The organism is Leifsonia sp. NCR5, from assembly GCF_002105485.1.
In the GTDB taxonomy this organism is placed as follows: Bacteria; Actinomycetota; Actinomycetes; order Actinomycetales; family Microbacteriaceae; genus Leifsonia.
In genome coordinates this window covers 112,448-223,261 of the sequence record NZ_NCSR01000001.1, presented here as the reverse complement: position 1 = coordinate 223,261, position 110,814 = coordinate 112,448, and the positions used below count along the sequence as shown (strand labels likewise).

Here is a 110,814-nt window from a genome sequence, read left to right as displayed (position 1 = left end):
TGTTCTCGTTCGCGCAGCGCCACATCGTGGACAGCGTCGCCAGCTCGGGCGTGAAGGGGTGAGGTCGTGAGGTCCGCCGGGGTCGCGGCGGTGGCGGTGGTGGCTGCCGCCGCCCTCGCGGCACTCGCGGCACTCTCCGGATGCGCATCCGGAGCAGGCTCGTCGTCGCGCCCCGCCTCCGGCTCACCGTCGGCGAGCGCCGGCCCTGACTTCGCGATCGACCAGGACTTCGCCGACCCGGATGTGCTCGTCCACGACGGCACCGCGTACGCCTTCGCGACGAACACCCCCGGCTTCCTGGTGCGGTCAGCGACCTCCACGAATATGAGGGACTGGACGGTGTCGCAGAAGGACGCCCTCAGCGCCCTCCCCGGCTGGGCGCAGCCCGGCCGCACCTGGGCTCCCGAGGTGGCGGAGGTCTCCCCCGGCGCGTTCGTGATATACCTGACGGCCCAGGATGCGGCATCCGGTCGCCAGTGCATCGGCACCGCCACCTCCGCGACACCGGGCGGGCCGTTCACCCCCGCCTCGGATACGCCGCTCGTCTGCCCGGTGGAGGCGGGCGGCGCCATCGACGCCGCCACCTTCCGCGACGACGACGGCAGCCTCCACCTGCTCTGGAAGACGGACGGCAACTGCTGCAGCCTCGACACCTGGATCGAGACGGCGCCGCTCTCGGCGGACGGTCTCACCCTGGCCGGGCCGCCGGTGAAGCTCCTGAAGCAGGACCGCGCCTGGGAGGGCGCGCTGGTGGAGGCGCCCGACCTGGTGAAACGTGACGGCGTCTACGTGCTGTTCTTCTCCGCGAACGACTACGGAGGAGACGACTACGCGATCGGCACGGCAACGGGCACGTCGCTGACGCAGCCGTTCACGTCGCAAGAGAAGCCGTTGCTCACCTCCGCGTCGAAGCTCGGCACGTTCCACGGTCCCGGCGGCCAGAACGTCGTCACGTTCGGCGGCCACGACTGGCTCGTCTTCCACAGCTGGGACGACGCGTACGCCTACCGCGGGATGCTCGTCCGTCCCCTCACCTGGGACGGCGCGACCCCGCACCTCGGCTGACGCCCGGAGCGCCGCCCGGTCCACCGGCTCCGCTCCGACGGAGAACCGGCCGCGTTCCGCATGAACCTTCCGCTCCTACGGAGAATACGGCGGCGTGTCGGCCGAATCCTCCTGCGTTACGACCAGCGGATGCGGGCCCGACCCTCGCATCCCCTGGCCTCCGCAGTACAGGAGGCGCACCGCGACACGCCGTTGGAGAGTCCGCTTCTGCGGAGAAAGCGGCCGATCGAGCCGGGTTCTCCGCTCGAACGACGCGGTGGTGGCCTCCCGGTCAGCTGCCCTCGGACGAGCTGCCGGGGCCCCAGGTGACCGACTGGAAGACGGCGCCCGCGTCGCCGAACGACGAAACGGAGCCCTCCACGTCCGCCTCGATCGGAGCCGTCGACGTGATCGTGCCGGAGTCGCCCGTCGCCGGGAACGAGAAGTCGGCGTGGAACGTCACCGTGCCGGGGGTCGCCGTCTTCACCGGCCAGCAGCCGCCGGCGCTCACGTCGGCCTGGTCGGGAAGGTGGCAGCCGAAGTCCCACGGCCCCACCGTCAGCTCCGGGCGACTCTGGATGGTCCAGGCGGCGTTCGTCCACACCTCGCCGGCCTCCGCGCCACTGGAGAGCCCGAACGAGCATCCCGCCGGCTGGGCGTCCTGCGATGCAGCGCAGCCGTCGAGCCAGCCCTGGGCGGCGGCCTTCGCCGCGTCGAGTCCCTTCGGCGTGAGCACGGCCGCATCCCGCAGTTGCGCGTCTGCGCCGAAACCGGCCACCGTCGCCTTCGCCCCGGCGAGCGTGAACCAGTCGGTGCTCGCCCCGGCGGTGAGCGTGTACGTGCCAGGGAAGGCGTTCAGGCGGAGGGTCGCGCCCTTCCAGCCGAGCGGCACGCCCGCGAGCGTCGCATCCACGCGCCCAGGCGCTCCGATGGTCACGGTGACCGTGCCGAGCGTGACCGGCGCGAGTTTCCACCCGTCGACGCCCACCATCGACGCCGGTGTCCACGCGTCCCGACGCACCGCGAAGTCGCGCGTGGTGGTCTTACCGCCGCCCGTCACCTCCGCGGTGACCGTCGCGTCGCGTCCGTGCGACCGAACGCCCAGGATGCGGTAGCCCGTCACCCTGTCCGTCGCGTTCTTGTACGCCTTGTTGGTGAGCAGCACATCCGCCGATCGGTGCTGACGGCCTTCGAGCTTCGTCGCCGCCTCGACATCGCCGCGCTTCACGTCCGCGAGGTAGGTGGACACCACCGCCTGCGGGGTGGCTGCGGCGCGAGCCCCGATCACCAGCACGAGTGCCGTGATCCCCACGCCGAGGGCGAGCGCCGTACCGACGGCAACCACCACGATCCACAGCGACCTGCGCGCCTTCGCCATCACAACTCTCCCCCGTGGCCGCCCGCTGTCGGCCGATCGTCCCGCCCCGGGAATCATACCGGCGGATGACCCACACACGACCCACGGCTGATGCCGCGCGCCGCGCATCCCGGTTGACTGGATACATCGGCCATACCAAGGGGGAAAACCATGACGACGCTGAACCACCAACTTCCGTTCACGGGGTCGGTTCCGCAGGTTCCGCGAGCTCGAGGGGTGCTCGCGGCCGTTGCGGAGAACGCCTATCTGCGGCTGTTCTCCGTGCTCGTCGTCATCGCGGCCGGTGCCGTGGCGCTCGCCTTCGGAATCGCATTCGTGCTCGACATCGTCGTGCCGGTGTTCTTCGGAGGCGAGCTCCGCGCGCTGGGGGCGCTGTTCCCGCAGGTGGGCTGACCGGGACGGCTCTGGCGCCTCCCGCACCGACTGCTTAGAGTCGGTGCGGGAGGTTCCACCGATGCCACGTCTCGTCTACTTCGCCATCGCTTCCGTCGACGGCTACACCGCCGACACGTCGGGAGGCTTCGACTGGGCGGCCCCGGATGCGGAGGTGCACGCGTTCGTCAACGACCTGGAACGCGACGTCTCCACCTATCTGTACGGCAGGCGCATGTACGAGACCATGCAGGTCTGGCAGACGTTCGGCGACGACCCGGACGAGGAGCCGGAAGTGGTCGACTTCGCCGGGATCTGGCGGGACGCGGACAAGGTCGTGTACTCGTCGACGCTCGCCGAACCGGTCACGCCGCGCACGACCATCCAGCGCGAGTTCGATCCGGATGCGGTGCGCGCCCTGGTCGCAGACGCTCCGGGCGACGTCGGCATCGGCGGCCCGACCATCGCGGCGGCAGCACTGAGGGCCGGGCTCGTGGACGAGGTGCAGCTGATCCTGGTGCCGGTGGCCGTCGGAGGCGGGACACCGGCGTTCCCGCACGACCTGATGCTGGCGCTGGACCTGCAGGAGGAGCGCCGTTTCGCGAACGGGAGCGTGTTCCTGCGCTACCTCGTCAGCCGAGGGTGAGCGTCACGCTCGGCCGCCGAAGCGCCTCGGCCAGCACGTCGAGCGTCACCCCGTGCTCCGCGAGGATCGCCACCGGGTAGAAGAACGGGTCGTAGCCGTGCTGCGAGGTCGGCAGCACCAGGCCGTCGCCCTCGAACGGCAGCGGGTCCCCCGCGGTCCTGGTGACCAGGTCGCCGTCGTCGCCGAGCTCTACGGACACCGTCCGCGTCGGGGCTCCGCCCTCGAGGTGGGACCAGCTCATGGCGGGCAGGCGCACGTCGATCATCGCCTGGAAAACGCCGATGCCCTCGCTGAGCACCTCGGCGGCGGCGCCGACCGTCTCGCTGGCGCCGAGCAGCATCACCCAGCCGTTGACCGGGGCGGTGAGCACGAGCAGGCCGGGACCGTCGCCGATGCTGGGGTTCTCGGCGAGGCGGAACCGGTCGTCGGTGATCCGCGCATCCAGTGCGGCGGCGAGCGCCTCGGGCGTCGTGGCGGGCAGGAACGCCCAGCTTCCGCTCCCGAACGTCTCGAACAGAGCGTCGCTCAGTACGGGGATGTCGTCGGGCACAGCACGAGTCTAGGCGTCGGGACCCGGGCGGTGGATGCGGGGATCAGCCCACGAGATTTTCTCACTTTCCCTTCCGCCCCACCCCCGCTCAGGGCTACCCTGAGGCCAGGCCCCTCCAGGGCCTCTGCCTCTGCGGGGGCATGCGCCCCGTGGCAGCAGAGCACAGACGTGAGCTGCGAAGGAGCGCTCCAATGCCTGCTCGTCGAACCCTCACCGCCGCGATCGTCGGCCTCACCGTCGCCGCGCTCGCACTCACCGCCCCCGGCGGAGCGCTCGGGATCGCGCCGAACGCCACCAGCGTCCACTTCACCGCCTCCGGCGACTACGGCACCTCCGCCAACGCGCAGGCCGTGCTCGCCGGGATCGGCGCACTGCATCCCGACCTCCACCTCGCCGTCGGCGACCTCTCCTACGGTGCCGTCGGCGACGAGCAGTCGTGGTGCGACAGCGTGACCCAGGCGGTCGGAGCCGGGTTCCCGTTCGAGCTCGTCTCCGGCAACCACGAGAGCAGCGGACAGAACGGCAACATCAACGACTTCGGCGCCTGCCTGCCCAACCAGCTCCCCGGCGCGGTCGGCACATACGGGCGGCAGTACTACGTGGACGTCCCGCAGGGCGCCCCGCTCGTGCGCTTCGTGATGATCTCGCCCGGCCTGCCGTTCGCGGACGGCACCTGGACCTACAACGCGGGCACCTCGCACTACAACTGGACGGCGGCGGCCATCGACGGCGCACGCGCCGCGAACATCCCGTGGGTGGTGGTCGGGATGCACAAGCCCTGCCTCTCGCTGGGCCAGTACGGCTGCGAGGCGGGCGCCGACCTGATGAACCTGCTCGTCGGCAAGCGCGTCGACCTCGTGCTGACCGGCCACGAGCACCTCTACCAGCGCACGAACCAGCTCGCCACCGGAGGCGCGTGCACGGCGATCGTGCCCGGAACGTTCTCGGCCAGTTGCGTCGCCGACAGCGACGCTTCGATGGTGAAGGGCGCCGGCACGGTGTTCGTGACGGCGGGCACGGGAGGCAACGGCCTCTACAACGTCAACGCCGCGGATCCGGAGGCCAACTACTTCGGTGCGGCATCCGGCGCCAACCAGACGCCGACGTACGGGTCCGTGGATGTGACGGCCACGGCGACGCAGCTCAGCGGGTCGTTCGCACGTGCGGCGGGCAGCAACTTCGCGGACTCGTTCACCATCGCGCCCGCCGGGGGCGGGGGCAACCAGCCGCCGACGGCGAGCTTCACGTCATCCTGCACCGACCTGGCCTGCACCTTCGACGGCGGCGCGTCGACGGATCCGGACGGCACGATCAGCACGTTCGCCTGGGACTTCGGCGAAGGCGCGACCGGGACGGGCGGCACGGTCAGCCACACCTATCCGGCAGCGGGCACGTACACAGCGAGACTCACCGTGACCGACAACGGAGGGGCGAGCGGGTCGACCACCAAGACGATCGCGGTCACCGCACCGCCGCCACCCACCGGCTCGCTGGCGACGGACGGGTTCGACCGCGTCATCTCGAACGGCTGGGGAACGGCGCCGACCGGCGGCGCGTGGACGGTCGCCGGCAGCGCATCCCTCTACTCGGTCGGGGCGAGCACCGGCCTGATCCAGCTGCCTGCCGGTTCGGGAGGCACGACCAGGCTCACCGGCGTGAGCTCCGCCAACACCGACCTGCGCCTCAACGTGTCCGCCGACAAGCTGCCGTCCTCCGGCAACGTCTACATCTCCATCTCCGGTCGCCGCGTGGTGACGACGGGCTCCTACCAGGCCAAAGTGATCGTCTCGTCGGTGGGCAAGGTGACGCTGCAACTGGTGCGGGTCGACCCGAACGGCGGCGCGGAGGTGGTGCTGCAATCGTCTGTCGCACTCCCCGCCACATACGCGGCAGGGACGAAACTGGCCGTGCGGCTGCGCGTCACGGGCACGAGCCCCACGCTCATCCAGGCCAGGGCCTGGCCGGACGGCACGACGGAGCCGACCACCTGGCAGCGATCCATCACGGACACGACGCCCGGACTGCAGGCGCCGGGCGGGCTGGCGATCACCGGGTATCTGTCCGGCGGCGTGGCCAACGCGCCCGTGGTGATGGGGGTGGACGACCTGGTGGCGGTGACGCCGTAGGCCGCGACGACGCGGGAGCCCCGCTCAGTCCGGCAGCCGCTCCGCGCGACGGCCGAGCCGGTCGCCGACCCGCCCGCGGATGAGGAACAGGGCGACGATCCCGAACAGCATGACGACGTAGTTCCCTGTCCCCGCGATCACCTGCAGCCCGTTCTGCGGACCGGCAGCCGCGGTGTCGATTCCGCCGGTGGAGAGGAACAGGGTCGGGTCGGTGAGGGCGTGGGCGACGATCGCCCAGACGATGCTGCCCGTGACGCGCATCACCAGGTACATGCAGACACCGAACAAGAAGGTGTACGGGATGGTGATGAGGACCGTCGGCGTAAAGCCGGTGCCGATGGCGTTGGCGGTATGCATGAGCGCGAAGATCGTGGACGACAGCACCGCGACCACCAACTCGCCGTATCCCGCGTTGCGCAGTAGCGTCACCGCGGCACCGCGCGTCACCAGCTCTTCCGCCACACCGATGAACACCCCGGCCAGCAGCGTCAACGGCACGACGCCGGGCGCGAACGAGCCGTAGTCGATGCCGATGAGTCGCAGCACGATCGGGTAGGCGACGACGGCTACGGCGATCCACATCCAGCCCCTCGCAGGAACGACCCTGGATGCGAACACCCGCGGCAGCAGCCCGGACACCGCGAGGAACACCACGATGATCACCGCGCCGATCCCGATCGGGAGGATGAGCTCGAGGAAGACGTTGATCGCGCTGCTCAGCGGGCCGCCGTCGGTGAGCGCGTCGCCCCACAACAGCCCGATGAGCCGGCCGACGGCGAGGTACAGGGCCATGTAGACGGCGGCGACGAGCACCGCCTTCCACCATCCGCCGCGTGCCCAGAACGCCTGCCAGGCCGAGGTCCTCTCGGCTGTGCCCGCGCCGCTCTCGTCGTGTTCGCCCGTCATCGTCTTCCCCGTTCGAGAGTGCGGTGTCGGAGCGACCCCGGCGTCACGACCATACAGGCGAATGCACGCAATCACACCGCACGCGCTCGGTGCGCACACATCTCGGTCAGCAGACCTACAGCGAAGCGCGGAACGCGTCCACGATCCGTGTCGCCCTGTCGTCGCCCGCCTCCATCCAATTCGTCACGAACGCGAACCCGGCTTTCGCGTCCCGGTCGGCGAACGCAACCTGGCCGCCGGCGCCGTCGTGGCCGAAGCTCGCGTCGCCGAGGTAGCGGCGGGCCTCGGAGTCGAGCTGGAAGCCGCGCGCCCAGCGCGGCCACGGGGCGGGGCTGGGGAAGACCGGCTCGCCCTCGCTCATCGGGATGAGCGCCGCATCCAGTGTCGCGTCGTCGAGCAGGGTGCGCCCGTCTGTCTCCGTGACGGTGGCCGACCAGATCGCCGAGAGTGCGTCCGCCGTGGCGATCCCGCCGGCGCCAGGGATCTCGGCCGCCCGGATGCGCGGGTCGTTGAAGCCGCCGTCGGGCGTGACCAGCTGCGCAGGAAGCGCGCCGCCCAGCGTCATCGCGAGCGCCGTCCAGGGCGACGGCGCCTCGCCGAGTTCTTCGCCGGCCTCGACCTGCGAGTCGGACGCCTGGAGGTGCGCGACCCGGGATGCGGCAGCGTCCGGCAAGCCGATCCACGCGCCGGAGGTGTGGTCGCCCGCGAGCGCGGCGAAGTACTGCCCTGCGCTCCGGCCGGTCGTGCGGCGCACCAGCTCACCGGCCAGCCAGCCGTGCGTGACCGCGTGGTACGCGTATCCGGTTCCCGGCTGCCACAGCGGCTCCTCGGCGGCGAGCAGCGAGGTGGCGTGATCCCAGTCGACCAGCTGGTCGATGGTGAGCGGCTCGCGCAACGCGGACAGCCCGGCGCGGTGGGACAGGAGCTGGGCGACCGTGACGTCCCCCTTGCCCGCTGCCGCGAACTCGGGCCAGTACCGCGCGACAGGGGCCTCGTAGTCGAGCAGCCCATCCTGCACCAGCCGGGCGACCAGGATGGACATCAGCCCTTTGGTGCACGAGAACACCACAGAGGCGGTCTCCTCCTGCCACGGCGAGCGCGACCGCTCGTCGGCCAGGCCGCCCCACAGGTGCACCACCCTCCTGCCGCCGACCCGGATGGTGAGCCCGGCTCCCATCGTCGGGCGTCCGTCGAATGCGCGCTCGAAGGCGTCCGCGACCCGTTCGTACCCTGGCTCGACCGTCCCTGCGATGTCGACCGTCATGCACGTTCTCCTTCTCGTTCGCGCGCGCGGAGCGTGAGGCGCGCGTCGTCCCAACCGATGTCGTACGGGTCGCTGACCCTCCCGCCGAAGCCGCCCGCCGCATCCACGTTCTCGAACGCGAGGAAGACGGAGGCGCCGCTGCGGTCGGTGGTCACCCTGCCGGCGTACAGAGACTCCGGCGTCAGGAGCGTACTGGAGGCGAGGTCGAACGGCCCGGCGGCAGACGGGGCCGCCGTGAACCAGACGCCGCCGGTGTCCCCGCTGCGCCGCCCGGCGAGGTGTGCCGCGTCGCAGGAGAAGAGCAGGATGTCACGGCCGTCGACCCGCACGAACTGCGGAACCTCGACGTGGGCGAAGCCGCTTCCCGGCGCACTCACCGGCGGCTGGACGACCCACTCGTGCAGGTCGGCCGACCTGGCGTGCCCGATCACTCCCCGGTCGCGCACGTCGCCGCCGTCGCGGGAGCGGGCCGTGATCAGCATGTGCCATCCCTCACCGGCCGGATCGCGGAACACCCACGGGTCGCGCCACGCTTCCTCGTGCCACGTCCGGTCGGTGAGGAGTTCGTACCAGCGCGGGTCGGCCTGCAGGTTGACCCGCGGTTCCTTCGTCCAGGTGAAGAGGTCGTCGGAGGTGGCGACGCCGATCGACTCGACGTTCGCGATCTCGTGCGGGGAGAGGAAGACGGAGCCGGTGTAGAACATCCGCCAGCGTCCGTCGTCGCCGCACACGACGCTCCCCGTCCAGGTGGCCGAGCTGTCCAGGTCGCCGGGAGGCCCAGCCGTGAGCACCGGCCCGTGGTCCTCCCAGTCGGTCAGGTCGGTCGACGTCGCGTGCCCGATCGACGCGTTCCTGTGGCGCAGATCAGGATCGCCGAGCGAGGTCGGCGCGTGCAGGTAGAAGAGGTGATGCGTTTCGCCGTCGTCGGCGAGCCAGAAGTCCCAGACCCAGTGATCCCGTTTGCTGAACACCATGCCCGTCAGCCCTTGACCGCACCCTGGATCAGCGCCTTGATGAACTGACGCTGGAAGATCACGAAGACCAGGATGGTGGGAAGGATGATGATGAGGGCGCCCGCGTTCAGCAGCGGGATGCTCAGGCTGTACTGCCCCTGGAAGAAGGTCAGCGCCCCGGCGACGGTGCGCTGCAACGGGTCGGCGATCAACACCACGGGCAGCAGGAACTGGTTCCAGGTCCAGAGGAACAGCAGGATCGCCAGCGCGGACAGCGCAGGCCGGGCGAGCGGCAGGTGGATGTGCCGCAGCTCCTGCCACATCGTCGCGCCGTCCACCCGCGCGGCCTCGGAGAGCTCGGCGGGCACGCCGACGAAGTGCGCGCGCATCCAGAACACGCTGAACGGCATGAACAGCCCGATCAGCGGCAGGATGATCGCCCACTGCGTGTTCAGGACGTTCAGCGACTGCATCTCGTAGTACAGCGGGATGATCAGCGCCTCGAACGGGATGGTCAGCCCCAGGATGAAGAGGATCAGCAGGGCGCGACCGCCCCGGATCTTCAGGCTGCCGAGCGCGTATCCCGCCAGGCTCGAGATGACCAGGCTGACCGGGACCACCCCGAGCACGATCAGGCCGCTGGAGCCGAGCAGCTCCCAGACGTGCCCGGTGACGAAGGCTTCGCCGAAGTTCACCCACTGCGGGTCGCTCGGCCAGGTGAGGCCGGTCGGGTTGAGGTCGGCGGGCTGCAGGGCGGCGGAGAGCATGCTCACCAGCGGGATGACGGTGAGCACGAGGACGACGGAGAGCAGCACACGCCCCGTCCACTTCTCGACGGGATGGACGATCATGAGTCACGCACTTTCGAGAGACGCTGAATCGGGAGGACGACGATGAGGACGAGGACCATCAGCACGATGCCGAACGCGGATGCCAGCCCGACCTCGCTCTGGGTGAACCCGATCCGGTAGATCGAGATGCCGGGCACCAGGGTCGCCCGGCCCGGACCGCCGAGCGTGGTGGTGTAGATGATGTCGAAGCTGCTGAGGGCCGCGATGATCGTGATGGTGATGAGCACCGCGAGCTCCTGGCGGAGGCCAGGGATCGTGATGGTGAAGAACTCCCGCCACCACCCGGCGCCGTCGAGGCGCACGGCCTCGTAGAGGGATGCGTCGATCTTGCCGATCCCGGTGAGCAGCAGCACGGTGCAGAGCCCGGTCAGCGTCCACGAGCCGATCAGGCCGACGGCCGGCAGCGCGGTCTGGTAGTCGCCGAGCCACGGACGGGCGAGCCCGCCCAGCCCGACCCAGCCGAGGATCTGGTTGACCGCGCCGGTCTGGGCGTACATCCACGACCAGGCGATACCGGCGGCGGCCAGCGGGATGATCTGCGGGAGGAAGAGCACGGTCTGCGAGAAGCTGGAGAAGAACCCGGCCTTGATCGACCGGATGAGGGTGGCCAGCACCAGGCCGGCGATCACCGGGATCACCGTGAAGAACGCGATCAGGATGAACGCGTTCCTGATCGCCCCGAGCAGGTCGGGGTCGGTGAACACGGTCAGGTAGTTCTGCAGTCCCACCCAGGTGGATGCGCCGATCCCGTTCCAGTCGTAGAACGAGAACTGCACACCCTGGATGAGCGGCCACAGCACGAAGGCCGCATAGAAGAGGACGGCGGGCGCCACGAGCACCCAGCCGATCCTGCTGCCGTACCCGCGCGCCCGAGCGCGGGTACGGGCAGGCCGAGGTGCGGCCCCGGATGCGGTTGCGCCATCCGCCCGCCGCACAGCAGGGGCACTGCCGACGGTGTCGTCGCTGATCCGGGGCCGCACTGTGCTCATCGTTACTTCTTCACTTCCTGCTGGTAGAACGCCTGCACCTTGTCCACGAACTCCTGGCCGGTGATCTTGCTGGTCACCAGGAGCTGGGATTCGGGGATGATCGCCCCGGCGTAGATGCCGGCGGTGGTGTTGGCCATGAAGTCGACCTGGCCGTCCTCCTTGGCGATCTGCGCTGCCGACTCCAGGACCTTCTCGGTGAGGGAGCCCTTCTCGACCTTCGGCTGCGCCTGCGACGGGTCGCCGCCGGGGGCCGCACCGGTCACGTCGACGACGATCTGACGCGCCTTGTCGTTGGTGTGGATCCAGTTGAGGAAGTAGGCGACCTCGTTGAGGTTCTTCGACTTGGCTGCCGCGGAGAACGAGTTCGCCGCGCCCATCGCCACGTGGTCTCCGCCCTTCTTGGCCGGGGGAACGAGGAAGAACGACACGTCCTTGCCCAGCTTCTTGGCGTAGTTGGCCGCTTCCCAGTTTCCGTTGAAGGTGAAGACGCCCTTGCCGTCCTGGAAGTTGCTCACGAAGGTGAAGTAGTCGACAGCGTTGATGTCGGACGGGAAGTAGCCGGCGTCCGCCCACTTCCGGATGAGGTCTGCACCCTTCACGATGCCCGGCTGGTTGTACGTCGCGCCCGGCTTGTTGAACATCCAGTCGAGGAACTCGGTCTTGTCCGCATACTGGTTCATCGCGGCCTGGACGGTGAAGTTGACCACGCCGTCCTTGTCGCCCTCGACCAGCGGGGCGATCCCGGCCGCCTTGGCCTTCGCGAAGTCGGCCTGCAGTTCGTCCAGCGTCTCCGGCGTGGAGGTGATGCCCGCCTGAGCGGCCAGCTTCGTGTTCATGTAGATGCCGGTCACGCTGTAGCCGAGGCCGAGCTGGTAGAGCGAGCCGCTTCCGCGGACGCCCTCGTCCGTCATGCGCAGCGGTGCGAGCTGCGCGGCCGACCACTTGTCCCAGCCGTATGCCTTGAAATACGGGTCGAGGTTGGCGACCAGGCCGTCCTTGACCGTGTCGCCGAGCGTCGGCAGCCGGATGAGGTCGGGCGGCGTCGAGCTGGCGAGCAGCTTGGGCGCGTTGGCCGTGAGGTTCTGGAACGTGTCCCTCGTGATCTTGAAGGTGATGTTGGGGTGCTGCTTGGTGAACTCTTTGGCCAGGTCGTCGGTGAGCGGGAAGCCGGTCTCGTCGGCGATGGTCAGCTGCACCTTGTCTTTGGTGAGCGTGGTGCTGACGTCGGTGGCCGTCGTGGCGCCGGGGGTGCTCGACCCCGGAGCGCATCCGGTGAAGACGACGGCGGTGATCGAGGCGATGAGGCCAGCGGCTGCTGCGCCGCGGAGCCGTCGCCTGCGCGAGGTGGGGGACATACAGGACTCCTTTGTCGAAGGGCGGGGTTCGTTGCCCGAAACCCTCTGCTAAATGCTTTCAGCAGGCCCTATACTGAGTGACGTCGCACAGATTGTCAACTAGGTCTCTCGATTGGCCACGTGAGCGGCTAACATCCCGCAAGGAGGAGGACCGCTCGATGTTGAGTAAGCGCGTGACTTTGGCAGACGTGGCCAGGAAGGCCGGATTGTCGGTGTCTGCCGCGTCCATGATCCTGAACGGCCGCCCGGATACGCGGCTGTCTCAGGATGCGCACGACCGCGTCCACGCCGCCGCGAGCGAGCTCGGCTACCGCCCGAACGTCGCAGCACGCGGGCTGAAGACCGACAAGACCGACACCATCGCGTTCATCTCCGACGTGGTCGCCACCACCCGCTTCGCGTCCGGCCTGATCAAGGGGGCGCTGACCGCGGCCGAGAAGGCCGGTCACGTCATGATGGTGCTCGAGACCGGCGGAGAGCCGAAGCGCGAGACCGAGGCCATCGGCGCCGTCCTCGACCGCCAGGTCGACGGGATCGTCTTCGCCACCATGCGCGCCCGCGAACTGTTCCTGCCGGAGATGGCGATCGAGACGCCCGTGGTCATGCTCAACGCGACCAACGCCCGGTTCCCGCACGCCGTGCTGCCGGACGAGTACGGCGGCGGCCGATCCGCCGTCGCCGTCCTGACCGACGCCGGCTTCCGCGACGGCATCGCCCTCCTCGGCCAGAGCGACGAGAAGGAGCGCGGGCTGTTCCGCTCCGCGACGGTGGCGCAGCGCGTCGCGGGCATCAGGGATGCGATGGCCGAGAACGGTCTGACGTTCGCCTCCGAGTCGTCGTCGTGGCTCTGGGAACCGGACGAAGGCTACGAGGCGACGAAGAAGCTGCTCGCCAGGAAGGTGCGCCCCACGGCCATCCTGAGCATGAACGACCGCCTTGCGTTCGGCGCGTACCAGGCGGCGCTCGAAGCCGGGCTCAGCATCCCGGACGACATCTCGATCGTCTCCTTCGACAACGACGAGCTGGCCGCGTACCTCCGCCCGGGGCTCACCACCGTCGCACTCCCCCACGAGGCGATGGGCGCCAGGGCGGTGGAGATGCTGCTGAACGACGACCCGGTGCGCGAGGCCCTCATCCCGATGGAGGTCGTGCACCGGGACTCCGTGCTGAGCAGGTGACCGGGCTGCGCGACCCGGAGACACGGAACGGCGCGACCAGCCATGCCGGTCGCGCCGTTCCCTCCGAGGACGACTACTTCTTGAACGCGTCCTTCACGTCCTCGACCGTCCCCTTGGCCTTCGCCGCCGTCTGATCGGCCTTGCCCTCCGCGACCTTGCTGTCGTCGTTGGTGAGCTTGCCGATGACCTCCTCGGCCTTGCCCTTCAGGTCCTGCGCGGCGTTCTTGATCTTGTCTTCTGCACTCATCTGCTTCTCCTTCTTTCTTCTTCTGGTGTCACGACGGCCGGACGGCCCTCGTCGTGGTGTCGACCCGCACCGCTGAGCGGAGGCGGGACCGGAATCCGCCCGTCAGCTGGGCGTAGACCGCCGGCTGCGATCCGAGCGCCTCGCCCAGCAGGCGGACGGTGTCGTCGATGGCGTCGACGATGGTGCGGGGCGCGGCTCCTCGCCGGCAGTCGACGGCGATCTTGAGCGCCACGACCTTCCGAACTCGGTATGCGCTGACGGCCACCCTCGCCACACCGGGAACGGTCGAGAGGCGCTGCTCGATGAGAGCGGCCGCGACGGACACGTCGACATCGAGGTCGCCGTCCCCTGTCCGCGCGCTCAGCACCGTGGACGCCACCCCGTGTCCCTGCCGCACGATGAAGACGATCAGCAGCACCAGGAGCACGACGGCACCCGCGATTGCGACGACCGCGGCCAGGCTGACCGTCGTGCCCGCCCAGAGCGGCGTGCCGAACACGCTGTCCGTCCACGTCCTCGCGGAGCGTCCGGCGTCCAGCCAGGCCCGCGCGGCCGACGGAGCCACGAGCGTCCAGGCGATGGCGACGGCGACGGCGATGGATGCGAGCCCGAGAACCACGAGGAGCCCGCGGTTGAGAGCCCGGTTGGTGCTGTTCACGATCCGACCCTCCCCGTCTGTGCGACGGTGACGGACACGCGCACGGCCTTCTCGGCGCCGGCGGCCGCGAACTCCTCCTCGACCGCGCGCCGCACCGCTGCGCGATCGACGCGATCCCCGGACACGGGGACGATCTGCACCGCAGCGCTGCGCCGGCCGAGGGAGACGCGCACCGCGTCCGGATCGACCCGCGCAGTCCTCGCCGCTGCCCGGGCGAGGGCAGACGCCAGCATCCCGTCGTCGGCGACGACCGCAACACGGTTCGCCGTCAGCGCTCGGCGCGCCCGCCGTCCGGGGAACACGGCCAGCCCGAGCAGGACGAGTCCGATCACCGCGGCGACGACCGCGACGCCGATGCGCAGCGCGGCCGGGGCGTCCGGGAAGGTGAGGACGGCGAGGAGCGTGCCGCGCGGGTCGGCCAGCAGGGGCCGCATCCCGAGCAGGTGCAGGATGTCCTCGGTCGCGAGCAGCACGATCAGGAGTCCGAGGACCGACGCCACGACGATGGCGGACGTCGACCGCGGCGAGTGCGTCTCGCGGCGGACGACGCGTGTCTCCACCCCGTTCATCGCACCCTCCTCTCCGTGATGATGGCCTTCGTGGCCCGCATGTCGACGCGGGCCACATCCAGGCCGGTCAGTTCGGCGAATCTCGCCCTGGTGTCTGCGGCGGCTGCCGCCAGGCGCTGGATCAGATCCTGGCCGTCGGCGTCAGCGTCGCCGTCGCCGAGGGGCGGCATCGCCACGGGCGACCGCACGGTCACGGCGAGCGCTCCCGCCGCGTCGCTGATGCGCACCGCCGGGTCGCGCGGAGCGACACCGAGCGCGTCTGCCGCGATCGCCTGCACCAGGTGCTCCAGCGCCCGGGGGGCGAAGCGGTCGCGTCCGCCGGTCACGATGACGAGCGGCGGCCGCGGAGCGCGTCGATCAGCCGGGCTCCGTCGATGTCTCCGCTGACCAGGCGCCCGACGAGCCATCCGACCAGCATCGCGACGGCGACGCCCACGAACGCCACGAATCCGAGGGCAGCCCAGACGACGGCGAGCACGGCGCCGACGAGCAGGCCGAATCTGGCGGTGGTCACTGGACTCGCGCCTCCTGCTCGTCCGCGTCGTCGGACGGGACGTGCACGTCGTTGACCGTGACGTTGACCTCGGTGACCTCCAGGCCGATGATGTGCTCGATCGCCTGCGAGATGGAGGCGCGCACATCCGCTGCGACCTTCTGCAGCGGCACGGGGTACTCGGCCACGATGGTGACGTCGGCGGCGACCTGGGTCTCGCCGACCTCGACGCTGATGCCCTGGCCGAGGTCGGAGGCGTTCATCGCATCCCGGATGGCTCCGAGTGCGCGGGCCGCCCCGCCGCCGAGCGCGTAGACGCCGGGAACCTCGCGGGCGGCGATGCCAGCCACCTTCGCGACGACCGCGTCGCTGATGACGGTCTTGCCCTGCGTGCCGGATGCGGCGGTCGCGGTCGCGATTCCTGTGGTTGCGGGGGCAGTGGGTGTGGTTGCCATGCGCTTTCCTTCCGTCTCGTGGCGGGGGCCTCCCGCCTCGGTCACCGTTGTGACCTGTGCTTCTCAGACGAGCCGAGTCCGGGATTCGTCACGTCCTATTTCGAAAATCTTCAGAAGAAGCTCGCTTGGCTTGCTATTCGACTGTCTAACATGATGTTGGTCAGCGCTCAAGGATGCGGATCGGGAGGGGGTGCCGTGCGGAAGTCCACCCTGGCCGACCTGCTGGACGCGGCGGACGACACCCTCGTCGGTCGCGCAGCGGACGGAGACACCGTCGCGTTCGAAGTGCTCGTGCGCCGCCACGGACCGCTGATGCGCGCATACGCCGCCCGGATGCTCGGCTCGACCTACGAGTCCGACGACGTCGTGCAGGAGACCTTCGTGACCGCGTGGCGACGTCTCGGCGAGCTGGAGAACGGCGCGGCGGTGAAGAGCTGGCTGATCCGCATCCTGAGCAGACGGTGCATCGACCGCATCCGGGCGCGGCACGAGCACGACGACGTCACCGAGCTGGACGTGCCGACGCAGCAGAAGGACGATCCCGGCCATCTCGCCGAGGTCAGGACGGCCTCTGCCGCACTCGGCAGGGCGCTCGACGGTCTGCCGGAACTGCAGCGGAGGTGCTGGGTGCTGCGCGAAGTGGGACAGTACAGTTACGACGACATAGCGACCGAGCTCGGCATCCCCGCATCCACGGTGCGCGGCCAGCTGGCGAGAGCTCGCAAGAATCTGCTCGAGGCGATGGAGGACTGGCGATGACAGACCCGCTCCTGCCCGAGGACGAACTCATCGACGGCCACACGCTCGACGAGCTGAGCGACTACCTCGCGAACGGCCGCCGCCCGGCCAACCCGGCCATCGACGACTCCCCGGAATGCCAGGCGGCTCTCGCCGCACTGGACCGTCTCGGCCGCGCCACCACGCAGCTCCTCGAAGCCGAGGCCGCGGCCACCCCGGCAGACGACACCTGGGTCTCCCGCATCCTCACGGGCATCCGCCTGGATGTGCAGGCAGGCAGACGCGTCCCGATCGTGCACGACGACCCCGCCGCGGACCTCTCCCTGACCGAGGGGGCGGTCCGTGCGCTCGTGCGCAGCGTCGGCGACGATGTCGACGGCGTGATCGTGGGCCGCTGCCGACTCGACGGCGACCTCGAGACCCCCGGCTCCCCGATCGCCGTGCACCTCGAGATCTCGGTGCGTTTCGGCCTCCCCCTGGACGGCACGGCCGCTGCGGTGCGCAACGCCGTGGCGGCGGAGCTCGTCAAGCACGCCGAGCTGACGGTCGCCTCAGTGGATGTGGTGGTCACGGATGTGCGCGAGCCTCGCGCGGGCAAGGAGCAGGGATGAGCGCGACGCACGCCTCCGACGAGACACCGGCGGACACGCTGACCGGCCTCTCCGACCACATCCTCGGCGTGCCGGGCGTCTCCACCGTCTACCCGGCGGCATCGCCGGTCGCCCAGGTGGTGTCCGCGATCGGCGCTGCGCTCACGCCGGCAGACGCGGACCGGGAGGGCGTCGCAGAGCGGGTGGACATCGCGCTGAGCGACGACCGCATCCGGGTGCGAATCGGCGTGGACGGCGTCGAACCGGCCGGCGAGGTGTGCCGCACGGTGTACGCGGTCGTCCGGGCGTGGGCGGACAGGACGGGCCGCACCGGGTGCGTCGTCGACGTCACCGCGGCGACCATCGGGGACTGACGGGCGCGACACGTCCGGTGACCCCCGCACTGGGGACGGGCGAATCGCGACCCGGCGGAAATCCGAGACGTACCGTCCTGTAGCCTCGGGCTACCGAGCCAGAACATCACAGGCATTTTCTGTTCGCTGGCATCGCTCGCGGCTCCACTGCGCGATCCCGCACCACCCGCACCCGTGAAATGGAACCCATGTCGACCTCTGCTGTCTCCGCACGCGCCCGCTCGAAGCGACCGGCCATGTTCATCGCTGCCGGCGCCGTCGCCGTCGCGCTGGCGTTCGCCGCCCCGCTCGCCGCGACCGCCGCCTCCTCTCCCGCCATCACGCTGACCACGCCGACGGCGAGTCAGTCTGGCACCGTCCACGTGACCGGTGAGTTCTTCGCGCCGTCCGAGACGCTCACCGTGGCCGTGGACGGCGTCGACCAGTCCCCGACCGCCGTCTCCGACGCGGCAGGCCTGCTGTCCGGCTACGACGTCTACCTCGCCGACGACATCACCGTCGGTGCGCACACCGTCACGGTGACCGGCGCGACCTCGGCCACCCCCGCCACGGCCACCCTGACCGTCGTCGCCGCCCCGGTCGTCACCCTCAGCCCAGCGACGGCCACCGTCACGGCAGCGCAGACCACCGGCTTCACCGCCACCGTCCACGGCTTCACGCCCAACGGCACCGTCACCTTCGGGATGGGCAACGCCGCCTTCGGCGACGTCATCGGCACGGCTGTCGCGGACGCCACCGGAACCGCGACGCTGACCTACGTCTTCAAGCCCGGGGCCCCCTTCCCGGCCGCGGCGGCGACGACGTACAGTGTCGTCGCCAGCAACGCCGACTTCAGCATCAAGTCGCTCGGCACGACGTTCGTCGTCACGGACGACCCCGCCGCTCCGGCACCGGCCGCTCCCGCCACCCCGGTCAAGACCACGGCCAGCTTCACCGGCTGATCCCGCTCCGCACAGATCCGTCGGCAGCGCCTCCTGAGGCTGCCGGCGGATCTTCGCCGTTCACCCCCCATCCGATCCGGAAGCAATGACACCGACCGCCCTCGCCAGCCGGCTGGCAGCAACCGCCGCCGCCATCGCCGTGGCAGCAGCAGCCCTCACCGGATGCGCGCCCTCCGCACCGAAGCCGTCCGCCGCGCCGCACACCGCGGCCGCGACGCCGACGGCGTCCTCTCCCTCCGCGGCACCCACCGCCGCCCCGTCGGTCGGCACATCGGCGACGGCGACAGGCGCGAGCGTCGACGTGTACGCGCAGCCGGACGGGGCCGTCGTGAGCACGCTGGCGAACCCGATCCCGTCCGGAGCGCCGCTGACCTTCCTGGTCGACACCGCATCCGGTCCCTGGCTGAAGGTCGGGCTCGCCCAGCGCCCCAACGGCAGCACGGGATGGGTCAAGGCCGACAGCGTGGTGCTGCACAGCCTCTCGTACAGCCTCACCGCATCCACTGTCGCCAACACGCTGTCGCTGTACCGGGACGGCGCCCTGGTGAAGACGTATTCCGCCGCGACCGGCACGGGAGACACCCCGACGCCGCACGGCTCGTTCTACGTCACCGAGTTGCTCGCCCCCACGAACGAGGGTTACGGCCCGTACGCGTTCGGCCTGTCCGCTTTCTCCGACGTGCTCAACAGCTTCGGCGGCGGACCCGGCCAGATCGGCCTGCACGGAACGGACGACGCGGCGAGCATCGGCCGGGCGGTCAGCCACGGCTGCATCCGGCTCGCCAACGCCGACATCACCGAGCTGGCGGGGATCCTGCCGTTGGGGACTCCGATCACGATCGAGTGACCGATGGCGTCCCGCCCGTGTCGCCCGACCCGTCCGGCTGAGCCGTGAGCTCCGCCGCGTGCTCGCGCGCGTAGCGCTGGGCGCGGCCGATCCGCACCGCGTAGTACGGCACGAGGAACACCAGCATCGCGACCAGCAGCACCGCGAGCCCGACGGAGAACGCCGCGTTCTGGCCCTCCACGATGGAGCGCACCTGCTGCACGGCGATGCTGAGGTAGAGCAGCGTCGTCCAGCCCAGGGTGAAGCTGAGCACCGTGGGGACGATCGCCGCGTATTTCGCCGCTGCGACGCGCTCTGCGGGGTCCAGGTCCAGGTCCTTCTTACTGAGGACGACCCTCCCGACCTTCCTGACCGTCCCGAGATCCCCGCCCACCGTGCTCCGCAGCCGCCGGTTGAGCGGCACAGTGAACGCGATGCACGCCACAGCAGCGGCGAGCGAGGCGAACTGGAGGGCGATGACCAGCGCCCCGCCGATGTCGGGTGACAGGAGCGCGCCGAACGCGACGACCCCCACCGCGTACGCCGCGACGAAGATCCCTGCCACGATCAGCACCTTCCGCTGGATCTCCCGGCGGCCGACGGGCATCCACTCGTCGTCGGCCCGTGGATGCGCCTGCTCGTGCCGCTGAAGCAGCCCGCCGACGGCGAGCGCCAGCGGCGTGAGCACCGCTCCCCCCGCGATGAACAGGATCGGCAGCCACACCGGCGCCCCGGCCAGCACGGCGAAAAGCACGATCGCGACAGCCGCGAGCACTTCGAGGCCGACCACGACCCACAGGTAGCGGAGGAAGAAGGATCGGCTGCCCTGCGACCCGCGCACATCCCAGTACGACGTCAGCGAACCGAGGACCAGGGGCCCGTAGATCAGGATCGTCAGGGCGAAGATCGCCAGGAGGTCGAGTCCGGCGGAGTGCCTGGACGACTGGGTGACGATCAGCAGCACGCCCCCGGCCACCAGCGCGGTGCCGAGAACGGTGGAGAGGATGAAAGCCAGAACCTTCACAGCGATGCCCTTTCGCGAGGCTGACCGCGACACAGCGGCCCTTCGCATCAAACGCCGCCACGCGCGGCAACACAAGGTCGATCTGACGATTTCTCACTTCGCCGCGACCTATTCTTGACCGGTGAACGCTGACGCGAAGGACCCGGCGCCGCCCCGCCGTGCGGCGATCGTCTACAACCCGACCAAGGTGGATGTGGGCACGCTCCGTGCTCTCGTCGCGCGCGAAGAAGAAGGCGGCGGCTGGGCGGAGTCGCTCTGGTTCGAGACGAGCGCGGCCGACGACGGCCGGGCCGCCGCGCAGAGCGCTCTGGCCGAGCATCCGGAGCTGGCCGTGATCGTCGGAGGCGACGGGACGCTCCGCGCGTCTGCCGAGGTCCTCGCCGGGACGGGCATCCCGCTCGGACTGGTCCCGGCGGGAACCGGCAACCTGTTCGCGCGCGAACTGCGCCTCCCCGTCTCCAACATTAAGGCCGCGGTGACCACCGCGTTCACCGGGGTGGATGCGAACGCCGACCTCGGTCTCGCCGTGCTCGACCGGCCGGACGGCACGCAGACCAGGCGCGCCTTCCTCGTGATGGCCGGGATCGGACTGGATGCGCACATGGCCGGGCACACGAACCAGCGCCTCAAGAAGCGCATCGGCTGGCTGGCGTACTCGGACCCGATCGCACGCAGCATCCTGGGCAACAAGCAGTTCGACCTCCACTACGCGCTCGACGACGAACCGGAGGTGGCCCTCCGGGCGCACACGGTGATCGTCGGCAACTCGGGCAGCCTCACCGCCGGCCTGCTCCTGATCCCCTCCGCGACCATCGACGACGGCCTGCTCGACGCCGTCGTCCTCCGCCCCCGCGGAGGCGGCGGCTGGACGAACATCGGCTACCGCCTCACCTTCAACCGGATGCTGCACCGCACCGGCTTCGGCCGCTTCGTGTCGCGGTACAGCCCCACGCCGCGAGCGATCCGCTACGCGCAGGCGAAGACGATGCGTGTCCGGTTCGACGAGCCGCAGGAGATCCAGCTCGACGGCGACCCGAACGGCGTGGTGGTCGGGGCGACGCTCACGGTGCAGCCGCACGCGCTGACGGTGCGGGTGGACCCGCAGCGGGCAGCGCAGCGCCGCAGCGCCGCTCCCGTGCTGGCGTCGTAGCGGCGGCTGCTCCGGTCGCGCTGCCCAGCGCGGGGGATACACTGCCGCCATGCACGCTGGGTCTTCCCCGCCGCGAGCCACCGACGCGACACCGTCGCGGACCCTCGCGCGCCTGTCGGCCTGGTACACGCGCCACGATCCCGGCCACGCAGCCCTCCGCCGCGCCGCCCGCACGGCGATCGTCATGCCGGTGCTGTTCGCCTTCAGCAGCGTCGTGCTCGGCGACGCCCGGGTGGGCACCTTCGCCGCCTTCGGCTCGTTCGCCATGCTGATGCTGGTGGATTTCGCCGGCCCGATGCGCGAACGCCTCCAGGCCCAGCTCGGCCTCGCGATCACCGGCGCCATGTTCGTGTGCCTGGGAACCCTCGCGTCCTCCCCGGTCTGGCTGGCCGTCGCCGCGATGGCGGTGGTGGCGTTCGCCGTGCTGTTCGCCGGGACGGTCAGCTCCGTGCTCGCGTCGGCGAGCACCTCCCTGCTGCTGGCCTTCATCCTGCCCGTCACCCTCCCAGGGACGGTCGCCGACATCCCACCGCGCCTCCTCGGCTGGGGTTTGGCGGCGGTCGTCGGCCTGGTGGCCATCGCGGCCCTCTGGCCGGCGCCAACCAGGGAACCCCTCCGAGCCCCGGCCGCCGCGGCGTGCCGCGCACTGGCCGCCCGCCTCCGCGCCGACGTCGCCTATCTGCACGGCGACGGCGACCCGGCCCTGTCCTCGGCACGCGACGCAGCCGTCACAGCCGCAGACATCGCGGTCGACGCACTGCAAACGGTCTTCCTCGCGTCCCCCTACCGCCCCACCGGTCTCAGCACATCCGCCCGCACGATCGTGCGCCTCGTCGACGAGCTCACCTGGCTCAACATCCAGATCTCCCAGTCGGCGCTGTCCCCTCCCCTCGGTTCCACCCCGGCCTCCCCGCTCCGCGAGACGGCCCTGCAGTCGAAGCTCGCCGCGGCGGCAGCACTGGATGCGGGCGGCCGGCTGCTGCTGACATCCGGCGGAGACCCCGCCCCCCTCGAGTCCGCCCTGGCCGACCTCCGGCAGGCCCGCGCCGCCGTATACGCGGCCGCCATGTCGATGCCCGCGCTGCCGGGCGGCGCATCCATCCCGGGTGGCGCCTCCCTCACCACTTCCACCCCCAGCCCCCTCGTCTCCGCACTCGACCCGGGCTTCCGCGCCCAGGAGCTCAGCCACGCCGTCGACCAGGCCGCCCGGAACATCGCACTCACCGCGAGGGCGGAGCGCCGCACCTGGTGGCAGCGCGTCCTCGGCAGGCAGCCCGGCGACGTGCCCGGCCCGCTGGCGGCGGCCGAGGAGCGCGCGAGCGGCTACTTCACCTGGCATTCCGTCTGGCTGAGGAACAGCATCCGGGGCGCAGCCGCCCTCGCGCTCGCGGTGCTGCTGGCTGATCTCACGGGCGTGCAGCACTCGTTCTGGGTGGTGCTCGGCACTCTCTCCGTACTCCGCTCCAACGCGCTCAGCACCGGCCAGACCGCCCTCCGCGGCGTGCTGGGCACCTCGCTCGGCGTCGTGGCCGGAGCGATCCTGCTCCTCGCGATCGGCACAAACACGGTGGCCCTGTGGGTGCTCCTCCCCATCGCGGTCCTCTTCGCCGGAATCGCCCCCGCCGCCATCTCGTTCGCCGCCGGCCAGGCCGCGTTCACGATCACCCTCGTGCTGCTCTTCAACATCATCGCGCCCACAGGCTGGACCGTCGGCCTGCTCCGCATCGAAGACATCGCCATCGGCTGCGGCGTCAGCCTCCTGGTCGGCGTGCTCTTCTGGCCCAGAGGAGCATCTGCCGCCCTCCGCCAGGCCCTCGCCGAGGCATACGCCGACGGCCTCCGCTACCTCTCCGCCGCCGTCGCATACGGTCTCGGCCGCTGCGCCCAGTCGGCAGACGCGCTCCCCCGCCCCACCCCGCAATCGACGAAAGCCGCAGCCTCCTCCCGCCGCCTCGACGACACRTTCCGCACCTACCTGGCCGAGCGCGGCACCAAACACCTCCCCCTCGCCCAGGTCACCGCCCTGGTCACAGGCGTGGCCGGCGTCCGCCTCGCCGCAGACTCGATCGTCGACGTCTGGCAGGGCCAACTCCCGGTCCCCGCAGACGTCTCAGCACCCCGCCGCCCCCTCCAACACCTGGCCGCCCGCCTGACCACCTGGTACGACCAACTCGGCACAGCCCTCGTCACCCACGCCACGCCACCACTCCCCCTCCACCGCGACCCCGCCGCCGAGCGCAGCCTCGCCGAGGCGATCACGCCCGACCTGGATGCGGTTGCCGCGGACGCCGCCGCCCTCACCTCCCCAAGCGCTGCCACCACCGTCCGCCTCATCTGGACAGCCGACTACCTCGATGTGGTCCGCCGCCTCCAAGCACTCATCACCTTCTCCGAGACTGCGGCCCGCGACACGCCCCAGCGCACACCCCCCGGGAACGACGAAGGGCCGACCTGATTTCCATCAGATCGGCCCTCGTACGTTATGTCCGTGCGCGAGGGGGGACTTGAACCCCCACGCCCTTTCGAGCACTGGCACCTGAAGCCAGCGCGTCTGCCAATTCCGCCACTCGCGCGAACTAGGAGAGACTAACACGACCTCCGCATCCATTTCGAATCAGGGTCCCTTCGGTGCCTTCTCACCCGTTCCGACTAACATGCTCATAGTCGACGAGCCGGGAGCGGGAGACCTGTGGGCATTCTGGACAACTTCGAGAGGGGTCTCGAACGTGCTGTCAATGGCGCGTTCGCCAAGACCTTTCGGTCGGGGCTGCAACCGGTCGAGCTCACCAGCGCGCTGAGGCGGGAGCTGGACACCAAGGCCGCCGTCGTCACGCGGGACCGCATCCTGGCCCCCAACCGGTTCGCCCTGCGCATGTCGCCCGCCGACTACAAGCGGATGCGCGGGATGGGGGCGGCGCTCACCGATGAGCTCGTCTCGTTCGTGCAGCAGCACGCGACGACCCAGCACTACCAGTTCGCGGGCGGCATCTCCATTGACCTCGTCGAGGACTCCACCATCACCGAGGGCATGCTGCAGGTCGACTCGGAGAACGTGAAGGGCGCCGTCGCGTGGACACCCGTGCTCGACATCGGCGGCAAGCATTACCCGCTCACCCGGTCCACCACCGTCATCGGGCGCGGAAGCGACGCGGACATCACCGTCGACGACACCGGCATCTCCCGCAAGCACGTGCAGATCATCTGGGATGGGCAGCGCGCCCAGGTGCAGGATCTCGGCTCCACGAACGGCTCCCAGCTGAACGGCCAGCCGGTGCGGAAGGCGATTCTCGAGCCGGAATCCGTCATCACCATCGGTCGTACCCGTATTGTGTTCCGGGTGCTGCCGCAGGCGGCGCCAGCCCCGTCCGCCGGTCAGGGCTTCGCCGACGACGTGACGCGGCGCAACGACATCGGGAATTTCTGGAGCGAATCGTGAACCCCAGTGAGCTGACGCTGCTCGTGCTGCGGTTCGGCTTCCTCCTGCTGCTGTGGCTGTTCGTGTTCGGCATCGTCTACGCGCTGCGCACCGACCTGTTCGGGCAGCGGGTCCGCAAACTTCCGGATGCGCAACAAGCCGCATCCCCGTTCGTCGCGGCCCCCGGCGGCGCGGCACCGGCGGGCGCGGCGGCGGGCGCAGCGGCAGCCGGCCGCCCCATGCAGGCCCCTCCCGTCTCCAGCCTCCCGTCCGGCGCGAACACCGCCACCGGACGCCCCAAGGCCACCACGCAGTCCGCCGGCCGCCTGGTCATCACCTCCGGCCCGCGCCAGGGCACCGAGCTGGCCCTCGGCCGCGACCCGATCACCATCGGCCGGTCGAGCGAGTCCGGGCTGGTCATCCGCGACGACTACACCTCCACCCACCACGCCCGCCTGCTCCTCTGGAACGACGAGTGGATGGTCCAGGACCTCGACTCCACGAACGGCACCTTCCTCGACGGCCGCCGGGTCACCGTCCCCACCCAGATCCCGCTCGACACCCCGATCAAGATCGGCACGACGACGTTCGAGCTGCGACGGTAGACGTGGCGGCGAATCGGGCAGCGGCCGTCTCTCACGTCGGGAAGATCCGCTCCAACAATCAGGACTCCGGCTATGCCGGGCATGACCTGTTCGTCGTCGCAGACGGGATGGGCGGCCACGCGGGCGGCGACGTCGCCTCCGCCATCGCCGTCAACCGCATCCGCGAGGCCGACAAGGAGTACGCGACGGCCACCGAGGCGGAGTTCGCCCTGCAGTCCGCGCTGATCGCCGCGAACTCGCTGCTCGCCGAGACCGTGTTCGAGCATCCGGAGCTCACCGGCATGGGCACGACCGTGAGCGCCATCGTGCGGGTCGGCGACCAGCTCGCGCTCGCCCACATCGGCGACTCCCGCATCTACCTGTTCCGCGATGGAGAGCTCAAGCAGGTCTCCATCGACCACACCTTCGTGCAGCGGCTCGTCGACAGCGGCCGCATCACCGAGGAGGAGGCGATGGTCCACCCCCGCCGGTCCGTGCTGATGCGCGTGCTCGGCGACGTGGATGCGTCCCCCGAGATCGACACCTGGATCCTGGACACCCGGCCGGGAGACCGCTGGCTGATCTGTTCGGACGGCCTGAGCGGCGTGGTCAAGCACGACGACATGGTCGCGGCCCTGTCGTCGAGGGATGCGCCGAAGCAGGTCGCCGAGAAGCTCGTGCGACAGAGCCTCGATGCCGGAGCCCCGGACAACGTCACCGTCGTCATCCTCGACATCGCGGACACGGCTCGCGGCGAGACCATGAAAGACCCGGTCACGGTCGGCTCCGCCGCCTCCCCGCTGTCCTTCGACACCGAGGCCAAGCCGACCACCCGCACCACGCGCCTGCCGTCGCTGCGGTTGCACCCCATCCGTCCGGCCACCGGACCGACGCACTTCGAGCCGCAGTCCGAGGACTATCTGGACGAGCTGATCGAGGAGGATCAGCGCCGCGTCCGCCGTCGCCGCGTCACCTGGCTCGTCGGCGTGATCGTCCTCGTACTCGCCATCGCCCTCGCCGCGCTGTTCGGCTACCAGTGGACGCAGTCGCGGTACTTCGTCGGCGCGGCACCGTCCGGAAACGTGGCCATCTTCCAGGGGGTCCAGCAGAATCTGGGCCCGATCTCCCTCTCGCACGTCTATGAGGAGTCGAGCGTGAACGTCGACGAACTCCCCGCGTACGACAAGCAGCTCGTGGAGCAGACCATCAACGCCGACAGCCTCGAGTCGGCCAAAGCGATCGTGAATCAACTGTCCGATGCCGTCAAACAGTAACGCTGCGACGCTGGACCAGCCCGCGCCGGCCACCGGCAGGGTCAAACGACTGCGCCTGCCCGCCAAGCTCCGCAACCTGGAGCTGGCGCTGCTCATCGTCGCCTGCGCCATCAACGCGGTCGCCGTCGTGCTCGTGCAGCTCGGCGCCCTCGGCCACGTGGACCTCACGCTGCTCTACCTCGGCGTCGGCCTCTCCGTCCTGGTGTTCGGGATGCACATCGCGCTCCGCTACGTCGCCCCGCAGGCCGACCCGTTCCTGCTGCCCATCGCCACCGTGCTCAACGGCATCGGCATCGCCGAGATCTACCGCATCGACATCCACTACCAGGACACCGGCTGGAACAGCGCCGGCGTGCGCCAGATCGTGTGGAGCGCCATCGCGATCATCTGCGCACTGGCGGTCATCATCGTCATTCGCAACCACCGCGTCCTGCAGCGATACACCTACATCTTCGGGTTCGCGGCGCTCGTCCTGCTCCTGCTGCCGATGCTCCCCGGCATCGGCAAGGAGATCTACGGCGCGCGCGTCTGGATCGGCATCGGCCCGTTCAGCTTCCAGCCCGGCGAGATCGCCAAGCTCTGCCTCGCGATCTTCTTCGCCGGCTACCTCGTGCAGCACCGCGACTCGCTCTCGATGGTCGGCAAGAAGTTCCTCGGGATGCGGTTTCCGCGTGCCAGGGACCTCGGCCCCATCCTGATCGTCTGGCTGATGTCGATGGCGGTCATCGTGTTCCAGCGCGACCTCGGCACCGGTCTCCTGATCTTCGGCCTGTTCCTCGTGATGCTGTACGTCGCGACGGCCAGGATCAGCTGGGTCATCCTGGGTCTTCTGCTGATCGTGGGCGGCGCCGTCGTCGCCAGCCAGGTGCTCGTCTACGTGCACGACCGGTTCGAGAACTGGCTCAACCCGTTCGCGCAGAAGGTCTACGACGCGGACGGCGGCAGTTTCCAGCTGGTGCAGGGCCTGTTCGGGCTCGCGCACGGCGGGCTCATCGGCACCGGCCTCGGCCAGGGTCAGCCGTGGGTGACGCCGGTCTCGCAGAGCGACTACATCATCGCGAGCATCGGCGAGGAGCTCGGCCTGGCCGGCCTGTTCGCGATCTTCGCGCTGTATCTGCTGTTCGTCGCGCGCGGTCTGCGCATCGGGTTCGCCGGCCAGGACGACTTCGGCAAGCTGTTGGCCGTCGGCCTGGCGTTCACCGTGGCACTGCAGTGCTTCATCGTCATCGGCGGCGTGACCAGGGTCATCCCGCTGACCGGTCTGACCACGCCGTTCCTCGCGGCGGGCGGTTCGTCGCTCGTCGCCAACTGGATCATCGTCGCTCTGCTGCTGCGGCTGTCGGACACCGTCCGCAACCAACCCCGTCTGGTGGTGAGCTGAGTGAATCGCGAGATCAAGCGGATCAGCACGATCGTGCTGCTGATGTTCGTCGCCCTGCTGGTGTCGACGTCCATCCTCGCCGTGTTCCAGGCGGACGCCCTGACGGCGGATGCGCGCAACAGCCGGGCGCGCAACGACAGCTACGCGCAGCAGCGCGGCGCCATCCTGGTCGCCGGACAGCCGGTCGCGCAGTCCGTCCCGTCGAACGACGTGTACAAGTTCCAGCGCGTGTACAGCAACGGCCCGCTCTACTCCTCCGTCACGGGCTTCTTCCCGGTCAACGGCGAGCCGACGGGCCTGGAGGGCGCCCTGGACGACAAGCTCTCCGGTTCGTCGAACTCGCAGTTCTTCGACCGCGTCAACGCGATCCTGACGGGCAAGAACCCGCAGGGCGCCTCCGTCGAGACCACCATCGACCCCGTCGCTCAGCAGGCGGCGTACGACGCGCTCGGCAGCTACCAGGGCGCCGTGGTGCTCATGGAGCCGAAGACCGGCCGCATCCTGGCGATGGTCTCGAAGCCCGATTTCGACCCGAACACCCTGGCCGGCCACGACGGCGACACGGTCAACGCCAACTATCAGGCCCTTCTGGATGCGCAGGGCAGCCCCCTGACCAACCGCACCATCGGCGGCGACCTCAACCCGCCGGGCTCCACCTTCAAGCCCGTGATGAGCGCCTCGGCGTTCGAGTCGGGCAAGTTCACCAAGGACAGCCAGCTGCCCAACCTGTCGTCCCTGCCGCTGCCCGGATCGCCCACGGTCGTCAAGAACGACAACTTCTCCACCTGCGGCCCCGGCGCCACCGTCTCGATCGCGACCGCGCAGATCCTGAGCTGCAACATCCCGTTCGCCGAGCTCGGGATGCAGCTGGACCCGCAGACGATCCACACGCAGGCCGAGAAGTTCGGCTTCAACCAGTCGCTGAAGATCCCGATCCCGGTGGAGAAGAGCGTTTACCCGCTCTACGTCGACGACGCGAAGCGCGCGCTCGGCTCGTTCGGTCAGTACAACGACAAGGCGACTCCGCTGCAGATGGCGATGGTGTCGGCGGCGATCGCGAACGGCGGCAAGCTGATGTACCCGAACCTGGTCGACTCGATCCGCTCGGCCGACCTGCAGACCCTCGAGAGCTTCCAGGCGAAAGAGTTCAGCCAGGCGCTCAGCCAGCAGAACGCCGACACGATCAAGCAGATGATGGTCGACGGCGTCGATCACGGCGTGGCGAGCAATGCAAGAATAGACGGGGTCGAGGTCGGCGGTAAGACCGGAACGGCGCAGAACGGGGACAACGACCCGTTCACGCTCTGGTTCACAGGTTTCGCGCCGGCGAACGATCCTCAGTTCGCTGTGGCGGTTGTTGTTGAAAATGGCGGTGGACAAGGTCAGAACGGCACGGGTAACTCCATCGCCGCTCCGATCGCGAAGAAAGTACTAGAGGCGGTGCTGAATAAATGAGACCCACAGCAGGGCTCACCTTCGGGGGACGTTACGAGCTGCAGTCGCGTATCGCGATCGGCGGCATGGGCGAGGTCTGGCAAGCGACAGACCTCGTCATCGGACGCACCGTCGCCATCAAGATCCTCAAGGACGAATACCTGGGTGACCCGGGCTTCCTCGAGCGCTTCCGTGCCGAGGCCCGCCACGCCGCCCTGGTGAACCACGAGGGCATCGCGAACGTCTTCGACTACGGCGAGGAGGAGGGCAGCGCCTTCCTGGTGATGGAGCTCGTCCCCGGCGAGGCGCTGTCGACCATCCTGGAGCGCGAGCACGTGCTCAGCACGGACAAGACGCTCGACATCGTCGCGCAGACCGCCGCCGCGCTGCACGCCGCCCACGCCGCCGGGCTCGTCCACCGCGACATCAAGCCGGGCAACCTGCTGATCACGCCGGACGGCCGCGTCAAGATCACCGACTTCGGCATCGCCCGCATCGCCGACCAGGTTCCGCTGACGGCCACCGGCCAGGTCATGGGAACGGTCCAGTACCTCTCGCCGGAGCAGGCGTCCGGTCACCCGGCGTCTCCGACCACCGACATCTACTCGCTCGGCATCGTCGCGTACGAGTGCCTCGCCGGCCGCCGCCCGTTCACGGGCGAGTCGCAGGTCGCCATCGCGATGGCGCAGATCAACGAGGCTCCGCCCGAGCTCCCCGCCACGGTCGCCGAGCCGGTTCGCAACCTGGTCTTCGCGTGCATCGCGAAGAACCCGGCCGACCGCCCGGCGTCGGCAGCGCACCTGGCGCGTGCGGCTCAGGCCCTCCGCCGCGGCGACGTCCAGGCGGCCGCCGCCTCCGTGCCCGCCGTCCTCGGCGGTGCTGCTCTCGGCGGAGCGACCACGATGCTCATGCCGTCGGCGAACGCCGGCGCCACCGAGGCGACCACCGTGCTCCCGTCCGCGGGCGCGCGGACCATGCAGACCGAGGTGCAGGAAGCAGAGCCGTCGACCACGACGAAGAAGCGCAGCCCGTGGACCTGGCCGCTGATCGCGCTGATCGCTCTGCTGGCGCTCGTGCTCATCGGAACGATCATCGCCCTTGTCGCACAGCCGAACACGCCGGCGCCCACGCAGACCAAGACCACGACGAGCCAGCCGCCGGCGCCCAAGCCGACGACGCCGAGCCCGACCCCGACGAGCAACACCGTGCAGATCACGGAGGCCGACTTCGACGGGCTGACCGCCGACGCCGCGCGCGCCAAGCTGCAGGGCCTCGGGATGGTCGCCGACGTGCAGACCGGCAACGCCGCCACCGCGCAGGCCCAGGTGAACACGGTCTACTCCGTGAACCCCACCGGACCCGTGCAGAAGGGCGCCACGATCACGGTCAAGGTGTTCGGACCGGTGACCCCGATCCCGACGCCGACGGACGAGGTCACGGCCAACCCGAGCGAGGTCGACAACTTCGACCCGAACAACATGCCCAAGGTCACGGTCACCTTCGGATCGGCCACCTGCCCGGCCGGACAGGACCTCAAGGGCCGCGCGCTCTACGTCAACGGCACGCAGCAGACACCGGTGAACGCCACGTCCACGACGTGGACCCCGAACGCCGTCGGCACCTACCAGCTCTCGTACACGATCTTCTGTGGGGAGTCGATCGAGTCGGCGCAGTCGCCCGCGGTTCCGTACGTGGTCAAGGCCAGCGCATCCACCGGGGGAAACAACAATGGAGGAACAGGGACGGGGACGAACGGCGGCTGATCGCGCGTCTTCATCACGGGGATATACCCAGACTGAGACCGCTACACTAGCCGGAGCCACCACCCAGAAGGAGTCCGCATTGAGCCCAGATAGCCGCCTGCTCGCAGGCCGATATCAGGTGGGCGAACTCATCGGACGGGGCGGCATGTCCGATGTGCACCGAGGCAAAGACACCCGCCTCGGCCGCACGGTCGCGATCAAGCTGCTCAAGCCGTCTCTGGCCACAGACCCGGCTTTCCGTACGCGTTTCCGCCAGGAGGCGCAGGCCGCGGCCCGCATGGCGCATCCCACGATCGTCCGCGTCTTCGACGCCGGCGAGGAGACCGTCCGCGAGCCGAACGGTCACGAGGCGCAGCTGCCCTTCATCGTCATGGAGTACGTCGACGGCGTGCTCCTCAAAGACCTGATCAAGAAGGGGCCGCTCGAGGTCTCCGAGGCCGTGCGCATCACCGAGGGCATCCTCACCGCGCTCGAGTACTCGCACCGCGCCGGCGTCGTGCACCGCGACATCAAGCCGGGCAACGTCATGATCACCAAGTCCGGCCAGGTCAAGGTCATGGACTTCGGGATCGCGCGCGCCATCAGCGACTCCTCGGCCACGGTGGCGCAGACCACCGCCATCCTCGGCACTGCCAGCTACTTCTCTCCGGAGCAGGCCAAGGGCGAGTCCGTGGATGCGCGCACCGACCTCTACTCCACCGGCGTGGTCCTCTTCGAGATGCTCACCGGCCGCCCGCCGTTCCGTGGGGACACCCCGGTCGCCGTCGCGTACCAGCACGTCAGCGAGGCGCCGGTCAAGCCGAGCTCCATCAACCACAAGATCTCCCCGGCGATGGACGTCGTCGTCGCCCGCGCGCTCACCAAGGACCGGTTCGAGCGCTACCAGACGGTCACCGAGTTCCGCGACGACCTCGAATTGGCCGCCTCGGGCAAGGTGCCCGTCCACAAGACCCCGGATGCGCTGGGCGAGACCCTCTTCGGCGCCCCGCCGAGCGTCGTGTCCGGCCCGGAGGCCGCGTTCCGCCAGCTCGCGGAAGACCAGACGATGGTCCGCACGCAGCGCCGCCCACCGGTCATCTGGATCTGGGCCGGTGTCGCGATCATGGCCGTCGTCATCGTCGCCGTGCTGGCGTGGGTGCTGCGGCTCGCGCCGAGCACCACGATGCCGGAGACCTCGCGCGAGGTGCCGAACCTGTCCGGCCAGACCCTCGACAAGGCCACCGCGCAGCTGCAGGACATGAAGCTCAAGTGGACGCAGGCGTCCGAGGCGAGTTCGACGTACCCGCAGGGCGAGGTCATCCGCACCGATCCTGGCGCAGGCATCGTCGTCGCCACCGGCGACACCATCACCGTCTACGTCTCGACCGGCAAGAAGACGGTCACCGTGCCCGACGTGCACAACATGACCACGGATGCGGCCAAGGCGGCCCTCGCCGCTGTCGGCCTCTCCGTCGGCCCCGTCACCACGACGAACTCGTCGACGGTCCCGGCCAACGTCGTCATCACCACCGACCCTGCCCCCAACGCCAACGCGCACGAGGGCGACGCCATCGCGCTCACGGTGTCGAGCGGCAAGGTCACGGTCACCGACCTCACCGGTCAGTCTCTGCAGGCGGCGACGGGCATCCTGTCGGATCTCGGCCTCACGGTGAACCCGAAACCGGATGCGACCTGCCCGCAAGACAAGGGAGCACCCCTGGTGCACACCCAGTCGCAGGTGGGCGACGTGCCGCAGGGCTCAGCGGTCGACCTGACCTACTGCTCGGGCTAAGTCAGCCCGACTAGACCAGCTTCACGAGCGGGTTCAGCGCACGGGATGCGTCGGCAGCGCCGTACAGTCCCGCCACCTCGAGCCAGTTGCCGAGCATCCGGTAGCCGCCCTCGGTGAGCACGGACTCCGGGTGGAACTGCACACCGTAGATCGGGGCCTCGCGGTGCCGCAGCGCCATGATCACGCCGCCGGGCGTGCGCGCGGTGACGATCAGGTCGTCCGGCATCGTGCCGTCGACGACCGCGAGCGAGTGGTACCTCGTGGCAGTGAAGGGCTGGCCGACGCCGTCGAAGAACGGGCTGTCGTCGTGGTTGACCTCGGAGGTCTTGCCGTGCATGAGCTCTTCGGCGTTGGTGACGACGCCGCCGAACGCCTCGGCGATGGCCTGGTGACCGAGGCAGACGCCGAGCAGCGGCATCCCGGTCTGCAGCGCGAGCTTCACGATCGGGATGGAGACCCCGGCGTCTGCAGGCTTGCCAGGGCCCGGCGACACCAGCACGGCGTCGTATTCGGTGAGGCGTGCCGGCAGGTCGGCTTCGGCGATGTCGTCGTTGCGGACGACGTCGGTCTGCGCTCCCAGCTCATGGAGGTAGCCGTTCAGCGTGTAGACGAAGCTGTCGTAGTTGTCGATGACGAGTACGCGGGTCACGGCCCCACGGTACCTTCCTGGGGGCCCAAGAGCGAATCAACCCAAGGGAACACCCAGGTGACGAGCGCCGCGAGCACCGCCACGAACAGCACGATCAGAATCAGGATGCGCACCCACACCGGTCCAGGCAGGATGCGCCATAGTGCGCCGTACATCGTCGTCACCCTCCGTTGGCCGCAACGGCGGCCGCGATCTCGCTGGGCACCTGCTGCATCGGTGCGTAGTCCTGGAACACGGTGTATGCGATCAGCCGCTCTCCCGCGTGGAACGGCGGGTTGCAGGTGGTGATCGTCATCAGGCGGTCGATCGGCGTCGCATCCGGTTGCCGCGGCACGGGCAGGATCACCTCGACGGCGCTCGGCTGCACGTACTCGAAGTTGCGGAACGTGTACGTGTACCAGCCGTCTTTGGTCTGCACGTAGATGCGGTCGCCGATATGCAGCTTGGACAGGTCGATGAAGGTGTTGCCCCATCCGCTGTCGTGCCCGGCGACCGCGAAGTTGCCGACCTGGCCGGGCATGGCCGTTCCCTTGTAGTGACCGACGCCGGCGTCGTAGCTGTTGAGCACCCGCTCGGTGTCGACGGTCTCCCGGATGGTGCGCTTCCAGTCCGCACCGAGCCGCGGGATGTAGATGACGGCGAACGGCTCGTAGTCAGCGGGCTCGGCCTGCACGGGAGGAGCGGGAGGCTGCGCGGTGTCCGTCGGTGTCGGCGTCGGGGTGGGGGCCTTCGCCGCCTCGTCCAGCCAGCGCTGGCTCTGCGCCTGCGCTGCGCCGGTCTGCTGGCCGGCAAGCACGAGGCTGTTCCACCAGATCTGCCAGCCGAGGAAGAGGAGCACGAGCACGCCGGCCGTGATGAGCAGCTCGCCCAGCACGCCGAAGAAGGTGACGCGTTGACGGGGGCGTCGACGTCGCCGGACCCGTCCGGGGGACGCAGTGGCGTCCTGCGGGAGGTTCGGGTCGGTCATATGTGTGATTCTAGGAGACTCCGCCTGTGTAATGGCACCGCGCATCCCTCGGAAAGTCCCCTGAAAGCGTGGGGAAGCTGACAGCGGAGTCCCACAGCCTCTCCCGCTACACTATGGAGCTATGGCACGCACCAAGTCGAAGACCAAGCCCGAGCGCACTGTCGCCCAGTCGGGCGAGGACGCCCCCAACCCTGTCTGGTTCAAGCCGGTGATGTTCGGCTTCATGCTTCTCGGGCTGGTGTGGATCATCGTCTTCTACGTGAGCCAGAACATGTATCCCATCCCGGCTCTCGGCGCGTGGAACATCCTCGTCGGCTTCGGCATCGCCTTCATCGGCTTCCTCATGACCACCCGCTGGCGCTGAGCCTTCGGCATATTCTCCACCCGGGATCGGCAGCAGCCGGTCCCGGGTTTTTTCATGCCCCGGCGGCCATGACGACCGAGTTATTCACAGGTGTCCTCCACAGTGAGGACAATCACACGGGTGTGGTTCTCCCCAGTGTTAATAAGCCTGTGGAGAGTTACACGGGTGTAATTATCCCCATTGTTAATAAGCCTGTGGATAACTTATCCACGCGTTGGGGAGGAATTACAGGAATCGGATCAGGCTCAGCGCGACGAGCAGCACGCACAGCACGATCAGGAGCGGCAGCTGCCAGCGACGGCGTGCGATGCTGCGCGTCTCGACGTAGATCAGCCCGACCAGCGCGCCGCCGATGAGGCCGCCGACGTGCGCCTGCCACGCGATCCCGAACTGCGGGATGAACCCGATCACCAGGTTGATGCCGACCAGCACCAGCAACTGGGTCGCGTTGCCGCCGAGGCGCCGCTGGATGATGAAGAACGCTCCGAGCATCCCGAAGATGGCACCGGATGCGCCGACGACCGGCTGCAGCGGATTGGCGATCAGCAGCACACCCACCGAGCCGGCGAAGCCGCTGGCGATGAACAGGGCGGCGAACCTGGCTCGGCCGAGCAGCGGCTCCAGCATCATTCCGAAGATCCACAGCGTGTACATGTTGAGCGCGATGTGCAGGATGCTGCCGTGCGTGAACACGGTGGTGAGCATCCGCCAGGGCTCGAACGCGATCGGCGTCGAGTAGACGCCCGCGTACTGCAGGGCTCCGGTGACCGTCGAACCGATCACCGGCAGCTGCTGCAAGATGAACACGACCACGCAGAGCGCGATGATCGCGTATGTGACGACGGGCGCGCCGCTGCCGGTCATCCTGGTGACCCAGGCCGGCTTGGTGCGCGGAGCCTCAGCCCGCTGCTGGGCCATGCACTCCGGGCAGATCACGCCGACAGCGGCGGGCGTCTGGCATTCGGGGCAGATCGTGCGACCGCACCGCTGGCAGAGCACGTAGCTCTGCCGGTCGGGGTGCCGATAGCAATAGGTCGCCCTGGCGTCGACGGGCTGAGACATCGTTCGACCCGCCCCCGCCGCTGCTAGACCTGCTCGACGGTGACCGACTCGATGACGACGTCGTCGAGCGGCCGGTCGCGTGCATCCGTCGGCAGCTCGGCGAGCTTGTCGACGACCTTGCGGGACGCCTCGTCTTCGACGGCGCCGAAGATGGAGTGCTTGCCCTGCAGCCACGTGGTGGGTGCGACGGTGATGAAGAACTGCGAGCCGTTGGTGCCGTGGCCGCCCTGGATTCCGGCGTTGGCCATGGCGAGGATGTACGGCTGCGTGAAGTCGAGCTCGGGGTTGATCTCGTCGTCGAACTGGTAGCCCGGTCCGCCGATGCCCTGGCCGAGCGGGTCGCCGCCCTGGATCATGAAGCCGGGGATGATGCGGTGGAAGACGACACCGTCGTACAGCGGGTCGGTGCTCTTCACGCCCGTGCCCGGGTGCGTCCACTCGATTTCACCGGTCGCCAGGCCGACGAAGTTCCTGACCGTCTTCGGTGCGTGGTTGCCGAAGAGGTTGACCTTGATGTCCCCGTAGTTAGTGTGGAGGGTGGCGACAGCGGTGTGCTTAGACATGGCACCAATTCTTGCACAGGGCTTCTCGGCTCTCGGGCCATCCACAGGCCTTTAGGTGGCAAGATGGAGTGAGTTCGCTACACGACGCAATGGAGGTCCAGATGAACCTGACACGGAAGCGGAAGAAGGAACTCAAGCGACTGCGCAGTAGCGCCGAGGAGCTTTGGGGTCAGCAGCAGGACGTGCTGGCGAATGCCAACGCGGTTGCCGCAGAGGCCCGCAAGCAGGCTGCCTACTACACACGCGAGGAGATCGCTCCGCGAGTGCGCGACGGGTACGAGCACTACGTGCGCCCGGCCACGCAGACCGCCGGCCGTGTCGCCGGCGTGGCACGCGAGCGCCTGGTCACCGACGTGATCCCCGCTGTGGGAACCCTCGTCGGCACGGCGATGTCCGTGGTCGACCACGCTCGGGATGCACGCGCACGCGCCTTCATCGGCGACGTGAAGAAGGCGGGCAAAGACGTGTCGAAGAAGGTCAAGGCCGCCACCAACGACTCGTCCGGCCCGGGAGCTGGGACGGTCATCGCAGTCGTCCTCGGCGCCATCGCCGCTGTCGGACTGCTCTACGCCGTGTGGCAGACCTTCCGCGCAGACGACGAACTCTGGGTCGCCGACGAAGAGCCCACGGCTCCCGCAGCCGAGTAGCAGCGACGTCGAAAGGGGTGGTGCCGGAGGGCGCCACCCCTTTCGCGTGCCGTCGCGCGTCCGCGACCTGGTGCTTTCCTCAGGGTCGATTGGGGGGATTCCCCGATACCGGGTCCGGCGGCGCACGGCCAGAATCGAAGCATGAACACTCTCTACCGTCCAACCTCCGGCCGCGTGCTCGGTGGGGTCTGCGCGGGACTCGCTCAGCGCTTCGGATGGAGCGCCACCACGGTGCGCGTCCTGTTCCTGCTCTCCTGCCTGCTCCCCGGCCCGCAGTTCATCGCGTACATCGCGATGTGGATCATCATCCCGTCGGAGCTCAAGCCCCGCCAGGCCTAGGCGAGCCCGGCCATCCCGAGCGCCACGTTGACGAGTTCGACCCTCCGCGACGGGATGCTGTGGAGCGGGAACCAGCGCGCCTCGTCGGTGGTGCCGTCCAGCTCGTTCGCGAGCGTGCCGCCCACCACGGATGCGCGGTAGACGATCCTGAGCGCGTGCAGCGGTCCGGCGTCGGCCGCGAACCGCGCTTCGGCGGGCACGATGTGCGAGTCGATGCCGAGCAGCTCGCCGGCGACCGCCTCATAGCCCGTCTCCTCCGCGATCTCGCGGACCACCGCATCCACCGGGTCTTCGCCGGGGTCGATGCCGCCGCCGGGCAGCGTCCAGCCGGAGCGACCGCCCTCGTTCCAGTGCGCAAGCAGGATCTTGCCGTCGTCGACGATGACCCCGTAGGCAGCGACCCTGATATCCATTCCGTTACCCTACTGCGCTTGTCGGTCGCACGCGGCAGACTGGATGCGTGCCTGAACTCCCCGAAGTCACGGCCCTCGCAGCCGACCTCGACGCGCGCCTCCGTGGCCGTGTCATCGACTCGCTGCGCATCGTCGCGTTCGCGGCACTCAAGACGTTCGATCCGCCGGTCTCCGCGGTCAGCGGTCTCACCATCGGCGGCGTGACGAGGCACGGCAAGTTCCTGGACATCTCGGCCGGCGACCTGCACATCGTGATGCACCTGGCCAGGGCGGGCTGGGTCCGCTGGCGGGATGCGCCGCCTCCCCCGCCCACCGGTCGCCCCGGGAAGGGCCCGCTGGCCGCGCGTCTCGTCCTCGACGACGGCACCGGGCTCGACATCACGGAGGCCGGCACCAAGAAGAGCCTGTCGATCTCCGTCGTCCACGATCCGGCCGATGTGCCCGGCGTGGCCAATCTCGGCCCCGACCCCCTGGCGCCGGAGTTCACGGAGGAGGTCTTCGCCGGCATCCTGGCCGGCGCCGGCCGCGCCCAGATCAAGGGTGTGCTGCGCAGCCAGTCGATCATCGCGGGAATCGGCAACGCGTACTCGGACGAGATCCTGCACACGGCACGCATGTCGCCGTTCAAGCCGGCCTCGATGTCTCCGGAGGAGGTCTCCCGCCTCTACGCCGCCATGCAGAGCACGCTCCGGGATGCGCTCGCCCGCGCCGACGGCCTCGCCGCCTCCGAGCTCAAGGGCGAGAAGAAGCTCGGGATGCAGGTGCACGGCCGCACGGGTCAGCCCTGTCCGGTCTGCGGCGACACGGTGCGCCAGGTGATCTTCGCCGACTCCACGCTGCAGTACTGCCCCACCTGCCAGACCGGGGGCAAGCCGCTGGCCGACCGCGTGCTGTCGCGGCTGCTCAAGTGACGGTCAGCAGTCGCAGCTGATCGCATCCACCGCCAGGGGCGCCGTCAGCTCGTCGGTGGGCCGCTCCACGGGGCCGAGGTCGTTCTCGATGCCGAGCCCTTCGCGTGCCCAGTACTCGAACCCGCCGATCATCTCCTTCACCGGGTATCCGAGCAGGCTGAACGCGAGCGCGGCTCGGGTGGAGCCGTTGCAGCCCGGACCCCAGCAGTAGACGACCACCGGAGTGCCCTCCGGGATGAGCGCTGCCGCCCGCTCCCGGATGTCCGCCGTCGGCAGGTGCACAGAGCCCGGGATGCGCGCCTGCGACCACGCAGCGTGCCCCCGGGAGTCGACGAGCACGAACCGCTCCCCCGCATCCCGTGCCGCTTTCACGTCAGACGGGTCGGTTTCGAAGTCGAGCTTCGCGGCGAAGTGGCGGGCGGCATCTGCGGCTGAAACGGTCATGAGCAACAGATTAGGGATGCGCGTGGCCGGTTTGAAGAGACGATCACCGGCATTCGGCCCTCACCGCCGGGGATGTGATGGCAGAATCGGCGCATGACCGCGAATCCCCCATACGTGACCGATTCGGTCGACGACGCCCTGCTCGCCGAGCTGCAGCGCGACGGCCGCCAGTCCATCGCCGAGCTGGCGCGGCGGGTGCACATGTCGAACTCCGCGGTGGCCGAACGGGTGCGCCGCCTGGAGGAGGCCGGAGTGATCGGCGGCTACCGGGCGCTGATCGACCCGGAACGCCTCGGCTACGGCATCCTCGCGTTCCTGCGTCTGCGCTACCCGAGCAGCGTGTACACGCCGCTGCACGACCTGCTCGCGGACACGCCGGAGGTCGTGGAGGCGCACCACGTCACCGGAGACGACTGCTTCATCCTGAAGGTGGTGGCCACCTCGATGCGGCACCTCGAACAGGTGAGCGGAAAGATCGGAACCCTCGGCAGCGTGACGACGAGCGTCTCGTATTCGAGCCCGTTCCCGACGCGGCCGATCGTGCCGCCGGCGGGATGAACGCGCGAGGAGAAGCAGGGGAAAAACTGTGGAGCCTAGGAGATTCGAACTCCTGACATCCTGCTTGCAAAGCAGGCGCTCTACCAACTGAGCTAAGGCCCCGAGGGGCTGCGATTCCGGAAGAACATCGTCTTCCGAATCACAGTGGTGGGGATACGAGGACTTGAACCTCGGACCTCTTCGTTATCAGCGAAGCGCTCTAACCGCCTGAGCTATATCCCCGATTGGGCAGATTAGAGACTACCTGATCTGCCCGGCCAATGCGAAATCGGCGGGTGCTGCTAGGGCATGTCTGACAAAGGTTCAGGATGGTGGGGTTCCTGTCAGGGATACGGCATGATGATCGGATGTCGATCTTCGTTGGCCTGAGCGCCTTTCCCCTTACGCCTCTGGTGGATGATCAGGTCGATGAGCGAGCGTTCGCGCGGTTGGTTGAGCGCCTTGTTGATGCCGGGGTGGACACGATAACGGCGCTTGGCTCAACCGGCTCGTATGCGTATCTGTCGCGGAACGAACGCGCCGTTGTCGCGCACCGGGCCGTCCAGACCGCCGGGGATGTACCGGTCTTCGTGGGAATCGGTGCGCTGCGTACTGGTCATGTGCTCGAGCACGCCGAGGATGCGCAGGCTGCCGGAGCACAGGGGCTGCTCCTTGCTCCGGTGAGCTATCAGGCGCTGACACGTGACGACGTTTACCGCCTGTTCGAAACAGTCGTGCAGCGGAGCGATGTTCCGGTGATCGTCTACGACAATCCGAGCACAACGCGCTTCACCTTCGACGACGATCTCTACTCCGCGATCGCACGCCTGGATGGGATCGCTTCGATCAAGATTCCAGGCGTGCCTGCGGACGAAGACGCGGCACGGAAGAGAGTGACCCAACTACGTGGCCTGCTTCCGGCGGATGTGACCATTGGCGTCTCTGGGGATCCCTTCGCTGCAGCTGGCCTCAATGCTGGATGCGATGCTTGGTACTCCGTCGTCGGTGGCACACTCCCGGCGGTCGCGGTCGGCTTGGCGCGTTCGGCTCTCGAAGGCAACGCGTCGGAAGCGCTACGGCGTTCTGCGGAACTGCAACCACTTTGGGACTGTTTCGCCCAGTACGGCAGTCTTCGTGTGATGGCGGCGATCGCCGAGCACCTTGGGCTGGTCAAACCCAGAAGTCTTCCGCTACCGATTCTTGGACTGGATGATGCCCAGCGCGCACGGCTTGACGTCGCGTTCAGGCTTGCCGAGTCAGAAGGCGCGTCCAAGCAATAACGGCGTTGAGGACGACCGCAGCGCGGTAGACGACGGCGTGCTTGTCGTATCTGGTGGCGATGCCCCGCCACTGTTTGATGTGGCAGTAGCCGCGTTCGACCACATTCCGGTTCTTGTAGTCGGCGCGGTCGACACTGACGGGTCTGCCGCCGCGTGATCCGCGCCGCTTGCGGTGCCCTTTCTGGTCGTCGGGCTCCGGGATGACGGCTTTGATCCCGCGGGAGCGCAGGTGGCCGCGGATCGCACGCGACGAGTACGCCTTATCGCCTCGCACGGCGTCGGGACGAGTTCGCGGCCGGCCGACATCACGGCCCACCTTCAGCTGCGCCATCAGCGGCAGGAATATCGGAGAGTCGTTCGCCTGCCCCGCGGTGATGAGCGCGACCAGCGGCAGCCCGTTGCCGTCGACGAGCTGATGGATCTTGCTCGACAGGCCGCCGCGGGAGCGGCCGATGCCGTGATCAGGCGGCTCGAGCCGCGGATTCGTGTAATTCGATCCAGCCCCCCGTGAGTCGGGTCGTGTTGGTCGCGTGCTGATGGGCGCGGGCGATCGTGGAGTCCACCGACAACGACCAATCGATCAGCCCCGCTGCATCCGCCGCGGCGGTGAGCTTGGCGTGCACCCGGTCCCAGGTGCCGTCGGCGGCCATCCGGTGGTGCCATGTCCACACTGTCTGCCACGGCCCGAACACCTCCGGCAGGTCACGCCACGCGATCCCCGTTCGATACCGGTACACGATCGCCTCGACCATCACCCTGGCGTCTGAGAACTTCCGGCCAGGCCTGCCCGTCGGACGCGGCAGCATCCCCTCGATCAACGACCACTGACCATCCGAGAGCACCTGAAACCGTGACACCCATCCAGACTCCCCGCCCGCGCCCTCAACCTTTGTCAGACACGCCCTAGTTGTTCGTGAAGCCGACGAGCAGGCCGCCGGTGATCTTCACAGAGAGGTTGTACAGCAAGGCGAAGACAGCGCCGAGCGCGGTGATCACGATGATGTCGAGGATCCCGACGACGAGCGAGAAGCCCATCACCTGGCCGAGGCCGAGGATCGACTTGAGGTCGCTTCCTCCTGCGCCCGAGATGTCCTTGAACAGGCTGTTGATCTGGTCGAAGATCCCCGTGCGGTCGAGGACCGTCCACACCAGGAACGTTCCGACGATCGCGATGATCGCCAGGCAGATCCCGGCCAGGAACGACAGCTTCACGGTCGACCAGAAGTCGATGTACACCAGCTTGAGTCGCACCTGCTTAGCGGACACGGGCCTCCGGGATGACTTCTTGGCGAGCTTTTCGGCAACACTACTGCTCATCTACGGTTTCTTCCTTCCCGACGTCACCAGATTCTTCGTCATCTTCCTGAGAATCAAGGTTTCGTTCGGTGTTCTTGGCCAGAGCGATGATCTTGTCGGACTCGGCAAAACGTGCAAAGACGACACCCATCGTGTCGCGGCCCTTGGCGGGTACCTCGGCCACGGAGGAGCGTACCACCTTGCCGCTGGCAAGAACCACAAGGACCTCGTCGTCGTCATCCACGATCAGCGCGCCGACCAGGTCGCCCCTGTCGTCGCTCAGTTTCGCGACCTTGATGCCCAGACCGCCGCGGTTCTGCAGGCGGTACTGGTCGACGGAGGTGCGCTTCGCGTACCCTCCCTCTGTCACCACGAACACGTATCCGTTGTCGGAGACGACGGATACGTCGAGCAGGGTGTCGTCGCCGCGGAAGTGCATCCCGATCACACCGGAGGTGGACCGGCCCATCGGGCGCAGCGCCTCGTCCGTCGCAGTGAACCGGATCGACATGCCCTTGCGCGAGACGAGGAGCAGGTCGGAGTCCTCGTCCACAAGCAGTGCGGAGACGAGCTCGTCCTCCTCGCGCAGCTTGATCGCGATGATGCCGCCGGAGCGGTTCGTGTCGTACTCGCTGAGCGCCGTCTTCTTGATCAGGCCGTCGCGGGTGGCGAGCACCAGGTACTTCGCCGCCTCGTAGTCGGGGATGTCGAGAATCTCGGCGATCTCCTCATCCGGCTGCATGGCGAGCAGGTTGGCGACGTGCTGGCCCTTGGCGTCGCGCCCGGCCTCCTGCAGCTCGTACGCCTTGGCCCGGTAGACGCGGCCCTTGGTCGAGAAGAACAGCAGCCAGTGGTGCGTGGTGGTGACGAAGAAGTGGTCGACCACGTCCTCGCCGCGCAGCTGGGCGCCCTTGACGCCCTTGCCGCCGCGGTGCTGGCTGCGGTAGTTGTCGCTGCGGGTGCGCTTGATGTAGCCGCCGCGGGTGACCGTGACCACCATCTCCTCTTCGGGGATGAGGTCTTCCATGCTCATGTCGCCGTCGAAGCCGAACATGATCTCGGTGCGGCGGTCGTCGCCGAAGCGGTCGACGATCTCGGTGAGCTCGTCGCTGACGATCGTGCGCTGGCGCACCGGGTCGGCGAGGATGGCCTGGAAGTCGGCGATCTCACGCTCGATCGCGTCGTGCTCGTCGATGATCTTCTGGCGTTCGAGGGCGGCCAGGCGGCGCAGCTGCATCGCGAGGATGGCGTCGGCCTGGATGTCGTCGACGTCGAGCAGGTCTTTCAAGCCGGCGCGGGCGTCGTCCACCGTCGGCGACCGACGGATGAGCGCGATGACCTCGTCGAGCGCATCCAGTGCCTTGAGGTAGCCACGCAGGATGTGCGCACGCTCCTCCGCCTTGCGCAGACGGTAGCGCGTGCGCCGGACGATGACCTCGATCTGGTGGTCGACCCACGCGGTGATGAAGCCGTCGAGGGCGAGCGTGCGGGGCACGTTGTCCACGATCGCGAGCATGTTCGCGCCGAAGTTCTCCTGCAGCTGCGTGTGCTTGTACAGGTTGTTCAGCACGACCTTGGCGACAGCATCCCGCTTCAGCACGATCACGAGGCGCTGGCCGGTGCGGCCGGAGGTCTCGTCGCGGATGTCGGCGATGCCGCCGATCTTGCCGTCCTTGACCAGGTCGGCGATCTTGATCGCCAGGTTGTCCGGGTTCACCTGGTACGGCAGCTCGGTGACCACCAGGCAGATGCGACCCTGGATCTCCTCGATGGCCACGACGGCACGCATCGTGATCGAGCCGCGGCCGGTGCGGTAGGTGTCCTGGATGCCCTTGACGCCCAGGATCTGCGCGCCGGTCGGGAAGTCCGGTCCCTTGATGCGCTTGATCAGCTCTTCGAGGAGTTCCTCGCGCGGCGTATCCGGGTTGGCCAGGTACCACAGCGCACCGTCCGCGACCTCGCGGAGGTTGTGCGGCGGGATGTTCGTGGCCATGCCGACCGCGATGCCGACCGAGCCGTTGACCAGCAGGTTCGGGAAGCGGGCGGGGAGGACAGCCGGCTCCTGGGTGCGACCGTCGTAGTTGTCCTGGAAGTCGACGGTCTCCTCGTCGATGTCCCGGACCATCTCCATGGCGAGCGGGGCCATCTTGGTCTCGGTGTATCGCGGCGCTGCAGCTCCGTCGTTGCCGGGGGAACCGAAGTTGCCCTGACCGAGCGCGAGCGGGTAGCGGAGGCTCCACGGCTGCACCAGGCGGACGAGCGCGTCGTAGATGGCCGAGTCGCCGTGCGGGTGGAACTGCCCCATCACGTCGCCGACCACGCGGGCGCACTTCGAGAACGCCTTGTCCGGACGGTATCCACCGTCGAACATCGCGTAGATCACACGGCGGTGCACCGGCTTGAGACCGTCACGCACCTCGGGCAGCGCACGCCCGATGATGACGCTCATGGCGTAGTCGAGGTAGGAGCGCTGCATCTCGGACTGCAGATCGACCTGGTCGATCCTGCCGTGGACGCCGAATCCGGCCCCTGCGGTGTCGTCGGTCACGATGTCGTCTCCGGGAATGCCGTCGATGTTGTCAGATGTCAAGGAAACGCACGTCCTTCGCGTTCTTCTGGATGAAATTACGGCGCGATTCGACGTCCTCGCCCATCAGCGTGGCGAAGATCTCGTCTGCGGCGGCCGCGTCGTCGAGGGTGACCTGCAGCAGCGTGCGGGTCTCGGGGCTCATCGTGGTCTCCCACAGCTCCTTGTAGTCCATCTCGCCGAGACCCTTGTAACGCTGCACGCCGTTGTCCTTCGGGATGCGCTTGCCCGCCGCGATCCCCTCGGCCAGGAACGCGTCGCGCTCCCGGTCGGAGTAGACGTACTCGTGCTCGGCGTTCGTCCACTTGAGCCGGTAGAGCGGCGGCTGCGCGAGGTAGACGTAGCCGAGCTCGATCAGCGGGCGCATGTAGCGGAAGAGGAGCGTCAGCAGGAGCGTCGTGATGTGCTGGCCGTCGACATCGGCATCCGCCATCAGCACGATCTTGTGATAGCGCGCCTTCTCGGGGTTGAAGTCCTCGCCGATGCCGGCGCCGAACGCCGTGATCATGGCCTGGACCTCGTTGTTGGCGAGGGCGCGATCGAGTCGCGCCTTCTCCACGTTCAGGATCTTGCCGCGGAGCGGGAGGATCGCCTGCGTCTCCGGGTTGCGGCCCTGCACGGCCGAGCCGCCTGCCGAGTCTCCCTCGACGATGAAGATCTCGGAGATCGACGGATCCTTGGACTGGCAGTCCTTGAGCTTGCCAGGCATCCCGCCGCCCTCGAGCAGCCCCTTGCGGCGAGCGGTCTCGCGGGCCTTGCGGGCGGCGAGCCTGGCGGTCGCAGCCTGCAGCGCCTTGCGGATGATCTCCTTGGCCTGGTTGGGGTTGCGATCGAACCAGTCGCCGAGCTGATCGCCGACGACCTTCTGCACGAACGCCTTCGCCTCGGTGTTGCCGAGCTTGGTCTTCGTCTGGCCCTCGAACTGCGGCTCGGACAGCTTCACGGAGATGACGGCGGTGAGACCCTCGCGCACGTCGTCTCCGGAGAGGTTGTCGTCCTTCTCCTTCAGGATGTTCTTCTCGCGCGCATACCGGTTCACCAGCGTGGTGAGTGCGGCACGGAAACCCTCTTCGTGGGTTCCGCCCTCGTGCGTGTTGATCGTGTTCGCGTAGGTGAAGACGCTCTCGTTGTAGCTCGTCGTCCACTGCATCGCGACCTCGAGCGCGATCTTGCGCTCGGTGTCCTCCGACTCGAACGCGATGATCTCGTCGTGCACGACCTCGGCCTTCTTGGCGGAGTTGAGGTAGTGGACGTAGTCGATCAGGCCCTGCTCGTAGAGGAAGACCTCGGAGCGCGGCTCCTCCTGCCCCTCTTCGAGACGCTCGTCCGTCAGCGCGATACGAAGCCCCTTGTTGAGGAACGCCATCTGCTGGAAGCGGGTGCGCAGCGTGTCGTAGTCGAAGACGATCGACTCGAACGTGTCGGGGCTCGGCCAGAACGTGATGGTCGTGCCTGTCGCATCCGTCTCCTCGCCCATCTCGAGCGGAGCCTGCGGAACACCGTTGCGGTAGCTCTGGCGGTAGACGTTGCCCTGGCGGCTGACCTCGACGTCGAGCCGGGAGGACAGTGCGTTCACCACGGAGCTGCCGACGCCGTGCAGACCACCGGAGACCGCGTATCCGCCGCCTCCGAACTTTCCGCCGGCGTGCAGGATCGTGAGGACGACCTCCACGGTCGACTTGCCCTCGACGGGGTGGATGTCGACCGGGATGCCGCGACCGTTGTCGATGACGCGCACGCCGCCGTCGGCGAGGATCGTCACATCGATGTTGTCGGCGTGACCGGCCAGTGCCTCGTCGACGGAGTTGTCGACGATCTCCTGCACGAGGTGGTGGAGTCCACGGGGACCGGTCGAACCGATGTACATTCCGGGTCGCTTGCGTACGGCTTCGAGACCTTCGAGAACCTGGATCTCATTCGCGCCGTAGTCGTGTTCCGACTCAGCCTTGCTCGGTTCCATCGTCATATGAAATTAGGCTCCTGACCGCACTCAGTAGTGACCTATTCATTCTACCAAGCACGGCGCGTCGATATGGCCGAAATCGCCCGTCTGACGCGTTGTTTTCCGCCTATTGACCTCTTTTGTGCACTCAACCGTAAGTATCGCGCGGGCCACGCCCTGGAATCGACCTGGGGCCTCTTTTCCAGGAGGGGGCGTCTGGGCCTTGAAAACGGATCGACTGGATGTCCGCATCCGGGAACCGATCCGCGATCCTCGCGAGCAGGTCGGAGCGCATGATCCGCAGCTGCGTCGCCCACGCCGTCGATTCGCAGCGCACGGTGAGGACGCCGTCGGTGATGCCCTCCGGAGTCGCGTGCTTCGCGGTCTCCTCGCCGGCCAGTTCGAGCCATCCCTCGAGGAGGTCGGACTGGGCCAGAGGCGAGACCCAGCCGAGCTGGACGGCGAGCGCGTCCACCACGTCTCCGAGTCCGCGGGGGTCGCGGCCCTTCCCGAACGGCTGGCTCGCGGACGGGTCGACGTCCTTCTTCTTGACACGACGGCTGCGGGTGGTGGGCGCACCGCCGAAGAGCTCGCGCATCCTGAGATAGGTGGCGGACGCATCCGAGAGCGGAGCCGGGTCGAGCGATGCCCTCTGCTCAGCCATCGGTCTCTCCCTTCTCCTTCTCTGCGTTCTCCGGTGTTCCGTCCACGACGGCTCCCGCTTCGATCCGCACGGTGTGCGCGGTCAGGCCGTCAGGAACGTCGTCGAACACGGCCGCCGTGATGAGCACCTGCTCGTAACCCTCTACGGCGGTTGCAAGCATCCTACGTCGAGCCTGGTCCAGCTCGGCGAACACATCGTCGAGGATCAGCACAGGGTCGCCGGTGTTCGACTCGCGCCTCAGCAGCTCGGCGGATGCGAGCTTGAGCGCGAGCGCGAACGACCAGGACTCGCCATGGCTGGCGTAGCCCTTGGCCGGAAGTCCGTTGAGCTCGAACAGCACATCGTCGCGGTGCGGGCCGATGAGGGTGAGCCCGCGGTCGAGCTCCTTGCGTCGCACGGCGGCGAGGGCCTGACGGAACGCATCGACCGTGGCGACACCGGATGAGTCGGTTACAGCGTCGGCCGGTCCCCCGTCGTCGGCGTCCTCCACCTCTGCGCCGCGGACGGTCAGCAGCGGGATGAGCCGCGGGTGGTGATCGTCGCCGGCCACCGAGCGGTATGCGGTGGTGAGCGGATCGGTGAGGCGCGCGATCAGGTCGAGCCGCGCATCCACCAGTTCGGAGCCCAGTGCGACCAGCCGCTCGTCCCAGATCTCGAGGGTTCCGAGCTGGTTCTCCTTGACTCCGGATGCGCGCGCCGACTTGAGCAGCGTGTTCCGCTGCTTGAGCACCCGCTCGTAGTCGGACAGCACCCCGGCGAACCGCGGGTTCCGCTGCACCAGCAGCTGGTCGACGAAACGACGCCGGATGCTCGGCTCGCCTCGCACCAGCGCCAGGTCTTCTGGGGCGAACAGCACGCTGGAGAAGTACCGAGGAAGCTCGCGGGTCTTGATCGCCGACCTGTTCACCTGCGCCCGGTTGGCCGAGCCGCGGTTCAACTGCAGCTCGACCAGCAGCTCCCTGCCATCGTGCTGGATGCGGGTGCGCACGATCGCGGACTCCGCACCCTGCCGGATCATGGCCTGGTCGCTCGACACCCGATGGGACCCGAGGGTGCTCAGGTAGCCGAGCGACTCGACCAGATTCGTCTTGCCCTGGCCGTTGCGGCCGACGAAGAGGTTCGCGCCGGCCGCAAGCGTCACTTCCGCCGTGCGGTAGTTGCGGAAGTCGGTCAGGGAAAGATGTGTAACTCTCAAAGAGGGTTAGTCCACGGCCTTCACGGCGTGACCGCCGAACTGGTTGCGCAGGGCAGCCACGGCCTTCATCGCCGGGGAGTCCTCCTGGCGCGAGACGAACCGCGCGAAGATCGACGCGCTGATCGTGGGGACGGGCACCGCGTTGGCGAGTGCCTCCTCGACGGTCCAGCGACCCTCGCCGGAGTCCTGAACATATCCCTCGATGTGCTCGAACTCGGGGTCCTGCTCCAGCGCGCGCACCAGCAGGTCGAGCAGCCAGGAGCGGACGACGGTTCCACGCTGCCACGCCTTGAACGTGCCAGTGACGTCCTTGACGATGTCCTTGCGGGTGTCGAGGAGTTCATACCCTTCGGCGTATGCCTGCATCAGCGCGTACTCGATGCCGTTGTGCACCATCTTGGCGTAGTGCCCAGCGCCGACCTCGCCCACGTGGACGAAGCCCTCGTCGCGCGGCCCCTCCGGGCGGAGTGCGTCGAAGACGGGCATGACGCGCTCGACCTGGTCCTTGCTGCCTCCGACCATCAGGCCGTAGCCGTTGTCGAGGCCCCAAACTCCGCCGGAGACGCCGGCATCCATGAAGTCGATGCCCTTCGGCGCCAGCTGCTCGGAGTGCTTGAAGTCTTCGGTGAAGCGCGAGTTGCCGCCGTCGATCACGAGGTCGCCCTTTTCGAGGAGCGGTTCGAGATCGGTGATGACCGCGTCCGTGATCTTCCCGGCCGGGACCATGACCCACACCGTGCGCGGTGCGGGGAGCGCTGCGACGAGGGTGGCGAGGGTGGCGACGTCCGAGACCTCGGGGTTCGTGTCGTAGCCGGTCACCTCGATGCCGTTCTTCTCGAGGCGGGCGCGCATGTTGTTGCCCATTTTTCCGAGACCGACGAGGCCGATGTGCATGATTGTCCTTCTTCTCTGTTCGAGCGGACGGCGGGTTACCTGAGCAGCAGGTTGGGCTGCAGGAGGTACTTGTAGTTGTCCGCGCCTGCCTGGTCCTTTGACGTCTGGCTCGTGATCAGCACAGGACCGGGCTTGTTGGGGTTTTCGGTCTTGGTGAAGGAAATGCGCACGAATTCCGAGTGCACGGCACCGAGACCATCGAGCAGGAACTGCGGCTTCAACGAAACCACCGTTTCCTGGCCAGTGAGGAGAGCGTCGATGCTCTCGGATGCTTGAGCCTGCTCCGAACCGATGGCTTCGAGCGTCAGCCCGTCGGCGGAGAAGGTGTAACGGAGGGCGGCCTCGCGCTCGAGCACGAGGGAGACACGCCTGGTCGCCTCGATGAGCTCGGCGGTGTTGATGACCGCGTAGTTGTCGACCTGCTCGGGGAAGAGCCGGCGCACGGGCGGGAAGTTGCCCTTGATCAGCAGGGAGGTGACGGTCTTCTTGTCTGCCGTGAACGCGATCAGCTCGCGGTCGTCCCTGTTCGTGATCGAGACGGCGATGGTGCCGCTGTGGCCGAGCGTCTTACCGATCTCGGTGAGGGTGCGCGCGGGAACCAGCGCGGTGACGGGCTCGCCCGAAGTGGTGCCGTTGTCCCAGTTGATCTCCCGCACGGCCACGCGGTAGCGGTCCGTGGCCACGAGGCCGAGCGTGTTGTCGCCGACTTCGAGCTGCACGCCGGTGATGACCGGGGTGACGTCGTCCCTGGATGCTGCAACCCCGACTTGAGCGACGGCCTCGGCGAACTCTTCGGCAGGGACGAGCCCGGCATCCCCGCTGACCTGCGGGATGCTCGGATATTCCTCGACCGGCATGGAGAGCAGGGTGAAGTTGGCCGATCCGGCGCGGACGACGATCTTGGAGTCCTCTGTCGAGAACTGCACGGGAGCATTCGGAAGCTTCGATGCGATCTCGGCTAGGAGGCGCCCGGAGACGAGCACACGACCCGGTTCTTCGACCTCGGCCGCGATCTCGGTCTGTGCGGAGACTTCGTAGTCGAACGACGAAAGCTGCAGTCCCGTCTCGGTCGTCTCGATCAGCACACCACTCAGGATGGGGAGCGTCGTCCTCTGGGGAAGGAGCTTCACGGCGAAGGAGACGGCTTCACTGAATACATCCCGGTTGGCTTGGAACTTCACGAAGTCACCTCTGTCGTCGGCGGGAAATGGATCGTGACAAATCCTAGCGCCTGCCCTCGGCGCGAGAAATTGTGATTCGAGCGATCGGGGTTCAGGTTGTCGGCCGCCCTATTCAGAAGACTTAATGATTAATGGTGTTAACCGCTGTGGAAACTGTGGATAACTCTGTCGATGCCAGTCAACCACTGGGAACTACACGTCTGTGACTTGTTGATGACCTGGGGATTCCTGTTGTTTACAGGGAACCCGAGCTGCGACCCGAGAGGCCTCAATTCACAGGCATCCATGATTCGTCCCCATTAACGGGCCGACTTTCCGGAGATTCTCCACAAGTTATCCACAGGTGTTAATAATCGACTGTCCCCACTCTGGGGACAGATTTGTGGATAACTCGACCGAATGGATGTGCGCGAAGCGCGTGTCGCGGGCGCGCTACTTGCTGTAGCGGTGGTTCTGCTTGATGCGGCTCGTGAGCTCTGTCACCTGGTTGTAGATCGAGCGACGCTCCTTCATGAGCTCGCTGATCTTCTTGTTCGCGTACATCACCGTGGTGTGGTCGCGGTTGCCGAAGAGCTGGCCGATCTTGGGCAGGGAGAGGTTCGTGAGTTCGCGGCAGAGGTACATCGCGATCTGTCGGGCGGTGGCGACCGCCTGCGACCTGCTCGACCCGTAGAGGTCGTCGACGGTGAGCTTGAAGTAGTCGGCCGTGTTCGTGATGATGTCGGTCGGCGCGATCACGTTGTCGTCGTCGAGCGTGATGAGGTCTTTGAGCACGGTCTGGACGAGCGGCATGTCCACAGGCGTGCGGTTGAGGCTGGCGAACGCGGTGACCCGGATGAGCGTGCCCTCGAGCTCACGGATGTTGCTCGATACCTTCGACGCCATGAATTCCAGGATGTCGTCCGGTACCTGGATCTTCTCGCTCTGTGCCTTCTTGCGGAGGATCGCGATGCGGGTCTCCAGGTCGGGCACCTGGACGTCGGTGATCAGGCCCCACTCGAAGCGGGACCGCATCCGGTCTTCGAACCCGGTGAGGTGCTTCGGCGGCAGGTCGCTGGTGATGACCACCTGCTTGTTGTGGTCGTGCAGGGTGTTGAACGTGTGGAAGAAGGCTTCCTGGGTCTCCACCGCTCGCTGCAGGAACTGGATGTCGTCGATCAGCAGGATGTCGATGTTGCGGTAGCGCGCCTGGAACGACGAGCCGCGGTTGTTCGCGATCGAGTTGATGAAGTCGTTCGTGAACTCCTCACTACTGACGTACCGCACCCGGATGCCCGGGTAGAGGCTCATCGCGTAGTGGCCGATGGCGTGCAGGAGGTGGGTCTTGCCGAGTCCGGAGTCGCCGTAGATGAAGAGCGGGTTGTACGCCTTCGCCGGCGCCTCGGCCACGGCGACCGCTGCGGCGTGGGCGAAGCGGTTGGACTGCCCGATGACGAAGTTGTCGAAGCTGTACTTCGGGTTGAGGCGCGTGTCGTTGTTGCGCGGCGGCGCGGTGATCTCGGTGGGCGGCGCGATCATCTGCGCAGGAGCCTCGATGTATGCGGCGTCGGCCGGCTCGGTGGGCCCGGCCATCGTCTCCTGCTGGATCTCCGGGTTGACCACGATGGCGAAGGTGTTGACCGCGAGCGATTCGTCGAGGCCGCCGATGGCGTTGAGGAGGGGGACGCGGCTGCGCTGCTCGATCATCCCGCGGGTGAACTCGTTGGGCACCTCGAGATAGAAGGTGCCGGCCATGATGCCTTTGGGCTCGACCAGGCTGAGGAATCCGTGCAGCTGCGGTGTGATGCGGTCGTCCGACTCCAGTGAGTCGAGCACGCTCTGCCATGCCGCAGAAATGGACTCTTCGCCGCCTGCCATCGTTCCCCGTAATTCGTCTCGTGTGGATGCCTTCGACCGGTGAAGTACCCCGACTCCTTCGTCGATGCGTTCATCGGTTCGGCTGCGCGTACGCGGCCGGAAAGGTATTCACAGGGTTATCCACCGCTGTGTGTCCAATACCGTAGCGATCTCCTGCCGTTTTTGGGATGGGCTGGGGATAACTTTGGTCCTCACGGTAACTTGTCCACAGGTTGTGGATCAAATTCGTTTGCGGGCATACGGCGGCGCGTCGCTCCTCAGGTTCTTCCCATTCCTGTGCATAATCATTGGATTTGTCTCGTCTGGTTTGACCTCGTCCGCCACAGGTCGTAGTTTTAATCAGTTGACTTCAGCCGTTGAGGCTGCCCAAAAACTTTTCACGGCCTCCCCGTGCTGGACTTTGCGTCAGCACCGGCCTGTTAAGAGACCACACGGAGATTGAGATATGAGCAAGCGAACCTTCCAGCCGAACAACCGCAAGCGGGCGAAGACCCACGGCTTCCGTCTGCGTATGCGCACCCGTGCGGGTCGCGCGATCCTCGCTGCGCGCCGCAGCAAGGGCCGCACGAAGCTCTCGGCCTAGCCTTCACCGGTGCTCGCCAAAGCCAATCGCATCACGCGGGGGGCGGACTACAAGGCGACTGTGCGCCGCGGCGCTCGCTTCACTGGAGCGAACACCGTGACGTACATCCGTCCCAGTCCGGACCCGGATGTGGTGCGATTCGGCTTTATCGTGGGCAAGACCGTCGGTGTCGCCGTCCGGCGGAATCTCGTGCGTCGTCGCCTGAAGGCTGCCGCCCACGAGCTGCTTCCGCGGATGTCGCCGGGCACCGACATCGTGATCAGGGCATTGCCAGCGTCCGCTCAAGCGGAGTGGGCTACCCTGCACGAAGAGATCTCCGCAGCAATCAGCCGATTCACCAGTAGAGGCAACGTCCGTCGATGAACACCGCATTCACTGCAGTGCTCCTTCTTCCGCGGAACTGTGCCGTGTTGGTGCTTCGCGCATACCGAGCGGTCATCTCACCTCTGTACGGAGACGTCTGCCGGTATTACCCGTCCTGTTCCGCTTACGCGTTGCAGGCCATCCAGGAGCACGGACTCGCTATCGGGACCGTGCTCGGCGTTCGCCGAATCGCCCGTTGCCACCCGTGGGCCGCGGGCGGGGTCGATGATGTCCCCCTCAAGAAGAAGCGCCGCTATCGGGTGACACCGTTCGGATTCGTCGTCGCCACAAGCCAGGGAAAGGCCTAGCAACCACATGGACATCATCGGAACGATTCTGTGGCCCATCAAGTGGGTCGTGGAGCTCATCCTCGTTGCGTTCCACTGGCTGTTCTCGCAGATCGGCCTCGACCCGGCCGCCGGCCTCACCTGGGTGCTTTCGATCGTCGGCCTGACGGTCGTCGTCCGTGCCGCCCTCATCCCGATCTTCGTCCGCCAGATCAAGAACCAGCGCCGGATGCTCGAAATCGCTCCGCAGCTGAAGAAGATCCAGGAGAAGTACAAGGGTAAGAAGGATCAGTTCTCGCGCGAGGCGATGTCCCGCGAGACGATGGACCTCTACAAGAAGACCGGCACGAACCCGCTGAGTTCGTGCCTCCCGCTGTTGCTGCAGATGCCGGTGTTCTTCAGCCTCTTCCAGGTGCTGAACGGCGCCCAGGGCGGCCACGCCGGCGTCGGTCCGCTCAACTCTGAGCTCGCCAAGCAGTTCGGTGGTGCGACGCTGTTCGGTGTCGCTCCCCTGCACCAGAGCTTCCAGGGTGCGATGAACGCCCACCCGCAGCAGGTCGCTGTGATGATCATCGCGGCCGTGATGGTCGTGCTGATGACCGGTTCGCAGTTCCTCACCCAGCTGCAGATCGTCTCCAAGAACATGTCGCCGGAGACCAAGGCGAGCCCCCAGTTCAAGCAGCAGCGCATCCTGTTGTACCTCCTCCCCTTCGTCTTCCTCTTCTCGGGCTTTGCCTTCCCGCTCGGCGTCATGTTCTACTGGCTGACCTCGAACCTCTGGACCATGGGCCAGCAGTTCCTCGTCATCCGCAACATGCCGACTCCGGGTTCGGATGCCGCGAAGGCGCGCGAGGCGCGTCTGGCACGCAAGGGCAAGCTCGTCCAGGAGGACGGCGCCGTCGTGCTGACGGTCGAAGAGGAAACGAAGAAGACCACTCAGCGCGTTCAGCCCGTGAGCAAGAACCGCGCGAAGAAGCAGGCCGGAAAGTAGTAGGGATTCCCAATGACCGATGTGCAGCAGTCCGAGTCCGTAGCCGAGCCCACCTCCGCTGAGGTTCCTTCGGCCGAGGTCGACGTGGACGTCGAGGTCGCCGAGTCGGGCGCTTCGTCTTCGGCTCCCGCGTCGTCGGAGTCCGGCGACTACGAGCAGCCGACCGCCGACCAGCTCGACCAGGAAGGCGACATCGCCGCCGACTACATCGAGGAGCTGCTCGACATCGCCGACATCGACGGCGACATCGACATCGACGCTCGCAACGGTCGCTCCTACATCTCGGTCAACGCCGACGAGAACGCGAACCTGCGCCTGCTCTCGAAGCCGGACACGGTGACCGCGCTGCAGGAGCTCACCCGCCTGGCAGTCCAGAACAAGACCGGCTCGTTCTCTCGCCTGATCCTGGACATCGCCGGGTCGCGAGACGCCCGCCAGGCCGAGCTCGCAACGCTCGTCGAGCGCGCGATCGCACGCATCGAAGAGGGTGCGGAGCAGGCAGCACTTCCCGCGATGTCCTCGTACGAGCGCAAGCTGGTGCACGACATCGTCTCCGAGCGCGGCTTCGTTTCGAACTCGCAGGGCGAGGGTCGCGACCGTCACACGGTCATCACCAAGTCTTAGTTGTTTCACGTGGAACGGGGATCCGAGCGATGAACGACGTCCTCGAGGCTGAGCCTGCCGCTGCCGCTCTGCTCTTCGGCCCACGCATCGAGGTGGCTCGACAGTTCACGACGAACCTCGCCTCGCAGGGTGAGGAACGCGGACTGATCGGCCCACTCGAACTCCCCCGCCTCTGGTCGCGCCACATCCTGAACAGCGCCATCGTCGCTCCCCTGCTCCGCCCCGGCCGCGTCGGCGATATCGGCAGCGGCGCCGGACTGCCAGGGCTCGTCCTCGCCATCGCTCGGCCCGATGTTTCGTTCGTTCTCATCGAGCCGATGGAGCGACGCGTCGCCTGGCTCAACGAGCAGGTCGCCGAGCTCGGCCTCACCAACGTGGATGTGGTCCGCGCCCGAGCTGAGGACGTTCGCCTGGATGCGCCGCTCGACCAGGTGACCGCGCGAGCAGTCAGCGCCTTCCGCAAGCTCCTTCCCCTCACCGCTCCCCTGCTTCGTGACGGCGGCGAATTGGTCCTGATGAAGGGCGCCGGCGCCCAGGCCGAAGTGGATGCGGCGACGAAAGAGATCCGCAAGTACAAAGTGCACGAAATCGAGGTTTTGACCCTTGGTCAGGACGTCCTGGATGAGGTCACGAGGGTAATCCGCGCGACCGTGAGGTAGCAAGAAGCGCTTAGGATCGCTCCTGTGGCGCTGAAGCGGGTGCGTTTTCGGGGGTTTATGCCCTTATGGTGGGTGCTGTTTTGGTGTTTCGGGATATCGCGGGCTCGAAGTCTGATCGCGTCTGTGTTGGTTCCTCGACGGTGTGTAGGTCCTACTAGGGGTGGCGGCGTGCGGCGGAGCTCTGCTCTACGCTGAGCCGAAGGTCGTGGCACTTCGCGGCTTGATGCCGTTGGGGCGTTCATTGCTGGCGCATGGCGGCGTGGTAGGGCCCAGCGCCGGTCGGCTGCGGCTGCACCTGTCGCTGCCTATCGGTGGTGATGAATGCGGTGGGGTACCCCGGTCGGCGCAGCGGTCGCGCGCACAGACCGACGCAGCCAGTTCGGCGTGGAGTTGTTGCCTCGTGAGCGTCAGGTGGAGTTGCTTCCCTCGTGGCTCCGCAATAGACGTGAGGCAATGCGGGGAAACGGGGTGTGACGTGAGACCTGAGGATCCTTATCAACCCGCGCTCTCCGATGAGTCGCTTGACCTGGGTGAATCTACTTCGTCGGCTTCCTGTTGCCCGCGACGACGCAAATGGTATTGGCGGGCCGTGCCGGGCGCGGAGTTGAGGTCGATTCAGGTGCGCGCGTGTGGATCGGGGATCGTTGGATGGGCATGTGGTGAGCGGCGCGGCCTACTGGGTTCCCAGCGCAATTCGCGTCCGACACATAGAGACTGGCGCGGGGATTGCAGCGTGACTATGCGGCGTTTCACGTGAAACGGGCACTCGAACTGGCCGTCACCGGGTGCGCCCGGTGTGGCGATTGCCTGTCATCTGGGGGCGCTTGCCCGTCGCTAGAACCGGGTTGGTGTGTCCCTCGGTGCTGGTATCTTGCCAGAGGTGTCCGCGCTCCTCACTGGAGACGAGTTGGTGTCTCCGGATCCAACCAGAGAGCGTGAGATCGCTTTCACCGCGGTGGTCAATGTAATGGGAGTGGCCCGCTGTCCGGCTGCCCGCCCCCGGTCGAGCAGCGTGGCTGCGATCCGAGGACGCCGCATCACCAGGGAAGGTGTCGGCAACTCCGCGCGCCGACATGACGGCACGCGGAATCCTGCGCGCGCCGTTCAAGTCGGGTCACTCTGGACGGCGCAAATCCGCCACCCGACACTGCCCATCTCCGCCGCTCAGGACCAGCGGTTTCCCCGCGCACATCACGGCACATCGTCCCTACACGGCACTACTTGGTGTGCGAACTGGTTCCGCCTGGTCCGCACATCCACTCGCAGGGGCCATGCGCCTAACGCCCGCATGATCGGGTGGCCTGAACGCTAGACGTGCCGAAACCCAACCTTTGCGCGATGGCGTGAGTACGAGTCGCCGCGCGGGACGCGCCGGACGCGCCGAACGTTTCACGTGAAACTGTAGCCCAGGAAGCGCCCGCATCGACGAGTGGCGCAGCCCGCGAACGGTGCGAGGAGCTCGCGAGGACCGGCGCGCCGAATTCCTATGTAGATGCAAGCGGTTTCGAGGCAATCTAAGAAGTACATTCCCCACTGCCTAGAGCTAGCCGGGGCGCGCCCCGAGGCAACCATTATCTCGGGCCACTCCCCACATTTCCCACAGCCTCCAACTATCCACAGCGTGCCGCGATGCGGAATAGCAAGCACGCCATCCAAGATAGAGTTGACTGATGGCCGCAGAGCGCATGCGACCCCGTACTCAGACACCCGGTGCCGTGCACCATGATCGAGCGACAAGGTTTCACGTGAAACAACCGGACCAGGATGCCCAGGTCGGATCGAGCCCAACCGGCTTCGACGCATCCACTCCCCTGGCGCAGGAAATCCACGAACTGACCCGTCGACGGGAGGCTATCGCCTCCGAGACACTCCCCCTGCCGTCGCGGACCCGTATTTTCACCATTTCTAATCAAAAGGGCGGGGTCGGGAAGACTACCACCGTCGTAAATCTCTCCGCTGCCCTCGCGAAGTCGGGTGCTCGGGTCCTGGTGATCGACCTGGATCCGCAGGGAAACGCGTCTACTGCTCTCAGTGTTGAGCACCGCGAAGGAACACCGAGCGTCTACGACGTGATCGTTAACGATAAAGAACTCGACGAGGTCATTCAGAAGTCCCCCGAGTTCGACGGATTGTTCGTGGTGCCCGCGACCATTGACCTCGCTGGCGCGGAGATCGAGCTCGTGTCGATGGTCGCGCGCGAACAGCGCCTCGGGCGCGCGCTGACGCGCTTCCTCGACGAGTACGACTTCGACTATGTCCTGATCGACTGCCCGCCGTCGCTCGGTCTACTCACGATCAACGCTTTCGTGGCCGCGACCGAGGTGCTCATTCCCATCCAGTGCGAGTACTACGCGCTCGAGGGCCTGAGCCAGCTGCTCAAGAACATCCAGCTGATCGAACGACACCTCAACCCCAAGCTGCAGGTGTCCACGATCCTGCTGACCATGTACGACTCCCGCACCAATCTGGCCCACCAGGTCGCCGAGGATGTGCGGGATCACTTCCCCAAGGAAGTCCTGAAGACCATCATTCCGCGTTCGGTCCGCATCTCGGAAGCACCGAGCTACGGGCAGAGCGTCATCAGTTATGACACGAATTCGTCCGGCTCGCTCTCCTATCTGGAAGCCGCCGCCGAGATCGCACGCAGAGGAGCACCCCGCTAATGGCAGCGAAGCGCACAGGATTGGGCCGAGGAATCGGCGCGCTCATCCCCACCACCGACCAGTCGGCTCGTCCCGTCGACGTCTTCTTCCCCGACTCCTCGGCAAACGCTGCATCGGATGGACTGGTTGCCGTTCCGGGTGCCCGGCTTGCCAACCTCTCCCCCGCTGACATCGTGCCGAACGCTGTGCAGCCGCGCACCGAGTTCGACCGCGAGGCGCTGGATGAGCTTGTGGCGAGCATCCGGGAAGTGGGCGTGCTGCAGCCGGTTGTCGTGCGGCCGATCGCTGGGCAGCCTGACAAGTTCGAGCTGATCATGGGTGAGCGTCGCCTGCGCGCGACGAAAGAGCTCGGACTCGACTCCATCCCGGCGGTCGTTAAGGAGACCGCCGACGAGGACATGCTCCGGGATGCGCTGCTCGAGAACCTGCACCGCTCGCAGCTCAACCCGCTTGAAGAGGCATCGGCGTACCAGCAGCTTCTTGCGGACTTCGGGATCACCCAGGAAGAGCTTGCTACCCGGATCGGACGTTCGCGCCCGCAGATCACCAATACCCTGCGTCTTCTCAAGCTGCCGTCCAGTGTGCAGAGCCGCGTCGCGGCCGGCGTTCTGAGTGCGGGTCACGCTCGGGCGATTCTGTCCGTCGGGGACGACGAAGAGGCGATGGCGCGACTCGCGGACAAGATCGTCAACGAAGAGCTCTCGGTGCGCGCGGCCGAGGCTGCGGCGAGCAAGAGTCCGAAGCCGGTGCGGTCGAAGGCGACGGCGGGCAAACACCGCGGGCACCTGGATGAGATTGCCGAGAAGCTCGGGGACCGTCTGAATACGCGGGTCAAGATCTCACTCGGCGCGAGAAAAGGCCAGATCGTGGTGGATTTCGCGACGATTCAGGACCTCAACCGCATCCTGGATGAGATCGGGCAGCCGAGCTACACCAGGCCGACCTTCAGCTGACGCGGCGGGTGCACTGACGCAGCGGGTCCCCCCTGACTCCGCGGGTACGCTGACCCCGAGAGTTAGCTAGGGCCGCGAGTCAGTTGACCCCGCGGCCCGACTAGCGGTCGATCAGAGGCGCGACGCGCCGCGACCCCGTCATGCCTCAGCGATAGCCGCCAGCGCCAGCGCCGCGTACACATCCCCGAGGTCGCGCCCCGACGCCGCGATCGCCTGCGGCATGATCGACGTCTCCGTCAGCCCCGGAAGCACATTCGCCTCCAGGAACCACGGCACTCCGGCTTCGTCCACGATCAGGTCGATGCGGGACAGGTGGCGAAGGCCGAGCGCGACGTGCGCCGTCGTCGCGGCCGACGCCACCGCCGCGGCGGCCTCGTCGTCCAGCCGCGCCGGCACGTAGAACCGCGTCTCCCCCGCGTTGTACCGCGCGTCGAACGTGTACGCACCGGACACCGGCTCGATCTCCACGGCGGGCAGCGCTTCCGGCCCGTCCCCCGTGTCGATGACCGCCACCGACACCTCAACGCCCGTGACCTTGCGCTCGATCAGCGCGACGTCGGCGTAGGTGTATGCGTCGACCATCGCGCGCGGCAACTCGTCGGCCTGCTCCACGATCGTCACGCCCTGCGCAGAGCCACCCTGCGCCGGCTTCACGACGAGCGGCGTGCCGAGACCGTCGAGCACCGTCGCCAGGACGCTGTTGGCGCCCAGCTCACGGAAGGTCTCCTTCGGGAGGGCCACCGACGGGGGCGTCGCCACACCGGCGCGTTCCACGATGGTCTTCGCGGTCGGCTTCGACCACGCCAGCCGGGACGCGTCCGTGCGGGAGCCGACGAACGGGATGCCCGTCTGCTCCAGCAGGGCACGCAGAGCGCCGTCCTCACCGCTCGCGCCGTGCAGGGCCGGCCAGACCACATCCGGTCGGTTCTCGGCGAGGAAGCCGAGCAGGGACGCATCCGGGTCGCGGAACGTCACCTGGTGACCCAGCGAGTTCAGCGCGTCCGCGACGCGGCGGCCGCTGCGGAGGGAGATGTCGCGTTCGTGCGAGATGCCACCGGCAAGCACGACGATGTTGAGAGCAGCGTTTTCTGCCATGATCAGCTCTTTTCTTCAAACTCTGTCGGGTGATGAGTGCGCGGTGGCCTGCTGCAGGATGGGATCGAGCGGGCAGGACACTGGAGGCTGCTCAGCGCAGGTCGGTGGGTGGGTTGGGACTGTTGCGTTCGCGGCGCGCGGAGAACAGCGGGCCGGTGCCGGCGAATGTGTCCAGCAGGTCCTGCTCGCCGTTGAGGACGTTCGCCAGCCGGCGAACACCGACCCGGATGCTCTCGGGCGTCGGATAGCAGAACGACAACCGGATGTTCTGGGCGCCGGAGCCGTCCGCGAAGAACGCCGTCCCGGGCGTGTACGCGACCAGTTCGGTGACCGCTCGCGGAAGCATCGCCTTCGAGTCGAGGTGCGGCGGGAGCGTCAGCCAGACGTAGAACCCGCCGTTGGGGTTCGTCCAGCTCAGCTCGGGCAGGTACTCCTCGAGCGCGGCGATCATCGTCTCCTTGCGCTCCCGGTACACGCCGCGGAAGGTGTCGATCTGGCCCTTCCAGTCGGCGTCGCGCAGATACTCGGAGATGACCAGCTGGCTGAACGAGCTGGGGCTCAGCACGGCCGCCTCGTTGGCGAGGATCAGCTTCTCGCGGATCGCGTGCGGCGCCAGCGCCCACCCGACCCGGAACCCGGGGGCGAGCGTCTTGGAGAACGTGCCCAGATAGACAACACCGTCCTGCTCGACGGAACGCATCGCCTCCGGCGGCCGCTCACCGAAATAGAGCAGACCGTACGGGTTGTCTTCGAGCACGAGGATGTCGTTGGCCTTGCAGATCTCCAGAATCTCCAGGCGGCGCTCCCAGCTGAGGGTCACACCGGCCGGATTGTGGAACGTCGGCACCGTATACAAGAACTTCACCTTGCGGCCGGCGGTCTTCAGCCGGGCGATGTGCTCGCGGAGGGCCTCGGGGATCAGACCGTGCTCATCCATCGGCACGTGGTCGACCTCGGCCTGGTACGAGCGGAAGATCACCATCGCGGTGACGTAGCTCGGCCCCTCGGCGAGCACCACATCCCCCGGGTCGATGAAGAGCTTGCTGAACAGCTCGAGCGCGTGCTGCGAGCCGGTCGTCACGACCACGTCGTCCGCGCTGGCCTTGATGCCCTCCAGCGCCATCACATCCAGGATCTGCTCACGCAGGGCAGGAACGCCCTGGCCAGAGCCGTACTGCAGCGCCACAGGGCCCTGCTCGCGCATCACCCGGTCCATCGCGCCGACGACCAGATCCTCCGGGAGGGCCGCGACGTACGGCATGCCGCCGGCCAGGGAGACCACCTCTGGCCTGCTGGCGACGGCGAACAGGGCTCGGACCTCACTGGCGGCCAGGCCGCTCGTGCGCTGCGCGTAGTGGTTGTACCACGGGTCCAGATTGTTGCCGCGTGAAAGCGGGCTGCCCTGTTCAGTCACTTGTCTTCCGTTTCTTACGCCGTTTGCCAATGCTATTTGTGTGGTGCGCCGTGCCCGAAATCGAGGGATGCGCGGTGATACAAAAAAAGACCCGCCCGGCGTATTCGCCGGACGGGTCTGTGAAGAACTGGTCGGCTACGCGAGGTAGGCGGCCAGGTCGGCTTCGAGGGCAGGCTTCGGCTTGGCGCCGATGACGGTCTTGACGACCTCGCCACCCTGGTACACCTTCATCGCGGGGATGGAGGTGATCTGGTACTTCGCAGCGGTCTGCGGGTTCTCGTCCACGTTGAGCTTCACGATCTCGATCTTGTCGGAGTGCTCAGCGGCGATCTGGTCGAGGATCGGGCCGACGGCGCGACACGGGCCGCACCACTCTGCCCAGAAGTCGACGAGGATCGTCTTCTCGCTGTTGAGGACATCGCTCTCGAAAGAGGCGTCCGTGACCGAACGTGCTGCAGACATTCTTATATCTCCTTATGCGGTGGTTGTGAGTTCGAGATCGCTGGACTCGACCTCGACGGTCTGGTCCAGCAGGTCTTTGGGGAGGGTCGTGAGGTAGTGCTCCGCGTCGAGAGCCGCGACCGTTCCGGATGCGGCTGCCGTGATGGCCTGACGGTACGTCGGGTCGATCACATCACCGGCGGCGAACACACCGGCGACCTTGGTCTTGGACGAACGACCGGCGACCGCGATGGTGCCCTCCGGCGTGAGGTCGAGCTGACCGTGCACCAGGTGGACGCGCGGGTCGTTGCCGATCGCGATGAACAGGCCGTTGAGGGCGAGCTGGCTCTCGGCGCCGCTGTTCACATCCCGCAGGGTGACGCTCTCCACGGTCTCTTCGCCGTTGATGGCGACGACCTCGGAGTTCCACACGAACTCGATCTTCTCGTTCGCGAAAGCGCGCTCCTGCATGATCTTGGATGCACGCAGCTCCTCCTTGCGGTGGATCACGTAGACCTTGTCCGCGAAGCGGGTGAGGAAGTTGGCCTCCTCCATCGCCGAGTCGCCTCCGCCGACGACCGCGATCGTGCGCTCACGGAAGAAGAACCCGTCGCAGGTGGCGCACCAGGACACACCGTGTCCGGACAGGCGCTCCTCGTCGTGGAGACCGAGCTTGCGGTAGGCGGAACCCGTGGCGAAGATCACCGAGAGGGCTTCGTGCTTGGCACCGGAGCCCAAGGTGACGCTCTTCACGTCGCCGGTGAGGTCGACGGACACGACGTCGTCGAGGACGACCTCCGTGCCGAACCTCTCGGCCTGCGCCTGCATCTTGAACATGAGGTCAGGACCCATGATCCCCTCGGGGAAACCGGGGAAGTTCTCCACCTCGGTCGTGTTCATGAGTTCTCCGCCTGCTTCGACGGAGGAAGCGATCAGCAGCGGCCGGAGGTTGGCACGCGCAGCGTAAATCGCTGCGGTGTAACCGGCGGGGCCGGAACCGATGATGATGATCTGCCGCACGGCGGGAGCTCCTTGCACTATCTGTAACGGCCCGGAACCGGACCGCTGAGGTGTAGAACACATCCTAGGCGGATGCTATTCCGTTTCACGTGTGAGTTCGGAGCGGACGCCCAACCGGTTCAGAACCGGTGCCAGACCGGCCTGCAGATCGCGCGAACGCAGCAGTGTCAGGATGCCCAGATACACCACGAGCATGACCACACCGACCACCGCGGACGACACCACGGCGCCGATGATCCCGCTCACCGGGAACGCACCTTCGTCCACGCCGCCCATGATCACCAGGAAGCCGCCGCCGGCGATCATCGCGGCCAGCGCGGCCACCGCGAACCGCCACAGCCCGCTCAGGATGCGTCGCCCGTCCACTCCCCCGGTCTGGCGGCGCAGAAGGGCGAACGCGAGCGCGGCCTGCGCGACGCTCGCGATCGAGACGACGAGGGCGACGGATGCGGCCCTAGCGGGCGCGGGGACGGCGAAGCACACGAGCACGCCCACCACGATCAGGATCACCTGGGCGAGCGTGAAGAAGAACGGCGTGCGTGTATTGCCCAGGGAGTAGAAGGCGCGCTGGGCCATGAAGACGAGCGAGAACGGCACGAGACCGACGAGATACGCGATCAGCACCCAGCCCATCGCCTGGTAGTCGACGGTGAACACGCGCGCGACGGGGAACGCGACGACGATCAGCGCAGCGGAGGAGAACGTGATCAGCAGCATGATCGAGCGGGTGGCCGACGAGAAGTCGTCGCGGAAGCCCGCGGTGTCCCTGAGGTGCGCGTGCTCGGCCATCCTGGTGTAGAAGCTGGTCACGATCGAGACGGCGATGATGCCATGCGGCAGCATGAAGATCAGCCAGGCGTTGTTCATCACGAACGTTCCCGCGTTGCCCGTTCCGGCGGAGTTGGCGACGTTGGTCTCGACCAGCCCGGCGACCTGGGTGGCGATCAGCATGGCAAGTGTCCAGCCCGCCGCCTTGCCTGCGTGGCCGAGATTGACGCCGCGCCAGCCGAAGTCGAAGCGGAAGCGGAGGCCGATGCGCCGCCAGAAGAAGAAGAGCAGAAACGCCTGCACGGCGACCCCGAGCGTCGCGCCACCCGCCAGCAGGGCGACCATCCCGCCCGACCATTCGTGGCTGCGCGTCCCGGCGGGGTCTGCGCCGAACATCGCGATGAAGGCGATGAGCATCCCGATCGCGATGACGTTGTTGACGACGGGCGCCCAGGTGAACGGCCCGAACGACTTGCGCGCGTTGAGCACTTCGCCGAGCAGGGTGTAGAGGCCGAGGAAGAAGATCTGAGGGAGCGACCAGTACGCGAACGCCGTCGCGAGGTCGGCCTTCGCGCCGCGCAGACCGAACAGCGTGATCAGCACGGGCGAGAGCAGCGTCGCGACGAGCGCGACGGCCGCGAACACGACGATTCCGAGCGTGACCAGCTTGTTGATGTATGCCTTGCCGCCGTCCGCGTTGACGGAGGCGCGCACGATCTGCGGCACCAGGATGGCGTTCAGGATGCCCTGGGCGATGATCGCGTAGATGCTGTTCGGGACGATGGTGGCGGTGGCGTACGCGTTGGAGGCGAACGCCACGGCGCCGATCGCCTGCAGCAGCAGCCACGCCTTCGCGAAGCCGAGCAGCCGGGAGACGAGCGTGCCGGAAGCGAGCACGGCGCTCGCGCGGCCGATGCTAGCCACGGGCGTCCCCCTCGGGCGGGGTGGTGGGCTCGGCCTCGTCGGTGGTGTCGGCCGCGTGCGTGGGCTCGGTCGCGTCGGTGGGCTCGGCCGCGTCGGCGGGGTCGGCTACCTCGGCCTCGCCCTCACCTCCGCCGCTCTCCCCCGCCAGCCGCTTCCTCCGCTGGTCGCGGCGGCGCAGGATGTTGCGCACGATGCCGAAGCCGAACAGCAGCACCAGCAGGATGCCGAAGATCAGCGCGCCGATGCCCTCCCAGTCGGCGTGCACATCCACTGTCACAGCGCTCGGGTCGCCGATCGGCACGCCGGCGGGGCTGTAGAGCCGCAGCGAAAGCACCACCTGCCCGTTGCCGAGCTTCGCCTTCACCGGAACCAGCATGGTCGCGCGGGAGTCCTGCGGGATGCGCTTGGTCGCGTTCTGGTCGATCTCCAGCCGGCTGTTGGACGGCGCGGCCGTCAGCACGAGGTTCGCCGCCTCGTCCTTCAGCTCGTTGCTGACCGTGAACGGGATAGATCCCTGGGCGCTCACCAGGTTGACGTTCTCGGTCGGCAGGATCTTGATCGAGTGGAGGGTGTCGACGGTGCCCTTCCGGGAGGCGGCGACCGCTGCAGACCAGTCGGTGCGCGGGTTCTGCCAGGACACGGCGAACAGGGTCAGCAGCTCGGCCCTGGTGCGTCCCGTCATCGTCTCCGGCTTGTCGAGCACCGTCGCGAAGGCGTCGAGCGACTGCTCGTCCTGCACCAGCGCCTTGAACGCGTCGATGCGGGTCTGCGACTCCGGGGCGTCGCTGAGCGCGAGGCCGGAGCTCGCGGCCGCGGACGCCGTCGACGGGAAGGTGGCCGGCGTCGTCCACGGGGAGGAGAACAGGGTCTCGAGGGTGCGGCGCAGCTGGGTGCCGCTGGACGGCCAGGAACGGTCGAAGGAGATGAGCAGCTGCTTGCTCTGGGTGCCCTCCGCGCTGATCAGTTCGAGCTGCGCGTTGACCTTGGACATGGCCGTGTTCCAGGCGACGTCGCTGGGGGCGGAGGCCGCTTGCCGGATCGCGGTGGAGAGCGCCTCGTCGGAGATCACGAGCTTGCCGCCGTCGAAGGGAAGCGTCGCGTTGGGGGTGCTCTCGAGCGTGCTCTGGTTGGTGTTGGACCCGGAGGCGATCACGGTGCGCAGGCCGGCGGCGGCCAGCGGCGCGAGGTCCGCCGTGCGCACCGTGTTGTCTCCCGGCCAGCCGATGCCGGTCAGCGAGTATTTCCAGGCCACCAGCTCGTCGAGGGTCGGCAGGGTGACGTCGGTTCCGGAGGTGGGCGTCGGCGACGGCGTCTCTGCGGGCGGCGTGGGCGTCGCGGTGGACGGCTCGCCGACCGGCGTGGGCGACGGCGTGAAGTTCTTCGGGTCGAGCGCGTACGCGAGCGAGGTGGGCGCCAGCGGGGTCGCGATGCCCGCCTGCACCTGACCGGTCACGTCGGCGTCGCCGAACCCGAGGGAGAAGGTGTCGTTGGGCAGTCCGGCGAGGCGGTTCAGCCAGTCGGTCGCGCTCGCGGGCGCCGCGTTCCCGAGGGCGCGGACGGAGGCGACGATCATCGGGTCGATGCCGACCGTGACCGTGCTGTGGCCGATCAGGCCGTCGAGGTCGCGGGTGAGGACGCCGTTCGGGGACGTGTACGTCGCGAGGTCGGCCGCCGAGATGAGTCCGTCGGAGGTCGACGGGCTGACGATCGGCATGACGACGCCGACCGAGGAGCGGGTGCTTGCGACACCGGGGTTCCAGACGACGCTGCCCCGCGCATCCACTGTCTTGCCGCCGACGCTGGCGGTGGCACCGATGCCGTAGACCGCGCCGGAGGGGTTGGTGCCGAACGGGACGGCGGCGGCCGGGACCGTGATCCGGACGACCGTGCTGGTGCCCGGCTCGAGAACGGTGACGGTGCCCTCGCCGATGGTGACCCTGTTCGACACGGCCGTCGTGGAGGCGAGCCAGGAGTTGAGGGAGGCACGCGACTTCTGCGGGGACGGGTCGAGCCAGAGCGAGACGGAGCCGGCCGGGTACGCGCTATCGGTGGGGTTGGTGACCGTGACGGAGACCGTGAGGTCTTGCGTCGGTGTGAGCACGCCGCCGTTGTCCGCGGAGAGGGAGGCGGAGATGTCGTCGGTGGTGACGGCGGTGAGGGTGGACGCGGAGACGGTGGATGCGGCGCTGACTGACGCCGCAGACCCCGCTCCGGAGGCGGTGGCACCGGATGCCGCAGCCGGCACGACAGCGACGGCCAGCGCGGCGCAGACGAGCGCGGCGAGGCTCCTCACCCCCTGCCGAAGGGTGAATCGGGGTGCGCTCATGCGTCGATGCACGATCCCGACTCGGCCTCCATGTCGACGATTCTAGAGGCCGCCCGCTGTGAGACGCCGACGAGCGCGCCCGGTGGAGCGCCCCTATTAAACTGAGGCACCATGCACAGCGTCGCCGATTCCCTCGCCCGCCTCGGCGACCTCGCCCGTTCGGCGACCGTCGCAACGCTGGCCTCCGCGTTCTCCGGAGCGGGCTACGAGCTGGCGCTGGTCGGGGGTCCTGTCCGGGATGCTCTGCTCGACCGGCCGGTGCACGACCTCGACTTCACGACCGACGCGCGGCCGGACGACATCCTGCGTGTCGTGTCCCCGCTCGCCGACGCCGTCTGGGACATCGGCCGCCAGTTCGGCACGATCGGCGCGCGGTTCGGCGACGACACGGTTGAGATCACCACATACCGCACAGACAGCTACGACGGCGAGACGAGGAAGCCGGATGTGGAGTTCGGCGACACGCTCGAAGGCGACCTCCTCCGCCGCGACTTCACCGTGAACGCGCTCGCCCTGCGCATCCCGGAGGTGAAGCTGGTCGACCCGTCCGGTGGTGTCGAGCACCTGCTGAGCCGCACGCTCACGACGCCGAGCACCCCCGCCGTCTCGTTCGGCGACGACCCGCTGCGCATGATGCGCGCCGCCCGGTTCACGTCGCAGCTCGGCTTCACCGTCGACGACGAGACGAAGGATGCGATGGCGGAGCTCGCCGGGCGCATCGAGATCGTGAGCGCCGAACGGGTGCGGGACGAGCTCAGCAAGCTGCTCTGCACGGACGACCCTCGGCCGGGCATCGAGCTGCTGGTCGCCACCGGCCTCGCCGCCCAGGTCATCCCGGAGATCCCGTCGCTGCGGCTGGAGATCGACGAGCACCACCACCACAAAGACGTCTACCAGCACAGCCTCACCGTGCTCGATCAGGCGATCGGCTACGAGAAGGAGCGGCACCCCGGCGAGGCGCCCGACCTCGTGCTGCGGTTGGCGGCGATCCTCCACGACATCGGAAAGCCGGCGACGCGCAGGCTGGAGCCCGGCGGCGTCGTCAGCTTCTACCACCACGACGTGGTCGGCGCGAAGCTCGCGAAGAAGCGGCTCACCGCGCTGCGATTCGACAAGGCGACCATCGACTCCGTCTCCCGTCTGATCGAGCTGCACCTGCGGTTCTTCGGGTATGCGGACGCGCACTGGACGGACTCCGCCGTGCGCAGGTACATCCGGGATGCCGGGCCCGAGCTCGAGCGCCTGCACATGCTCACGCGTGCCGACGTCACCACACGCAACCGCCGCAAGGCCGACAGGCTCGGGTTCGCCTACGACGATCTGGAAGCACGGATCGCCGAGCTCAAGGAGCGCGAGGAACTGGATGCGGTGCGTCCCGACCTCGACGGGGAGCAGGTCATGCGCATCCTGGGCCTCAAACCCAGCAGGGAGGTGGGGCAGGCGATGAAGTTCCTGCTGGAGCTGCGGCTGGACGACGGCCCGCTCGGCGAGGAGGAGGCGACCAGGCGGCTGCTGGAGTGGTGGGAAGCGCAGCACTGACGGCGGGTTCTCCACAGGGAGGCGCGCTCGCCGGGTTATCCACCGATCGCTGACCGCCTGTTCCCGGATGCGCCCCTCCCCGCGAGGGTGGATGCATGACCAACGCACTCCTCGAAGCCCCCGCCGCCGCTCCCCTGGCCACCGCCGACTGGCGCGACACGCCCGCATCCGTTACGCTGGACAGGTTGTCTGGGCAGACGTATGCCCGCACGACAGATGTAGAACCCTCCTGCTACAGACCGTCTGTAGCCGCCAAGTCCAAAGGAGGTGGGTTAGTCATGCATCAGTACGAGTTGATGGTCATCCTCGATCCAGAGATCGACGAGCGCACCGTAGCTCCCAGCCTTGACAAGTTCCTCAACGTCGTCCGCGACGCAGGTGGATCCGTCGACAACGTCGACATCTGGGGCCGCCGCCGCCTCGCCTACGAGATCAACAAGAAGACCGAGGGCATCTACGCCGTCGTTCAGCTGACCTCGAACGGTGAGACCACCAAGGAGCTCGACCGCCAGCTGAAGCTGAGCGAGGCCGTCATGCGCACCAAGGTCCTCCGTGCGGAAGAGGCGATCGCTCAGGTCGCCGCCGCAACGAAGCTCGCCGACGAGAAGGCCGCCCGCAAGGCTGCCGCTCCCGCCAAGGCAGCCGCCGCCGACAAGGCTGGCGCCTAGTCCCATGGCCGGCGAGACCGTCATCACCGTGGTGGGCAACCTCACCAGCGACCCGGAGCTGCGTTACACGCAGAACGGGCTCGCGGTTGCCAACTTCACCATCGCATCCACACCCCGCACGTTCGACCGTCAGGCGAACGAGTGGAAGGACGGTGAGGCTCTCTTCCTGCGCGCGAGCGTCTGGCGTGAATTCGCCGAGCACGTCGCCGGATCGCTGACGAAGGGCTCGCGCGTCATCGCGCAGGGCCGTCTGAAGCAGCGTTCCTACGAGACGAAGGAAGGTGAGAAGCGCACCTCGATCGAGCTCGAGATCGATGAGATCGGCCCGTCGCTGCGCTACGCCACCGCTTCGATCACGCGCGCGCAGTCGTCTGGCCGTGGCCCTGGAGGGTTCTCCTCCGGTGGCGGCGCCGTCGAAGAGCCGTGGGCAGCATCGGCGCCTGCAGACGCCTCCTCCTCTTCGGGAGCAGACGTCTGGAACACGCCGGGCAACTACAGCGACGAGACTCCCTTCTAAGGGTCACCAACATTCACCAGCCCCATCGGGCTTCGATGAGGGCGGAAAGCAAAGGAAATCATGGCTGGAAAGTCGAGCGGCGACCGCCGCAAGCCGATCCGCAAGGGCAAGGACGGCAAGAACGCCGCTCCGGCGAAGTCGATTCGCGTCGGCGTCATTGACTACAAGGACGTCGCGACCCTGCGGAAGTTCATCTCGGAGCGTGGAAAGATCCGCGCCCGCCGCATCACCGGTGTCTCCGTGCAGGAGCAGCGCCTGATCGCACGTGCCGTCAAGAACGCACGCGAGATGGCACTCCTCCCCTACGCCGGCTCGGGCCGTTAGGAGATACGGATATGTCGAAACTCATTCTGACGCACGAGGTCACCGGCCTCGGCTCGGCCGGAGACGTCGTCGACGTCAAGAACGGCTATGCACGCAACTACCTCATCCCGCAGGGCTTCGCTATCGCGTGGACCCGCGGTGGTGAGAAGCAGGTGGAGCAGATCAAGGCGGCTCGCACCGCTCGTGAGCTCCACACCATCGAGCAGGCGCAGGACCTCAAGGCGAAGCTTCAGGCCACCAAGGTCAAGCTCACCGTGAAGGCGGGCCGCGAGGGTCGTCTCTTCGGTTCGGTCAAGACCTCCGACATCGCGGACGCCGTCAAGGCTGCCGGGATCGGCGAGCTGGACAAGCGCAAGATCGAGATCACGTCGCCCATCAAGGTCGTCGGTGACCACGAGGCCACGGTTCGTCTTCACGACGACCTGTCCGCTGTGATCACCCTTCAGGTGGTCGCTGCCAAGTAGGCACGATAAGCAGTGATTGTAGCGGCGGGCTGAGGCCCGCCGCTACACCCGTTAACGGGCAATATCCGCAGCTTTGTACACAGGTCGGACCGCCCCGCATGCGGGTTTCACCACAAGAATGAAACTGTTTTCTACACACAGGGTGTGGAAAGAAAAACCCCCGGTCAAGAGTAAAATAACTCGGGAGATTCATTTTTAGTCCACACCTTTCCACACAGGTTGTGCACAAGCAGCGCGGCGTTTCGCGCAGATTCTCCCCAACGTTATCCACAGGGCGAGTTGTGGCCTGTGGATGTGCTCCATAGGGTGGAGCGAGGTCGGCGGAAGCCGGTCGCAGGGAACCGGCGATGTCGGTGGTCACCCGCAAGATCCTGATAGTCAGCGAGCCGTGCCACGCAGTGTGGCGTGAGCGAGTTTCACTGGTATTCAGGCTGCTCGGGATGCGCGCCGTGAAAGGCCCGCGCCGGTCACCCTGCCCGGACAGACGTGACGGAACGAAAGAGGAGAAAACGTGTCGATCGCCCACCTGGGTCTCGCAGACCAACGCGAACCGGGCGAAGCGCGCACCTCGGAACGGACGCCGCCGCACGACCTCCTGGCCGAGCAGAGCGCCCTCGGCGGAATGCTGCTCAGCAAGGATGCGGTCGCCGACGTCGTCGAGGTCGTCCGCGGCCCTGACTTCTACATCCCCAAGCACGAGATCATCTACGACGCGATCCTCTCCCTCTACTCGCACGGAGAGCCGACCGACGTCATCACCGTCACCGACGAACTCACCAAGGTCGGCGAGCTCTCTCGCGCGGGCGGCGCCGAGTACCTGCACACGCTCACCAGCCTCGTGCCGACGGCGGCGAACGCCGGGTACTACGCGAACATCGTCGCCGAGAAGGCTCTGCTGCGCCGCCTGGTCGAGGCCGGCACGCGCATCACGCAGATGGGCTACAAGGCCGAGGGCGAAGTCCTCGACCTCGTCAACAACGCGCAGGCCGAGATCTACTCCGTCACCGGTTCGCAGGAGACGGAGGACTACGTCCCCCTCTCCGACGCCGTCACCGTCGCCATCGACGAGATCGAGGCCGCGAAGCACAAGGACGGCTCGATGACGGGCGTTCCGACCGGCTTCGCCGAGCTGGACGAACTCACCAACGGCCTCCACCCCGGCCAGATGATCATCGTCGCCGCCCGACCCGCCCTCGGAAAGTCGACGCTCGCCCTCGACTTCGCCAGGGCCGCCGCCATCAAGCACGACATGGCCACCATCTTCTTCTCCCTCGAAATGGGCAGGAGCGAGATCGCGATGCGTCTCCTCTCCGCCGAGGCGTCCATCCCGCTGCAGAGCATGCGCAAGGGAATGGTGGAGAGCCGCGACTGGACGACCCTCGCATCCACTCGGGGCCGCATCAACGACGCCCCCCTCTACATCGACGACAGCCCCAACATGACCCTCGTCGAGATCCGGGCCAAGTGCCGCCGCCTCAAGCAGCGCGTCGGCCTCAAGATGGTCATCATCGACTACCTGCAGCTGATGACGAGCGGCAAGCGCGTCGAAAGCCGCCAGCAGGAGGTCAGCGAGTTCTCCCGAGCCCTCAAGCTGCTCGCCAAAGAGCTCCAGGTGCCCGTGATCGCCCTCTCCCAGCTGAACCGTGGCCCGGAGCAGCGAGCAGACAAGCTCCCCGCCCTGAGCGACCTCCGCGAGTCCGGCTCGATCGAGCAGGACGCCGACATGGTCATCCTCCTCCACCGCGAATCCGCCTACGAGAAGGACAACCCCCGCGCCGGAGAGGCCGACCTCATCGTCGCCAAGCACCGAAACGGCCCCACCCGCACCGTGACAGTCGCCTTCCAGGGCCACTTCTCCCGGTTCACGGACATGGCGCCGGTGTAGGCGTCCCTATCGACCGTCGCTCCCCTACTGGGGTCGCGGTCGACCTTTGGCTGCTGTGAGGATCGGACTGTGAGTTCACCCTTCGAGACGATCCACTGGACAGAGCTGGCGCCGACGGTGGCCGAGCTCTACACGGCGGACCTCCTGCACGCGGCCATGTACGATCAGCTCTCGGCACGGCAGGTCCATGAGCTGGAGCAGCGGCTGCTCGGTCTCGAGCCCGCCACCGAGCCACACGCCACGCGGTTGCTGTCGTTCCTCAGTGGGATGGCTGAGGCAGCATTCGTGCGTTTGGTCTGCACCCGTGCCGGCGTGGGATACCAGCCGTCGTTTCGCGTGATCTCCGGCCGGGAGTTCCGACAGGACACCCGCGGCGTGAACGCCCGCGAAGTCGACCTCGTCGTCGTCGACACCGATAAGCCGGGCCGAGAGCCCATTGTTGCAATCGAAGCCAAGTTCGCTGCTTCGGTGAATGGGAAGCGCAAGTACTGCTCGGTTCCAGAGCACGCCTCATACTCGAATCAAATCATCTGCTATCCGAACGGCTGCGTGCACCCGGACCTCAACGCTCCACGCGTGCGGTTCGTGTGGCTGGGCCTGGAGGCGGACAGCGCGCGGCCGATGTCGCGCTTCAAAGGCGCCATCACGGACCGCGACACTGACCTCCTGACCGAGCGCGCTCTCCAGGACCAGGCCGAGGCGCTCTGGGCCCGGGCGACGTGGGAGGAAGTCTGGGAGGCGATCGCCGCCGCAGTGGCGGACCACGCGCTTGCCGGCGCGCTTCTCCGGGGCCTGAAGCGCACCTGACGCCCGACTAGGGTCGCGTGGGGCGGTGTCGGGAACAGCACGACGACGCGAACCGCTCTCAGGTGGTGCGTGCTGTGCCGGGGAATATCGCCGAGAGTTCGGAGCGTCACCGAGCGAAGACATCGCATCGCTGCGAGCGGTGGGACGCCAATAGACGCCCCACCGCACGCGCGCACCCCCGCAAATTCCTTGCCCCGCACCGCCCAGCGTCGGTAGCCTCGCGACCGTGACCCGGATGCGCTCCGGCCTCCCCGGCCGCGGGCTGCCTTCCGTGTTCCGAGACGAGAAGGAGACCCAGCATGGCCACCGAATCCCGCCACGTCGCATCCCTCATCGGGGCCGGCGACACGTACCGCACCGAGCTCGGCAGCATCTCCGAGCTGACCGCGGAGGACTTTCCCATCCTGAGTGGCATGTCGCTCAAGCGCATCGTGCTCGAGCCGGGTGCCATCCGGGAGCCGCAGTGGAACGTCAACGCCAACCAGATCGCATACGTGGTGGCCGGCACGGTGCTCGTGTCGATGCTGGGGGACGGTGACGAGTTCTCGACCTTCGTCGTGAAACCGGGGCAGATGTACCACGTCGCCTCCGGCGCGGTCTATCACATCGAGAATGTCGGGGAGGGGACCGCCGAGATCATCGCCTCGCTGCGCTCCGACCGGCCGGCGCACTTCTCACTGCAGAACAGCTTCAACGCAATGTCGGATGCGGTGCTCGGCAACACCTACGACCTTCCTGCCTCCGCGTTCGAGGTGTTCGGGCGGCAGGATGCTGCGCAGATCGTGCGGCGCGAAGGGGCGGCGCGCATCCCGGACTCGGCGGGGCTGCCCAGCGCGCACCTGTTCGACATCGAAGCGCAGAACCCGCCGCTGTCGTACAGCTACGGCTCGGCGAGGCTGGGCCGCAAGCAGTTCTGGGCCGCCCTCGACGACCTGTCGATGTACTCGCTGAACGTCGCGAGCACCGGGATGCGCGAACCGCACTGGCATCCTGTAACCGCCGAACTCGGTTACGTACAGAGCGGCCACGCGCGGATGACCGTGCTCGACCCGGACGGCAGCCTGGACACCTACGAGCTGGAGCCGGGGAACGCGTACTTCATCCCGCGCGCATACCCGCACCACATCGAGGCGCTCGGCGAGGAGGGAATCCACTTCTTGATCTTCTTCGACCAGCCGACGCCCGGCGATGTCGGTTACCGGGCCACGGCGTCCGCGTTCTCGCGGGAGGTGCTCGCGGCGTCCTTCGGTGTGCCGGAGCGGCAGCTGCCGCAGTTCCCGCCGACGCCGGTCGACCCGCTGATCGTGTCCCGCAACAACCCGCTCGACCCGGTGGCCTGAGCGGGCGCTTTCCCGGATGCTCCGGACACACGGCCGTAACGCGCTCGCCGCATAATGCAAGCATGTCGAAGACCGCTGCCGCCCCCTCCATCGTGTCCGCGTGGGCGCCGATGGCCATCCCGGCCTTCCGCGTGCTGTGGTTCGCGCAGCTCGGCAGCAACATCGGCACCTGGATGCAGACCGTCGGCGCCCAGTGGTTCCTGGTGGATGCGGCGGCCGGCGCCACCGTGATCGCCCTCGTGCAGACCGCGAGCCTTGCCCCCGCGATGCTGTTCTCGCTGCCCGCGGGAGTGCTGGCCGACTCGCTCGACCGACGCAAGCTGCTGATCTGGGGGATGGTCGCGAGCGCCGTCATCGCGGCCGCGCTCACCGTGGTCGCGCTGCTGAACGACCTCACCCCGATCAGCCTGCTGGCCTTCACGTTCCTGCTGGGGGTCACCTCCACGCTCACCTCGCCCGCCTGGCAGGCCATCCAGCCCGAACTCGTCCCGCGCGAGCAGATCGGGGCGTCGTCGGCCCTCGGCGGCGTCACGGTGAACGGGGCGAGGGCGGTCGGGCCGGCGCTCGCCGGAGCGATCCTGTCGCTGACGGGTGCGCCCGTCGTGTTCGGCATCAACGCGCTGAGTTTCATCGCCGCCGCCGCAGCGCTGGTCTGGTGGAAGCGTCCGCCGCAGGACGGACTCGACGACAGGGAGCGGTTCGGCCCCGCGCTGCGGGCGGGTGTGCGGTACGTCGCGTCCGCGCACCTGGTGCGGCGCATCCTGTTGCGGTCGGCCCTGTTCGCGGCGCCGGCCAGTGCGCTGTGGGCGCTCCTCCCCGTCACGGCGAAACGACTCGAACTCGACTCGAGCGGCTACGGCCTGCTCCTCGGCGCGCTCGGGGTGGGCGCTGTGCTCGGGATCTTCGCCCTGCCCGTGGTGCGCAAACGGTTCTCGGACAACGTCGTGGTGGCGGTCAGCGCGGTGCTGTTCGCCGTCGGGACCGTCGCGGCCGCCTACCTGCCGTACATCCCGACGCTCCTCCTTCTCGTGCTCGCCGGGCTCGCCTGGATCGGGACCCTCACGGTCCTGAACGCCGCCCTGCAGCTGACCCTGCCGCAGTGGGTGCGCTCGCGCGGTGCCGCGGTCTACATCCTGGTCTTCATGGGCACGATGGCGATCGGCTCGTTCCTCTGGGGACTGATCGCGCAGCTGTTCGGCACCACGAACGCGCTCGCCCTCGCCGCGCTGCTGCTCCTACTCGTGGCCGCGAGCGTGCGTCTGCTGCCGCTCCTGCCGGGGACCGGAGAGATCGACCGCACCATCTCGCTCACCTGGGCGACGCCGATGCTGGTGTTCGAGCCGGATCCGACGGACGGGCCGGTGCTCATCGAGGTCACGTACCCGGTGCGGGCCGGTGAGACGTCGGAGTTCCGCGCGGCGATGGAGCACGTCGAGGACTCGCGCCGCCGGACAGGTGCATCGCGGTGGAGGCTCTACCGCAGCGGGGAGGACGAGAACAGGATGCTGGAGGCGTTCGTCGTGCCGTCGTGGGGCGAGTTCCGGCGGCAGCAGTCGCAGCGGCTCACGGGCAGGGATCGCGAGCTGTTGGCGGATGCCCTCCGCTACTGCGACGGCCCTGCCACCGAACGGCACTACTTCGCCGCCTGACCGGGTGCTATCGCAGCGGCGAAAGAGTCATTCTCCGGAATGATGCGAACGCATCCCCATCGGCGTTGAATATCGGTATGAACGTCAACCTGCTTCCGCTCGTCCAGGGCGCCGGCGCGGTCGCGCTGGCCGTCGTGGCGTTCTCGTTCGCACTCACCTGGCCGTCTGTGGTCGGCACCATCCAGGCGTTCCGGTCCGAGCGCGTCCGGCTCCTCGGGTTCGTCGGGCTGGGGCTCGCCATGCTCGCCTCCGCCGCCCTGCTCTACCTGGTGCCCGGGCTGCTGCTGCGCGACGAGCTTGCCCTGCTGATCTCGTTCCCGCTCGGGGCCACCTGGGTGATCGCCGCCATCGCGCTGATCGTGCGCGGGATGCTGCTCGACGGGGCTGCCAGGGTCATCTCGTACTCGTTCGCCGTCGTCTCCGTCAGCGGGCTCGCGGCGGGGATCGCCTCCGCGCTCTGCGCGCAGCACAGGATCGCGGACACCATCACGCCGACCGGCGCGTTCCTGCTCGCCCTGACGGCAGTCGCCGGCGTGGTCTTCTGGTCGAACAGCGTGGACAGGATGGCGCGGGCCTAGGAGGGCCTGGCCACACCTCCACGGGTTGGCGCATCCCGCGCCCACCGCCGCGACACCCACACCACCCCGAACCCGACGCACAGGATCACCGCGGCGATCAGCAACACGTAGAACGAGACAGACAGGTATCCGTTCGGCGAGGTGTGCGGGTTGAGGAACGGGTACGGGTACCACGGCTGCTTTCCCGTCACCGGGTCCGCTCCGAACGGCGCCCGGATGAGCGTGTAGACCGCCCAGACGATCGGGAACCCGACGATCCACCACAGGACCGAGTTGCGCAGCGCGGCACGTCCCGGCGCGAACAGCCAGTCGATCAGCAGGTAGACGGGGCCGACGACGTGCAGCACCTCGTTCGACCACTCCACCGTCTGCCCCTGCGGCAGCGGGATGTTGCGCAGCAGCAGGTTGTAGACCACGCCGGTCGTGACCATGTACGTCGTCACCGCCGCTCGCAGCCCGGTGAACCAGCCGGGGTCGTCGCCGGTGCGGGTGAAGAGGAAGACGGCGCCGATGCCCAGCACCACGACGTAGCCGATGTTCGAGTCGATCGTGAAGAAGCTGAAGAAGTTCACAACGTAGCCGGCGATGTTGCCGCCCTTGCCCGAGATGAAGTTCACACTCGTCGCGAACTGGGCGACGATCGCCACGATGGTGAGCAGGCACATCGCCGCTCGGACGATTCCGAAACCGATCCGCATCCGGAGCCCTTCGTGGTCGGGTGGTGCTCGGACAGGAGACAGCCCGAGCATACCGAGCGCCCGCGCGCGCACGCGGCAAACGCGCAGGCGCACCGCGACTAAACTAGCGGGGAAACCCGTACGAGAGAGGTCGCCGAGTGGCACCCGCTGTTCCTGCCCCGAAGTCCAACCGGTACTGGGTGGTCCCCGCTGTCCGTGCCGTCGTCGCGCTCGCGGCGACCGCCGTCATCACCTTCACCAGGGATGCGCACACCGCCGAGTTCGGGCTGATCGTCTTCGGGGTGTTCGCCATCCTCGACGGACTCGCCACAGCGGTCCTCACCGCCACCAGCGGCCTCCGCGGCAACACGCGCACCCTCTTCATCGTGCAGGGCGCCATCGGCGTCATCGCCGGTGTTCTCGCCCTCACGCTGATGACCAGCGGCCTCGGCCTCTACCTCTATCTCGTGACCGTGTGGGCGGCGCTCACCGGCTTCCTCGAGCTCTACAACGGCATCCGCAACCGGGGCAGGGATGCGGCCGCCCGCGACTGGCTCATCACCGGCGCGCTGACCGCCGTGCTCGCCGTCGCCTTCCTGCTCATCCCGGTGGATGCGCTGCTCTCGATCGGTCTGTTCGGGGCGTGGGCCGTGATCGTGGGCGTCTTCCAGGGGATCGGCGCCGTGTCGCTGAGGAGCGCATCCCGTGCCGTCGCCGCCGAGCAGAACGCGGGGAACGGATCGTGACCAAGCGTGACAAGAAAGACCAGAGCGTGACCTCCGACTCGAAACTCCAGCCCACCCGCAAAGACCGGTTCCTGCCGGCGGAACTGCTCGGCATCTCGGCGGCGCTCGCCGTCTTCGTCGGCCTGATCGTGCTGATCGCGACCCGCGAGTTCCTGCTCGCCGGCGTGAGCTTCGGCATCGCGTTCATCGTCGCGCTCGTCCTGATGGCCCTCTTCGCGCTCGCCTTCAAGCCGAACGCCGCCGAGGTCCACGACCTCCAGGAGCAGAACGGCGAGTCCCCCGACTCTCCCGAGTCCCCCAAGCCCTCCGCGCACTAGCCCCAAAACAATCGAGTCCGAAGCTCTTCACGCGACACGCCGAGCATGACCGTGAGTAACTTCGGACTCGATTGTCTGTGGGGTCAGAGCCGGTCGACGAGAGCCGAGGCGAGGCCCGTGTACGTGTGCGGCGTGAGCGCGAGCAGACGGTTCTTGGCGGCCTGGCCGATGTCGAGGGTGTTGACGAAGTCGGTGAGGCCCTGGTGGTCGACGCGCTTGCCGCGGGTGAGTTCCTTGAGCATCGCGTACGGGTCGGTGATCTGCGACCGCCCCGCCGTGACCTCGGCGCGGATGACCGTCTGGATCGCCTCTGCGAGCACCTCCCAGTTGGCGTCGAGGTCGGCCGCAAGCAGGTCGCGGTCGAGGGCGATCTGACCGAGGCCGCGCTGGATGTTGTCCAGGGCCAGCAGGGAGTGCCCGAGGCCCACGCCGATGTTGCGCTGCGTGGTGGAGTCGGTGAGGTCGCGCTGCAGGCGGCTGGTCACCAGTGTCGCAGCGAGCGAGTCGAGCACGGCCGAGCTCAGTTCGAGGTTGGCCTCCGCGTTCTCGAACCGGATCGGGTTGACCTTGTGCGGCATCGTCGACGAGCCGGTCGCGCCGGGCTCCGGCGTCTGCCGGAAGTAGCCGAGCGAGATGTACGTCCAGATGTCCGTCGCCAGGTTGTGCAGCACCCGGTTGGCGTGCGAGATCTTCGCGTACAGCTCCGCCTGCCAGTCGTGCGACTCGATCTGCGTGGTCAGCGGGTTCCAGTCGAGCCCGAGACTGGTGACGAACTCCTCCGAGATGCGCGGCCAGTCGGCGTCCGCATCCGCCACGAGGTGCGCGGCGAAGGTGCCGGTCGCGCCGCTGAACTTGCCGAGGTATTCGTTGTGGTCGATCTGCTTCGCGATGCGCTCGAGGCGGTAGACGAAGACGGCGAGCTCTTTGCCCATCGTCGTCGGCGTCGCCGGCTGACCGTGCGTACGCGCCAGCATGGCGTCGTCGCGGTACTCGAACGCCTGTGCGCGCAGCTCGCCGATCACGGCGCGCAGCTTGGGCAGCCACACCTCGTTCACGGCCGCGCTCACCGTGAGCGCATAGGAGAGGTTGTTGATGTCCTCGCTGGTGGCCGCGAAGTGGGTCAGCTCGGCGATGCTGTCGAGCCCGAGAGCGTGCAGGCGCTCGCGCACCAGGTACTCCACTGCCTTCACGTCGTGCTTGGTGGTGGCTTCGAGCTCCGCGAGCCTGTCGATCTCCGGCTGGCCGAAGTCGTCGACGAGCGCGCGCAGCGAGCGCACCTGCTCCTCCGTGAGCGGGGTGGACCCGAACATCCGGTGGCTCGTCAGGTAGATGAGCCATTCGACCTCGACCTGGACGCGGGCCCGGTTGAGGCCGGCCTCCGAGAGGTGGTCGCCGAGGCCGAGCACCGCCGAGCGGTAACGGCCGTCGAGTGGGCTCAGCGGCTGGGGAGGCAGCGCGGTCATGGGTCTCCTTGCGTGGTGGGGTCTGACCTATTCTCCCGCATCCACGCTGTCAGCGTCGCGTGAGCGGGCGCAGGATCAGGCCCATGAGCCAGGCGATGAGCGCGAGCACCAGGGCGCCGAGCACACCCCACCAGAAGCCCGCGATGTAGAGCCCGAAGCCCATCAGTCCGCTGATCCACGCCACGAGCAGCAGGAGCAGCCCGTTCACGATGAACGAGATGAGCCCGAGCGTCAGGATGTAGATCGGGAACGCGACGACCCGGATGGCCGTGCCGACGATCGCGTTGACCACACCGAAGATCAGCGCGATCAGCAAATAGGTGAGGATCGTCGGCAGCGTGCCCTCTGCGTATGGGCGGACGGTGACGCCGGACACGATGAGGGTCGTGAACCAGAGTGCGAGAGCGTTGATGATGAGCTTGACGAGGAATCTCATGCGTCCATGATCCCAGGTGGCGCATCCAGGAAGCGAGGGGTGGAGCGAGAATTCCCGCGGCGGTATGCGGCCGCGGGTAAGTTAGGGGCGTGAGTACCGAACACACCCGTGGCGTGAGGCTGCGCCCCGAGATCGTGGCTGTCCCCGCATACAAGCAGGGAAGGCCGGCCCCGGCCGACGGCTTCAAGCTGTCCAGCAACGAGAACCCGTTCCCTCCCCTTCCGTCGGTGGTGGATGCGGTCACCCGCGTCCTCAGCGACCTCAACCGCTACCCGAACGCGGGCGGCGGCGACCTTCGGCAGCGTCTCGCCGACCGGCACGGCGTCGACGTCGAGCAGGTGCACCTCGGAAACGGCTCCGTCTCCCTGCTCTCGCAGCTCATCTCCGCCGCGGCGGGCGTCGGCGACGAGGTCGTCTATTCGTGGCGCTCGTTCGAGGCGTACCCCGGGCTCGTGACGGTCGCCGGCGCGACCAGCGTGCAGGTCCCGAATCGCGCGGACGGCAGTCACGACCTGGATGCCCTGGCGGCGGCCATCACCGACCGCACCCGGGCCGTCATCGTCTGCACCCCGAACAACCCGACGGGCACGATCGTCACGGCGGCGGACTTCGAGCGCTTCATGGCCGCCGTGCCCTCCGACCTGCTGGTGCTCCTCGACGAGGCGTACTACGAGTTCGTCACCGACGACGACGCCGTCGACGGCATCCCCCTTCTCGGCCGATATCCCAACCTCGTGGTGCTGCGCACCTTCTCCAAGGCCTACGGTCTGGCCGCGCTGCGGATCGGATACGCGGTCGGTCCGGCGCACGTGCTCGACGCCGCCCGCTCTGCGGCGATCCCGCTGTCCGTCACCGACGCCGCGCGCATCGCCGCGCTCGCCTCCATCGAGGCGGAGGACGAGCTGATGGAGCGCGTCGCCCGCATCGCGATGCGCCGCGACCAGCTGCGGGATGCGCTGATCGCGCAGGGCTGGGCGGTGCCGGAGGCGCAGGGCAACTTCGTCTGGCTCGCCACCGGCGACCAGACCGCCGAGGCGAACGACGCGTTCTTCGACGCGGGACTGACCGTCCGAGCGTTCGTGCCCGAGGGCATCCGGATCAGTGTCGGGGAGCAGGAGTCTGTGGACAAACTCCTTGAGGTGGCCGCAGATATTGTGCGGAACCTACCAAATGGGCACCCCGCCAAGCGGTTAGGTTAGACAGGTGGTTGCCACGAACGATACCCCGCGCCCGGCGAACACGGTCCAGCTGCTGACAGCAGACGGCCGTTTCCAGCCCAGCGAACTCGCAGCGGAATACCTGCCCTACCTCGAACGACTGGACGAGGACGACTACCGGCGGCTGTACCGCGACATGGTCAAGGTCCGCGCCTTCGACCACGAAGCCGCGAACCTGCAGCGCCAGGGCCAGCTCGGGCTCTGGGTGCCGAGCATGGGCCAGGAGGGTGCGCAGGTGGGCTCCGCCCACGCCGCCCGCCCGCAGGACCACCTCTTCCCCTCCTACCGCGAGCACGTCGTCGGCATGATCCGCGGCATCGACCCCGTCGGCATCATGGGGCTCCTCCGCGGCACGACGCACGGCGGCTGGGACCCGACGGACCCCGCTGTGCAGAACTTCCACCTCTACACGCTGGTGATCGGCTCGCACACGCTGCACGCCACCGGATACGCGATGGGCATCAAGTTCGACGGCAAGGTCGGCACGGGCAACCCGGAGACCGACGAGGCCGCCATCGTCTACTTCGGCGACGGCGCCACCAGCCAAGGCGACGTGAGCGAGGCGTTCGTCTTCGCCGCCAGCTACCAGACCCCGCAGGTCTTCTTCCTGCAGAACAACCAGTGGGCCATCTCGGTGCCCGTCACCACCCAGTCGCGATCGCCGCTCTACCTGCGATCCAGCGGATTCGGCATCCCCGGTGTTCAGATCGACGGAAACGACGTGCTCGCCTCGTACGCGGTCACCGCCAAGCACCTCGACGACGCCCGCAACGGCGAAGGCCCGAGCATGATCGAAGCCCTCACCTACCGGATGGGCGCCCACACCTCCAGCGACGACCCGAGCAAGTACCGCACGGACGAAGAGACGGCGTACTGGGGCGAGCGCGATCCGATCGTGCGGTTCAGGACGTTCCTCGAACAGCAGGGCGTCGGTCAGGCGTTCTTCGACAGCGCGGACGAGGAGGGGGCCGACCTGGCCGCCGACGTCCGCAGGCGCACCCTCGAACTGGAGGTGCCGCCCATCGCGTCGATGTTCGACAACGTCTACAGTGAGCCGCACCCGCTGATGGACGAGCAGAAGCAGTGGCTCACCGATTACGAAGCATCGTTCGGAGGTGACGCATGAGCGACGTGAGAAGCGAAGCGCCCGAGACGGAGGGCGAGATCGTCGAGGCTGAACTGGTGGAGACGCCGGAGCACTCCGACGCACCGGTCGGCGAGGACACCCAGGCCATCGACGTGGTCGAGATCATCGAGAGCGAGCCGGGCTCCATCGTGCTCGAAGAGCACGTCGCCGAGCAGGAGTGGTCGCGCGAGTTCACGATCGAGGACGCGGCTCCCACCCCCACGGGCACCGAGACGGCTCAGGATGCGCGCGCCGAGGATGGCGAGCAGGCCGAGGCCGCAGAGTCGTCCGAAGCCGCCGAGTCGTCGGAGTCGTCTGAGCCCGCCGAAGCCGCAGAGCCCGCTCAGCCTTCCGCGCCCGCCGAGCCGGAGCCGCGCATCCAGTCGCTGCCGATGGTCAAGGCGCTCAACGCCGGACTGAGGAAGGCGCTCGCCGACGACGACCGCGTGCTCATCCTGGGCGAGGACGTCGGCCCGCTCGGCGGTGTCTTCCGCGTGACGGAGGGCCTGCAGAAGGAGTTCGGTCCGCAGCGCGTCATCGACACGCCGCTCGCCGAAGCGGGCATCGTCGGAACGGCCATCGGTCTCGCGATGCGCGGGTACCGTCCCGTGCTGGAGATCCAGTTCAACGGCTTCATCTTCCCCGGCTTCGACCAGATCACCACCCAGCTGGCCAAGCTCACCAACCGGCACGACGGCAAGATCAGCATGCCGATCGTCATCCGGGTGCCGCACGGCGGTCACATCGGCGCTGTCGAGCACCACCAGGAAGCCCCCGAGGCGTACTTCGCGCACACGGCCGGCCTGCGCATCGTCGCACCGTCGACCCCGCACGACGCGTACTGGATGATCCAGGAGGCCATCCAGTCGAACGACCCCGTGCTCTTCTTCGAGCCGATGAGCCGCTACTGGCCCAAGGGCGAGGTCGACCTGGCCGAGAACGAGACGCCGCTGCACGCCAGCCGCGTCGTCCGCACCGGCACGGACGCCACCGTCGTGGCGTGGGCCGGGATGGTCAGTGTCGCGCTGCGCGCTGCAGAGCTCGCCGCCGAGGAGGGCCGCAGCATCGAGGTCATCGACGTGCGCTCGCTCTCGCCGATCGACTACACGCCGATCGTGGAGTCCGTGCGGAAGACCGGCAGGCTCGTGGTCGCCCAGGAGGCGCCCGGCAACGTCAGCGTCGGCTCGGAGATCGCCGCGACCGTCACCGAGAAGGCGTTCTACTCCCTCGAGTCCCCCGTGCTGCGGGTGGCCGGATTCGACACCCCGTTCCCTCCCGCGAAGCTCGAGGACATCTACCTCCCCGACGCCGACCGCATCCTCGAAGCCGTCGACAGGGCGCTCGCGTACTGATCCGGCCGCCGCAGCGCGTCCGCGTCGTCACCTGATCCCGCTTACCGAAAGAAGTCGCACATGAGCGAATCGAAGTTCCTTCTTCCCGATGTCGGCGAGGGTCTGACCGAGGCCGAGATCGTCGCCTGGAAGGTCGCGCCCGGCGACCCGGTGGCGGTCAACCAGGTGATCGTCGAGATCGAGACGGCCAAGTCGCTCGTCGAGCTGCCGTCGCCGTTCGAGGGCGTCGTCGGCGAGTTGCTGGTGTCCGAAGGACAGACAGTGGATGTGGGCACGCCCATCATCACCGTTTCGAGCGACGCCGGAGCAGGCTCGGCCGACGCCGGCGAACCGCAGGCGGCGGAACCGCAGAGCGAGGTGGCCGAAGCCGCCGCCGACACCGCGGCCAGCGTCTCCCACGAAGTGGATGCGCCCGCCGAGAAGCCGGGAGCAGTGCTCGTCGGCTACGGCGCGGCCGGACACGGCGCCAGCAGGCGCCGCAGGGTCACCCATCCCGGCACGTCGGCGATCCCGGTCGCGACGAGCGGCGCTGCAGCGCCCGCGCCCGCTGCAGCGGCGGCGCCGGCGGCCACAGCGAGCCAGGCGGCCGCCGCCCCGGCCACGGCGGCGACGCAACCCGCCCCCGCCGCACCGTCGCTCACCGTGCGCTCCGAGGTGCACGTGACCCCGACCATCCCGGTGATCGCCAAGCCGCCCATCCGCAAGCTCGCCAAAGACCTCGGCGTCGACCTGACGCTGGTGACCCCCACGGGCCCGATCGGCGAGGTCACCCGTGAGGACGTGCTGCGCGAGGCGACCCAGGCGAGCGTCTTCCGCAACATCCAGACGCCGGAGTGGCCGAACGACCGCGAGGACCGCATCCCGGTCAAGGGCGTGCGCAAGACGATCGCGAACGCGATGGTGTCCAGTGCGTTCAGCGCTCCGCACGTCAGCCTGTTCGTCGACGTGGATGCGACCCGCACGATGGAGTTCGTCAAGCGCCTCAAGAACTCCCCGGACTTCATCGGCGTGAAGGTCTCCCCGCTGCTCATCATGGCGAAGGCGATCATCTGGGCCGTGCGCCGCAACCCCACCGTCAACTCGTCGTGGACCGACGAGGAGATCATCGTGCGCCACTACGTGAACCTCGGCATCGCGGCGGCGACCCCGCGCGGCCTCATCGTGCCGAACATCAAAGAGGCGCAGGAGATGTCCCTGCTCGAGCTCGCCACGGCGCTCGAACAGCTCACCCTCACCGCCCGCGACGGCAAGACCACCCCGGCCGAGATGTCCGGCGGCACCATCACGATCACCAACATCGGCGTTTTCGGGATGGACACCGGCACGCCCATCCTGAACCCCGGCGAGGTCGGCATCGTCGCCCTCGGCACGATCAAGCAGAAGCCGTGGGTCGTCGACGGCGAGGTGCGGCCGCGGTTCGTCACAACGCTGGGCGCGTCGTTCGACCACCGCGTGGTGGACGGCGACGTCGCATCCCGGTTCCTGGCGGATGTGGCCTCGATCATCGAGGAGCCCGCGCTGCTGCTCGACTGATGATGGTTTTGACAATCATTATCAATAAGGATTAGTGTGTGGGGGTGCCGCTCGCCGGCGCGCATCCACGATCAGCCGAATTAGACAGGCCCCCCACATGAAGTCGCGCTCCATCGCCACACTTCTCACTCTTCCGCTCGCCGCTGCCCTCGCCCTCACGGGATGCTCGGCCGGCGCATCCGGAGCAGCGGACTCCGACAAGACCGTCTCCGTCGTCGCCAGCACCAACGTGTACGGCGACATCGCCAAGACCGTCGCGGGCGACGCCGTCCAGGTCACCTCCCTGATGGACAACCCGGCCCAGGACCCGCACTCGTTCGAGGCCAGCGCCCAGAACCAGCTCGCCGTCTCCAAAGCCGACATCATCATCGAGAACGGCGGAGGCTACGACGACTTCATGGACACGCTGCGGAAGTCGGCGGGCGACAAGGCGGCCGTGCTCAACGTCGTCGACATCTCCGGCAAGAAGGCGACGGCGGGCGACCACCTCAACGAGCACGTCTGGTACGACTTCCCCACCATCCAGAAGTTCACCGGGACGCTGGTGGATGCGCTGACGAAGGCCGACCCGTCGCAGGCGTCGACCTTCACCAAGAACGCCGCAGCCTTCACCGCAGACCTCGGCGATCTGGAACAGCGCACGGCCGACCTCAAGAAGAAGTACGCGGGCGAGGGCGCCGCCATCACCGAGCCCGTTCCGCTCTACCTCCTCGACGCCATCGGCCTCGTCAACAAGACCCCGGAGGCGTTCAGCTCGGCCATCGAGGAGGGCACCGACGTGTCGCCCTCCGTGCTCAACGAGATGCTGCACCTGTTCAGCGACAACGCCGTGAAGGTCTTTGCATACAATGAGCAGACCAGCGGCCCGGAGACCGAGAAGGTCCTCGCGGCGGCGAAGAGCGCAGACGTTCCCGTCGTCCCCGTGACGGAGACCCTGCCGGCAGGCAAGGACTACATCAGCTGGATGACGAGCAACGTCGACGCCGTGGCCAAGGCCCTCGGCGAATGACCGCCGAAGCGGTCGAGCCGCTGGAGCGCGTCCCATCCCCCGACCAGCGGCCCGTGGTGCTGCGGCTCAGGGATGCGAACCTCGGCTTCGGCGACCGCACCCTGTGGAGCGGCCTCGACCTGGATGTGCACGCCGGCGAGTTCGTCGCCGTGCTCGGTCCGAACGGCTCCGGCAAGACCAGCCTGCTGAAGACGATCCTCGGCCAGCAGCAGCTCGACTCCGGCACGATCCAGTTCGACGGCCACGACGTGCGTCGCGGCGACAGGCGGATCGGGTACATCCCGCAGCAGAAGATCATCGCCTCCGGCACCCCGATGCGCGCTCGCGACCTCGTCGCACTCGGCGTCAACGGCCATCGCTGGGGGCTGCCCATCCCCACCAAGGCCGACAAGGCGCAGGTGGAGCAGCTGATCGACTCCGTCGGAGCACGTCGATACGCCAACGTGCCCGTCGGCAGCCTCTCCGGCGGCGAGCAGCAGCGGCTCCGCGTCGCCCAGGCGCTCGCCGGAGACCCGTCCCTGCTGCTCTGCGACGAACCGCTCCTCTCCCTCGACCTGCAGCACCAGCGCGGCGTCAGCGAACTGATCGACAAGCGCAGGCGCGACCACGACAGCGCCGTCGTCTTCGTCACCCACGACGTGAACCCCGTGCTCGGGATGGTCGACAAGGTGCTCTACCTGGCCGGCGGCCGGTTCCGCGAGGGCACCCCGGACGAAGTGTTGCGCAGCGACGTGCTCACCGAGCTGTACGGCACCCCGATCGACGTGATCCGCAGCCGCGGGCGCATCGTGGTGGTCGGGATCCCGGACTCCGAGACCCACGACCACCACCATCACGGGCACACCGCGCATCCGGAGCCTGCGGCATGATCGCGCACCTGGCAACCAGCACCGACCTGTGGTCGCAGCTGTTCGACTTCGCCAACTACGGAGAACTGCTCGCGCTGGTGAAGAACTCGATCGTCGCGGGAGCCGTGCTCGGCGTCGTCGGCGGGCTGATCGGCGTGTTCGTGATGCAGAGGGACATGGCGTTCGCCGTGCACGGCATCAGCGAGCTCTCCTTCGCCGGCGCGGCCGCCGCCCTGCTGTTCGGGGCGAACGTCGTGGTCGGTTCGGTGGCCGGGTCGCTCATCGCGGCCGTGCTGATCGGCCTGCTCGGCGCGAAGGCGAGGGACAGGAACTCGATCATCGCGGTGCTGATGCCGTTCGGTCTCGGCCTCGGCATCCTGTTCCTCGCGCTCTATCCGGGGAGGAGCGCCAACAAGTTCGGGCTGCTCACCGGGCAGATCGTCTCCGTCGACGACCCCCAGCTCGGCTGGCTGCTCGGGATCGGCGCCGTGGTGCTGATCGGGCTGCTGGTGATCTGGCGCCCCCTCACCTTCGACAGCCTGGATGCGGATGTAGCCGCCTCCCGCGGGGTGCCCGTGCGGTTCGTCGCCCTGGCGTTCATGGTGCTCCTCGGGCTCGCCGTAGCCGTGTCCGTGCAGATCGTCGGAGCGCTGCTCGTGCTGTCGCTGCTGGTGACCCCGGCCGCCGCCGCGATGCGCGTCTCGTCGTCGCCGCTCGTCGTTCCCCTGCTCAGCGTCGGCTTCGCGCTCGTCTCCGTCGTCGGAGGCATCATGCTCGCGATCGGCAGCGCCCTGCCGATCAGCCCGTACGTCACCACCATCTCGTTCGTCATCTACGTGGTCTGCCGCCTGGTCGGCGGACGCCAGGGTTCACGGCGGCTCGTGAGGCAGAACGGATAACCTGGCGTGGTGAAGCGGAACACCTGGCAGCGCGAAGCCGTCCGAGAGGCATTGACCTCCACGGAGGGCTTCATCAGCGCGCAGGGACTCCACCTCAGCCTGCACGAGACGGGATCGCCCATCGGGCTCGCCACGGTGTACAGGGCGCTCGCCGACCTCGCCTCCGAGGGTGAGGCCGATTCGCTGCAGTCGCCGGAGGGTGAGGCCCTCTACCGCGCGTGCACCACCGGCCATCACCACCACCTGATCTGCCGCAACTGCGGCCTCACGGTCGAGATCGAGGCGGACGCCGTCGAGCAGTGGGCCCAGGCCGCTGCGGCGGCGCACGGCTTCACACAGCCCCAGCACGTGGTCGACATCTTCGGTCTGTGCGCCTCCTGCTCCCGCCTGGCGTGAGCAGTGCATCCCGGGCGATTGGCGGGATGCACGGATGTGACGTACTATTGATGTTTGGCTGAGTGGGCCTCTCCTGCTCAGATCGTACGTGAACCCCAACATCTCCGGATTTCTGGGGTGAACCGTGCCGACAAGTGACCTTGGGCGGAGCATCCGGCTCCGCGGTATTGGAGAAAAGACAATGGCAGCAGTGTGCCAGGTGACTGGAGCCGTTCCCGGCTTCGGACACAACATCTCGCACTCGCACCGACGCACCAAGCGTCGTTTCGACCCGAACATTCAGAAGAAGACGTACTACGTGCCGTCGCTTCGCCGTAACGTCACCCTGACCCTGAGCGCCAAGGGCATCAAGGTCATCGACGCCCGTGGCATCGAGTCCGTGGTCAAGGACCTCCTGGCCCGTGGGGAGAAGATCTAATGGCAAAGCAGCAGGACGTTCGTCCGATCATCAAGCTTCGTTCGACGGCTGGAACCGGTTACACCTACGTGACCAAGAAGAACCGTCGCAACAACCCCGACCGTCTCGTGCTCAAGAAGTACGACCCCGTAGTGCGCAAGCACGTCGACTTCCGAGAGGAGCGCTAAACACATGGCTAAGAAGTCCAAGATCGCCAAGAACGAGCAGCGCAAGGTGATCGTTGACCGCTATGCGGCACGTCGTCTCGAGCTCAAGAAGGCCCTGATCGACCCCAACGGCACCGACGAGTCGCGCGAAGCGGCTCGCCAGGGCCTGCAGAAGATCCCGCGCGACGCCTCCCCGATCCGCGTTCGCAACCGCGACGCCGTCGACGGCCGTCCCCGCGGAAATCTCAGCAAGTTCGGCATCTCGCGCGTTCGCTTCCGCGACATGGCGCACCGTGGCGAGCTGCCCGGTATCACCAAGTCCAGCTGGTAATCAGCGAGACAGCATCCTCGAAGGGGTGTCCGGCTTCAGCCGGGCACCCCTTCGTCGTTCCCGCCGGGAGGTGGATGCGGTCCCCGCGCCTGCCCAAATGCTCCCTACTTTGTGAAAAACGCCGAGAATCCGCGTGTTTTCGCGGGTTTCTGATACATTCGAGGCGGTCAACCGACCAAACGTAACGGCCAGTTTGGCCTCAACCGTTCCACATAAAAGCTGTATATCCAGCACAAGGTCCGAGGAGGACACTCAATGGCTGACAAGTCGCTGAACAAGACCGAGCTCGTTGCCGCCGTCGCCGCGTCGTCGGGTCAGAGCCAGGCTGCCGTCGGTGGCGTGCTCGACGCATTCTTCGCCACCATCGCGGAGACCGTCGCCAACGGTGGCAAGGTCACCATCCCGGGATGGCTCGCTGCAGAGCGCACCGAGACCGCTGCCCGCACCGGCCGCAACCCGCAGACCGGCGCCGAGATCGCCATCCCGGCCGGTCACCGCGTCAAGCTGACCGCCGGCTCGAAGCTCAAGGCTGCCGTCAAGTAGTCTCACCGGCTTGATCGAGGGCGGCACCGCACGGCGGTGCCGCCCTCGTCGTCTGTCCGCACCTGTGTGCGGGCTCTCAGCGCGTGAGACGTAGGCTTGTCCGGTGCCCCGACTCGTCCGCATCATCGGTCCTGCCGTCCTGCTGATCGTCGCGATCGTCTCCATGATCGCGGCCCTCGCGTTCGGCGGAGGCGCTGCGGCACCCCTCCTGGCCGACCCGGGGGCGCTCGTGCGGTGGGGTCTGCCAACGGCGACCCTCATCGTGAACCTGAGTGCCGCAGGCACGATCGGCGCGCTGGTACTCGCCTGTTTCGCGTTCAGCCCGGAGAAGGACGAGTTCGGCAAGTCCCTCGACTTCGCCGCAGGCTCTGCCGCGGTGATGACGGTCGCGAGCGCGGCCACCGGCCTGTTCACGTTCGTGAGCGTCTCGAACGTGCCGTGGTCGTTCGACGAGGCGTTCAGCAACGGCCTCAGCTCGTTCGTCACCAGCGTCTCCATCGGGCAGGCGTGGCTGGGCATTACGCTCATCGCCGCCGCGGTCACGGTGCTCTGCTTCGCGGTGCGCAACCACACGGCCCTCATCTTCGTCACCGCTCTCGCCATCGCGTCGATCGTCCCGATGGCGCAGCAGGGCCACAGTGCGGATGCCGCCGGTCACGACGCGGCGGTCACCTCGTTCGGCCTGCACGTGCTCTTCGCCGCGATCTGGCTGGGCGGGCTGGTCACCCTCATCGTCGCCAGGCGCACGCTCGACGGCGGCCGCCTCGTGCCCGTGCTCGAGCGGTACTCGTCGCTCGCCCTGATCGCCTTCATCGTCGTCGCGGCCTCCGGCTACGTGAACGCGGAGCTGCGCGTCGGCACCCTGGCGCAGCTGGCCACGCCGTACGGCATCCTGGTGCTGGTCAAGGTGGCGGCGCTCGGAGCGCTCGGCGTCTTCGGCGTGATGCAGCGGCGCATCCTGATCGGCAGGCTCAAGGCGGGCGGCAAGCGCAGCACCTTCTGGTGGATCGTCACGGCCGAACTCGCGTTCATGGGGATCGCATCCGGTGTCGCCGCCGCGCTCGCCCGCACAGCGACGCCCGTGGCGGAGAAGCTCGGACAGTCTCCGACGCCCGCCCAGATCCTCACCGGAGAGAAACTGCCGCCCGAACTCACCTGGGGCCGGCTGTTCACGAGCTGGAACTTCGACCTGCTCTGGGTGCTCGCGTGCGGCTTCGCGATCTTCTTCTACCTCGCGGGCGTCTGGCGGCTGCGCAAACGCGGAGACGCCTGGCCCATCCACCGCACGGTGTTCTGGATCCTCGGCATCGTGCTGCTGTTCTACATCACGTCCGGCGGCGTCAACGTGTACGAGAAGTACCTCTTCTCCACCCACATGCTCGCCCACATGGTGCTGACGATGATGGTGCCGCTCCTGCTCGTGCCCGGAGCGCCCGTCACCCTGGCGCTGCGGTCGATCAGGAAGCGCACGGACGGCTCCCGCGGCGGCCGGGAGTGGATCCTGCTGGCGGTGCACTCCCGCTTCGCGAACGTCATCTCGAACCCGGTCGTGGCCGCCGTGCTGTTCGCCGGGTCGCTCTGGGCGTTCTACTACACGCCGCTGTTCCGCTGGGCCACGACCGACCACATCGGGCACGAGTGGATGATCATCCACTTCCTCATCACCGGCTACCTCTTCGTGCAGTCACTGATCGGCATCGACCCCGTGAAGTACCGCCTGCCGTACGCGTTCCGACTGCTGCTCCTGCTCGGGACGATGGCCTTCCACGCCTTCTTCGGCCTCTCGATCATGCAGAGCACCGGTCTGCTCCTCGCCGACTGGTTCGGCTCGATGGGCCGCACCTGGGGCGACAGCCCGCTCGTCGACCAGCAGACGGGAGGCGGCATCGCCTGGAGCGTCGGCGAGATCCCCACCGTCATCCTGGCGATCGTGGTGGCCATCCAGTGGAGCCGCAGCGACGACCGCGAGACCAAGCGCCGCGACCGCAACGCCGACCGCACGGGCGAGGCGGAGCTGAACGCGTACAACGAGCGGCTGCAGAAGCTGGCGTCGCGGGATGGAGCGCGGCGGTAGGGGCGAGCCGGTAGGGCCGAGCAGCCCTAGTCCGCCACCACCAGGTCGATCCCGCCGTCGTCGCGGAGGGTGATCTTCGACACGGACATCGCGAACGGCTCGTCGGTCTCGCGCTGTGACACCGACCCGTCGAACAGCGATTGCACCGTCACGGACAGGTGTGCAGCGCCCTCGGAGCGCGGCATCACCCATCCGGTCTCCCCGGCCTGGATGGTCACCGGCGGGTAGCGCACGATCGACCAGGCCGGCAGTCCTTGCACCCTGTCGTCGATGACCGCCCCGAACGGGCAGCCCGCCGGTTGCAGCACCTCTTGCTTGGCGCAGTCGTCGAGGAAGTCGTGGAGCTGCGTCTGCACGACGGAACCGAACGCGTTGGTCGGCTGCGCATCCACTGCCACCGGCACCCGCTGCCCTGCCGCGGCGGGGAAGGCGACCGTGTCGGCCGTGAGATAGCGGGAGTGGTGCCCGAGCGAATACCGGGCGGGGGCGAACATGAGGTAGTCGGCCGCGACGGAGAACGCGTCGACCGGCTGCTTCTCCGCCGCGCGGGGTTCGAGGGTGTGGCCGGCGATCGTGAACGTGTCCGCGTGCTGCACCTGGATGTGCGCGACCGTCAGCGGCGTCTTCGCGAACTCCCACAGCGGGAGGACCCCGAGCACCGAACCGGTCTGCCGCACGGTGAACTTCGCCGTCACCGGATGCCCGTCCGCGCGGGCTGCCACCTCCACCAGGTGCGAGCCGGACGCCAGCTGGTCGTCGCTGACCACCCGGATGCCGGTGAGGTGAGGGAGCACATCCGGTCGGAGCAGTTCGCGTGACGGCTTCTCGGGCAGGCCCTGCGCCGACAGGGATGCGGGGGTCGGGTCTGCGCCCGGCATCGCCATCGCGGCGCGCACGTCCCTGGCGGCCAGCGCATCCACGTAGGAGGTGGCGAAACCGGCCGGGCTGTAGAACGCGCGCTGCACGGCGCCGACCGCGGCGACGAACGCCAGGACGAGCAGCACGGCCACGCCGGACCAGATCAGCAGGACGCGCGTGCGGGGGCTGAGAGCGGCGAGCGGATGCGCGGGTGCACCCTCCGACTCGTCCCCACTCATGCCGCCATCCTATGGGCCTGTGGAGAACCGCCGTCCGAGCCCGGCGCCGCGTTAGAGTAGTTCGGCAGGTCGCGCGACGGAAGGGAATCGGATGGGCCGACTCTCCCTCACGCCCGAACAACAGCGGGTGTTCGAGCTGATCGAGCACACCCGCGAGCATGTGTTCGTCACCGGTCGCGCCGGCACAGGAAAATCCACGCTGCTCAACCATCTCTCCTGGAACACGGAGAAGTCGCTCGTCATCTCCGCGCCCACCGGGGTCGCGGCGCTGAACGTCGGCGGGCAGACCATCCACTCGCTGTTCCGGCTGCCAATCGGGGTCATCGCCGACCACGACATCGAGCAGAGCGCCGAGCTGCGCAAGCTGCTCAACAGCATCGACACCCTCGTGATCGACGAGGTCTCGATGGTCAACGCCGACCTGATGGATGCGGTCGACCGCAGCCTGCGCCAGGCCAGGCAGCGCAACAAGGAGCCGTTCGGCGGCGTGCAGGTGGTGCTGTTCGGCGATCCGTACCAGCTGGCTCCCGTGCCGGGCGATCCGGAGGAGCGGGCGTACTTCGGCGACACGTACCGGTCGATGTGGTTCTTCGACGCCAAGGTGTGGCAGGAGGCCGACCTCAAGATCGTGGAACTCGTCGAGGTGCACCGCCAGCACGAGTCCGACTTCAAATACATGCTCAACGCGGTGCGGCACGGCCAGGTCACCAAGGAGATCGCCGACCGGCTCAACGAGATGGGCGCCCGCCCGGCACCGGATGACGGCACGATCACGCTGGCGACCCGCAACGACTCCGTCAACCGCATCAACGCGGAGGCGCTGCGCCGCCTGCCCGGCCGCGCGCTCACCGCCAAGGCGGAGGTCAGCGGCGACTTCGGCGGCCGCACGTACCCGGCAGACGAGACGCTCGAGCTCAAGGTGGGGGCGCAGGTCATGTTCCTGCGCAACGACGTCGGCCAGGGCGGCGAGGGGCCGCGCTGGGTCAACGGCACCATCGGCACGGTCACCCGCATCGACTCCAACGTCTACGTGGACGTGGACGGCGAGATCCACGAGGTCGAGCCGGCCATCTGGGAGAAGTTCAAGTACTCGTACTCCCCCGCCACCAAGAAGCTCACCAAAGACGTCGTCGCCGAGTTCACCCAGTTCCCGCTGCGGCTGGCGTGGGCGGTCACCATCCACAAGTCCCAGGGCAAGACGTACGACTCCGCGGTCGTCGACCTCGGCCAGCGGGCGTTCAGCCCCGGCCAGACCTACGTGGCCCTGAGCCGGATCACCTCGCTCGACGGGCTCTACCTGTCCCGCCCCCTGCGGCCGAGCGACATCATGGTGGATGCGGACGTCGAACGATTCATGCGCACCCGGCCCCGCGAGGGCTGAGGCGCGCACACGCCGAACACACGCGACAGGAGACTCAGATGGCGGTGACCTTCGTGCTCGACTTCAGTGACGGGCAGCACGTGGAGACGAGCGGGAACGGCGTGATCGGGCGCAACCCGGCCGCGCACACGCCGGGGACCGAGCTGGACGATCCGGCGCACGCCGAGCTGATCACGGTGGCGGACGACGCCAAGTCCATCTCGCGGGCGCACTTGGCGTTCGGGCAGTACGACGGGATCTTCTGGGTGCTCGACCTCGGGTCCGCCAACGGTACGACGATCGTGTATCCGGGCGACGGCGCGTACGCGTGCGACCCGAACACCCGGCACGAGGTCGATCCCGGGTCGACCGTGCGGTTCGGGAACGGATCGTTCGTGCTGCGGCGCGCGGGCGTCTAGGCGGCGGCTTTGGCCGCGGCCAGGTCTTCGAACAGCGACGTGTTGAACGCGTATGCGACGATGACCTCGTCGATGACGCGCTCGCGCTCCGCGTCGTCCCAGTCGACGGCGTCCAGCTGGGCGCGGTAGACGTCCTTGAACTCGCGCGGCTTCGCGATCTCCGCGAACAGGTAGAAGCCGACGCCGTTCGTCTCGAACCCGAACTGGCGCTGCATGAGGGTGCGGATGATCTGGCCGCCGGAGAGGTCGCCGAGGTAGCGCGTGTAGTGGTGGGCGATGAAGCCGCCCGGCCAGTCGGCGACCTCGTGGATGCGGTCGACGTAGCGCACCGTCGTGGGGACGGGGGCGATGCGGTCGCGCCAGTCCGCGCCGAGCAGGAACGCCAGGTCGGCCTCGATCGCGGGAAGGCGGGTCAGCTTCGGGGTAATGAAGGCGGCGGCCACCCGGTCGTCACTCATCCGGGCGGCGACCGCCTCCAGAGCCTCGTAGATGAAGTAGTGCTGGGCCACCAGGGCGATGTAGTCCTCACGGCAGCCCTTCCCGGTCATCAGGTCCTGCATGAAGCCGGCGCCCTCGCTGGACCCGTGATCGGTTCGGGCCCGTTCACGAAGGGCTTGGGAGAAGGGGATGATTGCTGCCACGATGCTCCAGCCGTTCGGGATGCTAGTTAGGGTTACCTAAGGAAGGGTGCCCTAAGTGTAGCAGCGAGGCTGGGAAACGCCAGGGTGTTGAAAGCCGGTCCGACGAAGCGCGGCTCAGTGGTGCCCGGAGTGCTGCAGGTGCACATCCACTGCCGCCACACCGGCGTCCGTGACACCGAGCGCCGGGATGGTGACGGCGCTGACCGCTGCTGCACTCAGCAGGAGCGCCAGTACGAAGCGCAGGGCGCCCGCATCCGGGTTGGCCGCCTTCCCGCGGCGCAGCACCACGGCGATGGTCGCAGCGACCGCGACGTCGAGCAGGGCGGCGACCGCGAGCGGCAACGGCGGCAGTGCCAGGACGGTCCCGGCCTCCGACGTCGCTCCCACTGTCGCGACGACCGCCCAGGCGCCCACGGGCACCAGCGCGGCGACGAGTGCCGCCCGGAAGAAAGGCGGACGGTCGCGGACGAAAGCCGCGACCGCCCACCCGAGCTCCCCTGCCGCGAACGCCACGAGGACGATCGCGGCCGGGAGGGGTGCGCTGGCGGCGAGAGCCGCGTGAAGCAGCCCTGCTCCCAGCGCAGCCACGGCGAGCCAGGCGCGGGTGGCCGCCGAGACGGCCACGCCTACAGCCTCCCCCTGAACTGCCCTGGTCATGGTGCTCACCGTGACTCGCCTCTCAGCCGGGTCAGGCGACGGCCGACGTGCGGCGGACGGTCTTCTCCGCGCCGAGGCCGACGCCGAGGAGCACGATGGCGCTCACCAGGTGAAGGAAGTGGTCGGGTGTGTTCAGCGCCAGGATGTTCGCGCCCGTGCCGACCAGGAAGAACCCGACGATGCCGAGCAGCAGGTAGACGGCGCCGACCGTGGTGTTCACGGCCTTGGCGGCGGCCACCCTGGTGAGCCCGGCGATGAGCAGCGCAGCGCCGATCAGCAGGTGGGCGATGTTGTGCAGCGGGTTGACCTCGAAGATGCCGAGGATGAGCCCACCCTTGGTGGCGACGAAGCCGACGCCGCCGGTGTAAGCGAAGCCGAGAAGCCCGACGACGAGATAGACGGCGCCGAAGATGGTGGCGACCAGACGGTTCGGTGATGTGCGCATGATGTTCCCTCCTAGTGTGCGGCGCGGCTGGCGCTGCGCCTCATCTCCTGGTTCGGAGGATGGGCGGGAACGGATTGGTCGCCTATTCGGTGCGCGGCTCGATGCCCAGCGTCCGGCACGCCGAACGGTAGAGCAGCACGACGGCTTTGCGGATGTCCGCGCGCTCGGCGACCGGGATCGTCCACGGGATGCGCACGTCCGTCGCGTGGTCGTCGGCGGCGACGACGCGCCACGTGCCGCCCTGCGCATCCAGTGCCGTCATCGTCGCCTGCGCGGCGTCCGGCACTCCGTTGGCGCGCACGATCACGAGGTTGTCGTCCGTGTGGTCGCTGTTCATGTGGCGGAGGACCGCGTCGACGATCTCGGGAGGGAAGCTCTGCATGCGTTCGATCGTATGCTGCACGGTGCGCCCCCCCGTGAGCGGTTAGAATCCTTTGACCAGGGACACCGAACCCATCGGGGGATGGCAATGCGACGACGAGCGAGACGGATCACCGCCGTCGCACTGGCGAGCGTCCTCGCCCTGGTTCTGGCCGCGTGCACCCCGAATGCCGGCGCAAGCTCCACGCTGCCGAAGCAGGTTGCCGGCGGCTTCTCCTCCGAGGTCACGGGCAAGCTGAAGACCGCGGTGACGGACGCCATGAAGCAGGCAGGCGCATCCGGAGCGATGGTCGGCGTGTGGGCGCCGTGGGCGGGCAGCTGGACCGACGGCATCGGCACCACGACCCTCAAGGGATCGAAGCCGGTCACCGCCGGCATGACCTTCCGGATCGCGCAGAACACCATGCCGATGACGTGCACGGTGCTGCTCGGCCTGGTGGACGACGGCACGGTCGAGCTCGACGACCCGCTCACCAAATGGCTGCCGGGGCTGGTCGGCGTCGACGGCGTCACCCTGCGGGAGCTGTGCCAGAACACCTCGGGCATCGGCGACTTCCAGGGCCAGCTGAACCACATTTTCCTCAACAACCCCACCAGGCAGTGGCCGGCGCTCGAACTCGCCAGCGACGGCCTCGCAACGCAGCCGTTCGGCAAGCCGGGCGAGAAGCTCGGGGTGTCGATGACGAACTTCGTGCTGCTCGGCATGGCGCTCGAGAACGCGGCGGGGAAGTCGTGGCAGGACCTCTACTCCCACTACATCTTCGACAGGCTCGGGATGACGTCGAGCTCGTTCCCCGGTCCGTCGCAGCTCACCGTTCCCGGCCCGCATCCTGCCGGGTACTCGGTGGGCATCGACCCTGCGGGCGCCGTGGTCTGTGAGCCGATGCGGGATGTGACGCAGCTGTCGCCGTCGATGGGCTGGACCGCATCCGGTGTCGTCTCGAACGTCCCGGACCTGAAGGCATACGTGCAGGCTCTCGCCAGCGGCTCGCTGCTGTCGGAGAAGTCGGCGAAGGCGCAGGCCACCGGCATCCCGAACGGGTCGGACTGGCAGAAGTACGGGCTCGGCGTGCAGATCCTCGGGCCGCTGCGCGGCAGTGCAGGAGCGATGCCGGGCTACATGTCGGCGATGTACAGCGACCCGTCGTCCGGCCTGACCATCGTGGTCGCCCTCAACAACTCGACGCCGGGGCCCGCGTTCGCGCAGTACCTCGCGCAGCGGCTCGCCTCCATCGTCTCCAAGGTGCCGGCGAAGGTGAAGGGCGCGAAGGTCGTCGCCGGGCTTCCGTGGTCGGAGGCGCAGATGACGGAGGCCATCGGCAAGACCGTACCGTGCCCTCCCGCCAAATAGTGCGCGGGGTCTGAATTCAGGCGCCCACGAGGGCTGCGAGTTCGGCCTGCACGGGGAACACGTCGTCGTCGAGCACCAGCTGGAGTCCAGCGCCGGTCGCCCTATTGACGAGAACGGGAGCGGCGAGGTTGACCGTGCTGCCCTCGCGCGACGGGGTGACGACGACGAGCGCCAGCACCTCGTCCGCCGTGCTGACGCCGAGGTCGGCGGCCTTGTCGTCCGGGAGTTCCGGCGAATAGCCGGGCAGGTGCCTGGCCGCGTCGATCGTGAACAAGCGGATCTCCGGGCGCTCGGCGGCCTGCAGCGTGTACAGGCCCTCCGCGCCGGCGACGGCGGTGAGTTCGAAGTCGACCAACGGCTCCAGGCCGGGAGGCGGGGCGAGGAAGCTGACGGCGCTCATCGGAGGAAGTCCATCAGCGTCGGCTGCAGCACCTTCGCCGTGACGGCGATCGCGGTCTGGTAGTTCACATCCTGGGTCTTCAGGTCGAGGAGGACCTTGCTGAGATCGACGTCCTCGAGGCTCGCGCGCTGGCCCTCGAGCGAGTTCGAGTTCACCGCGAGCGTGTCCTTCGCCTTGTCGATGCGAGTCTGGTGCCCACCGATCTCCGCGTGCTCTCCCACGATTGCCTTCATCCGGTTGTCGATCTCGCCGAGGCGAGGTCCCGTGTTCACCCCGGAGCGCAGATCGCTCACGGTGTTGTCGATGAGCGCGAACACCGAGCTCGCCCCCGTGCCGAACACCGCTGCGCCGTCGGAGTCGACGCGCACGGTCGAGTCTGGACCGACTCTGCGGTCGACTGTACTCCCGGCGACGCCGGTGAACGTGTAGTCGGGCTGGAACGCGACGCCCGCGTTCGAGTTGCCCGCGAAGACCGTTCGGCCGAGGTAGGTGGTGTTCGCGAGCGAGAGCAGGCTCTTCTTGAGGCCGTCGAGCTCGGTGGCCACGGCCTCCTTCGCCTCGGGAGAGAGTGCGCCGTCGTTGGAGCCCTGCACCGTGAGGTCGCGGACCCTGTTCATGATCGCCTCGACGGAGGTGAGCGTGGAGTCGGCGGTGGTGAGCCAGGCGTCCCCGTTGTCCGCGTTGCGCGCGTACTGTGCGTTGGCCGCCTGGTCGGAGCGGACGCCGAGGGCGCTCGCCGTGGCAGTCGGGTCGTCCGACGGCCGGTTCAGGAGGCGCCTGCTCGTCGCCTGATCGTAGAGCGCGGTCTGCCGCTGCAGGCTGGCCTGCAGATTGTTCTGCGCGCTGAGCGTCTGGGTCGCGTTCGTCACACGGGTGAACACGGTTACCTCCCGACCAATCCGGTGTGGTTGATGAGCACGTCGAGCGCTTCGTCGACCGCGGTCATCACGCGGGCGGCACCCTGGTACGCATGCTGGAACGCCAGCATGTTCATGTTCTCTTCGTCGAGGTCGACGGACGAGTTGGAGAGTTGCGCGTTCACCGCGCCCTTGGAGGCGAGGTCGGCCAGCGCGGACTGCTGCTGCTCCGACTTGCTCGCCACGCCGATGCGCACGACGAACGCCGTCCACTGCTTGTCGACCGCGTTCGGGCCGGTGCCGAGCTGGGCGATGGCCCCGGCGAGGCTGCCGTCGCTTCCGCCCGCCCCCGGCGTCCCCGTCGCGATCTGGCCGATGGTGGTCGGCACCACGGACAGGCCGAGAGCGGCGGGCTTGGTGGCGTCGATAGCGAAGAAGTCGAGGCCGGTCGCGCCGCTCGGGGTCGCTCCCGTGCGGTGCAGGTCGTTCACCCGCTGGGCGAGCGTGACCGCGAAGGCGTTGTACCCGGCCGCTGCCTCAGCCAGCACTCCCCCGGTGCCGGATGCGTCTGCCGGCGCGAGCGTGGAGATCGCGCCGGAGATGGCGCCGCCCTCCATCGCGATGGCGGAGCCCGGACGGCTCGCCCACTCAAGGCGGACGGGGTCGCCTGTCGCATCCCCCATCAGCCGGGCGCCTGCGGCCTGAACGGCATTGAACGAGGTCTCGGAGACGATCGCGTTGCCGCCGATCAGCACATCCACCGTTCCGTCGTCGCGCGGGCGCACGACACCGCCGGCGAGGTTGGCGATCTGCGTGGTGAGCACGTCGCGGCGGTCCATCAGCTCGTTCGCCGAGCCCCCGGAGGCCAGCGTCGACCGGATGCGGCCGTTGAGCTCTGCGACCTGGCTCGCGGCCTGGTTGAGGTCGGTGACCATGCCGTCCACGTTGGTGCGCAGAGCGCTCCACTGGTTGTCGACGGACGCGTAGCCCTGCGAGATCTGGGTGACCAGGCTTCCCGCCTGGCCGAGCAGCACGCCGGCCGGCGCCTGCTCCCCCGCCTGGTTGGACACGTCCGACCAGGCCGACCAGAACTTCTGCAGCTGCGCCGAGATGCCGTTCGTGCCCGGCTCGTTGAGGGAGGCTTCGAGCGTGGAGAGGGCGGACGCCCTGGTGTTCGAGTATCCGGAGAGGGCCGTGGTGGTGCGCACCCGCGCATCCAGTGCTGCATCGTCGAGACGCTGGATGCCGTCGACGCTCACACCCTGGCCCGGGCGGACGCCGCCGACGAAAAGCCCGGCCTGGTTGAGCGCCGGCACGCCGGACGTCTGGACGCGCTGCCTGGTGTATCCCTGCGTGTTGGCGTTGACCAGGTTCTGGCCGACCACATCCAGGCCCGCCTTGGCGGCGACCAGCCCGGTGTACGCGGTGTTGAGTCCGCTGAAGGTGCTCATCCTGTCGCTGTCCTACGCTTCCGTGTCGAAGAGCCTGGCAGTGGATGCGCCGGGCCGGCTCTCGCCGCCCGCGCCGTACACCCCGGGGTCTCCCCCGCCGCCGGCGAGGCCGTTGATGGTCTCCTGGGTGGAGCGGGCCGCTTCGCGCAGCAGGCGCTCGTTGGTGTCGCGCACCTCGGCGATCTGGGCGGTGAGCTCGATCATGGCGGCCAGGTGCGAGGCGAAGATGTCGGACCAGATGCCGTCGGGGGCGGCCGTGGCGAGTTCGCGGAGGCTGGAATCGGGGCTGATCCCCCACTCCTCTGCGAGCGAGGCGACCTCGACGGTGCGGGCGAGCCCGACGGAGCGCATGCGCTCCATCACCTGCTCGACCTCGCGGGTCGCGTGGGAGATCCAGCGCGACTTGCCCGCGGTGAGCAGTAGCTGCTCCTCCTCGAGCTTGAAGAGCAGCAGCTCGAGCAGCTCGCGTTCCTTCCAGAGCTGCGCAGAGAGTTCACTCGCCGCCATGTCGCTACCAACCTCCTCGTGAGTCGTCGTGCGCACATGGTCCCCTTGTGTCCGCGGCGCCGGTCTGCGCCGTCACCAGAGACCATCGGCAGGTTTGGCCTCGATGTTAGGGGCGGCGGCCAGTGAGTTGGCTGGGACGCCTAGCGCTTTTCACATGAATGTCAGTATTCCCCGTACTGGGGGTAGGTACTGCCCCATAGTGGGGGCGCGACACCCCCGCGCGGAGTTACTTGCAATTGTTACCGTGAACACGAGCAAGACCCCTAGCGCCTGTTCGGCACCCGAAGTAAGTCCGGACATTCCACAGAACCGCCCGAGCACCACCCGCACCGAAACCACCGGCGAAGGCCGGACGGACGCGGGCGCTCGGCAAACCAGGACAGGGGTCGCCCGCGTGAACCGCACAGAACGCAACACGCTCGTCGTCGAGAATCTGCCGCTCGTCGGCTACCTCGTCTCCGACCTGTGTTCACGAGCGACGCACCTGTCGCGCGACGACCTGGCCTCCGCCGGCGCCCTCGCCCTCGTGCAGGCCGCCGGAGCGTTCGACCCGACACTGGGCATCCCGTTCGGGGCATACGCCCGCACCCGCATCGTCGGCGCGTTCGCCGACGAGATGCGCGCGAGCGATTGGGCGACCCGCTCGGCCCGCAAGCGCATCAAAGAGACGATGGCGGTGCAGGAGAGCCTCACCGCCGGCCTCGGCCGCACGCCCAGTGTCGAAGAGATCGCCAACGCGCTGGGCGTCGACCGCGAGACGGCGGCCGCTGCGCTGTCCGACGCATCCAGGACCGTCACCACCATCGACGAGACCGTCGAGACGATCCTCGTCTCCGACGCCGTCTCCCCCGAGGACTCGCTACTGGCCGGAGAGCAGACCGCATACGTGCGCGCCGCCGTCTCCGCCCTCCCCGACCGGATGCGCTACGTGGTCGAGGCCATCTACTTCGACGACCGCACCGTGACGGAGGTCGCGGAAGAGCTCGGCATCACCCACTCGGCCGTGTCGCAGCAGCGCTCGGAGGCGATCCGCCTCATGCGCGAGGGCATGGCCACGCACTACGCGGACGAGGGAGACCCGGAGGTCATCGAGGCGAAGACCTCGCAGGCCCGCCGCAGCGCATACCTCGCCCGCCTCGCGCAGCACGCGGTGGCGAACGTCGCGCGGCTCTCGCCGCCGCCGTCGTCCACCTCGGCACGCGCATCCTGAACTCGTCGCAGATCGTCGCAGATCATCGCTAACGGGATGGGCGCGACGGCCGATAGAAGATGTTGCAGCCCACGGACGGGCCGCACAAACCCAATCATGGAGGAATAGCAATCATGGGTATGCAGATCAACACCAACGTGTCGGCACTCAACGCCTACCGCAACCTGAACAACACGCAGAGCGACCTGTCGAAGTCGCTCGAGAAGCTGTCCAGCGGCCTCCGCATCAACCGTGCGGCGGACGACGCGGCAGGCCTGGCGATCTCGCAGGGCCTGAAGTCGCAGGTCGGAGGCCTCACGGTCGCCGCCCGCAACGCTCAGGACGGCATCAGCGTCGTGCAGACCGCTGAAGGTCAGCTGACCGAGGTCCACTCGATCCTGCAGCGCGTGCGCGACCTGGCCGTCCAGGCCGGCAACGACTCGAACAACGCCGACTCGCGCGCCGCTATCAAGACCGAGGTCGACCAGCTCACGAAGGAGCTCACCCGCATCTCGGGCGACGCGAACTTCAACGGCATCAAGCTGCTCGATGGCTCCAACGCCACGCTGACCTTCCAGGTCGGTGCGGGTTCCGTTGCCGCCAACGACCAGATCGCGGTGGACCTGTCCGGTGCGAACGTCGCGACCGTCGCGACCGCCGTCGGCGCGCTCACCTTCGACAGCGCTGCGAACGCGCTGACCTCGATCGCTGCTCTGGACACCCAGATCACGAACGTGTCGACCGCTCGCGCCAACCTCGGTGCGGTCCAGAACCGCTTCGAGAGCACCATCCGCAGCCTCAACGTCTCCAAGGAGAACCTGTCGGCCGCGAACTCGCGTATCACCGACACCGACATGGCGGACGAGATGGTGAAGTACACCCGCTCGAACATCCTGTCGCAGGCCGGCACCGCGATGCTCGCGCAGGCCAACCAGTCCGGCCAGGGCGTTCTGCAGCTGCTCCGCTAGTAGGGCCGCGGCCGGGATGCGCAACCCCAAAGCGCATCCCGGCCGCACCACCGGCTGACCCTTCCCGCACGCGGGCAGGACAGCGAGAAGACACGAAGGGAGACGCTCATGGGCTTGGCCATCGACGGGCTGATCAGTGGTCTCAAGACCACCGACCTCATCGACCAGCTGATGCAGGCGGAAGCCATCCCGCAGACCCTGCTGAAGAACAAGGTCAGCGACTCCACCAGCTACATCACCGCGATGCAGGCGCTCAACACGAAGGTCGCCGCGCTCGCAGACGCCGCGACGAAGGCGTCGAAGCCGGCAGGCACAGACCTGCACACCGCGTCCAGCAGTTCCACGGCTGTGACCGTCACCGCAGGAGTGGGTGCCGTCGACGGCACCATCGACTTCACGGTGGACAAGGTTGCCCAGTCCCAGGTGATCGTCACCGGCCCCCTCACCCAGTGGCCGGACGAGCCGCCCGTGCTCACCTTCGTCGCCGCAGACGGCACGACCAAGCAGGTCACCGCGGCGAGCTCATCCCTCGCCGACGTCGCCGCAGCGATCAACAAGGCGGGCGTCGGCGTCAGCGCCACCCGCGTCGCGGCCGGCCTCGACCCGGTCAGCGGCGCGCAGACCTACCGGCTGCAGCTCAGCTCCACCGCCACCGGCTCGACCGGGGCGTTCACCGCATACCGCGGAACCCCGGCCGACGTCACGGCGGGAGCGGCCACCAACCTGCTCACGGAGCCGGGCGCAGCCCAGGTGCGTGCAGCACAGGATGCGCAACTCACCCTCTGGAGCGGCACCGGCGCCGCGCAGGCCGTCACCTCCACCACCAACTCCTTCGCCGACGTGCTCCCCGGTGTCTCGATCACCGTGAGCGCAGCATCCACCACCCCCGTCACGCTGACAGTGGCCCGCGACGACAAGTCGATCACCGACCTGGCGAACACCCTGGTCAGCAGCCTGAACGACATCTTCGGCTACGTCAGCTCGAAGCAGGCGGTGTCGACCACCACCAACGCGACGGGCGGCACGGTCGTCACGGCCGGAGCGTTCACCGGCGACTCGACGGTGCGGGACGCGAACCAGAAACTGCTGAGCGCCGCATCCGCCCCCATCGACGGCGTCTCGCCGTCCAAGTACGGCATCACCATCACCCGCGACGGAACCCTCACCTTCGACAAGGACGTTTTCGGGGCTGCGCTCGCGGCCGACCCGGAGAAGGTGAAGGCGGTCGTCCAAACGATCGCCGGCCGCGTCGCCGACGCCGCCACGGCGACCAGCGACAAGTACGACGGCACGATCACCACCAAGATCGCCGGCGAACAGAAGACGGTGAAAGGCCTCAACGACCAGATCACCGACTGGGATTCCAGGCTCGCCGACCGCCGCTCGACCCTGGAGAAGACCTACGCGAACCTCGAAGTGCAGTTGCAGCAGCTGCAATCGCAATCCTCATGGCTGACCGGCCAGCTCGCCTCGCTCTCATCGAGTTCCTCGTGAGCCTCCTGAGCGGCACGGCCGCCAAACTCAACGCGTACAACAGGGATGCGATCCTCTCTGCCTCCCCCGTGCGCCTCCTGACGATGCTCTACGACCGGCTGGTCCTCGACCTGACCCGCGCGGAGACCGCACAGCGCGACGGCAACTGGCCGGTGGCCTGGGAGAACCTGCGCCACGCCGACCAGATCGTCGCCGAACTCGCCTCCTCCCTCCGCCTCGACGCCTGGGACGGCGCAGACGGCCTGCTGCAGCTCTACACCTATGTGGCCGACCTCATCGTCTTCGGCAACATCGAACGCGACCCGGACAAGATCCGCGAAGCCATCGACCTCATCGAGCCGCTCCGCCAGACCTGGCACGAAGCCGCGGCACTCCTCCCCTCGGAGACGGGCGGCACCCTTGGCACAGCCTGACGACTTCGCCCAGTGGGAAGAAGACGACGCACACTCCCCCACCGGCTGGGAGGACGCGCTCACCCAGATGGAGCACGACCTCCAAGGCGCACTCGCCACGATCGACCCGGTGCCTTGGCGCCCACCCATCGCCCTCGGCCCGATCCCGCCGGAACTGATGGAGCGCGCGGCGCGCATCCTGGAAGCGCAGATGCACACCATCCGCTACCTGGAAGACGTGCGCCAGACGACGGCGAAGCACCTGGCCGCCGTGCGCTCGGTGCCGTCGGCCGAGGTGGGGCCGCATCCGGTGTACTTCGATTTGATCGGTTAGCGGTCCGCGTCTCCGAAGTGCGCGGCGAGTGCTGCGGGGTCACTGATGTCGCCGCTGAAAAGCGTGCCGTCGATGAGGACCGTCGGGGTGGACACGATGCGTTTGAGGTCCGTTCCAGGAACGGGTGTTGTCGTGGCGCGATTGGTTTCGGACTGTACCCACCTGTTGAACGTGCCGTCGTCGATGCAGTTCACGACGCCGGACCCAGTGATGGACGCAGGAAGCAGGCCTTTGATCTCCGCGTCGGTGAGTCCCGGGGTGTTCTCTGCCGGTTGATGCGCGAAGAGAGCTTGGTTGAAGTCCAGGAAGGACGCGGGCGCGTGGTCGGCTACGCATACCGCTGCGTTCGCCGCCCGGAGGGAGTACTTGGTGCCTGAGGACATGGTCGTGAGAATGGCCAACGGATGGACTTCGAGCGTCGCCGTTCCTGCAGCGACGCGGGAGGCCAGCTGCTGTCCGTTCGTGGACTCGAAGGTGCCGCAGTGGGGGCAGAGGTAGTCCTGGTAGATCACAACACGCACCGCACCGCTCGTGGTATCGCCGATGACGATCGCTCCCGATTGAGTGTTCCGCGGTGCAGGTGGAGGTTGGATGGCCGCCATGATCCCCATCGTGACTGCGAGCCCAATGGCAACGATGCCGACCGTTCCCCCGCCGACTGCGAACAGCCGCCTCCGCTTGGAGCGGCGACGTTCCTCTTCACGGAGAGCGCGCGCAGCGATCCGAGCCGCATCGCGTCGATCCCGCTTCGGAATCTTCGGGTGAAGGTCTGTCATCGTGTTTCCTTCGTTATGTCTGTCACAGGCTGGTGAGGAAGGGCCAGAGAAGCGGGAAGTTCGCGAGCAACACGAGGAAGACGACCGAATAGCAGAGGAGAGCGATGGGCCACAGCCATACCCGCAGCACTGCTCCGCCGGCGGACCGGACTGCCGCGCCGCCGAGGGCGCCGCTGGAGGCAGCCCACGCCGCCGTGGCGAGCGTCAGTGGAATCATCACGGCCCAGACCACAAGGCAGTAGGGGCACAGCGCGCCGATCGACGACACCGTCTGCACCATCAACCACACGATGAATCCCATCCCCAGGCACACGCCGACGACGAACGCAAGAACGAACCATCGTGGGAACCGGGCTCCGCTCACAAGGCTGACCCCGACAACGATCGGCGCCACGAAACACACCACGCCGATCAGTGGATTGGGGAAGCCGAGCAGCGCCCCCTGCCACGAGTCCATCGCCGGCGCGCAGGTGATGAAGGGGTTGACGCTGCAAGTGAGTTGCGCGGTCGGCGATTCAAGGTGCTTGAGCTTCTCGAGCACGAGCGCAAAGGATGCGGCCAAGCCCACGAGCCCGAGCACGACGAAGAGCGCACCACCGTACGTGTGCGATTGCTTGCTGATGATGCGCTCCTTGTCGTTGATCGGTGGTTAGCGGCGCTCGACGAACCACTTCGCGTTATTGGTCGTGAGGTTGCACGAAGCAGCGAGGGCGCCGCTGAGCGGGGCCTTCATCCATTCGCTGTATTTCGTCCACGTCGACTCCCACGGCCACGCCGCGTAGCAGGTGACGCCCAGACGGAATTCGCCGCTTCCGCTGCAGCGCTCGCGGCAGGTGCGGCAGCCACGGCCATCCCGTCGAGGACAGCTAGGGAGCCGGGGCCAATGTCACGAATCCACGTGTCAGATTATTCATTTTACATCTCTTTTTGCTGAGCAACTTCGCCCGCAAAAGGCAGCTGCATCCGGTTTGCTTCGATGTGACCGGCTGACGCGTATATACTCTCTCGACAAAGGCATATATGTTGAGGAGGAGTGCGATGAGCAACGCCACACTGCCGACCCGGAGCAAGAAGCTGATCGCCTTCCGTGACGACCAGATCCGGGCTCTCGCCTCCATTGCGGACGACACCGGCTCGAACTTCACCGCAACGGTCCTCGACGCCGTCGACGCGTACATCGCCGCGCACGACAGCACCACGCAGCAGATCGTCGAGCGGCTGGCGACGAAGAACGCCGGTCTCCTCGAGCGACTGCGGGACGCTTGAGCGTCCGGTTCATCACGCTGGACGAGGCGCTGCTCGTCATTCAGGTGGTGCACGGGCGTGAACCTCGCGGATTCATCCGGGACACCGTGCTGCTGCAATCGGCGCTGGAACGACCGAAAGCCACCCTCTTCGGCCGCGATGCATACCCCGACGACTATGCGAAGGCGGCCGCCCTTCTGCACTCGATAACCAGGAACCATCCGCTGCTCGACGGGAACAAGCGCGCGGGCTGGCTCCTGTGCGCCCTGTTCTTCGACCTGAACGGCTACGAGGAGCGCTACGACGAAGACGCGATGTTCGACTTCATCCTCGCCGTATCTGCGGGCGAGATGGAGGAGATCGGGCAACTCGCACGGCAGCTAGCCGTGTGGTTCAGTCGCCGCTGACCACTGGCGAATACCGCACGTAATCGGAGACCTTATCCCCCGCCCCCTTCGCCTCGCCGAATCCATCGTTGCGGAACCGTAACTCCCCCTGCGGCACGGTGAGCGTCACCGCAGCACCGGTGGCGGAGCAGGCGGCGGCCGCGCCGTCCGATTCGGGCACGACCACGAGGCAGACCCCTGAGCCGTCGGTTTGGCGGGTGAGGTAGACGCGCATCCCGTTCGCCAGACCCTGATACCGGGATGATGCGGCATCCACGTCGAGGGAGCGAGCGGCCGGGGGCAGCGCATCGGACGAGACCCGTTTCTGTGTGAACGGAGCAGGCGTGGTGGCCACGCACGCCGTGAGCGAGAGCCCGGCGAGGATCGAGCATGCGCACGCCAGGCGCCTACGCCCCGATGAGAAATTCCACATGCCATGACGGTAGCGTGTCGGCCGCAATCGGGCCGCGCCGGCGAGGCCGCAGCGGTTTCCACACACACCTCCTCCAGCCTGTGGATAACTCTGTGCAAAACAGGTGGATGAGGTACGGAAACGTGTGGAGGACACGCGCGAGATGTGTGGACTCTCAGAGGTTCTCAAGGTTCAAAACCGTCTCTGATCAGGCTTTCTGAACGCCATGACTCAGTTTCGAACAGGACTTCGAAACTACCACCGTGTAATTCGACCACTGTGCAGAGCTGTGGATGAACCTGTGCACGAAGACGGTTACAGAGCCCTTTCCACAGGCCGATTTTCACAAAGCAGCTAACGTTCGCGAGAGCCCTGCCGATAGCAGAGAGTGAGCACGGACAGCTCGCAGATCAGGCCACGGATCGGCCGCCACACCAGACGAATCTCCGATGGGATGCAGCTGTGCTCGAATCCGTGACCAGTGCCGCGCTCGCGAGTGCCCTCGACGGCCTCGCCGCCCGGCAGCGCGCTATCGCCAACAACATCGC

General features: G+C 67.7%; 122 protein-coding genes and 3 tRNA genes (2 of these 125 only partly in view). 70 read left to right on the top strand and 55 right to left on the bottom strand.

Going from position 1 to position 110,814, the window contains the following annotated elements; genetic code table 11:
• Together B7438_RS01145 and B7438_RS01140 are read left to right on the top strand one after the other, a co-directional pair.
• A protein-coding gene (locus B7438_RS01145) for a carbohydrate ABC transporter permease (RefSeq protein WP_085367495.1) crosses the window boundary here: on the top strand, positions 1 to 62 show its 3' portion. The gene continues 850 nt to the left of window position 1, outside the view; only the last 62 of its 912 coding nucleotides appear in the window; its start codon lies beyond the left edge, outside the window; it ends in the stop codon at positions 60 to 62.
• A gap of 4 nt (positions 63 to 66) precedes the next feature.
• Positions 67 to 1,065 (top strand): glycoside hydrolase family 43 protein, encoded by a 999-nt coding sequence (locus tag B7438_RS01140; protein ID WP_143465496.1) that lies wholly within the window; start codon positions 67 to 69, stop codon positions 1,063 to 1,065.
• Between the two features lie 271 nt (positions 1,066 to 1,336).
• On the opposite strand, the gene B7438_RS01135 is transcribed toward B7438_RS01140, so the two are convergent.
• Positions 1,337 to 2,422 carry a hypothetical protein gene (locus B7438_RS01135; RefSeq protein WP_085367494.1) on the bottom strand — a complete coding sequence of 362 codons (1,086 nt, stop codon included), beginning with the start codon at positions 2,420 to 2,422 and terminating at the stop codon, positions 1,337 to 1,339.
• A gap of 150 nt (positions 2,423 to 2,572) precedes the next feature.
• On the opposite strand from B7438_RS01135, the gene B7438_RS01130 reads away from it, so the two are divergent.
• Entirely contained in the window at positions 2,573 to 2,815 is a 243-nt protein-coding gene (locus tag B7438_RS01130) for a hypothetical protein (protein WP_085367493.1), read from the top strand.
• Positions 2,816 to 2,876: 61 nt separating this feature from the next.
• A complete protein-coding gene (locus B7438_RS01125) occupies positions 2,877 to 3,440 on the top strand; it encodes a dihydrofolate reductase family protein (RefSeq protein ID WP_085367492.1) in 564 nt (187 codons plus the stop codon).
• Here B7438_RS01125 and B7438_RS01120 read toward each other — a convergent pair.
• A complete protein-coding gene (locus tag B7438_RS01120) occupies positions 3,427 to 3,990 on the bottom strand; it encodes a hypothetical protein (RefSeq protein ID WP_085367491.1) in 564 nt (187 codons plus the stop codon). The two genes, B7438_RS01125 and B7438_RS01120, sit on opposite strands and share 14 nt — an antisense overlap.
• A gap of 191 nt (positions 3,991 to 4,181) precedes the next feature.
• On the opposite strand from B7438_RS01120, the gene B7438_RS01115 reads away from it, so the two are divergent.
• Positions 4,182 to 6,116 carry a PKD domain-containing protein gene (locus tag B7438_RS01115; RefSeq protein WP_085367490.1) on the top strand — a complete coding sequence of 645 codons (1,935 nt, stop codon included), beginning with the start codon at positions 4,182 to 4,184 and terminating at the stop codon, positions 6,114 to 6,116.
• Positions 6,117 to 6,140: 24 nt separating this feature from the next.
• Here the strand turns inward: B7438_RS01115 and B7438_RS01110 are convergent, their stop codons facing one another.
• The 6 genes from B7438_RS01110 to B7438_RS01085 all read right to left on the bottom strand — a co-directional run bounded on the left by B7438_RS01110 (position 6,141) and on the right by B7438_RS01085 (position 12,434).
• Positions 6,141 to 7,022, bottom strand: a complete 882-nt coding sequence (locus B7438_RS01110) for a CPBP family intramembrane glutamic endopeptidase (RefSeq protein WP_085367489.1) — start codon at positions 7,020 to 7,022, stop codon at positions 6,141 to 6,143.
• A gap of 115 nt (positions 7,023 to 7,137) precedes the next feature.
• Positions 7,138 to 8,286, bottom strand: a complete 1,149-nt coding sequence (locus B7438_RS01105) for a serine hydrolase (protein ID WP_085367488.1) — start codon at positions 8,284 to 8,286, stop codon at positions 7,138 to 7,140.
• On the bottom strand, positions 8,283 to 9,260 hold the full coding sequence (locus B7438_RS01100; protein ID WP_085367487.1) for a glycoside hydrolase family 68 protein: 978 nt from the start codon (positions 9,258 to 9,260) through the stop codon (positions 8,283 to 8,285). The genes B7438_RS01105 and B7438_RS01100 overlap by 4 nt, the downstream gene beginning before the upstream one ends.
• A 5-nt stretch (positions 9,261 to 9,265) precedes the next feature.
• On the bottom strand, positions 9,266 to 10,090 hold the full coding sequence (locus B7438_RS01095; protein ID WP_085367486.1) for a carbohydrate ABC transporter permease: 825 nt from the start codon (positions 10,088 to 10,090) through the stop codon (positions 9,266 to 9,268).
• Positions 10,087 to 11,079 carry a carbohydrate ABC transporter permease gene (locus B7438_RS01090; RefSeq protein WP_247597220.1) on the bottom strand — a complete coding sequence of 331 codons (993 nt, stop codon included), beginning with the start codon at positions 11,077 to 11,079 and terminating at the stop codon, positions 10,087 to 10,089. The genes B7438_RS01095 and B7438_RS01090 overlap by 4 nt, the downstream gene beginning before the upstream one ends.
• Positions 11,080 to 11,081: 2 nt before the next feature.
• Positions 11,082 to 12,434: an ABC transporter substrate-binding protein gene (locus B7438_RS01085; protein WP_085367485.1), complete on the bottom strand. Its 1,353-nt coding sequence runs from the start codon at positions 12,432 to 12,434 to the stop codon at positions 11,082 to 11,084.
• A gap of 173 nt (positions 12,435 to 12,607) precedes the next feature.
• Between B7438_RS01085 and B7438_RS01080 the strand changes: the two genes are divergently transcribed.
• A complete protein-coding gene (locus B7438_RS01080; RefSeq protein WP_256921819.1) occupies positions 12,608 to 13,612 on the top strand; it encodes a LacI family DNA-binding transcriptional regulator in 1,005 nt (334 codons plus the stop codon).
• Positions 13,613 to 13,685: 73 nt separating this feature from the next.
• On the opposite strand, the gene B7438_RS01075 is transcribed toward B7438_RS01080, so the two are convergent.
• The 6 genes from B7438_RS01075 to B7438_RS01050 are packed head-to-tail and all read right to left on the bottom strand — an operon-like array spanning position 13,686 to position 16,034.
• Positions 13,686 to 13,859: a CsbD family protein gene (locus B7438_RS01075; RefSeq protein ID WP_085367483.1), complete on the bottom strand. Its 174-nt coding sequence runs from the start codon at positions 13,857 to 13,859 to the stop codon at positions 13,686 to 13,688.
• Positions 13,860 to 13,887: 28 nt separating this feature from the next.
• Positions 13,888 to 14,517, bottom strand: coding sequence for a hypothetical protein (locus B7438_RS01070; RefSeq protein ID WP_085367482.1), 630 nt, complete (start codon positions 14,515 to 14,517; stop codon positions 13,888 to 13,890).
• Positions 14,514 to 15,086, bottom strand: a complete 573-nt coding sequence (locus B7438_RS01065) for a DUF6286 domain-containing protein (protein ID WP_085367481.1) — start codon at positions 15,084 to 15,086, stop codon at positions 14,514 to 14,516. Before B7438_RS01065 ends, B7438_RS01070 begins: the two co-directional genes overlap by 4 nt.
• Positions 15,083 to 15,412, bottom strand: a complete 330-nt coding sequence (locus tag B7438_RS01060; RefSeq protein ID WP_085367480.1) for a hypothetical protein — start codon at positions 15,410 to 15,412, stop codon at positions 15,083 to 15,085. Before B7438_RS01060 ends, B7438_RS01065 begins: the two co-directional genes overlap by 4 nt.
• On the bottom strand, positions 15,409 to 15,600 hold the full coding sequence (locus B7438_RS01055; protein WP_085367479.1) for a hypothetical protein: 192 nt from the start codon (positions 15,598 to 15,600) through the stop codon (positions 15,409 to 15,411). The genes B7438_RS01060 and B7438_RS01055 overlap by 4 nt, the downstream gene beginning before the upstream one ends.
• Positions 15,597 to 16,034, bottom strand: a complete 438-nt coding sequence (locus tag B7438_RS01050; protein WP_085367478.1) for an Asp23/Gls24 family envelope stress response protein — start codon at positions 16,032 to 16,034, stop codon at positions 15,597 to 15,599. The genes B7438_RS01055 and B7438_RS01050 overlap by 4 nt, the downstream gene beginning before the upstream one ends.
• A gap of 195 nt (positions 16,035 to 16,229) precedes the next feature.
• Here B7438_RS01050 and B7438_RS01045 point away from each other — a divergent pair, with 195 nt between their 5' ends.
• The 5 genes from B7438_RS01045 to B7438_RS01025 all read left to right on the top strand — a co-directional run bounded on the left by B7438_RS01045 (position 16,230) and on the right by B7438_RS01025 (position 19,524).
• Positions 16,230 to 16,793, top strand: coding sequence for an RNA polymerase sigma factor (locus B7438_RS01045; RefSeq protein ID WP_085367477.1), 564 nt, complete (start codon positions 16,230 to 16,232; stop codon positions 16,791 to 16,793).
• Positions 16,790 to 17,383, top strand: coding sequence for a hypothetical protein (locus B7438_RS01040; RefSeq protein ID WP_085367476.1), 594 nt, complete (start codon positions 16,790 to 16,792; stop codon positions 17,381 to 17,383). Before B7438_RS01045 ends, B7438_RS01040 begins: the two co-directional genes overlap by 4 nt.
• A complete protein-coding gene (locus B7438_RS01035) occupies positions 17,380 to 17,736 on the top strand; it encodes a hypothetical protein (RefSeq protein WP_085367475.1) in 357 nt (118 codons plus the stop codon). Before B7438_RS01040 ends, B7438_RS01035 begins: the two co-directional genes overlap by 4 nt.
• A gap of 188 nt (positions 17,737 to 17,924) precedes the next feature.
• A complete protein-coding gene (locus B7438_RS01030) occupies positions 17,925 to 18,677 on the top strand; it encodes a hypothetical protein (protein WP_085367474.1) in 753 nt (250 codons plus the stop codon).
• Positions 18,678 to 18,762: 85 nt separating this feature from the next.
• Positions 18,763 to 19,524: a L,D-transpeptidase family protein gene (locus B7438_RS01025; RefSeq protein ID WP_085367473.1), complete on the top strand. Its 762-nt coding sequence runs from the start codon at positions 18,763 to 18,765 to the stop codon at positions 19,522 to 19,524.
• Here the strand turns inward: B7438_RS01025 and B7438_RS01020 are convergent.
• Complete coding sequence (locus B7438_RS01020; protein ID WP_085367472.1) at positions 19,511 to 20,527, bottom strand: hypothetical protein; 1,017 nt, start codon at positions 20,525 to 20,527, stop codon at positions 19,511 to 19,513. The two genes, B7438_RS01025 and B7438_RS01020, sit on opposite strands and share 14 nt — an antisense overlap.
• A gap of 121 nt (positions 20,528 to 20,648) precedes the next feature.
• Here B7438_RS01020 and B7438_RS01015 point away from each other — a divergent pair, with 121 nt between their 5' ends.
• Both B7438_RS01015 and B7438_RS01010 read left to right on the top strand, forming a co-directional pair.
• Positions 20,649 to 21,677 (top strand): diacylglycerol kinase family protein, encoded by a 1,029-nt coding sequence (locus B7438_RS01015; protein WP_256921818.1) that lies wholly within the window; start codon positions 20,649 to 20,651, stop codon positions 21,675 to 21,677.
• A 49-nt stretch (positions 21,678 to 21,726) separates the two neighbouring features.
• On the top strand, positions 21,727 to 24,132 hold the full coding sequence (locus B7438_RS01010) for an FUSC family protein (protein ID WP_085367471.1): 2,406 nt from the start codon (positions 21,727 to 21,729) through the stop codon (positions 24,130 to 24,132).
• A gap of 34 nt (positions 24,133 to 24,166) precedes the next feature.
• Here B7438_RS01010 and B7438_RS01005 read toward each other — a convergent pair.
• A tRNA-Leu gene (locus B7438_RS01005) sits at positions 24,167 to 24,250 on the bottom strand.
• Between the two features lie 116 nt (positions 24,251 to 24,366).
• On the opposite strand from B7438_RS01005, the gene B7438_RS01000 reads away from it, so the two are divergent.
• The 7 genes from B7438_RS01000 to pknB all read left to right on the top strand — a co-directional run bounded on the left by B7438_RS01000 (position 24,367) and on the right by pknB (position 33,299).
• Positions 24,367 to 25,113 (top strand): DUF3662 and FHA domain-containing protein, encoded by a 747-nt coding sequence (locus B7438_RS01000; protein WP_085367470.1) that lies wholly within the window; start codon positions 24,367 to 24,369, stop codon positions 25,111 to 25,113.
• Positions 25,110 to 25,697 (top strand): FHA domain-containing protein, encoded by a 588-nt coding sequence (locus B7438_RS00995; protein WP_085367469.1) that lies wholly within the window; start codon positions 25,110 to 25,112, stop codon positions 25,695 to 25,697. Before B7438_RS01000 ends, B7438_RS00995 begins: the two co-directional genes overlap by 4 nt.
• 2 nt (positions 25,698 to 25,699) lie before the next feature.
• Positions 25,700 to 26,950 carry a PP2C family serine/threonine-protein phosphatase gene (locus B7438_RS00990; protein ID WP_085367468.1) on the top strand — a complete coding sequence of 417 codons (1,251 nt, stop codon included), beginning with the start codon at positions 25,700 to 25,702 and terminating at the stop codon, positions 26,948 to 26,950.
• Positions 26,934 to 28,331 (top strand): FtsW/RodA/SpoVE family cell cycle protein, encoded by a 1,398-nt coding sequence (locus tag B7438_RS00985; RefSeq protein WP_085367467.1) that lies wholly within the window; start codon positions 26,934 to 26,936, stop codon positions 28,329 to 28,331. The genes B7438_RS00990 and B7438_RS00985 overlap by 17 nt, the downstream gene beginning before the upstream one ends.
• Positions 28,332 to 29,786 (top strand): penicillin-binding protein 2, encoded by a 1,455-nt coding sequence (locus tag B7438_RS00980; protein WP_085367466.1) that lies wholly within the window; start codon positions 28,332 to 28,334, stop codon positions 29,784 to 29,786.
• Entirely contained in the window at positions 29,783 to 31,528 is a 1,746-nt protein-coding gene (locus tag B7438_RS00975; protein WP_085367465.1) for a serine/threonine-protein kinase, read from the top strand. Before B7438_RS00980 ends, B7438_RS00975 begins: the two co-directional genes overlap by 4 nt.
• 79 nt (positions 31,529 to 31,607) lie before the next feature.
• Entirely contained in the window at positions 31,608 to 33,299 is a 1,692-nt protein-coding gene (pknB, locus tag B7438_RS00970; RefSeq protein ID WP_256921817.1) for a Stk1 family PASTA domain-containing Ser/Thr kinase, read from the top strand.
• 10 nt (positions 33,300 to 33,309) lie between these two features.
• Here the strand turns inward: pknB and B7438_RS00965 are convergent, their stop codons facing one another.
• Genes B7438_RS00965 through B7438_RS00960 form a run of 3 tightly spaced genes read right to left on the bottom strand, consistent with a single transcriptional unit; the run spans position 33,310 to position 34,915 of the window.
• On the bottom strand, positions 33,310 to 33,948 hold the full coding sequence (locus tag B7438_RS00965; protein WP_085367463.1) for an aminodeoxychorismate/anthranilate synthase component II: 639 nt from the start codon (positions 33,946 to 33,948) through the stop codon (positions 33,310 to 33,312).
• Positions 33,945 to 34,103, bottom strand: coding sequence for a DUF4175 domain-containing protein (locus B7438_RS20145; protein WP_143465528.1), 159 nt, complete (start codon positions 34,101 to 34,103; stop codon positions 33,945 to 33,947). Before B7438_RS20145 ends, B7438_RS00965 begins: the two co-directional genes overlap by 4 nt.
• Positions 34,104 to 34,108: 5 nt before the next feature.
• Complete coding sequence (locus B7438_RS00960) at positions 34,109 to 34,915, bottom strand: class E sortase (protein ID WP_085367462.1); 807 nt, start codon at positions 34,913 to 34,915, stop codon at positions 34,109 to 34,111.
• Positions 34,916 to 35,036: 121 nt separating this feature from the next.
• Between B7438_RS00960 and B7438_RS00955 the strand changes: the two genes are divergently transcribed.
• Positions 35,037 to 35,279, top strand: a complete 243-nt coding sequence (locus tag B7438_RS00955) for a cell division protein CrgA (RefSeq protein WP_055897136.1) — start codon at positions 35,037 to 35,039, stop codon at positions 35,277 to 35,279.
• A gap of 225 nt (positions 35,280 to 35,504) precedes the next feature.
• On the opposite strand, the gene B7438_RS00950 is transcribed toward B7438_RS00955, so the two are convergent.
• Together B7438_RS00950 and B7438_RS00945 are read right to left on the bottom strand one after the other, a co-directional pair.
• The gene (locus tag B7438_RS00950) at positions 35,505 to 36,341 is read right to left on the bottom strand and encodes a rhomboid family intramembrane serine protease (protein WP_085367461.1); all 837 of its coding nucleotides are present in this window, start codon (positions 36,339 to 36,341) and stop codon (positions 35,505 to 35,507) included.
• 23 nt (positions 36,342 to 36,364) lie between these two features.
• Entirely contained in the window at positions 36,365 to 36,904 is a 540-nt protein-coding gene (locus B7438_RS00945; RefSeq protein WP_085367460.1) for a peptidylprolyl isomerase, read from the bottom strand.
• 101 nt (positions 36,905 to 37,005) lie between these two features.
• On the opposite strand from B7438_RS00945, the gene B7438_RS00940 reads away from it, so the two are divergent.
• On the top strand, positions 37,006 to 37,551 hold the full coding sequence (locus B7438_RS00940; RefSeq protein ID WP_085367654.1) for a hypothetical protein: 546 nt from the start codon (positions 37,006 to 37,008) through the stop codon (positions 37,549 to 37,551).
• Between the two features lie 141 nt (positions 37,552 to 37,692).
• Positions 37,693 to 37,890, top strand: a complete 198-nt coding sequence (locus B7438_RS00935; RefSeq protein ID WP_085367459.1) for a PspC domain-containing protein — start codon at positions 37,693 to 37,695, stop codon at positions 37,888 to 37,890.
• Here the strand turns inward: B7438_RS00935 and B7438_RS00930 are convergent.
• Positions 37,887 to 38,303, bottom strand: a complete 417-nt coding sequence (locus B7438_RS00930) for an NUDIX hydrolase (RefSeq protein WP_085367458.1) — start codon at positions 38,301 to 38,303, stop codon at positions 37,887 to 37,889. The two genes, B7438_RS00935 and B7438_RS00930, sit on opposite strands and share 4 nt — an antisense overlap.
• A gap of 47 nt (positions 38,304 to 38,350) precedes the next feature.
• Between B7438_RS00930 and B7438_RS00925 the strand changes: the two genes are divergently transcribed.
• Complete coding sequence (locus B7438_RS00925; RefSeq protein WP_085367457.1) at positions 38,351 to 39,214, top strand: Fpg/Nei family DNA glycosylase; 864 nt, start codon at positions 38,351 to 38,353, stop codon at positions 39,212 to 39,214.
• Positions 39,215 to 39,217: 3 nt separating this feature from the next.
• On the opposite strand, the gene B7438_RS00920 is transcribed toward B7438_RS00925, so the two are convergent.
• A complete protein-coding gene (locus tag B7438_RS00920) occupies positions 39,218 to 39,658 on the bottom strand; it encodes a rhodanese-like domain-containing protein (protein WP_085367456.1) in 441 nt (146 codons plus the stop codon).
• 93 nt (positions 39,659 to 39,751) lie between these two features.
• Between B7438_RS00920 and B7438_RS00915 the strand changes: the two genes are divergently transcribed.
• On the top strand, positions 39,752 to 40,216 hold the full coding sequence (locus B7438_RS00915) for an Lrp/AsnC family transcriptional regulator (protein WP_085367455.1): 465 nt from the start codon (positions 39,752 to 39,754) through the stop codon (positions 40,214 to 40,216).
• Positions 40,217 to 40,245: 29 nt separating this feature from the next.
• Here the strand turns inward: B7438_RS00915 and B7438_RS00910 are convergent.
• A tRNA-Ala gene (locus B7438_RS00910) sits at positions 40,246 to 40,318 on the bottom strand.
• Between the two features lie 43 nt (positions 40,319 to 40,361).
• Positions 40,362 to 40,438: transfer RNA gene (locus B7438_RS00905), tRNA-Ile, on the bottom strand.
• A gap of 131 nt (positions 40,439 to 40,569) precedes the next feature.
• On the opposite strand from B7438_RS00905, the gene B7438_RS00900 reads away from it, so the two are divergent.
• Positions 40,570 to 41,475 (top strand): dihydrodipicolinate synthase family protein, encoded by a 906-nt coding sequence (locus B7438_RS00900; protein WP_218775122.1) that lies wholly within the window; start codon positions 40,570 to 40,572, stop codon positions 41,473 to 41,475.
• Here B7438_RS00900 and B7438_RS00895 read toward each other — a convergent pair.
• The 9 genes from B7438_RS00895 to dnaA form a co-directional block, all read right to left on the bottom strand.
• Positions 41,438 to 42,332, bottom strand: a protein-coding gene (locus B7438_RS00895; RefSeq protein ID WP_143465492.1) for an IS5 family transposase whose coding sequence is annotated in 2 segments (ribosomal slippage) — positions 41,438 to 41,980 and positions 41,982 to 42,332 — 894 coding nt in all. Because the reading frame shifts where the segments join, the coding sequence is not laid out codon by codon here. The two genes, B7438_RS00900 and B7438_RS00895, sit on opposite strands and share 38 nt — an antisense overlap.
• Positions 42,333 to 42,378: 46 nt before the next feature.
• Entirely contained in the window at positions 42,379 to 42,792 is a 414-nt protein-coding gene (locus B7438_RS00890; RefSeq protein WP_085367453.1) for a DUF3566 domain-containing protein, read from the bottom strand.
• Positions 42,782 to 45,319 carry a DNA gyrase subunit A gene (gyrA, locus tag B7438_RS00885; protein ID WP_085367653.1) on the bottom strand — a complete coding sequence of 846 codons (2,538 nt, stop codon included), beginning with the start codon at positions 45,317 to 45,319 and terminating at the stop codon, positions 42,782 to 42,784. The genes B7438_RS00890 and gyrA overlap by 11 nt, the downstream gene beginning before the upstream one ends.
• A gap of 31 nt (positions 45,320 to 45,350) precedes the next feature.
• Entirely contained in the window at positions 45,351 to 47,324 is a 1,974-nt protein-coding gene (gyrB, locus tag B7438_RS00880) for a DNA topoisomerase (ATP-hydrolyzing) subunit B (protein ID WP_085367452.1), read from the bottom strand.
• Positions 47,325 to 47,448: 124 nt separating this feature from the next.
• A complete protein-coding gene (locus tag B7438_RS00875) occupies positions 47,449 to 47,964 on the bottom strand; it encodes a DUF721 domain-containing protein (protein ID WP_085367451.1) in 516 nt (171 codons plus the stop codon).
• Positions 47,957 to 49,159 carry a DNA replication/repair protein RecF gene (gene recF / locus B7438_RS00870; RefSeq protein WP_085367450.1) on the bottom strand — a complete coding sequence of 401 codons (1,203 nt, stop codon included), beginning with the start codon at positions 49,157 to 49,159 and terminating at the stop codon, positions 47,957 to 47,959. The genes B7438_RS00875 and recF overlap by 8 nt, the downstream gene beginning before the upstream one ends.
• A 6-nt stretch (positions 49,160 to 49,165) precedes the next feature.
• Positions 49,166 to 50,053, bottom strand: coding sequence for a phosphogluconate dehydrogenase (NAD(+)-dependent, decarboxylating) (gene gnd / locus B7438_RS00865; RefSeq protein ID WP_085367449.1), 888 nt, complete (start codon positions 50,051 to 50,053; stop codon positions 49,166 to 49,168).
• Positions 50,054 to 50,088: 35 nt separating this feature from the next.
• Entirely contained in the window at positions 50,089 to 51,234 is a 1,146-nt protein-coding gene (gene dnaN / locus B7438_RS00860; protein WP_085367448.1) for a DNA polymerase III subunit beta, read from the bottom strand.
• Between the two features lie 432 nt (positions 51,235 to 51,666).
• A complete protein-coding gene (gene dnaA / locus B7438_RS00855; RefSeq protein ID WP_085367447.1) occupies positions 51,667 to 53,091 on the bottom strand; it encodes a chromosomal replication initiator protein DnaA in 1,425 nt (474 codons plus the stop codon).
• A gap of 445 nt (positions 53,092 to 53,536) precedes the next feature.
• On the opposite strand from dnaA, the gene rpmH reads away from it, so the two are divergent.
• The 8 genes from rpmH (at position 53,537) to B7438_RS00815 (ending at position 60,214) form a co-directional block, all read left to right on the top strand.
• Positions 53,537 to 53,674, top strand: coding sequence for a 50S ribosomal protein L34 (rpmH, locus tag B7438_RS00850; protein ID WP_055897189.1), 138 nt, complete (start codon positions 53,537 to 53,539; stop codon positions 53,672 to 53,674).
• Between the two features lie 9 nt (positions 53,675 to 53,683).
• Positions 53,684 to 54,037, top strand: a complete 354-nt coding sequence (rnpA, locus tag B7438_RS00845) for a ribonuclease P protein component (protein ID WP_085367446.1) — start codon at positions 53,684 to 53,686, stop codon at positions 54,035 to 54,037.
• Positions 54,034 to 54,345, top strand: coding sequence for a membrane protein insertion efficiency factor YidD (yidD, locus tag B7438_RS00840; protein WP_085367445.1), 312 nt, complete (start codon positions 54,034 to 54,036; stop codon positions 54,343 to 54,345). The genes rnpA and yidD overlap by 4 nt, the downstream gene beginning before the upstream one ends.
• 7 nt (positions 54,346 to 54,352) lie before the next feature.
• A complete protein-coding gene (gene yidC, locus B7438_RS00835; protein ID WP_085367444.1) occupies positions 54,353 to 55,315 on the top strand; it encodes a membrane protein insertase YidC in 963 nt (320 codons plus the stop codon).
• A gap of 12 nt (positions 55,316 to 55,327) precedes the next feature.
• The gene (locus B7438_RS00830; protein WP_085367443.1) at positions 55,328 to 55,939 is read left to right on the top strand and encodes a R3H domain-containing nucleic acid-binding protein; all 612 of its coding nucleotides are present in this window, start codon (positions 55,328 to 55,330) and stop codon (positions 55,937 to 55,939) included.
• A 29-nt stretch (positions 55,940 to 55,968) separates the two neighbouring features.
• Positions 55,969 to 56,598, top strand: coding sequence for a 16S rRNA (guanine(527)-N(7))-methyltransferase RsmG (gene rsmG / locus B7438_RS00825; RefSeq protein WP_085367442.1), 630 nt, complete (start codon positions 55,969 to 55,971; stop codon positions 56,596 to 56,598).
• Positions 56,599 to 58,343: 1,745 nt separating this feature from the next.
• A complete protein-coding gene (locus B7438_RS00820) occupies positions 58,344 to 59,261 on the top strand; it encodes a ParA family protein (RefSeq protein ID WP_085367441.1) in 918 nt (305 codons plus the stop codon).
• The gene (locus B7438_RS00815; protein WP_085367440.1) at positions 59,261 to 60,214 is read left to right on the top strand and encodes a ParB/RepB/Spo0J family partition protein; all 954 of its coding nucleotides are present in this window, start codon (positions 59,261 to 59,263) and stop codon (positions 60,212 to 60,214) included. Before B7438_RS00820 ends, B7438_RS00815 begins: the two co-directional genes overlap by 1 nt.
• Before the next feature lie 138 nt (positions 60,215 to 60,352).
• Here B7438_RS00815 and B7438_RS00810 read toward each other — a convergent pair whose 3' ends face one another.
• The 6 genes from B7438_RS00810 to B7438_RS00785 form a co-directional block, all read right to left on the bottom strand.
• Positions 60,353 to 61,309 carry a D-alanine--D-alanine ligase gene (locus B7438_RS00810; protein WP_085367439.1) on the bottom strand — a complete coding sequence of 319 codons (957 nt, stop codon included), beginning with the start codon at positions 61,307 to 61,309 and terminating at the stop codon, positions 60,353 to 60,355.
• A 91-nt stretch (positions 61,310 to 61,400) separates the two neighbouring features.
• A complete protein-coding gene (locus tag B7438_RS00805; protein ID WP_085367438.1) occupies positions 61,401 to 62,723 on the bottom strand; it encodes a PLP-dependent aminotransferase family protein in 1,323 nt (440 codons plus the stop codon).
• 135 nt (positions 62,724 to 62,858) lie between these two features.
• A complete protein-coding gene (gene trxA, locus B7438_RS00800; protein WP_055897216.1) occupies positions 62,859 to 63,185 on the bottom strand; it encodes a thioredoxin in 327 nt (108 codons plus the stop codon).
• Positions 63,186 to 63,197: 12 nt separating this feature from the next.
• Positions 63,198 to 64,184: a thioredoxin-disulfide reductase gene (gene trxB / locus B7438_RS00795; protein WP_085367437.1), complete on the bottom strand. Its 987-nt coding sequence runs from the start codon at positions 64,182 to 64,184 to the stop codon at positions 63,198 to 63,200.
• A gap of 75 nt (positions 64,185 to 64,259) precedes the next feature.
• Positions 64,260 to 65,876 (bottom strand): murein biosynthesis integral membrane protein MurJ, encoded by a 1,617-nt coding sequence (gene murJ / locus B7438_RS00790; RefSeq protein WP_085367436.1) that lies wholly within the window; start codon positions 65,874 to 65,876, stop codon positions 64,260 to 64,262.
• Entirely contained in the window at positions 65,869 to 68,202 is a 2,334-nt protein-coding gene (locus B7438_RS00785) for a DUF6049 family protein (protein ID WP_143465490.1), read from the bottom strand. Before B7438_RS00785 ends, murJ begins: the two co-directional genes overlap by 8 nt.
• 111 nt (positions 68,203 to 68,313) lie before the next feature.
• On the opposite strand from B7438_RS00785, the gene B7438_RS00780 reads away from it, so the two are divergent.
• The 10 genes from B7438_RS00780 to B7438_RS00735 all read left to right on the top strand — a co-directional run bounded on the left by B7438_RS00780 (position 68,314) and on the right by B7438_RS00735 (position 77,973).
• The gene (locus B7438_RS00780; protein ID WP_085367435.1) at positions 68,314 to 69,741 is read left to right on the top strand and encodes a CCA tRNA nucleotidyltransferase; all 1,428 of its coding nucleotides are present in this window, start codon (positions 68,314 to 68,316) and stop codon (positions 69,739 to 69,741) included.
• Positions 69,742 to 70,019: 278 nt separating this feature from the next.
• Positions 70,020 to 70,409 carry a 30S ribosomal protein S6 gene (gene rpsF / locus B7438_RS00775; RefSeq protein WP_085367434.1) on the top strand — a complete coding sequence of 130 codons (390 nt, stop codon included), beginning with the start codon at positions 70,020 to 70,022 and terminating at the stop codon, positions 70,407 to 70,409.
• 4 nt (positions 70,410 to 70,413) lie between these two features.
• Positions 70,414 to 70,926, top strand: coding sequence for a single-stranded DNA-binding protein (locus B7438_RS00770; protein ID WP_085367433.1), 513 nt, complete (start codon positions 70,414 to 70,416; stop codon positions 70,924 to 70,926).
• Between the two features lie 60 nt (positions 70,927 to 70,986).
• Positions 70,987 to 71,250, top strand: coding sequence for a 30S ribosomal protein S18 (rpsR, locus tag B7438_RS00765; RefSeq protein WP_055897232.1), 264 nt, complete (start codon positions 70,987 to 70,989; stop codon positions 71,248 to 71,250).
• 11 nt (positions 71,251 to 71,261) lie between these two features.
• On the top strand, positions 71,262 to 71,714 hold the full coding sequence (rplI, locus tag B7438_RS00760) for a 50S ribosomal protein L9 (RefSeq protein WP_085367432.1): 453 nt from the start codon (positions 71,262 to 71,264) through the stop codon (positions 71,712 to 71,714).
• Positions 71,715 to 72,225: 511 nt separating this feature from the next.
• Complete coding sequence (gene dnaB / locus B7438_RS00755; protein WP_085367431.1) at positions 72,226 to 73,599, top strand: replicative DNA helicase; 1,374 nt, start codon at positions 72,226 to 72,228, stop codon at positions 73,597 to 73,599.
• Positions 73,600 to 73,668: 69 nt separating this feature from the next.
• On the top strand, positions 73,669 to 74,406 hold the full coding sequence (locus B7438_RS00750; RefSeq protein WP_085367430.1) for a hypothetical protein: 738 nt from the start codon (positions 73,669 to 73,671) through the stop codon (positions 74,404 to 74,406).
• Positions 74,407 to 74,705: 299 nt separating this feature from the next.
• Entirely contained in the window at positions 74,706 to 75,746 is a 1,041-nt protein-coding gene (locus tag B7438_RS00745; protein ID WP_085367429.1) for a cupin domain-containing protein, read from the top strand.
• A gap of 62 nt (positions 75,747 to 75,808) precedes the next feature.
• Positions 75,809 to 77,395, top strand: a complete 1,587-nt coding sequence (locus B7438_RS00740) for an MFS transporter (RefSeq protein WP_085367428.1) — start codon at positions 75,809 to 75,811, stop codon at positions 77,393 to 77,395.
• Positions 77,396 to 77,472: 77 nt separating this feature from the next.
• Positions 77,473 to 77,973, top strand: a complete 501-nt coding sequence (locus B7438_RS00735; RefSeq protein ID WP_085367427.1) for a hypothetical protein — start codon at positions 77,473 to 77,475, stop codon at positions 77,971 to 77,973.
• Here B7438_RS00735 and B7438_RS00730 read toward each other — a convergent pair.
• Positions 77,970 to 78,671: a Pr6Pr family membrane protein gene (locus B7438_RS00730; protein WP_085367426.1), complete on the bottom strand. Its 702-nt coding sequence runs from the start codon at positions 78,669 to 78,671 to the stop codon at positions 77,970 to 77,972. The two genes, B7438_RS00735 and B7438_RS00730, sit on opposite strands and share 4 nt — an antisense overlap.
• Positions 78,672 to 78,808: 137 nt before the next feature.
• On the opposite strand from B7438_RS00730, the gene B7438_RS00725 reads away from it, so the two are divergent.
• Together B7438_RS00725 and B7438_RS00720 are read left to right on the top strand one after the other, a co-directional pair.
• Complete coding sequence (locus tag B7438_RS00725; protein ID WP_085367425.1) at positions 78,809 to 79,396, top strand: HdeD family acid-resistance protein; 588 nt, start codon at positions 78,809 to 78,811, stop codon at positions 79,394 to 79,396.
• Positions 79,393 to 79,713 (top strand): hypothetical protein, encoded by a 321-nt coding sequence (locus B7438_RS00720; RefSeq protein WP_085367424.1) that lies wholly within the window; start codon positions 79,393 to 79,395, stop codon positions 79,711 to 79,713. Before B7438_RS00725 ends, B7438_RS00720 begins: the two co-directional genes overlap by 4 nt.
• Before the next feature lie 83 nt (positions 79,714 to 79,796).
• On the opposite strand, the gene purB is transcribed toward B7438_RS00720, so the two are convergent.
• Together purB and B7438_RS00710 are read right to left on the bottom strand one after the other, a co-directional pair.
• On the bottom strand, positions 79,797 to 81,176 hold the full coding sequence (purB, locus tag B7438_RS00715; RefSeq protein ID WP_085367423.1) for an adenylosuccinate lyase: 1,380 nt from the start codon (positions 81,174 to 81,176) through the stop codon (positions 79,797 to 79,799).
• A gap of 49 nt (positions 81,177 to 81,225) precedes the next feature.
• Positions 81,226 to 81,612, bottom strand: a complete 387-nt coding sequence (locus B7438_RS00710) for a phage holin family protein (protein ID WP_085367422.1) — start codon at positions 81,610 to 81,612, stop codon at positions 81,226 to 81,228.
• Between the two features lie 89 nt (positions 81,613 to 81,701).
• Between B7438_RS00710 and B7438_RS00705 the strand changes: the two genes are divergently transcribed.
• From B7438_RS00705 to B7438_RS00645, 13 genes are all read left to right on the top strand, one after another.
• On the top strand, positions 81,702 to 82,811 hold the full coding sequence (locus B7438_RS00705; protein ID WP_256921816.1) for a pyridoxal phosphate-dependent aminotransferase: 1,110 nt from the start codon (positions 81,702 to 81,704) through the stop codon (positions 82,809 to 82,811).
• Positions 82,812 to 82,815: 4 nt separating this feature from the next.
• Entirely contained in the window at positions 82,816 to 83,955 is a 1,140-nt protein-coding gene (gene pdhA, locus B7438_RS00700; protein ID WP_085367420.1) for a pyruvate dehydrogenase (acetyl-transferring) E1 component subunit alpha, read from the top strand.
• Positions 83,956 to 84,347: 392 nt separating this feature from the next.
• The gene (locus B7438_RS00695) at positions 84,348 to 85,307 is read left to right on the top strand and encodes an alpha-ketoacid dehydrogenase subunit beta (RefSeq protein WP_085367651.1); all 960 of its coding nucleotides are present in this window, start codon (positions 84,348 to 84,350) and stop codon (positions 85,305 to 85,307) included.
• A gap of 60 nt (positions 85,308 to 85,367) precedes the next feature.
• A complete protein-coding gene (locus tag B7438_RS00690) occupies positions 85,368 to 86,840 on the top strand; it encodes a dihydrolipoamide acetyltransferase family protein (protein ID WP_085367419.1) in 1,473 nt (490 codons plus the stop codon).
• A 97-nt stretch (positions 86,841 to 86,937) separates the two neighbouring features.
• On the top strand, positions 86,938 to 87,849 hold the full coding sequence (locus B7438_RS00685) for a metal ABC transporter solute-binding protein, Zn/Mn family (protein WP_085367418.1): 912 nt from the start codon (positions 86,938 to 86,940) through the stop codon (positions 87,847 to 87,849).
• Positions 87,846 to 88,718, top strand: coding sequence for a metal ABC transporter ATP-binding protein (locus B7438_RS00680; RefSeq protein ID WP_085367417.1), 873 nt, complete (start codon positions 87,846 to 87,848; stop codon positions 88,716 to 88,718). Before B7438_RS00685 ends, B7438_RS00680 begins: the two co-directional genes overlap by 4 nt.
• Positions 88,715 to 89,596 (top strand): metal ABC transporter permease, encoded by an 882-nt coding sequence (locus B7438_RS00675; RefSeq protein ID WP_085367416.1) that lies wholly within the window; start codon positions 88,715 to 88,717, stop codon positions 89,594 to 89,596. Before B7438_RS00680 ends, B7438_RS00675 begins: the two co-directional genes overlap by 4 nt.
• A gap of 6 nt (positions 89,597 to 89,602) precedes the next feature.
• Positions 89,603 to 89,992, top strand: a complete 390-nt coding sequence (locus B7438_RS00670; protein ID WP_085367415.1) for a Fur family transcriptional regulator — start codon at positions 89,603 to 89,605, stop codon at positions 89,990 to 89,992.
• 181 nt (positions 89,993 to 90,173) lie between these two features.
• Positions 90,174 to 90,410 carry a 50S ribosomal protein L28 gene (gene rpmB, locus B7438_RS00665; protein ID WP_018188988.1) on the top strand — a complete coding sequence of 79 codons (237 nt, stop codon included), beginning with the start codon at positions 90,174 to 90,176 and terminating at the stop codon, positions 90,408 to 90,410.
• Entirely contained in the window at positions 90,410 to 90,577 is a 168-nt protein-coding gene (gene rpmG, locus B7438_RS00660; protein ID WP_085367414.1) for a 50S ribosomal protein L33, read from the top strand. Before rpmB ends, rpmG begins: the two co-directional genes overlap by 1 nt.
• A 4-nt stretch (positions 90,578 to 90,581) precedes the next feature.
• Positions 90,582 to 90,887 (top strand): 30S ribosomal protein S14, encoded by a 306-nt coding sequence (gene rpsN, locus B7438_RS00655; protein ID WP_085367413.1) that lies wholly within the window; start codon positions 90,582 to 90,584, stop codon positions 90,885 to 90,887.
• Between the two features lie 255 nt (positions 90,888 to 91,142).
• Positions 91,143 to 91,430 carry an HU family DNA-binding protein gene (locus B7438_RS00650; RefSeq protein ID WP_085367412.1) on the top strand — a complete coding sequence of 96 codons (288 nt, stop codon included), beginning with the start codon at positions 91,143 to 91,145 and terminating at the stop codon, positions 91,428 to 91,430.
• A gap of 163 nt (positions 91,431 to 91,593) precedes the next feature.
• Entirely contained in the window at positions 91,594 to 93,504 is a 1,911-nt protein-coding gene (locus B7438_RS00645; protein ID WP_179150694.1) for a cytochrome c oxidase assembly protein, read from the top strand.
• A gap of 26 nt (positions 93,505 to 93,530) precedes the next feature.
• Here the strand turns inward: B7438_RS00645 and B7438_RS00640 are convergent, their stop codons facing one another.
• Positions 93,531 to 94,601, bottom strand: a complete 1,071-nt coding sequence (locus B7438_RS00640) for a hypothetical protein (protein WP_256921814.1) — start codon at positions 94,599 to 94,601, stop codon at positions 93,531 to 93,533.
• A gap of 91 nt (positions 94,602 to 94,692) precedes the next feature.
• On the opposite strand from B7438_RS00640, the gene B7438_RS00635 reads away from it, so the two are divergent.
• Positions 94,693 to 95,982, top strand: coding sequence for an ATP-dependent RecD-like DNA helicase (locus B7438_RS00635; RefSeq protein ID WP_085367411.1), 1,290 nt, complete (start codon positions 94,693 to 94,695; stop codon positions 95,980 to 95,982).
• Positions 95,983 to 96,020: 38 nt separating this feature from the next.
• A complete protein-coding gene (locus tag B7438_RS00630; protein WP_085367410.1) occupies positions 96,021 to 96,380 on the top strand; it encodes an FHA domain-containing protein in 360 nt (119 codons plus the stop codon).
• On the opposite strand, the gene B7438_RS00625 is transcribed toward B7438_RS00630, so the two are convergent.
• From B7438_RS00625 to B7438_RS00610, 4 genes are all read right to left on the bottom strand, one after another.
• Entirely contained in the window at positions 96,377 to 97,021 is a 645-nt protein-coding gene (locus B7438_RS00625) for a heme oxygenase (biliverdin-producing) (protein WP_085367409.1), read from the bottom strand. The two genes, B7438_RS00630 and B7438_RS00625, sit on opposite strands and share 4 nt — an antisense overlap.
• A 114-nt stretch (positions 97,022 to 97,135) precedes the next feature.
• Complete coding sequence (locus B7438_RS00620) at positions 97,136 to 97,678, bottom strand: hypothetical protein (protein WP_085367408.1); 543 nt, start codon at positions 97,676 to 97,678, stop codon at positions 97,136 to 97,138.
• A gap of 31 nt (positions 97,679 to 97,709) precedes the next feature.
• Positions 97,710 to 98,123, bottom strand: coding sequence for a DUF4383 domain-containing protein (locus B7438_RS00615; RefSeq protein WP_085367407.1), 414 nt, complete (start codon positions 98,121 to 98,123; stop codon positions 97,710 to 97,712).
• An 82-nt stretch (positions 98,124 to 98,205) separates the two neighbouring features.
• A complete protein-coding gene (locus B7438_RS00610) occupies positions 98,206 to 98,505 on the bottom strand; it encodes a DUF2470 domain-containing protein (protein WP_085367648.1) in 300 nt (99 codons plus the stop codon).
• An 87-nt stretch (positions 98,506 to 98,592) separates the two neighbouring features.
• Here B7438_RS00610 and B7438_RS00605 point away from each other — a divergent pair, with 87 nt between their 5' ends.
• Positions 98,593 to 99,855, top strand: a complete 1,263-nt coding sequence (locus B7438_RS00605) for a serine hydrolase (protein ID WP_085367406.1) — start codon at positions 98,593 to 98,595, stop codon at positions 99,853 to 99,855.
• Positions 99,856 to 99,871: 16 nt separating this feature from the next.
• On the opposite strand, the gene B7438_RS00600 is transcribed toward B7438_RS00605, so the two are convergent.
• Genes B7438_RS00600 through flgN form a run of 4 tightly spaced genes read right to left on the bottom strand, consistent with a single transcriptional unit; the run spans position 99,872 to position 103,070 of the window.
• Positions 99,872 to 100,255, bottom strand: a complete 384-nt coding sequence (locus B7438_RS00600) for a flagellar assembly protein FliW (RefSeq protein ID WP_085367405.1) — start codon at positions 100,253 to 100,255, stop codon at positions 99,872 to 99,874.
• Complete coding sequence (flgL, locus tag B7438_RS00595) at positions 100,252 to 101,136, bottom strand: flagellar hook-associated protein FlgL (protein WP_085367404.1); 885 nt, start codon at positions 101,134 to 101,136, stop codon at positions 100,252 to 100,254. Before flgL ends, B7438_RS00600 begins: the two co-directional genes overlap by 4 nt.
• 2 nt (positions 101,137 to 101,138) lie before the next feature.
• Positions 101,139 to 102,563, bottom strand: a complete 1,425-nt coding sequence (gene flgK, locus B7438_RS00590) for a flagellar hook-associated protein FlgK (protein ID WP_085367403.1) — start codon at positions 102,561 to 102,563, stop codon at positions 101,139 to 101,141.
• A gap of 12 nt (positions 102,564 to 102,575) precedes the next feature.
• Positions 102,576 to 103,070 carry a flagellar export chaperone FlgN gene (flgN, locus tag B7438_RS00585; RefSeq protein ID WP_085367402.1) on the bottom strand — a complete coding sequence of 165 codons (495 nt, stop codon included), beginning with the start codon at positions 103,068 to 103,070 and terminating at the stop codon, positions 102,576 to 102,578.
• Positions 103,071 to 103,464: 394 nt separating this feature from the next.
• On the opposite strand from flgN, the gene B7438_RS00580 reads away from it, so the two are divergent.
• The 5 genes from B7438_RS00580 to B7438_RS00560 all read left to right on the top strand — a co-directional run bounded on the left by B7438_RS00580 (position 103,465) and on the right by B7438_RS00560 (position 107,447).
• Positions 103,465 to 104,280: a sigma-70 family RNA polymerase sigma factor gene (locus tag B7438_RS00580; protein ID WP_085367401.1), complete on the top strand. Its 816-nt coding sequence runs from the start codon at positions 103,465 to 103,467 to the stop codon at positions 104,278 to 104,280.
• A 113-nt stretch (positions 104,281 to 104,393) separates the two neighbouring features.
• A complete protein-coding gene (locus tag B7438_RS00575) occupies positions 104,394 to 105,227 on the top strand; it encodes a flagellin (RefSeq protein WP_210723993.1) in 834 nt (277 codons plus the stop codon).
• Positions 105,228 to 105,335: 108 nt separating this feature from the next.
• Positions 105,336 to 106,721, top strand: a complete 1,386-nt coding sequence (gene fliD / locus B7438_RS00570) for a flagellar filament capping protein FliD (protein ID WP_085367399.1) — start codon at positions 105,336 to 105,338, stop codon at positions 106,719 to 106,721.
• Complete coding sequence (gene fliS / locus B7438_RS00565; RefSeq protein WP_085367398.1) at positions 106,718 to 107,134, top strand: flagellar export chaperone FliS; 417 nt, start codon at positions 106,718 to 106,720, stop codon at positions 107,132 to 107,134. Before fliD ends, fliS begins: the two co-directional genes overlap by 4 nt.
• On the top strand, positions 107,121 to 107,447 hold the full coding sequence (locus B7438_RS00560) for a hypothetical protein (protein WP_085367397.1): 327 nt from the start codon (positions 107,121 to 107,123) through the stop codon (positions 107,445 to 107,447). The genes fliS and B7438_RS00560 overlap by 14 nt, the downstream gene beginning before the upstream one ends.
• On the opposite strand, the gene B7438_RS00555 is transcribed toward B7438_RS00560, so the two are convergent.
• Entirely contained in the window at positions 107,444 to 108,223 is a 780-nt protein-coding gene (locus B7438_RS00555) for a thioredoxin domain-containing protein (protein WP_085367396.1), read from the bottom strand. The two genes, B7438_RS00560 and B7438_RS00555, sit on opposite strands and share 4 nt — an antisense overlap.
• A 22-nt stretch (positions 108,224 to 108,245) precedes the next feature.
• A complete protein-coding gene (locus B7438_RS00550; RefSeq protein WP_179150689.1) occupies positions 108,246 to 108,803 on the bottom strand; it encodes a vitamin K epoxide reductase family protein in 558 nt (185 codons plus the stop codon).
• 458 nt (positions 108,804 to 109,261) lie between these two features.
• Here B7438_RS00550 and B7438_RS00545 point away from each other — a divergent pair, with 458 nt between their 5' ends.
• Both B7438_RS00545 and B7438_RS00540 read left to right on the top strand, forming a co-directional pair.
• Entirely contained in the window at positions 109,262 to 109,489 is a 228-nt protein-coding gene (locus B7438_RS00545) for a hypothetical protein (protein WP_085367394.1), read from the top strand.
• A complete protein-coding gene (locus tag B7438_RS00540) occupies positions 109,486 to 109,875 on the top strand; it encodes a type II toxin-antitoxin system death-on-curing family toxin (protein ID WP_085367393.1) in 390 nt (129 codons plus the stop codon). The genes B7438_RS00545 and B7438_RS00540 overlap by 4 nt, the downstream gene beginning before the upstream one ends.
• Here B7438_RS00540 and B7438_RS20140 read toward each other — a convergent pair.
• Entirely contained in the window at positions 109,862 to 110,287 is a 426-nt protein-coding gene (locus B7438_RS20140; RefSeq protein ID WP_143465488.1) for a hypothetical protein, read from the bottom strand. The two genes, B7438_RS00540 and B7438_RS20140, sit on opposite strands and share 14 nt — an antisense overlap.
• 441 nt (positions 110,288 to 110,728) lie before the next feature.
• Here B7438_RS20140 and B7438_RS00530 point away from each other — a divergent pair, with 441 nt between their 5' ends.
• Positions 110,729 to 110,814, top strand: partial view of a flagellar basal body protein gene (locus B7438_RS00530; RefSeq protein ID WP_085367391.1) — the start only. 256 nt of this gene lie beyond the right edge of the window; the window shows 86 of its 342 coding nt (coding positions 1-86); its start codon is at positions 110,729 to 110,731; the stop codon falls past the right edge of the window.

Excerpts from the sequence above, each read along its gene's own strand:
- B7438_RS01135 (WP_085367494.1), bottom strand. The coding sequence starts at position 2,422 with ATGGCGAAGGCGCGCAGGTCGCTGTGGATCGTGGTGGTTGCCGTCGGT.
- B7438_RS01130 (WP_085367493.1), top strand. The coding sequence starts at position 2,573 with ATGACGACGCTGAACCACCAACTTCCGTTCACGGGGTCGGTTCCGCAG.
- B7438_RS01125 (WP_085367492.1), top strand. The coding sequence starts at position 2,877 with ATGCCACGTCTCGTCTACTTCGCCATCGCTTCCGTCGACGGCTACACC.
- B7438_RS01115 (WP_085367490.1), top strand. The coding sequence starts at position 4,182 with ATGCCTGCTCGTCGAACCCTCACCGCCGCGATCGTCGGCCTCACCGTC.
- B7438_RS01110 (WP_085367489.1), bottom strand. The coding sequence starts at position 7,022 with ATGACGGGCGAACACGACGAGAGCGGCGCGGGCACAGCCGAGAGGACC.
- B7438_RS01105 (WP_085367488.1), bottom strand. The coding sequence starts at position 8,286 with ATGACGGTCGACATCGCAGGGACGGTCGAGCCAGGGTACGAACGGGTC.
- B7438_RS01100 (WP_085367487.1), bottom strand. The coding sequence starts at position 9,260 with ATGGTGTTCAGCAAACGGGATCACTGGGTCTGGGACTTCTGGCTCGCC.
- B7438_RS01095 (WP_085367486.1), bottom strand. The coding sequence starts at position 10,090 with ATGATCGTCCATCCCGTCGAGAAGTGGACGGGGCGTGTGCTGCTCTCC.
- B7438_RS01090 (WP_247597220.1), bottom strand. The coding sequence starts at position 11,079 with ATGAGCACAGTGCGGCCCCGGATCAGCGACGACACCGTCGGCAGTGCC.
- B7438_RS01085 (WP_085367485.1), bottom strand. The coding sequence starts at position 12,434 with ATGTCCCCCACCTCGCGCAGGCGACGGCTCCGCGGCGCAGCAGCCGCT.
- B7438_RS01075 (WP_085367483.1), bottom strand. The coding sequence starts at position 13,859 with ATGAGTGCAGAAGACAAGATCAAGAACGCCGCGCAGGACCTGAAGGGC.
- B7438_RS01065 (WP_085367481.1), bottom strand. The coding sequence starts at position 15,086 with ATGAACGGGGTGGAGACACGCGTCGTCCGCCGCGAGACGCACTCGCCG.
- B7438_RS01050 (WP_085367478.1), bottom strand. The coding sequence starts at position 16,034 with ATGGCAACCACACCCACTGCCCCCGCAACCACAGGAATCGCGACCGCG.
- B7438_RS01040 (WP_085367476.1), top strand. The coding sequence starts at position 16,790 with ATGACAGACCCGCTCCTGCCCGAGGACGAACTCATCGACGGCCACACG.
- B7438_RS01035 (WP_085367475.1), top strand. The coding sequence starts at position 17,380 with ATGAGCGCGACGCACGCCTCCGACGAGACACCGGCGGACACGCTGACC.
- B7438_RS01030 (WP_085367474.1), top strand. The coding sequence starts at position 17,925 with ATGTCGACCTCTGCTGTCTCCGCACGCGCCCGCTCGAAGCGACCGGCC.
- B7438_RS01025 (WP_085367473.1), top strand. The coding sequence starts at position 18,763 with ATGACACCGACCGCCCTCGCCAGCCGGCTGGCAGCAACCGCCGCCGCC.
- B7438_RS00985 (WP_085367467.1), top strand. The coding sequence starts at position 26,934 with ATGCCGTCAAACAGTAACGCTGCGACGCTGGACCAGCCCGCGCCGGCC.
- B7438_RS00975 (WP_085367465.1), top strand. The coding sequence starts at position 29,783 with ATGAGACCCACAGCAGGGCTCACCTTCGGGGGACGTTACGAGCTGCAG.
- B7438_RS20145 (WP_143465528.1), bottom strand. The coding sequence starts at position 34,103 with ATGTACGGCGCACTATGGCGCATCCTGCCTGGACCGGTGTGGGTGCGC.
- B7438_RS00960 (WP_085367462.1), bottom strand. The coding sequence starts at position 34,915 with ATGACCGACCCGAACCTCCCGCAGGACGCCACTGCGTCCCCCGGACGG.
- B7438_RS00955 (WP_055897136.1), top strand. The coding sequence starts at position 35,037 with ATGGCACGCACCAAGTCGAAGACCAAGCCCGAGCGCACTGTCGCCCAG.
- B7438_RS00950 (WP_085367461.1), bottom strand. The coding sequence starts at position 36,341 with ATGTCTCAGCCCGTCGACGCCAGGGCGACCTATTGCTATCGGCACCCC.
- B7438_RS00945 (WP_085367460.1), bottom strand. The coding sequence starts at position 36,904 with ATGTCTAAGCACACCGCTGTCGCCACCCTCCACACTAACTACGGGGAC.
- B7438_RS00940 (WP_085367654.1), top strand. The coding sequence starts at position 37,006 with ATGAACCTGACACGGAAGCGGAAGAAGGAACTCAAGCGACTGCGCAGT.
- B7438_RS00935 (WP_085367459.1), top strand. The coding sequence starts at position 37,693 with ATGAACACTCTCTACCGTCCAACCTCCGGCCGCGTGCTCGGTGGGGTC.
- B7438_RS00930 (WP_085367458.1), bottom strand. The coding sequence starts at position 38,303 with ATGGATATCAGGGTCGCTGCCTACGGGGTCATCGTCGACGACGGCAAG.
- B7438_RS00920 (WP_085367456.1), bottom strand. The coding sequence starts at position 39,658 with ATGACCGTTTCAGCCGCAGATGCCGCCCGCCACTTCGCCGCGAAGCTC.
- B7438_RS00915 (WP_085367455.1), top strand. The coding sequence starts at position 39,752 with ATGACCGCGAATCCCCCATACGTGACCGATTCGGTCGACGACGCCCTG.
- B7438_RS00890 (WP_085367453.1), bottom strand. The coding sequence starts at position 42,792 with ATGAGCAGTAGTGTTGCCGAAAAGCTCGCCAAGAAGTCATCCCGGAGG.
- gyrB (WP_085367452.1), bottom strand. The coding sequence starts at position 47,324 with ATGACGATGGAACCGAGCAAGGCTGAGTCGGAACACGACTACGGCGCG.
- B7438_RS00875 (WP_085367451.1), bottom strand. The coding sequence starts at position 47,964 with ATGGCTGAGCAGAGGGCATCGCTCGACCCGGCTCCGCTCTCGGATGCG.
- gnd (WP_085367449.1), bottom strand. The coding sequence starts at position 50,053 with ATGCACATCGGCCTCGTCGGTCTCGGAAAAATGGGCAACAACATGCGC.
- dnaA (WP_085367447.1), bottom strand. The coding sequence starts at position 53,091 with ATGGCAGGCGGCGAAGAGTCCATTTCTGCGGCATGGCAGAGCGTGCTC.
- rpmH (WP_055897189.1), top strand. The coding sequence starts at position 53,537 with ATGAGCAAGCGAACCTTCCAGCCGAACAACCGCAAGCGGGCGAAGACC.
- yidD (WP_085367445.1), top strand. The coding sequence starts at position 54,034 with ATGAACACCGCATTCACTGCAGTGCTCCTTCTTCCGCGGAACTGTGCC.
- yidC (WP_085367444.1), top strand. The coding sequence starts at position 54,353 with ATGGACATCATCGGAACGATTCTGTGGCCCATCAAGTGGGTCGTGGAG.
- B7438_RS00830 (WP_085367443.1), top strand. The coding sequence starts at position 55,328 with ATGACCGATGTGCAGCAGTCCGAGTCCGTAGCCGAGCCCACCTCCGCT.
- rsmG (WP_085367442.1), top strand. The coding sequence starts at position 55,969 with ATGAACGACGTCCTCGAGGCTGAGCCTGCCGCTGCCGCTCTGCTCTTC.
- B7438_RS00815 (WP_085367440.1), top strand. The coding sequence starts at position 59,261 with ATGGCAGCGAAGCGCACAGGATTGGGCCGAGGAATCGGCGCGCTCATC.
- B7438_RS00810 (WP_085367439.1), bottom strand. The coding sequence starts at position 61,309 with ATGGCAGAAAACGCTGCTCTCAACATCGTCGTGCTTGCCGGTGGCATC.
- trxA (WP_055897216.1), bottom strand. The coding sequence starts at position 63,185 with ATGTCTGCAGCACGTTCGGTCACGGACGCCTCTTTCGAGAGCGATGTC.
- B7438_RS00785 (WP_143465490.1), bottom strand. The coding sequence starts at position 68,202 with ATGAGCGCACCCCGATTCACCCTTCGGCAGGGGGTGAGGAGCCTCGCC.
- B7438_RS00780 (WP_085367435.1), top strand. The coding sequence starts at position 68,314 with ATGCACAGCGTCGCCGATTCCCTCGCCCGCCTCGGCGACCTCGCCCGT.
- rpsF (WP_085367434.1), top strand. The coding sequence starts at position 70,020 with ATGCATCAGTACGAGTTGATGGTCATCCTCGATCCAGAGATCGACGAG.
- B7438_RS00770 (WP_085367433.1), top strand. The coding sequence starts at position 70,414 with ATGGCCGGCGAGACCGTCATCACCGTGGTGGGCAACCTCACCAGCGAC.
- rpsR (WP_055897232.1), top strand. The coding sequence starts at position 70,987 with ATGGCTGGAAAGTCGAGCGGCGACCGCCGCAAGCCGATCCGCAAGGGC.
- rplI (WP_085367432.1), top strand. The coding sequence starts at position 71,262 with ATGTCGAAACTCATTCTGACGCACGAGGTCACCGGCCTCGGCTCGGCC.
- B7438_RS00745 (WP_085367429.1), top strand. The coding sequence starts at position 74,706 with ATGGCCACCGAATCCCGCCACGTCGCATCCCTCATCGGGGCCGGCGAC.
- B7438_RS00740 (WP_085367428.1), top strand. The coding sequence starts at position 75,809 with ATGTCGAAGACCGCTGCCGCCCCCTCCATCGTGTCCGCGTGGGCGCCG.
- B7438_RS00735 (WP_085367427.1), top strand. The coding sequence starts at position 77,473 with ATGAACGTCAACCTGCTTCCGCTCGTCCAGGGCGCCGGCGCGGTCGCG.
- B7438_RS00730 (WP_085367426.1), bottom strand. The coding sequence starts at position 78,671 with ATGCGGATCGGTTTCGGAATCGTCCGAGCGGCGATGTGCCTGCTCACC.
- purB (WP_085367423.1), bottom strand. The coding sequence starts at position 81,176 with ATGACCGCGCTGCCTCCCCAGCCGCTGAGCCCACTCGACGGCCGTTAC.
- B7438_RS00710 (WP_085367422.1), bottom strand. The coding sequence starts at position 81,612 with ATGAGATTCCTCGTCAAGCTCATCATCAACGCTCTCGCACTCTGGTTC.
- B7438_RS00695 (WP_085367651.1), top strand. The coding sequence starts at position 84,348 with ATGGTCAAGGCGCTCAACGCCGGACTGAGGAAGGCGCTCGCCGACGAC.
- B7438_RS00690 (WP_085367419.1), top strand. The coding sequence starts at position 85,368 with ATGAGCGAATCGAAGTTCCTTCTTCCCGATGTCGGCGAGGGTCTGACC.
- B7438_RS00685 (WP_085367418.1), top strand. The coding sequence starts at position 86,938 with ATGAAGTCGCGCTCCATCGCCACACTTCTCACTCTTCCGCTCGCCGCT.
- B7438_RS00680 (WP_085367417.1), top strand. The coding sequence starts at position 87,846 with ATGACCGCCGAAGCGGTCGAGCCGCTGGAGCGCGTCCCATCCCCCGAC.
- B7438_RS00675 (WP_085367416.1), top strand. The coding sequence starts at position 88,715 with ATGATCGCGCACCTGGCAACCAGCACCGACCTGTGGTCGCAGCTGTTC.
- rpmB (WP_018188988.1), top strand. The coding sequence starts at position 90,174 with ATGGCAGCAGTGTGCCAGGTGACTGGAGCCGTTCCCGGCTTCGGACAC.
- rpmG (WP_085367414.1), top strand. The coding sequence starts at position 90,410 with ATGGCAAAGCAGCAGGACGTTCGTCCGATCATCAAGCTTCGTTCGACG.
- rpsN (WP_085367413.1), top strand. The coding sequence starts at position 90,582 with ATGGCTAAGAAGTCCAAGATCGCCAAGAACGAGCAGCGCAAGGTGATC.
- B7438_RS00650 (WP_085367412.1), top strand. The coding sequence starts at position 91,143 with ATGGCTGACAAGTCGCTGAACAAGACCGAGCTCGTTGCCGCCGTCGCC.
- B7438_RS00645 (WP_179150694.1), top strand. The coding sequence starts at position 91,594 with ATGATCGCGGCCCTCGCGTTCGGCGGAGGCGCTGCGGCACCCCTCCTG.
- B7438_RS00640 (WP_256921814.1), bottom strand. The coding sequence starts at position 94,601 with ATGAGTGGGGACGAGTCGGAGGGTGCACCCGCGCATCCGCTCGCCGCT.
- B7438_RS00635 (WP_085367411.1), top strand. The coding sequence starts at position 94,693 with ATGGGCCGACTCTCCCTCACGCCCGAACAACAGCGGGTGTTCGAGCTG.
- B7438_RS00630 (WP_085367410.1), top strand. The coding sequence starts at position 96,021 with ATGGCGGTGACCTTCGTGCTCGACTTCAGTGACGGGCAGCACGTGGAG.
- B7438_RS00620 (WP_085367408.1), bottom strand. The coding sequence starts at position 97,678 with ATGACCAGGGCAGTTCAGGGGGAGGCTGTAGGCGTGGCCGTCTCGGCG.
- B7438_RS00615 (WP_085367407.1), bottom strand. The coding sequence starts at position 98,123 with ATGCGCACATCACCGAACCGTCTGGTCGCCACCATCTTCGGCGCCGTC.
- B7438_RS00610 (WP_085367648.1), bottom strand. The coding sequence starts at position 98,505 with ATGCAGAGCTTCCCTCCCGAGATCGTCGACGCGGTCCTCCGCCACATG.
- B7438_RS00605 (WP_085367406.1), top strand. The coding sequence starts at position 98,593 with ATGCGACGACGAGCGAGACGGATCACCGCCGTCGCACTGGCGAGCGTC.
- B7438_RS00600 (WP_085367405.1), bottom strand. The coding sequence starts at position 100,255 with ATGAGCGCCGTCAGCTTCCTCGCCCCGCCTCCCGGCCTGGAGCCGTTG.
- flgK (WP_085367403.1), bottom strand. The coding sequence starts at position 102,563 with ATGAGCACCTTCAGCGGACTCAACACCGCGTACACCGGGCTGGTCGCC.
- flgN (WP_085367402.1), bottom strand. The coding sequence starts at position 103,070 with ATGGCGGCGAGTGAACTCTCTGCGCAGCTCTGGAAGGAACGCGAGCTG.
- B7438_RS00575 (WP_210723993.1), top strand. The coding sequence starts at position 104,394 with ATGGGTATGCAGATCAACACCAACGTGTCGGCACTCAACGCCTACCGC.
- fliD (WP_085367399.1), top strand. The coding sequence starts at position 105,336 with ATGGGCTTGGCCATCGACGGGCTGATCAGTGGTCTCAAGACCACCGAC.
- B7438_RS00555 (WP_085367396.1), bottom strand. The coding sequence starts at position 108,223 with ATGACAGACCTTCACCCGAAGATTCCGAAGCGGGATCGACGCGATGCG.
- B7438_RS00545 (WP_085367394.1), top strand. The coding sequence starts at position 109,262 with ATGAGCAACGCCACACTGCCGACCCGGAGCAAGAAGCTGATCGCCTTC.
- B7438_RS20140 (WP_143465488.1), bottom strand. The coding sequence starts at position 110,287 with ATGTGGAATTTCTCATCGGGGCGTAGGCGCCTGGCGTGCGCATGCTCG.